We start from the raw sequence: 115,343 nt of genomic DNA on the forward strand, positions 1-115,343 counted from the left end.
GCCGGTCGGAGCGGCAGGGGTGCCGGTCGGAGCGGCAGGGGTGCCGGTCGGAGCGGCAGGGATGCCAGTCGAAGTGGTGGGGGTGCCGGTCGGACCGCGCATCCGTCGGACAACGCACTCTCGATGAGCACCGTGGACGGGATTCGCCGCGCAGGAATCGTCACCGTCGAGCGCGTCAGCGGCGTCGGCGTGGTCGTCGTCGAGGAACGGGCTGACGTGACGTTGTTTGCAAATGAGAGGCAAGGCCAAGCCACCAAAGCGCTTTGAGATTGGAAAATGATGGCGTTTCACGCACCAAAGGCATTGGACGAGCCGGAGCGATAGACATTGACTGTGCGCTGGGACGCAGGATACCGTCCGGACCCTCTCGGAAAGAGGGCGGAAGGACGGGGGGAATGTGACTTCTGTGTGAATGGATTTCTCTCCGAGAAACCATTGGCTCTTCTCTCTGCGCTCGATTGCATTCACTGCTCCAGGAAGTAGTGGCTACTGCATGACGCAGGGGGGGTCTGTGCGTTCGCCGAGCAGCGCGCGACCACACGATGACGAGACGCCGTGACGGCGCGAGGGACACCTCTCTCGCTGACCCTGGAGAAGGCCCCGATGGCGACGGCCCTGCTGGTTCCCATGTGCCTGGATGCGCTTCATCTGACCGTGGATGAGGCGGTCGTCGCGCCACGGGTCGACTTCACCCGGGTCCCGTATTTTGATGGTGAGCGCGACATCAACCCGGATGTTCCCTGCCTCAGCGAGGAGATCGTCGCGCGCCCCTTCGAGGATCAGGGCCTGCGCCTCCGCGCCGGCGTTCACCTGCACTGGGTGATGCCCGAGGCTCTGAACCGCGGCGTTGCCAGCGGCGCTGCCATGGATTTCCCGGCGGTCCCCGACCGGTGGCTGATCACCCGCGCGCGTAGCTCCGGGGCTGGGTTTCGGGTGGAGGAGCAATGGGTGGTGGAGAGCAATTACCTCTACCCCGAAGGGCACCCAGGAGCCGCGGACTGCGTGGCCTATCCCGTCGCGCGGCAGACGCAGCAGGGCCCTCCCTTTCGGTATCTCGGCCGCAAGCTCCCCCTGCACGTGTGGCTCGATGAGCAGCGGGACGACGACGCGGCCCGTGCGGCGAGGGCTGCGGACGAGTACCTGCCGAAGCTCACGGCCATCGGTTACGGCGACCCCGCGTTCGCCGCGTTCTACCCGAGCTGCCGCAGCGTCTTCGGGTTCTTCGACGAGGCGCCCGGACCAGTGGACGGCCTACGCTACGAGGTGCTCGGCTGGTACCGAACGCCTGGCGACGATTGCCTGCAGCAACTCCGCGCCCGCGCCGGTGACGGCAAGAACGCCACCACGGAGGAACTGCGCGCGCTCCTGCGCGAGCAGTTCGGCTGGGACACGGGCGCCGATACCGTGCCGGAGCGGACCGTCCTCTACGCGCGGCTTTCATTGTCCGCTGGCGAGGGCAAGGCCGCCGGAGGGGCGCCCGCGATCAGCGTGGGCAACAGCCCTGTCGAAGCGCTGTCAGCCCGGCTGGCCCGCGATCTCACGAAGGCCATGGCCGGCATCGACGAGCCTACCCGGTGCAGCTTGAAGGACCACATCGAGCACAGCTTGGAGGCCGCGCAGCTCACGGCGAAGCTCGTCCAGCGCGGCGCCGATGCCGGGGCCGTGTTCCGGGAGGCGCGCCACGAGAGGTCGTTCCTGGCGGTCTCCGGAGGGAACCTGTGGCGGGTGGTGCCGCGCTCCAAGGCGGGTAGCGGGGGCGGCTCCAGCGCCACCGCGGGCCAGGTGACCCTGCCCGAGGACCTCGCGGGCCAGCTCTCCAGGGTGAACGTCCTTCAGCAGCAGTACGATCGCGCCCGCGAGGCGCTCACCACCAGGCGGCGGCAGCTCTTCGCGGACTGGTACAAGTACCTGCTCTGCGCCCACCCGCCGGAAGGCAGCCAGGAGGCGCTCCCGGAGGCCGACGAGATCCGCGATTACATCGAACGGCAAGACCTCCTCCCGATCGCAGCCCAGGAGGCCACGATCGGGGCGCTGACGCTCTCCTTCGCCGAGACGCCAGGGATGCGGACCGTCGTCGACGCCACCGCGGGCAACGGCGGCGCCGAGTCCCTCGCCGGGCAGCTCGCCGCCGCGCTGAAGCAGCTCCTCGATCGGCTCACCGCGAGCAAGCTGCCCCTCGTCCTCTCACAGACCACGGCGCCCCGCTTCTGGCAGCCCCGCGAGCCGGTGGTGCTGCTCGCCGGCGACGACGCGCGGTCCACCCGAGGTCAGGCCTCCGCGCCGCGCCAGGTCCAGGGCGACGCGGCCTCGCTGCTCGGGTGCCACAGCGTCGACGGCAGCGTGCTGGACGCGCTGCTCGTCGGGAGCGTGGACCCCATGCAGGCGGAGATCGACGCGCTCGCGGCCAGTGCGGCAAGTGACGCCCCCGCGTTCCGCACGCTCCAGGGGCGCCCGTGGAACCCGCTGCTCCTGGAGTGGAGGGTCGAGTACTTCCCGGCCCAGCCGAAGCAGGGCGGCTTGCGGTACGGCAGCGGCTATCCGGCGGCGTACATCCAGCGGAACTATGCCCTCGGCGCGGACGCCTCGGACCTCGCGCCCCGCGCCGTGGACTTCTTCAAGGGGGCCAACGTCTACGCGGGGTCGAGCCTGCTCACGCCCCACGCCGGGTTGAGGATGGAAGACGCCCTGGCAGCCGAGGAGAAGCGCCTGAGCGGGATCCTGGACGACCTCCAGAAGGACCCCGGGAAGCCGTTCGCACGGCTGGAGGCGCGCAGTGTGCCGGTCGTCACGGCACTCGGGGGGACCACGGATCCGGCACGCCTGGCGACGTTCCTCACCCTGTACCTCGACACCGTCGCGGCGCTGCGGGCGGAGCTGCAGGGCGTGCCCCCGGGCGACATCAGCACCGTCGGCGCGCGCCGCGCCGAACTCGTCGCGCTGAAGACCCTCTTCCAGCACGTCACGGTGTCGGTTGCGCGGGAGCAGCTCCAGCGCACCCCCTGCCTTGCGCAGGCGCTGAGCGGCTTCAACGATGCCCTGCAGATGCACCGGCAGACCTTCCAGCTCGCCGTGGACGATCCGCTGGCTTTTGCGGACGAGGTGCCCTTCGTGTCCCAGGTGCGCACGGCCGTGGGCCGGGAGAACCGCGTGGCGCCCCAGCCGCTCGACGACTTCAACCCCATCCGCGCCGGCGCGCTCGATCTGCTCGATCTGCGGCTTGTGGATAGCTTCGGGCAAGTCCGGAAGCTGTCCTGGGACGAGATCACCACCTCGAAGCCGCTCGAGCCTCGGGGCGCGGACGGCGCGGACGGCGCGGACGGCGCGGACGGCGCGGACGGCGCGGACGGCGCGCCCGAGTACCCGTACCCGGTGGTGCTGCCGCCACGGGTCGTGCAGCCGACGCGCCTCTCCCTGCGCTGGCTCTCGGCGAGGGACGGGTCCGTCGAGATGAACGATCACCCCGCGACGAACCCCATCTGCGGCTGGCTGGTCCCGAACGTCCTCGACCAGAGCCTGATGGTCCACGATCAGGACGGCAAGGCGCTCGGATCGCTCACCCTGAGCCCCGAGGAGCCCTGGCGCACGGCGCCGGGCAGCGACGCCCAGGTGACCGTCTCCGGCATCGACAACGCCCACCTGCGGCAGGCGGTGCGCTGGCTCCATGCGCAGCAGTGCGCGAGCCTCGCCGCGGGCGAGGCCACGACGTTCCTGGAGACCTTCCTCGCCGTCGTCGCCAGCGCGCTCGACCACATGGCGCCGGATGCCGCGGCCCACCACCAGGCCCCGGCCCTCCTCATGGGTCGCCCCCTGGCCGTGGTGCGGGCCTCGGTCGGCTTCGAGCTGCAAGGGCCGCCGGCCGTGCACCAGGGCTGGAGCGTGTTCCGGAGGGACATGCGCCGCACCGCCCGCGAGACCTTCGGCTTCGAGCGGGTGCGCTTCCCCGTGCGCCTCGGTGAGCACCAGCAGCTCAATGACGGCGTGGTGGGATACTGGGTGGAGAGCGGCGCCGGCTTCGCGGGCGATGCCTTCTACACGCCGCAGGTGGACCTCCCCGCCGGGCCCGACGGCAAGGCGCCGGCGCACCCGCACATCGTGCTGCGCGCGCCAGGGAGCACGCAGGTGATGGAACTCACCGCGTCGCTCGTGGATGCCCCGCAGACGGTGACCTTGCTGGTAGACCCGCGCGGCACGGTGCACGCCACCACGGGCATCACCCCCACCAAGGTGATCGACATCCCGCCCGACCAGTTCCTCCCCGCCCTGCGCGCGATCGAGGTCACCTTCCTGTCGACGCCCATCCTCGGGGACCCGGGGAAGGTACGGATCTCGCTCCCCGACGAGCCGGGCTACGCGTGGTCATGGATCGCGCGCGAAGCGCAGGGGTGGACGGAGCGCGGGACGGACGGGGTGATCACCCGGCAGGAGGTCCTCGCCGCCTTCGGAGACGAGGGGGGAGACCTGTGGAAGCGCCTCCTGGACAGGGGCTGGATCGTGGGCGCGGACGGCGCGAGCGATCCCCTGAGGGCCCGCATCGTTCCAAGCGACCAGCGCAAGGTGGCCACCCTGGAAGACGAGCCCGAGAGCGGCGGGGCTGCCGAGGAGGGCGAGGCTGCCGAGGGCGGCGCGGGCGGCGCGGCCGGCACGCCACCTCCCGTCGATCGCACGCTGAAGGTCGAGGACCTGCTCGACCGCGCCCGCATCACGCCCACGCAGACGACGCCGCGCTTCACCGGCCCCGCGGAGATCCGCGAGGGCTGGCTCAAGCTGCGCGCCGCCGACACGCCGCAACAGGTGCGGGGCACGGAGCAGCGAGGGTGAGCCCGCGAGGCCTCATCCAGCGCTCCCCGGCCCTACCGACGCTTCTCTGGCGCCACGAAAGGTCATGTCCATGAGCACCATCACCAGCGGCCTGACGCTCCACCTGAAGCTCGATGCGGTCGTCGCGCGCGACGGCACCCGCGTCGTGCAGGACGCCTCGACGAGCGGCAACCACGGCACCCTCCAGGGCAGCGAGGTGACGCTCGTCCACGATGCCACCTTCGGCCGCTGCCTTCAGCTCGGCGGCAAGGACGGCTATGTCGCGGTGAAGGACCCGTTCGGGAGCGGCAACGACTTCACCCTCTGCCTGTGGTTGAAGCCGGAGGCGGTGGGCGGTGATGACACCGCGCAAGGCGTCCTCGGCGAGAAGCCCTCGCCGGTCCCCGCCGGGCTCCCGGGAAGCCACGCGAACCTCTCGGCGCCCGGCAGCATGGCCCCCGCCAGCGCGTCTCCCGGCGCCATGGCCCCCGCCAGCGCGTCTCCCGGCGCCATGGCCCCCGCCAGCGCGTCTCCCGGCGCCGTCCACCCGAAGGCGACCGCCGGGCGCAATCCCTCTCTGGAGCGGCGAGGCGATGCGCTCGTCTACGACGCGTACGATCGCGCCGCAGACGCCTCGGGCGGCTATGCGTCCCACCGCGGCACGGTGTCGGGCTTCTTCCAGGGGGACGACTGGGTCCACGTCACCTGGGTCAAGCAGGGCGAGAGCTACCGGATCTACCGCGACGCCCGGCCGATGACACCCGACGAGGAGATCCCTGCTCCGGCGGCGTACTTCACCGCCCCGGGGACGGACTATGCCGTCGGCTGCGCCGGCGCGTGCTGGGCGGGCCGCATCGCCGGGGTCCGGATCTACGACCGGGCCCTTCGCCTGCGCGAGATCTGGCAGGTCATCGAGGCCGACAAGGTGGTGCCTTTCCGCGAGGCGCACCCCGTCGATTTCACCCTCTCCGACGGCAACGAGGCGCCCGTCCTGTACATCGAGGACAGCGTCGCCTCTCCGGAGGCGGTGCTGAACCTGGAGCTGACCAATACCTCGGGCAGGCCGATCTACGTCGAGGCGCTCGACGGCACCGCGGCGACCGACGAGGCGCACCACGTGGCGCTGCGCTTCCGCAAGGGGGTCCTGGCGGAGAGCAAGCGCAACCAGCAGCAGGTGCGCGAGGCCGACGCCTGGGCCCTGGGCTTCGGCGCGACCCGCGACGCGGACGTGCTGTACCTGCGCTGGAAGACCCCGGGGGTGCTCGGCGCTGGAGACACGCTGGCCGTGACCCTGCTCGACGTGGCCGCCTCGGCCCTGGGCGGAGCGCGCGGCACCCGCGTCGCGCTGACCACCCGGCACCTGTCGTACGAGGCCACCGGCGGGGGCGAGATCGAGGAGACGCGCACCCATGCCCTGAGCATCGTGAACCACAGCGGCCAGAAGGCCGTCCCCTTTCGCGCCTGCACGCTCGGCCCGAACAAGATCCTGCAAGGGACGAAGAGCACGGTGACGCTGCTCCTGACCAGCGCCCTGCAGCGCGACGTGGTGCTCGATCCGACGTCGAAGCTTGTGCTCAGCGCGGAGACCGAGCCCGACGGCGCCCCTGGGAGCAGGCCGTGGGCGCTGGCGCGGGCCTCGGAGCTGGCGACGATGATCGTCACCGTGATCGGTGAGACCTGGACCATCACTCCGGAGACCAGCGGTCCATCGCCCACGTGGACGCTGCAGCCTCAGAGCCGGCGCAACTTGAGCGCGGACGCGGCGATCAAGATCCAGCTCGACGCGATCCTGTCCTCGCTGCCGCTCGGGATGGCCAGCATTACGCTGCGCTACGAGAACGTGCCGGGATACTGGGACGGGTCGTTCAGCCTGCCGGTGGAGAAATCGCCCATGTCTTTCCCTTGCGACGCGCAGGGCCAGAGCCTGGGCATTGGCCTCCGGGGGTTCTCCTTCCTCGTGGGGCCCTCGGGGGGGACCGAGGCCCTGCAGATCACGAATAGCGCCAGCGCCGACGTGCTGCGCGTGACCAGGGAGGGCATCCTGTCGACGAACGCGATCGACGCGAAGCCGATGGTCTCCACGTTCAAGCTCGAAGGACAGGCCGACACGTTCTATCCCGTCTTCTTCGACGACCCGAACGGGAGCGACGGTCCTTTCGAGCTCCAGATCATCACCATGAACGTCAAAGAGTACGCGCCGTTCCCGAGCACAGGGGATCCCGCGGAGACAGGGTGGTTCATCAGCACCTTCCGCGGGCGAGGAGAGTTGTTCTTTGACGTCGAGCTGTCGTGGGAGCGCTGGCCCTCCGTCGCCAACTACGGCTTCGACTTGTCCACCAGTGCCGTCATCGTCTGGCTCCGCGGTCAGACCACCTACCACTGGCGCTCGAACCAGCGTGTGGTGGCCGAGCCCTTGACGGCCCAGGGACTTCCCGGTGGGAGGAACGGCTCCCTTTACAGTCCGATGACCAAGGTCGATCCCAAGATCTTGAAAGGCAAGCGCCTGGGTGAACCGCTCGCCCCCAACTACGTCAGTGAGTGGCGAACTCTCGATCTGAGCGGATCCACCCCGATCCGCTTCGATCTCGGCTTCGTGCCAGTGCACGTCGTCGTGCTCTGCAAAATCGACGGCCTCCCCTCGTTTCAGGTCCCCCCGTTCGTGGGTGGGCCCGTGGACAGCCAAGGCGTGCCGCGTGGGCCGCTGTACCTGATCGCGGACCGGTACGTCTGGATCTCCGCGGTTCCTTCGGTGGCGGACGACATTCGCGCCCTCCTGCAGCATTTTCCGGCGATCTCTCAGGCAGCGACGAAGGTGGCGCCTCAGTTCAAGGTCCTCGCCTGGGTGGCTGTCGACGACGTCGAGGTCTGAACCTGGTGGGGGGGCCGCGATCATGACGACGATCCAGACGATTCGCGACGCGATCAAGCCCGTGGACGGGGGCGTCACCGTGTCCGCCACGAGCCTCGGCTCGGCGGACATCACCGGGCTGCTCGACGCCTACTTCGAGGGAGGAGCGCTCACGCTCCGCGGCGTTCAGGTCACGAGCGCGGCTGCCGATGACGCCGTGCAGGTGACAGGCACACTGGACCTGCTCGGGGTGACGCTCACGGCCTCGGCGCGGTTCTACGTGAGCCAGGGCCAGGCTCAGGTCGCGCTGTGCGGGCCGCTGCCCGAGGCCTGGCGCACCCGGATGCAGCACGACAGCACAGATCTCTCCAAGGCCCAGCTCACGCTGTGCTCGGAGCCGGACGCGACGGGCCGCCGGCCGCTCCTGCTCACCGAGGTGACGCTCCCCGGCGTGCTCGCGGCGCTCACGCCGCTCCTCCTCGGGCAGCATCCGCTGACGCTCTCCGGTCCGCTCTCCCTCGACGACGCGCACGTGCCGTCGATGGCGCAGCTCGCCACGGCCACGTCGTTCACGCTGAAGGTCAGCGAGAGCCTGTCGGTGGGGGTGGGCCTGGAGCACGAGCTGATCGTATGCCCCAACGAGGAGGATCCGCCGATGCTCACCGTCACGGCGCTCTCCATGCTCGTGGGCACCGTCGCGTTTCGCCAGGGTGGCAAGCCGGTGGAGGTGCAGCTCAAGGCCACGGTGCCGGAGACGCTCGGGCCCCTCCACCTGGCCCTGGATCCTGGCGAGGGGCTCAGCCTGGATCTGGCGGACATCGCCTCCTGGTTCCAGGGCGAGGACGTGGAGCGGCTCCTCCCCCAGGAGCACCGCCCGACGACCGGGCTCGCGCTGCGCGGGGGCAGCTTCGACGTGGATCTGAAGGCCCTGGCGCTCACGGGCGTCGCGGTCTCCCTGGAGACCACCGCGCCGTGGACGGTGGTGGACGGGATCCTCGTCGTCGAGGACGTCGGCTTCGATCTCGCCCTGCGCAAGGGCCCCACGGGCTTCGAGCCCCGCGCCAGCGTCGGGGGCAAGGTGCGCCTCGCCGGGGTGGAGCTCGGGGCCTTCGCGACGCTGCCCGACTTCCGGATCGAGGGCGGGCTCGTGGTGGGGAGCGCGATCGACCTGACGCCGATCCTGGGGCAGCTCCTCGGCGCGGCGCACGGCCTGCCGCACACCTTGCTGGTCGACACGCTCCGCTACCAGGCGCAGCCTTCCGCGGGCGACTACGCCTTCGCCATCAGGGCCGCGGGCGACTGGGAGGTGGTCGCCGGCCTCGCGCTCACGGGCCTGACGCTCGACATCACCACGGAGGCGCGGAAGACCTCCACGTCGCTCTCCGGGAGCCTGCGCGTCGGCAACGTGGACCTCGACGTCTCGGCCGCGCACGGCGACGCCGAGGGAGGATGGCAGTTCGAGGGCGGTACCGGCAGCGGCGAGACCGTCCCGATCGGGGCGCTGATCGCGCACCTGGTCGAGGTGTTCGGGATCGACGCGACCCTTCCCCCTGCGCTCCAGAGCCTCACCTTGAGCGAGCTGCACGTCGCGTTCAACACCGCGACCCGGGCGTTCTCGTTCAGCGCCAAGGCCAGCTTCGACCTGATCCGCGACGGCAAGGGCGAGGTCGATCTCTCCCTGGTGATCGACGTGAAGCCGACGTCGCAGAGGTCGTTCCGCGGCACCATCACGGTCGAGGGCCTGGAGTTCGATCTGGCGTTCGACCAGGAGGCCGGGAGCGACCGCTTCGTGGCCAGCTACCAGGACCTCACCGATCGCCAGGTGAACCTCGGCAAGCTGATCGCGGCGATGTGCGGCGAGGATCCCGGCCTCGGAGACCGCCTGAGCTTCACGGTCAAGGATGCGATCGTCGCGGTCGACGGCGCGGGTGGCGCCGCCCGGGAGACCGAGGCGGAGGGCACGGGGGTGCGCTTCGTGGTGGGCGCCGATCTCGGCGGAGGCATCGATCTCGCCGGCCTGCCGCTCGTGAGCAAGGTGCTGCCCGCGGCGCAGACGCTGCGCCTGAGCTTCCAGCCGCTCTTCGCGTCGAAGGCGTTCGCCGCGGAAGACGTGGCGCGGCTGCGCGCGCTGGTTCCCTCGGGTGGGTTCACGCTGCCGGACGGCGCGCTCACCCAGGGGCTGACCTTGAAGACCCACCTCCAGATCGGCGACGAGGCGATCGATCTGCGCCTGCCGGTCGGGCTGGATGAGCGCGGCCTCGTGGACCACGAGGCGCCCGGAGAGGCGGCTGCCAGCGAGGGTGGCGCCTCCACGTCTGCCGCGGAGAGCGAGGGGCCCGCGCCCGCCGCGCCCGCCGCGCCCTCCGCGGACGAGGCGGACAAGGCAGCGGTGGGCACGACGCCGAGCAGCGATGGCGTGACCTGGTGCTCGGTGCAGAAGGCGTTCGGTCCCCTGCACGTGGCGCAGGTCGGGGTGCGCTATGCGAGCGGCGAGCTGTCGTTCCTGCTCGATGCCGGCCTGACTGCCGCGGGGCTGGACCTCTCCCTCGAAGGGCTGACGGCCTCGGTCGCGCTCGCGGACCTGAAGGCCGAGCGCTTCGCCCCGACCTTCGACCTGCGCGGCGTGGGCATCGACTTCAAAAAGGACCCGGTGGAGATTGGCGGCTACCTGGCGCACCTGTCCGTCGAGACGCCCGAGGGGCCGTGCGACGAGTACGACGGCCTGGCCGTCCTGCGCACCACCAAGCTCTCACTCTCGGCGATCGGCTCCTACGCGCGCCTGAACGGGCACGCCTCGCTGTTCCTGTACGCGGTGCTCGACTATCCCCTCGGGGGCACGCCGTTCTTCTTCATCACCGGGCTCGCCGCGGGCTTCGGCTTCAACCGCGCCCTGAAGATGCCCTCCATCGACGGCGTGGCCAGCTTTCCCCTGGTGGCCGAGGCGGTGCAGGGAGTCCGCGCCACCTCCCCCAGCGGCGCGTCCTCGCGCGACGTGCTGCAGGACAAGATCGCGTCCTTGCGGGCGTACCTCCCGCCGCAGATCGGCGAGTACTTCTTCGCCGTCGGGGTCCGCTTCACCTCGTTCAAGCAGGTGGACTCGTTCGCGCTGATCGCGGTGAGCTTCGGGCAGCAGTTCGAGATCGACGCGCTGGGGATCTCCACGGCGCTCATCCCGTCCCCGGACGAGGGGGGCGACAGCACCACGCCCATCGCCGAGATCCAGATGGTCCTCAAGGTGACCTTCGCGCCCGCCGAGGGGATCCTGGCGGTGCTCGCCGAGCTGACCTCCGCGTCGTTCGTGTTCTCGCGCGATTGCCACCTCACCGGGGGCTTCGCCTTCTACACGTGGTTCGCGGGGGAGCACAGCGGCGACTTCGTGCTCACGGTGGGCGGCTATCACCCGCACTTCAAGGCGCCCTCCCACTACCCCACGGTGCCCAGGCTGGGCTTCAACTGGCAGATCAGCAGCGAGCTCTGCGTGAAGGGAGACGCCTACTTCGCCCTGGCGTCGCACGCGCTCATGGCCGGCGCGCACCTGTCGGCCACCTGGGAGAGCGGCGTGCTCAAGGCCTGGTTCGACGCCGGCGCGGACTTCTTGCTGGCGTGGAAGCCCTACCATTACGAGGCGAGCCTCTACATCGACGTCGGGGCGTCTCTCTCGCTGCACATCCCGCTCATCGGCACGATCTGCATCAGCATCGACGTCGGTGCCGACCTCTCCATCTGGGGGCCCGATTTCTCCGGCGAGGCGCGGGTGCACCTCGGCCTGATCCACATCACCGTCTCGTTCGGGAGCGGGAGGTCGCGCATTCCGCCCGTCCCGTGGGCCACGTTCAAGGGGTCGTTCTTGCCCCATGACGAGGCCTCGAAGCCCACGGTCTGCGGGGTCGCGGTGCAAGGGGGGTTGGTGCAGGTCGTGAGCCCGCCCAGCGACGCCTCCAGCGATGCCGCCCAGGGCGGCGAGGAAGACCCGCACGACCCGCACGACCCGCGAAGCCGCGAGGAAGACGGGCAAGGCAGCAAGGGGGCGGGGACGCCTCAGGAGGCCCTGTGGATCATCAATCCCAAGGACCTCTTGCTGGTGACCAGCTCGGTGATCCCGGTGACCCAGGCCGCGTGCACGGCGGTCGGCGGCGAGAGCGCGCTCGGTGCCCCGCCGATCGGCATCGGTCCCATGGGGCTGGTCTCGGGGAGCGTGACCAGCACGCACACCATCGTCGTCACCTACGAAGAGGACGTGGAGGTCGACGCCACCGCAGCGTTCCAGATCGCGCCCGTGCGCAAGCGGGTGCCCGCCGCCCTGTGGGCTGGGGCCACGACGGCCGGCGAGGCCCAGAAGCCGGAGGTCAACGGGCAGGCCTTCGTCGACGACGCGGTGACCGGCTTCCAGATCCGGCCGGCGAATCCGCCAGGAGCCAGCGCGACCCACGCCATCGCGCGCGAGCACCTGACGTTCGAGACCAGCGACGTCAGCGTCGTCGCTGCCTGCCCCGGCGCGGGGTTCGCGGCCGACCCGCGCGAGACCCACGAACGGCCGCTCCAGAGGCTCGGCGAGGACCTCACCTCGGCGGCCACCGTCGCGTCCAGGGACGCGATGCTGCGCGCCCTCGGTCTGCGTCCCCAGGACGTGGGGATCGACGTGAGCGCCCGGACCGCAAACGCCCTGATGACTGCGCCGCAGCGCGGCCTGATCGCAAGCGAGTAGCGCCATGGACCCGACGAAGAGCACCCCACCCCAGAGCGCCGCCTCCACCTCCGCGGATCTCCAGTTCGCGGACTACCACGCGCCGTCCCTGAAGAGCGGTGTCTACCGCATCGAGGTGACCCAGGCGATCGCGGCGGACGGCATCCCTGCCGGGGAGCAGTTCTCCACGAGCCAGCGCTTCGCGGTGCAAGGGGAGCGGTTCCGCCTCACCCCCGACGCCATCCACGCGGTCTTCCCGCCCGCCGGGAGCATCGGCGACCACGGCACCGTCCTGCCGCACGTGATCCTGAACCGCACCACCCTGCCCTGGGAGCGGATCGCCGCGCGTGATGCGCCGATCGAGGAGGTGCCCGCGGCGCCATGGCTGGCGTTGCTCGTGTTCGACGAGGCCGAGAAGCCAGAGCCGAAGCTGTGCACGCTGGCAGAGCTCCAGGAGGCGACGGACGGCTGGCCCGGGGTCGCGCGGGAGCCCGGGCAGGAGGCCGAGGATCAGGTCACGGTGATCGAGGTGGCGCGGAGCCTCTTCGAGCGCCTCGTTCCCAGCATCGAGGCGCTGCGCTACCTCGCCCACGTGCGCCGGCAAGTCGACGCGGGCGGGGCGCTCGTGGGCAGCGAGCGCGCGGTGGTGCTGGGGAGCCGGCTCCCGTCGCCGAGCGGCGTGAGCGTGGCGCACCTGGTGTCGGTGGAGGAGCGGTACGTCCGGCGCACGGGGGCGGAGGCGTTCGTCTTCGACACGGGGGCGGGGAGCGACGGGGCCATCCGGCTCGTGAGCCTGGCGAGCTGGCGTTTCGCGTGCGTGACGCCCAAGGCCAGCTTCATGGGTCTCCTGGTGCACCTCGACAAGGAGCCGAGCACGCTGCGGTTGCCGCCGCCTCCCGCGGCGCAGTCGGCACCCGCCGGGAAGGACGCGGCGAACCTGCAGCAGGCGTCTGCCCGCGCCGCAGAGGCCCTGCTGCGGCGCGGCTACGTGCCCTGTTCCCACCTGCTCCGGGCGGGGGAGCGGACCGTGTCCTGGTACCACGGCCCGCTCACGCCTCTGCGCGACGCGCCCGCGGACGTGGCGGCGATCGCCTCGGTGAAGCTCGCGGACGCCCTGGTCCGCTACCACGAGGACCACGGGATGTTCGACGTATCCTACGCGGCAGCCTGGGAACTGGGCCGGCTGCTCGCGCTCGACAGCGGCGTGATGTCGGTGGCGCTCTACCGCTGGAAGCACGCGCACGCGCGGTTCACCCATGCGGGCGCCGCGCTCGTCGAAGCCCACCTCCCCACCTCGCCCGCCGCCGCCCTCACGCCCTCGCTGCCCGCCGCCGCCTCCACGTGGCTGGAGGGCGCGCGCTTGCTCCAGGGGATCCCGTTCGACTACCTCGTCCCTGACGAGCGCCTGTTGCCCATCGAGTCCATCCGCTTCTTCCAGATCGACGCCCGCTGGATCGCCTGCCTCTTCGCCGGGGCGCTGAGCCTCGGGGGACCGGCGTCTGCCTCCGCGGCGCAACAAGCCCAGGAGGAAATCGAGCGCCTGAGCAGCGGCGCCGGGCGCCCGGTGAGCGGGTTCCTGCTGCGCTCGGCGGTCGTGGCGGGGTTCCCGGCGATGACCGTGGACGGCTACTGCCTCGCGGGCGGCGAGGTGGGAGACCCCGATCGGACGTTCCCGGACGAGGCACGGGCCACGCTGCTGCGCATGGACAGGCTCTCCCCCAGCGTGCTCCTGTGCCTGTTCTCTGCCGCCGTGGACGTCGTCGTGTTTCATCTGCCGCCAGAGGTCGTCCACGCGGGGCTCCTGGTCGATCCGGAGACGAGCCTCCTGAGCAAGCGGCTGCGCAGGGGTGACGGCGAGGAGACGCAGGTGAAGCTCGACGCGATCCCGTGGCGCGGCGAGGAAGCCTCACGCGTCGTCGACGTCGACGCGCTCGTGGCCAGCATCGCCGCGAAGGCCCCTGCACTCGGCCTGGACACCCCCATCGCGCCGGCGATGTTCGGCCTGCAGATGCTCGAAGGCGCACCGCGGGTGCGCTTCCTGATCGCGCGCGAGGACTGAGCGTGCTGGAGGCTCCAGCGAGGACGAGGACAGGGCCGCGGCCATTCACCAGGAGGAATCGATGACGGTGAACGCGACAGGCGAGGACGAGGCGAGGTTTCGGCAGGACGTCCAGTCCTGCATCGACAGCGGCTACTACAATGGGACGTTGTCCGACGACGACATCACCACGGCCTACGAGATCTACAGCCTCGCGAAGAAGGATAAGAGCTCGGGCGTGACCATCGTGGGGCGACTGGTCAGGGCAGCGTCCCCGAGCCTCGATCTCTTCGCGCCCGCGCTGGTGGAGAAAGAGCTGAATACGGCGCGCGACCTGGTACAGCAGGAGATCCGCGCGCTGACCAGGGACACCGAGAGCGCGCGCCCAGGGCTCCTGGCGAAGCTTGCCGCAGTCGACGCCAAGCTCGCTGCGATGACGCGCGTGAGAGGCGGAACGGACGTGACCGCCGCCGTGAACGCCGTCGTCAAGGCCAATGGCATGAGCGTGGCGAAGCAGCTCGACGCCGTCTATGCCTTCGATGCCGCCACGTTCGGGAGAGATCAAGCTGCCGCAATCGCGCAGCTCTCCATTGGCAAGCTGACGATCAGTACGGACAAGTTCGTCGAGTCGACGGAGGATTTTCCCGGCATCGATCCCGACTTGAGGGCCAACTTTCTATCGTTGAACGAGGAGATGAAGAGCCAGATCCTGGGCACGAATCAGCAAGTGGGCGCCGTGCTGAACTCGACGAAGTGGACCCTCCTCGCGAACGATGCCTGGCTCCTTGGTGGCATCCATCAGCAGGGTGAGATCCAGTTCGCGTCGCCCTTGCAGTGGAGCACCCTGTGGGACGAGGCGTTCGAGAGGCCCACCGTCACGGGAAGGGAGGTGATCGGGATCTGCCGCTTCGGCTATGAACTCTTCCAGAACACCTACACCGTCAGCGCCTCAGACGGCTCAGGTCAGAAGAGCGGTCCGGCGACGCTGATGCGGCTCGGGAGCGGTGCGAGGGTCGCCGATCCGGCGCGCGCCAAGGCCGCGACGCTCGTCGACTATAACGAGGAAATCCTCCGCAAGACGGCATCACGCAGCACCTTCATTCAGTTCTTCAAGTTGCTGGGCCACGTGACCGAGGGCCCCGCTCCGCAACCCCTGAAGCCCACGTGATGGCACGGCAGCATCGGTCACGCTTTGACCCCCTGTTCCTGCTCCTCCTGGCCGTGCTCCTCGGAGCTTGCAGTGGGGCCCCGGTTACCTCGCGTCCCATGCCCGCGCCGGCATCGAGCGCCTCGACGCCTGTCCGAGGCCAGTACGTGATCGGGTGCGAGGAGAGCCCCACGCATTGCTTCGACGAGGCCAAACGGGTTTGCCCCGAGGGATACCGGACCGTGCAAGAGGGCGAGGGCGGCCGGTATGCGGACGGCGAAGACTGGCGTCACCCCCCGCCCGTGCTCCGGCGGCGTCCGTACTATCGGCGACAGGGGTGGGTCATTCAATGCCAAGGGACGGGCGCGACGTAGCCGACGAGCGAGAGGCGTGCTCTTCCCGGCAGACCTGGTGCTGGTGGGCGAGGTGGCGCGCGCGTGGAAGAAGCCGGGTCAGGCGAGGCCGAGCGCCTTGTCCACGGCGCCATCGCGGACCATCGCGGTGAACCACTGCGGGTAGTAGCTCGTATGCGGGCTCAGGGCGTCGAGCTTCTGGATGTCCTCGGCGGTCAGCGCCACCTCGACGGCGCCGAGGTTGTCGTCGAGCTGGTGGAGCTTGCTCGCGCCCACCACCAGCGTGCTCACGCCCGGCCTGGTCAGGAGCCACGCGAGGGCCACCTGGGCCACGGTGGCGCGGTGCGCCTCGGCGATGGGGCGCATCGCGTCCACCAGGCGGAAGCCCTCCTCCTTGTCGTGCTGCAGGACATCGAAGCCCGAGAGCCGGTTGTCGGCGTCCTTCAGGTTCTCGCGCGTGTACTTGCCGGAGAGGAAGCCGCCCGCGAGCGGGCTCCAGATCATGGTGCCGATGCCGGCGTCTTGCGCGAACGGGAGCACCTCGTGCTCCAGGTCGCGGCACACGAGCGAGTAGTACATCTGCGCCGCCACGAAGCGGGCCTGCCCGTGCCGCTCCTGCAGGCCCACGGCCTTGGCAGACTGCCACGCTGCCCAGTTCGAGTAGCCCACGTAGCGCACCAGGCCCCGGCGCACGATCTGGTCGAGCGCGTCGAGCGTCTCCTCGATGGGCGTGTGCGGGTCGAAGCGGTGGACGAGGTAGAGGTCGATGTAGTCGGTGCCGAGCCTCTCCAGGCTCCCCTCGACCGAGGCGAGGATGTGGCGGCGCGAGAGGCCGGTGTGGGCGAGGCCCTCGCCCATGCGCATGCCCACCTTGGTGGCGATCACCACGTCCTTGCGGCGCGCGCCGAGGATCTGGCCGAGCATCCGCTCCGACGCGCCCTCGTTGTAGACGTCGGCGGTGTCGAAGAAGTTCACGCCCGCGTCGAGCGCGCGGTCCACCATGGCGCGGGCAGTGGCCTCGTCGACCTTGTAGACCGCCGGGACCTTGCCGGCGCCGAACGTCATGGCGCCGAAGGCCAGCCGAGAAACCACCAGACCCGAATTGCCCAGCCGTGTGTACTGCATGGCGTGTCCTCATGTGTCCGCGGGGCGTCCGCGGGGCGTCCCGTGCCCGGCACACGCGAGAAGACGCGCCCCCCGGACGCACGCGAGCATACGCCGGGTGCGGCGCGGGGCTCGATGGCGTCGGCGCGCTAAACGAGGCCGGCGATCTTGCGGGCGAGGGGGGCGGCGAAGGGGGCGGCGGCGAGGCGGGGGCGCTCGGGCAAGGCGGCGCGAGGCGCGCGGGTGCCGGGGCGGATGCGCGGGGTGGGCTGCGGCTCCTCCAGGAAGCGGAGCAGCTCCGGGACCAGCTCGGTGGCGGCCTCGCGGTGCGGGTAGTGGCCGGCGGAGGCGAAGCGGCGCACGCGCACGCCCTCCAGGTAGCGGGTCACTTCCTGGGCGTGGCGCGCCGGGATCACCGGGTCGCGCTCGCCCCAGTAGATGGCGAGGGGAGGGAGCTGGCCGAGGCGGTGGGCGTGGTCGAGGAAGTGCTCGAGCTGGCCCTTGAGGTCCACCGTGCTCCGCAGCGTGCGGGCCAGGGCGCGGCCGGTGCCGGGCTTGGCGTTGATGCGCGCCAGGTGCCGGCGCTCGGAGGCGTTGAAGTTGCCGCCGAGCACCATCATCCCGGCGCGGGTGCCGACGCCCATCAGGAGTGGCGCGGCGAGGTCGAGGAAGCCCGTCGCGGCGGCGAGGCGCAGGGGGAGCGCCACCTCCACCCCGAGGCCGCCAGCGGCGAGGAGCGCGAGGCGCTGCACCCGGCCAGGGAGCTCCAGGAGCAGGCGCATGGCGATGCCGCCGCCGAGCGAGTGGCCCACCAGGTCGAACTCGTCGAGGCCCAGGGTGTCGACCCAGCCGGCGACGACGCGCGCGTACCAGGCGGCGTCGTAGGAGGCGTCAGGGCGCGAGGAGCGCCCGTGGCCCGGCAGATCGATGGCGAACACCCGCCGCCCCGCCGAGAGCGCGGGGGCCACGAGGTTCCAGGTCCGGCACGAGTCGGTCAGGCCGTGCACCAGCACCAGCGGGCGCCGTTCGCCTCCGCCGTGGGGCTGAGGTCCGGTCCACTCTTCCCAGTGCAGGTCCCCCCCGCAAAAAGGTCGGGTGTTGCCGCGGCAGATGATCGACATGGGCACTGACAGAGGTCGCATGGAAGCGACGGCACCGTCCAGAATTCGTCACGGCTTCGACACGAAGGCGATGCCGTTGTCACTGCGGGAAAGCCGCGAAGATCGCTTCGCGTGCCCGGCGTGGCTGGAGTTCTGCACGGGCTGCGAAGGCGCGTTCACGCGGTGCGCGCGTTGCGGCTTCGATCGCTGGTGCGCTGGTTCGCTGGTGTGCTGGTGTCGAAATCGGCCTGGTGCGTCGGTTGGGCCAGGCTGATGCGCACCACGGCGACGGTCGGTGGCTGGGTCACTGGAGGGCCTGCAGCACCCGGGTGAAGAGGGCGGCATCCACGTTGAGGCCGACGAAGAGGGGCACGCTCGGCGCTGCCCAGCGCTCGTCGACGGGGACCTCGCCGCCGGAGAAGCGGTCGCCTTCCTTGTAGCCGCCGGCGAGGGTGGGCTCGGTCTGGAGGTGGAAGCCGCCGACGAGGCCGAAGCCCGGCAGGGGCTCGAAGAGGATGCCGGGGTAGAGGTGGTCGAGGGGCTCGACGAGGGAGAAGCCGAGCGAGAGGCCCCACATCTCGGAGAACCTCCGGGTGCGCCGCATGTCCACGGGCACGAAGCGGAAGGTGACGAACGGCACGGGGGGCGCGACGCCGACGCGGGCCTCGTCGCGCACGATGACGGCCACGCTCTCGCCCTTCACGGAGGCCGCGCGGTAGGTGACGTCGCGGCTGAAGTCGTAGATGAGCCCGAGCCCGATGGTGAAGCGGTGGAGGGGCAGGGTGCTCACGCTGATGTCCTTGCTCTCCTCCCGGCCCTCCTGGCGGAGCACGGCCTTGAGGCCGCCGTCGGCGCTGCAGCCCTTGACGATGCGCAGCGCGTAGTCGGGCTCGTCGCCCTTCAGCGCCTTGGGGATCGCCCCGGGCACGATGGCGCTGCCGCCCACCCGCACCGGATCGGCTGCGCTGCACACGGTGAGCCGCAGCTCCTGGATGGTCTTGTCGGCGCTGGAGGGCACGACCACGAGGATCACCTTGTCGTCCTCGTCGATCTGGGGGAGCGGCATGACCGGCTGGTCGTCGGCGAAGAAGAGCACGTAGAGGTCGTCGCCGCGCCGGGTGAGGTGCTGCGGGCTCTTCAGCCAGGTGGAGAAGGCCGCCTCCGAGGCGTACTCCGCCTGGAGGCCCGCCGCCTCGACGCCACCCTGGAAGGCGAGGCACCAGCGCCGGTCGTCGCCCGTGAAGGCGCTGCACGCGGCGGAGACGCTCGGGGCCACGCCTTTCCGCTGCGCGGGCTGCGCGGGCTGCGCGGGCTGCGCGGGTTGCGCGGGCTGCGCGGGTTGCGCGGGTTGCGCGGGTTGCGCAGGTAGTGCGGTTTGCGCGGTTTGCGCGGGTTGCGCGGGTTGCGCGGGTTGCGCAGGTAGTGCGGGTTGCGCGGTTTGCGCGGGCTGCGCGGGCTGCGCGGGCTGCGCGGGCTGCGCGGGGAGTGCAGGCGGCGCCGCCGCCCCGTCCGCGGCCCCGGCGAGCGCGGTGGTCAGCAGCGAGGCGGTGACGAGGAGGCCCTTTACCGCGAAGGCGCCCGTCGCCTGGCGCCCTGCGTCACGTCGCATCCATCCCTGCATCGTCATGTTCCACCTCCGTTGCCGTCGCCGCCTTGCCCGCTGCCGCCCTGACCGGCGCCGCCCTGCGCGCTGCTCCCCGTGCCCTCGCCACCCACGCCGCCGCTGCCGCCCTGGCCTTCCTCGCCGCCGCCGCTGCCGCCGCCGCCGCTACCGCCGCCGCCGCCGCTGCCTGCTGCACCTCCCGCGCCTCCCGCGCCTCCCGCGCCTCCCGCGTCGACGCCCGCACGCGCGATCCGGGCCGTGCCCGTGGCGAGGAGCCGAGTCTGCGTGGGGGCGCACGACGCGACGTCGTCCTCGTGGGTGTAGACCGTGGCCACGAGCTGCACGTCCGCCTCGCCGGCGGGGACGTCGACCAGGAAGCCCGTCTGCCGGATGTTGCGCTCGGGGAGGGGCTTGATGAGCGCCAGGTCGGGCAGCACCAGGTCGCCATTCGCGGAGGGCGCCGGGCACAGCACCGGCCCGGGCAGCATCTCGGCCTCGGCGCCCTGGGCGCGCGCGTAGACGATGACGGGCTGCGTCGCCTCCTGGGGCTGCTCCAGCTCCACGAGCACGAAGACCGGGCCTCCGGCCGCGGGGATGTCAGAGACCTCCGGCAGGAGGCGCAGCAGGGTGCCGGGGACGGGGTAGGTGGGGAGCGGGCCCTCGCAGGAGGTGCCGAGCACCGCGAGCGCCACCGCGCCGAGCGGCACGGCAGCGCGCGGCGCGAGGGCGCGCCATCCGGTCTGCCTCGAAGACATTCGACCTCGTTTCCTGCGTCTCCCCGGGAGGTTCCCGAGCGCCGGTGCTCGGAGGGGGACGCACACCCGCCAAGTGTCGCCGCTTCTCGGCGAAAAGGAACACGGATGTGTGGAGGCGACGTCGGGAGGCCGCGGATCAGCGGCGGCTGCGGTCCTCGACGTCGCAGGAGAGCGCGTCCATGGGGCGGAGGACGCGGGGCAGGAGGGTCTCGTAGACGAGGCCGACGAGGGTGTTGGTGGCAGGGTTCGTGGGGGGGAGGATGCCGCCGCCGGGGTCCTCGGTGACGCCGCCGACGGTGCCTTCTTCGGGGGTCTCGCCCTCGCCGAGCACGCCCTCGCCGATGCGATCAGCCCCGGCCAGCTCCTCCAGCGTCACCGTCCCGTCGCCGTTGCCGACGGTGTCGGCGTCGGCGAGGGGCTGGAAGTGGAAGTCGGCGTCCGGGGAATCGGCGACGCGAAACAGCTCCTCGCCGCGCACCTCGAGGCGCATCTCGCTCTCCGCGGCCTCGGTCAGCTCCACGGTGGTCATGAAGCCACCGCCCTCCGCCTCGCAGTCCGTCATCTCGTAGGATTTCCGGAACTGCCAGTCGAAGCGCTTGGTCACGCCATCGCGCGTGGCGGAGCCGGTGACCTCCACGCTCACGTCCTCGTCGGTGGCGAAGAAGTCGGAGCCGGGGGTGCGCATCCGGGTCACGTCGTCCTGGCTCACGCCGGGGCCGAGGAGCGTGTCGATGGAGGGGGAGCGGAGCTGGAACTCCACCCGGCAGGTGCCCATGCCGTAGGCGGTGCCGATCTTCTCGCGGCCGGCGACGGTGAAGTCGAAGAGGCGGTCGTAGCGGGCCTCGGCGTAAGTCAGGCAGGACTCGTCTTCCCAGTCGAAGTCGATGTTGCCGACGCCCGCGACCAGGCGGTCGAAGGTGATCGACCAGCCGTCGCCCGTGGTGAACCCCTCGGTCACGGCCTGGCTCGGCTCTGCCGTCACGTAGAAGCTCTCCGGCACGGGGCGCGTGTCCCCGGGCAGGCAGCCCGTCGCCAGGGGCGAGGCGGCGAGGGCGAGCAGGAGGCCCGCGCGCAGGGAGGCCTGGCGGTCAAAGCGGGAGGCGAACGATGCAGAGGGTACTTCGGGTGCGGGCATGGTCGTCCTCGGTGCAGGGATCATGACGTGGCGTGGTGCGGGCGTCATCAGGGATGGTGCGGCTGCCTGTTCACCGAACTGCGTTCTCCCAGGTCCTCTGGCGCTGTGTTCATGCGAAGCCACGGGGGTAGCGACCATCGGGAGCGTAGGGGCCGCCAGGCCCCTGCAATTAAAAGCCGCCCTCCAGGCCGATGCTGGGGATGGTGACGGGGCCGATCTCTTCGCCGTTGACGGACTCCTTGTTGGCGGTGGCGTTGAGGCACTCGATGACGAAGGAGAGCCAGGTCTTCTCGCCGAAGGTCCACTTCTTCTCGACCCGGGCGTCGATGCGGTAGAAGCTCGGCTCGCGCGAGGGGTTGAGGAGACGCAGCGCGTCGGGGAGGCTGCCGGGGGGGTCGAGGTTGGGCACGCCCGTGTAGAACGCGAAGCGACCGCCGGCGCGCCAGCCGCGGCCGAGATCGTAGGAGAGGGCGGCGTTCAACACGTGCGTCCGGTCGAAGGCGAACGGGAAGGTGTAGTTGCCGAGCGTGCGCGTCGAGCGGGACAGCGTGTAGGACAGGAACCCGCCGAGGTGCTGGGTCAGGTTCCGGCGCACGTAGAGTTCCAGCCCCCGTGACTGGCCCAGGCTGCGGGGCACCTGGTTCTGATCGTTGCCCGGCGGCTGGATGCCGGCGGTGTCGCTCATGTTCAGGAAGATGCTGTTGAACAGCGTCAGGCTCGCGGTGATGCGCGCGGGGAGATCCACCTCCACGCCTGCCGAGGCTTGCAGGGAGCGCTGCAGACCGTCGCGGAGGTTGCCGATGGCGAGGCCGGGCACGGGCACGATGAACGACGGGGGCTGGTGGGAGAGCCCGAGCGCGTGCAGGAAGCGCAGCCACCTGGTCACGTCGGCGCGCACCTGGAGCCTGGGGTCGACGCCCACCTCGTAGGCGCCGCCGGAGTGGAAGATGTCCGTGCGCACCCCGGGGGTGATCTGCAGGCGGGGGTCGAGCTGCCAGACCATGTCGGCCCAGGCGGTGGCGACGGCGTCGGTGCGGGAGGGGAAGAGGCGGTTGTAGGCGGCGACGTCGGGGTCCTCGCGGTCGCCGTAGGCGGCCTGGTCGGCCTCGTAGCCGTCGAAGAGGATGTCGAGGCCGGCGCGCACGGTGAGGTTCTCGTTCACGGGCTGGGTCAGCTCGACGCGGGTGCCGCCGAGGATGTCGCGCGCGTTGCGCTGATCGGCGACCCGGGTCTGGTCGTAGCCCCAGGTCGCGGCGAGCCGGAGGCGGCCGTCGTTCGCGAGGGAGCGGTCGTAGCGGGCGTCGACGCGGTAGAACTCGGAGCCGAAGAGGACGGTCTCGATGTCGTTCGTGGTCTGGGCGAGGAGATCGTAGGAGCCGAAGGCGAAGAGGGTGAGCCTGTCGCGGGGGGTGAGGGCGTAGCTCAGGCGGGCCTGGTAGTCGCGGTAGTCGAGCGCGAGCTCGGGGGAGATGAGCGAGATGACGAGCGCGGTGTACGAGTAGCGCGCGGAGACGAGCGCGGTGCCGCGGCCCTCGGCGAAGGGGGCCTCGACGAGGGCGCCCACGTCGACGAGGCGGAAGTTGCCCTCGCCGTGGAAGTCGGGGCTCGGCGCGGTGGTCTCGGCGGCGACGATGGCGCCCGAGAAGCGGCCGAAGCGGGAGGGATAGCCGCCGGAGTAGAGGTCGACGCGCTCGACGAGGCCAGGATGGATGACGGAGGGGCCGGCGGCGGCGTGGAAGAGGTAGGGGACGCGGACGCCGTCGAGGTAGTAGCCGATGTTCCCGGGAGGCGCGCCGCGCACGTAGAAGTACGGCAGGCCAGAGACGATGGGGGTGACGCCCGGGAGGGCCTCGATGGCGCGGAAGGGATCGCCGAACGCGCCAGGGAGCTGGCGGACCTCGGCGCGGGACAGGCTCCGCGCCGAAGGAGGCGGCTTCTCGGCGCGCACCATGACCTCGAGCGCAGCATCCTCCACCGCAGAGATGCTGCCGCCCGACGCGCCAGGTTTCTGGCCTGCGGCTCCGGTGGTGGGGCGCGTGCTGGCGGCGGGTTTGCCCGCGGCGCCGGGGGCAGTGCCAGCCCCGGGAGCACCCGCGGAGGGGGTGCCTGCCGGCGGCGTGGCTGCGGCGGGATCGTCGGGTGGGGGCTCCTCGACGGGGACCGGGGCCTTGAAGCCGATGGAGAAGCGGATGCGCGCGAGGACTGGCTCGCCCTTGCGGGTGCCAGGGATGAACTTGAACGCCGACGCGGCGCGCTTCGCGGTGGAGGCGAAGGGCTCCTCGCCGCGCTCGACGTCCACGGAGCGCACGCTGCCGTCGCGATCGACGACGAGCACCAGGAACACCTCGGCGTCGCCCTGGGCGCCCTCGGGGTAGGCGACCTCCGGCATTGGGTCGAGCTTGGGTGGGGTCACGGGCTCCGCGGCACCGGCGGGAGGCCGCGCTGGCTGCGCTGGCTGCGCGAGCACCGGTGGAGGCGCGATGCACGTGGCGGCGAGGGCGGCGAGGGCCGCAGTGCCGGCGTGCACGAGCGCGGGGAGCAAGACACGTCCGCGCAGGTTCCTGAAAACCCCCCCGCGCTGCGTGGTGATCACGAACCCCACCTTCTCCCGGGAACGTGGGAACTTCAAGGATGTGCGACGCTCCAGAGAGAGCAGCGGGTGGGCGCTTCAGGGCAAATTTCCCTGATGGTGCCAGGCGTGTGAACGGAGTCCGATAGGGATGGGGCAAAAGGCCTCGGTTCAGAAGGGGGCAGGGCCGACATGAGCATCGACGCCACGTACTGGTGCGACACCTGCCAGCGGGAGATCCCGGGCACGCAGGCCGAGGAGATCCGCTCGGGCAACGGCTTCGTCGCGGTGTGCTCGACCTGTCACCGTACGCTGCGCGCCACCGCGGCGGACAGGACCGAGCGGCCCTTCGTGCGGGTGCTCGCCTCGGCGTTCGGGTACGCATTCCGCCCCGCGATCCTCGGGAGCATGGCGGCCACGGTGATCCTGGCGGCGCTCCTGGCGCTGGTGCCGGTTGCGGGCGGGGTGTTCGCCGCAGTGGTGCAGGTGAGCTACCTGTTCGGCGTGCTGCGGGCCAGCAGCGCGGGTGAGGAGGAACTCACTGTCGCCCTGGAGGACGTGAGCGACTTCGCGGGGTTCCTTGCGCCGCTCGGACGCTACCTGATCACCCTCTTCCTCGCCGCGCTGCCGGCGGTGCTGCTGGCCTTCGGGACGAGGAACCCCGTGCTCACGGGCCTGGGGGCGCTGCTGGGGGTCGTCTACTTGCCGGCAGGCCTGATCGTGGCGGCGCACGGGTCGGGATGTCTGGGGCCGCTGAACCCGGCGCCAGCGGTGCAGATCATCCGCGCCATCCCGGTGCCGTACACGCTCACCGTGGGGTTCGTGGTGGTCACGGGTGGCCTCGGGGTGGGCCTGGACCTGCTCGGGGATGCCGCCGCGAAGGCGCTCGCGAGGGTGCCGCTCTTGCCAGGGTTTCTGCAGGCGATGCTGACGCTGCTACCGGCCGTGATCGTGGCGAGGATGCTCGGCCTGCTGGTCTACGAGCACGGCGACGAGATCTGAAGCGTCACTTCTTCTCAAGAATGACGGCGTAGAACTCCAGGCCGAGGCCCTCGCGATCGGCGTCGGTCATGTAGTCCGCGGGGTGGCCGAGGAACTCGGCGAGGGGCATGGCGCCGTGCGCGTCGACGGTCCAGGGAGGCGTCATGGCGAGGTACTCCTCCAGGGAGAAGAGGCGGAAGGGCTCGCCCATGGCGTGGAAGGCGCCGACGAACTGCTCCCAGGCGGGGGTGGTCTTCGCGGGGTCCTTGGTCTCGTAGGTGAAGAAGAGCTTCGAGCCGGGCGCCGCCCAGTCGTAGAGGTCGCGGCAGAAGGTGCGGAGCTGCTCCTCGGACATGAACACGGCGAGGCCGCTCGCGCCGAAGGCGACGCGGCGCTCGCCGCCCAGAAACTGCTGGACGGCCTCGGAGGCGAGCATAGTCTTGGCGTCGAACACGTCGCTCTGCAGGTAGAGCACCTTGGGGTTGCCGGCGAGCAGGGTGTGGGCCTGGGCGACGGTGTCGGGGTCCTTGTCGGAGTAGATGACGCGCGCGTTCGGGGCCGAGGCGTGGATGTGATCTTCGGTGGGGAGGCCGGAGCCGAAGTCGATGAAGTGGGTGAAGCCCTCGTCCGCGAGGCGGACGGCGAACTGCTGGAGGCTCGCCCGCAGCATGCGGATCCACTTCGGCATGGAGGGCAGGAGCTTGGCCATCTGCTGGGCGGCGAGGCGGTCGGGCTCGAAGTTGCGGGTGCCGCCGAGCACGTAGTCGTAGAGGCGCGCCGCGTTGGGGAACTGGGGGTTCGCGACGGGGTGGCTGGAGCTCGTCATGGTGGTGGCCTTGCTCGCCTCGGCGACGGCGCCGGTGGCTCACCGCGGAGTCGGTGACCACGGCGGCAGCGCGGTCGTGGGCGCGCGCAGCGTGCCACAGGGCGGGCAGGGCGCGATAGCCCGTGATCTCGCGGCACCCGCGCGCCTCACCAGTGCAGCTCGATGATGTCGCCGTCAGAAAGCGCGTGATCACGGGGCACGTGCTGGCCCCGGAAGAGAGGCTCGCGGAAGAGGCGGGCGGACTTCACATCGCCGGCGAGGCCGCGGTGGACGAGGCCCGCAGCGTCGGCGACGGTGTCGCCCTCGCGCAAGGTGAGGGGGCGCTGCATGTCGGGGGGCTGGCCCGGCACCTTGGTGTAGACGCGGAGGATGCCGAGGCGACGGAAGATCCAGGGGCCGAGGAGGTCGAGGCCGGCGCCCGTCTCGGCGGAGGTGGCGATGGCGCAGAAGGGGGTGGCGGTCAGCTCCGTGAAGGCCTGCAGCTCGGCGTCGGCGGCGCTGGCGGCGTCGGCGGCGTCGGGCGTGTCACCGAGCAGGTCGCTCATGGTCGCGACGAGGAGGGTGGGGAGGTCTTGCAGGTGGAAGCCGTCGAGGTCGTCGTCCGCGCCGGAGGCGGCGTCGTCGCCGGACACGGGCGCGGGGAGCACGTCGGGGACGAGGCGGATGTGCTTGCCGGCGAGCCTGCGCGCGATGGCGGCGAGATCGTCGAGGGCGGCCGGGTCGCGGATGTCGAGCACGAGCAAGGCGGCGTCGGCGTGGGTGAGGGCGCTCGGCACCCAGCTCTCCATGGCCGTCGCGGAGATGGGCGGGAGGTCGACGAGCTGGAAGCTGATGTCCTCAAAGGGGAGCATGCCGGGCTGCGGCTTGCGGGTGGTGAAGGGGTAGGGGGCGCTCTCGGCGCCGGAGCCGGTGAGGCGCGCGTGGAGGCGCGATTTGCCGGCGTTCGGGGGGCCGAGGAGCGCCACCTGCGCGGCGCCCTCGGGGCGCACGGTGACGGGAGGGCCGGTGCGGGCGCCCTTCTTCGGGCCGCTCAGCGCCTCGCCGAGTTCCTTGATGCGGGTCTTGAGGTCGGCCTGGAGGTGCTCGGTCCCCTTGTGTCTGGGGATGACGCGGAGCATCTCCCGGAGGTGGACGAGCCGCTCGTCCGGGGCGCGCGCCTTGCGGTAGGCGGCTTCGGCCGCTTTGTACTCCGGCGAGAGGTTGGCCGGCATGGTTGGCTGGAGGCGAGCGTCGTTCCCCGTGTGGATGGCGTCAAGCGAGCGTGGTCCACGCGTGAAATCTCGCGGCACTCGCGGCAGGCCGTGGTAGTCCGGCACCGTGGAATCTCCGCCATCTCAAGGGGCGATTGCCGCACACCCCCCGGCAGCGAGCGCCATTGCCCTCGCCGAGGCCGAGCGGCTCGAAGCCCAGCAGGGGCGCGGGGCGAACCCGTTCGCCGGGATCCTGTGGATGGCGCTGGCGTCGCTCCTGTTCGCGGTGATGAACGTGCTCGCGCGGCTCGCCTCGGCGCGCGTGCCATGGACGGAGGTCGCGGCGTTCCGGGCCCTCGTGGGGGCAGGGACGGCGCTGGGGTTCGCGCTGGTGCGCAGGGCGCCGCTGCGGATCGATCCGGCGGACCGCAAGCTCGCCTGGGGGCGGGCGCTCTGCGGGACGGTGGCGATGCTCTGCACGTTCCTGACGCTGGGGGCGCCGCTCCTCGCGCTGGGCGACGTGGTGACGCTGGGTGCGACGAGCACCATCTTCGTGGCGCTGCTCTCGCCGCGGATGCTGGGGGAGCGCAGCTCGCGCGGGCTGTGGGCGGCGACGCTGCTCGCGTTCTCGGGGGTGGCGATGGTCGCGGGGCCCCAGCTCCGGCTGGCGGGGCACCTGGCGCTCATCGCGACGACGGGGGCCTTCGCGTCGGCGCTGGCGATGATCTGGCTGCGCAAGCTCGGGTCGAGCGCGCAGCGGGACCGGAGCCGGCCGGGGCCAGGGCCCGAGGCGGTGGCGCTCCACTTCTCGCTCGTGGCGAGCGTGGTGATGGTGGTGCTCTCGATCCCGACCTTCCAGGTGCCCGACGCGACGGGGGCGTTGCTCCTCTTCATCACCGGCCTCACGGGGGGGATGGCGCAGCTCGCGATGACGCGGGCCTATGCGCTGGATCGCGCGGCGCGGATCGGGACGGTGGGCTACCTCGGGGTGGTGCTGTCCCACGTGTTCGGGGTGGTGGGGCTCGGCGAGGCGCCAGGGCCGCACCAGCTCCTCGGCGCGTTGCTGGTGACGGCGGCAGGCGTGGGGCTCGCGGCCGAGGCGCTCCGGGACAAGTACGGAACAGGTACGGTCCAGAAGGCGCGGGGGCAGGGGTGAGAGCCTCGGGGGAGTGCCTTCACCTGCACCTGCACCTGTCGGCGTAAGCTGCGCCCGGAGGTGCGCGATGACGATCGATGTGTGGATGCAACATCCGACGCTGAAGTTCGTGGGGCACGAGGTGTTCGAGCCCCTCCGGCGGTGGACCCGGCAGGAGGTGCCCAGCGAGGAGCCGCCCCTGGAGATGACCATCGCGGCGATGGATGCGGGGGAGATCCGCTTCGGGCTCACGTCGGCGTGGTACGGCCCGGGGGGGCCGCTCATCGCGAACGACGAAGTCGCCAGGTTCGTCGCTGCCTCCCCGGAGCGGCTCGCGGGGATCGCCTCCGTCGACCTTCACCGGCCCATGGCGGCGGTGCGCGAGCTGCGGCGGTGCGTGAAGGAGCTGGGGTTCAAGGGGCTGCGCCTCCTGCCCTGGCTGTGGGGGTTGCCGCCCAACGATCGGCGCTATTACCCGCTCTACGCCGAGTGCGTGGAGCTCGGCGTGCCCTTCTGCACCCAGGTCGGGCACACGGGGCCTCTCCGGACCTCGGAGACCGGGCGGCCGATTCCCTACCTCGACGACGTCGCCCTCGATTTTCCGGAGCTCACCATCGTGGCCGGGCACATCGGCTACCCGTGGACGGAGGAGATGATCACGCTCGCCCGCAAATACCCGAACGTTCACATCGACACCTCGGCGTACGCGGCGAAGCGGTATCCGGCAGCGCTCGTGGAGTACATGCGCGGGAGCGGGCGGAGAAAGGTGCTCTTCGGGAGCAACTACCCGATGCTCCTTCCTCACCAGGCGCTCGCGGATCTCGACACGCTCGGGCTGGATGCGGAGGCGCGCGCGCTGTTCCTGGCGGACAACGCGCGGCGGGTGTTCAACCTCGCGTGAAGAGCGCTCAGCGCGGGGGCGCAGACCCGTCGCTCATCCCCAGGAGGCTGGCCACGGCCCGCACCAGGTCGTCGGGCTCGACGGGCTTGGCGACGTGGGCCTGGAAGCCAGCGTCGAGGGCGAGCCGGCGATCTTCTTCGCGGGCGTAGGCGGTGAGGGCGATGGCGGGGATCCTTGCGTCCTCGGTCCCGGCGCGCGCCCGCACGCTCCTGATCAGCGTGTAGCCGTTGACGCCAGGCATCCCGATGTCGCTGAGGAGGACCATGGGCCGCTCCTCCGCGAGGAGGGCGAGGGCCTCTTCGGCGCTGGCGGCCGTCCTCACCTCGGCGCCGCTCAGGCGGAGCACGGAGGCGCAGAGCTCCCGGGCGTCCGCTTCGTCGTCGACGATGAGCGCGGTCACGCCCTGGAGGCTCACCAGGGGGAGCGAGGCGCCTCCGGCGAGCGCCTGGGGCTGGCTGGATCCGGGCACCTGGGCCTGGACGGCGTGCACCGGCAACGTCACCACGAAGGTCGCGCCCTTGCCTTCTCCCTCGCTCTCGGCGTGGACGGTCCCCCCGTGCGCTTCCACGAGGTGACGGACGAGGGCGAGGCCCAGCCCCAGCCCGCCATGGCGGCGCGTCGTGGTGCCATCCGCCTGCCGGAAGCGCTCGAAGAGGTGGGGGAGGAAGTTCGGCGCGATGCCCTGCCCGGTGTCCTTGACCCGCAGCGCGATGCTCGCGCCGAGCCGCTCGAGCCGGACCTCGACGGCGCCACCCGAGGGGGTGAACTTGATGGCGTTGTTGACCAGGTTCCACACCACCTGCTGGAGGCGGTCCGGGTCGCCCACGAAGTGCGCGGCAGGGGGGTCGACCGTGAGCGACAGCGCGATGTTCCTGGCGTCGGCGGCCGGTCGGACGGCGTCCATGGCCGCGCGGACCAGCTCCTTCATGTCGAGCTGACGCAGCTCGAGGCGCAGCTTGCCGGTGATGATCCGCGAGGCGTCGAGGATGTCCTCGATGAGCTGGACCTGGGATTTGGCGTTGCGCTCGATGACCTCCGCGGCCCTGCGCGAGGCCTCGGCGCCGAGTCGCCCCGAGGAGAGCATGTGCGCCCAGCCGAGGATGGCGTTGAGCGGCGTGCGCAGCTCGTGGGACGCCGTGCTGAGAAACTCGTCCTTCCGCCGGTCGGCCGCCCGCAGCTCCTCCTCGATCGTCTTGCGCTCGTCGATGTTGACGGAGACACCGGACATGGCCGTGACCCGCCCGGCCTCGGTCGCGCAGCTCGACCGCACGTGCACCCAGTGCACCGAGCCGTCAGGCCACAGGGCCCTGTACTCCACGTCGAGATCGCTGGCCGTGGCGATGGCCGCCTCCACCTTGCGCCGCCACATGTCACGGTCCTCGTCGAGGACGCTGGCGCTGAGATCGGCGTAGCTGAAGGGATCCGCGGGCGCTCGGCCGTAGTTCGCCTTGCAGGTGTCGGACGAGGAGAGCTCGCCCTTCACGAGGTCGAGCTCCCAGGTCCCCATGCGCCCGGCGCGCAGGGCGAAGTGGAGCCGCTGGTCGCTGAGGCGGAGGGCATCTTCGGCCTGCTTCTGGGCGGTCGCGTCCCGGAAGACCTTGCCGAAGCCACGGAGGCTGCCGTGCTCGTTGTAGAGGGCGGTGGTGACCCCGTCGGCGAAGAACCGTGAGTCGTCCTTGCGGCGGTGCCAGCGCTGATCCTCCGCGCGGCCGTCCCGCGCCGCCATCGCCATCTCCTTCTCCGGTCTGGAGGCCGCCCGGTCCTCCGGCGTGAACAGGAGGTGAATGCGCTGGCCGACGGCCTCGCTGGCGGCGTAGCCGGTGATCGCCTCGGCGCCGCCCTGCCACTCGACGATGGTGCCCTCGACGTTGGTGAGGATGAACGCGAAGTCCTTGGTGTTGTCGAGCAACAGGTTGAGCCGCTCGGTCTTGGCGCGGAGCTCAATCTCGGCCGTCTTGCGTGCGGTGATGTCCACCAGCACCCCGGAGAGGTGCGTCGCTTTGCCCTCCGCGTCGAACGACGCCTGCGCGCGGCTCTCCACCCAGTATGGCGGTGCACCCTCCTCGCTGCGGGTGCGAAACTCGACGAGGTACCGGCCTCCGTTCTCACCAGCCAGCGCAGACGCCAGCGCCTGACCGACGCGCGCCTGGTCCTCCGGGATGACATGGGTGCCGAGGCTGAAGGCGATGTCGAGGGCGCTCCCCACAGGCAACCCCATCATCGCCATCGTGGCGGTGTCGAACTGGACGGCCCCCGTGGTCGCGTCGAGCGTCCAGAGGCCCGCGCCCGACGCCTCCAGGACGCGGCGCGTGCGCTCCTCGCTGTTCCTCAGCTCGCTGGCGAGCACCTCCAGGCGCCGTCGCGCCTCCACCTGCTCGGTCACCTCCAGGCCCGACATCAGCACGCCATCCACCTGGCCCGTCGCGTTCTGCTTGGGCGTGTAGACGAAGTTGAAGATGAGCCGTTCGTCCTCGCCGTGGTGCTCCAGCTTGATGGGCATCTCCTTGGCGATGAACGTCTGGCCGGTGCTCATCACCCGGTCCATCAAGGCGTCGAACCCGTACTCCTTCACGTCGGGCAGCGCCTCGTGGAGGGTCTTGCCCACGACGTCCCGGCCGTTGACCAGGGCCCGGTAGGCGGGGTTGGCGAAGGTGTAGAGGTGCTCGGGTCCCTCCAGGATGGCGATGGCCACCGGGGCCTGCATGAAGAGGTCGTGCTGCTTCCGCTGCTCGGCCTGGGCGATCCGCATGTGCCGCTCTCGCTGCTCTCCATGGGCAGCGACGCCTTCGGAGAGGACCTGCGCGAGGAAGGTGGTGAAGACGCGGACCTCCGACGGCGTGAGCGCGAGCCCCTCCGTGTCGACGGCATCAAGGACGATGTCGCGCAAGAGGCCGTGCGCGCGCACCAGGTCCTCGGCGTCGAGGCCGCGGGCCTCGCACGTGAGGGCGTGCTGCGTGGCGACGACGCTCGCCGCAGGTGCGTGGCCCGCGCACAGGGCGGCGATCAGCTCGTGAAGGAGCGGGGGCAAGAGGCTCTGCGCGCCGGGCTCGAGGGGTTGGCTCGGGGCAAGGTTCGGCTTCAGGGGATCCGTCCCGTGGAGCAGCAGCGTTTCGGCCCGCATCTCCAGGAGGGCGACGAGTCGACTCACTCGAAATCTCTAATGGTACGGGCTGGAGTGGGGAAGCGAGACGTGGCGGCCCGGCTGGCCGCGCGCCAGGGAGACAGGTCAACGGGGAACAGGAGGCTGGCTCGGATCAGTCGTCGTCATCGTCGTCGTCGTCATCGTCGTCGTCGTCGTCACCGATCCGGAACTCGTTTCGGATCAGGCTACGCTCGGAGAGAGGCGTGTAGAAGCCTTTCGCGGTGGTGAAGGTGGACTGGCTGCTGAAGCATGTGTAGCCGGCGTCCCAGCGCTCAGGGCAGTGAGCCGCGATGTAATTCTGGGTGGCGCCGGTGTTGTTGCGCGTCCTGTGCACACAGCTCGCGCCGTTGGGACCCCACTCGGCTTCGCGGAGCCAGCCTTCGTCGACGTCGGCGGCCTCCTGCACCTTCAGGTTGTCCCAGAGGTTGACCATGGTGCCGTCGACGGTGTGGCTCGTGCCATCGCCGCAGTAGTCTCCGCGCAGGAGCCGGGTGCAGCTCTGGTGCAGGACAGCGAGGGAGATCTGCTTGCACGTGCTGCTACTGCCACCGGTGCACTCCTGCTTCTGCTCCCAGGGCTCGTAGCCGAGGAGGGCGCACTTGCCGAGGGCGCCGGTGACGCAGGCGAAGGTGAACACGCCAGGATCGTCGAGGAAATCTCCCCCGGTGGCAGTTCCCGACGAGTCGTCCCAGCGGCCGCGCAGGGGGATGGCGAGGACCGGGTCGCCTTGAGCGACGCCGCACAAGGGAGCCCACGCGCTGCCGTTCCAGTAGGTGACGCCATAGCGGAAGAGGTCGGGCTTGTTCGTCGTGGTGTCGACCTGCTGGATCTTGAGCGAGAGCGTGGACCCGTCGGAGAGCATGCCGTTCAGCTCGGTGCCCGCGAGCGCCGTGCCGCGCAGGACCTGGCCGTTGTCGGAGCGCACGGCCGTGAGCTCGGCGCCACTCAGACCGGCGCCGTTGAGGCTGAGGCCATTGAGGCTGAGGCCATTGAGGCTGAGGCCATTGAGGCTGAGACCATTGAGGCTGAGACCATTGAGGCTGAGACCATTGAGCTGGACGCCGTTGTGGCTCGCGCCGTTCGTGGCGAGCAGCGCGGCGCTGTCGCTGGCGAGGCGTTCGTCGGAGCTGCCCCCGGAGGTGCTCTCGAACGGGAGATCCGAGGCGCAGGCAGTCAACAGGAGAGAGGACGCCACGAGGGCGAGGGCGCTGGGGTCACGGGGCGGGGCGAGGCGTTGGGCGGGGCGTTGGGTGAGATGCAGGGTGGGACGCATGCTGCTCCTTCCAGTCGTCTGGAGATCGACCCTGGCCCGGGCTGCGCGCCGTTGTCTCCGTGGGGGCGTCGGCGCAGACGCGCAGACCGAGTCTCGGGTCGCGCAGGTCACTCACGAACCGGGTGCGGTTCGTGAGGCGCGCAGTCAGCGCCTCGTAGTAGTAGGCGCCGCCGCGCACCACGGAGGGGCCACCCTGCGTCTCGGAGGTTGTCCATTCGAAGACGTTTCCAGCCATGTCGTCTGTCTCGAAGGGGCTGCGTGACGCGGGGTGGAGTCCGACCTGGTCGGGCCCTCGCGCTGCAATGTCCGAACCGTGTGTGGCGTCGATGTTCGCGTCCCGGGCGGCGAGGAAATTTCCGTTCGGGAACTCGCGATCGTCAGCACCTCGTGCAGCGCGTTCCCACTCACGTTCGGTGCAGAGGCGTGCAGCCGGGACACGCCCGGTCGCGCTCAACCAGGTGGTGTAGGCCTCCGCGTCGTGGCGCGAGACGCCGCTGACGGGGAAACGGCGCCAGTCCTGGGCCGCCTGGGTGCTGCGGGCGGTGTACAGGATCTGCTCGCCGACCCGGGCGGAGAGGGGAGTGACGGTGGGCTGGAGGGTGAGGCGCCAGTCGCCGTCGGGGAGCTGGTTCAGGGCGAGGGCGCCCGCGAGGCCCGCGGCGCCGACGTGCGGGGTGTGGCGCGCGCGTTCGTCGGGGGGGAGCTCGTCGAGGAAGGCGATGTACTCCTCGAAGGTGGTCTCGGTGCGGGCGATCAGGTACGCGCCGGTGACCACCTCGTGCAGGGGGCTCGCGGAGAGGAAGCTCTGGCGGAGGGTGTCGTCGGCGGCGCTGCCGGAGAGGTAGCGGCCGGGAGGGATGTAGACGAACCCCTCGGGGATGTCGGACAGGAGGGGGAGGGAGAGGGTGATGCGGAGGCGCTCGCGGCGGGCGAGGAGCAGCGGGTAGCGCACCGGCGCGCGGTCCTCGCGATCCAGCGTGAGCAGGTACGAGCCCGCGGGGAGGGCGAGGGCGGTGAGCGGGGTGCTTCCGAGATCGCGCGCGGGGTCGAGGCGGCGGGTGTGGGTGTCGTCGTCGTGGTAGCGGGCCACGGTGAGGCGCGCCCCGGGAGGGGAGGTCTCGACGGTGATCTCGGCAGGGGTGTGCCACCTGCGGGCAAGCTCGCCGCCCTCGTCGTGGACGGCGAGCCGGTCAAGCAGCTCGTCGCGGCGCGCGACGCTGCCATCGCGCTCGGCGGCGAGGGCCCGCTGGTAGAGCAGCTCGGCGAGGTCGTGGCGCGCTGGTGCGTGGTGGGCGTCGAGCGCGAGCGCGGCCTCCAGAGCGAGGCCGGCGCGGACGCGGAGCTGGTCGATGTCGGCGGCGAGGGTGAGGGCCTCGGCCCAGCGGCGCTCGGCGTCGTCGTTGCGGGCGGTGTCGAAGGCCTCGAAGGCGCTGGCGCGGATCGCCGCGAGGTCGCGCTCCTTGTCGTGGGCCCCGCGTTCGAGGGTGGCGGCGTCCTCGCGGTGCGCGGAGATGCGCGCGTCCAGGGTGCGGCGGTGGGCGAGTTCGAGGGCGCCGTAGCCGAGCATGGCCAGGAGGGGGGCGCCGAGCAGGGCCGCGTGCCGGGCGAGGCGACGCCGGGAGACGGTGCTGCGGGAAGCGCGCAGGAAGGCGCGGTCGCGCGAGGGGAGCGCGTCCTCGTCGAGGGGGGCGGTCTCCTCGATCTGGCGGGCGCCCCAGAGGGCCTCGCGGGCGCCGCCGAGGCGCTCCCATTCGGCGGCGGCGACCTCCAGGCGGCGGCGGACGGGGCGGGAGCCCTGCTGCTCGTCGAGCCAGCGCCGGAGGGTGCCCCAGCCGCGGAGGAGGGCCTCGTGGGCGATCTCGACGGTGGGGCCGGCATCGCTCTGCTGGACGACCAGGATGCGGCCGCGCACCAGGACGTCGAGGACCGTGCGGGTCACGGAGACGGTAGGCAGTGCGGGCGCGGTCTGTTCGTGATCGGCGTGATCGGCGCGCTCGGCGCGCTCGGCGCGCTCGGCGCGCTCGGCGCGCTCGGCGCGCTCGCCGCGGTTGCCTTCGGCGATGAGGTCGGCCTCGCTGCGCTTGGCGCGGGTGCCCTCCACGGTGACCAGCCCGAGCAGGATGCGGCGGGCGGCGATGCGCTGAAGCTCGGGCAGGGCGAGCACCACGTCATCGGCGTGGCGGGCGAGGGCGCCGGCGATACCGCCGATGGCGTCGAGGGTCGCCTGGGTGATGGGCGCGTCGGGGTGAGGGCGGGCGTCCCACAGCTCGGCGAGGGCGAGCTGGAGCAGCGGTACCCCCTGGGCGCCCTCGGTGGAGGCGGAGAGCTTGCCGACGAGGGTGGCAGACTCGAAGGGAATGCCCTTGGCGCGGGCAGGGCCAGCGATGGCCTCGCGGATGCGGTCGGCGGAGAGGGGGCGGAGGAGGTGGAGGCCCCGCCCGAGCAGGTCGCCGAGGCCGGGGATGCCGGTGGCGCGGGCGATGAAGTCGCTGCGGGCGGTCATGAGCACGCGGACGCCGGGGGCGAAGGCGGCGAGCTGGCCGAGGGCCTCACCGAGCACCCGCGCCTCTTCCTGGGAGACGGCGCCGACGAGGTCTTCGAGCTGGTCGAGGTAGAGCAGCAGGCCGCGGGCGGTGCCGAGGTTGCGCTGGACGTCGCGGGCGAGGGTCACGGGTTCGGCGAGGCGTTCCATGGCGCGGTCCTCGTCCTCGCCGAGGAACCAGGCGAGGGCCATGGCGAGGTGGCGGCGGCCGCGGGAGATGCGGATCGCGGTGAAGGCGCGTCCATCGGCGAGGGCACCTTCGAGGACGAGCGGGATCACGCCCGCGGCGCAGAGGGAGGACTTGCCGACGCCGGAGTCGCCGGCGATGACCACGGCGGGCTCGGCGCGCAGGCGGTCGAGGACGGCGCCGATCTCGGCGTCGCGGCCGAAGAAGAGGGCGCGGTGCTCGGCCTCGAAGGGGAGCAGGCCGCGGTAGGGGTTGCCCTCGGGGAGGGCAGCGTTCCGGCTGTCGGTGACCATCTGCTCGAGCGCCTCGCGCAGGGCGTCGCCGGAGGCGTAGCGCTCGTTCTGGTCGCGGTGCAGGCAGCGGTCGACGATGGCCGCGAAGCGCCGGTCGACGGAGGAGACGGCGCCGGCGAGGGGCGCGATGTCGTGGGTGCGGACGGCGCGGGGCAGCTCGCTGAGGGGCAGGCCCGCGTAGGGCGGCGCGCCCACGCAGAGCTCGTAGAGCACGAGCCCGAGGGCGTAGACGTCGGAGCGGGCCGACGCGGAGGCGCCGCCCCAGAGCTCCGGCGCCATGTACAGGGGGGTGCCCTGGAGCGAGGTCACGCTGGTGACGGCGCGCTTGCCGGAGTGGGCGGCGGTGAGCGGCACGATGCCCGGGGTGACGCTGGGGATGGTGGGGTCGGCGCTCGGGCCGTGGGGCATGCTGGAGCGGTCCCGGGGCGGCAGGGAGGCCGAGGTGAGGTGGCCGCCGCGGGGCGTCGCGGTGGTCGGGGCGCTCGTGACGCTCGTGACGCCTGAAGCGCTCGCGACGCTCGTGACGCTCGTGACGCCTGAGGCGCTCGTGGCGTCCGCCGCGTCGGTCGCGTCACCAGCGAGGGCCGCAGCGACGGCGGCGGTGACGCTGCCGCGGGAGGGAGGCGGGGCAGGGACGAGGACGGGGCAGGAGGTGGAGCGTGGGCCGCCGTGCTCGACGAGCTTGGCGAGGCCGAAGTCGAGCAGCTTCACCTCGCCATCGGCAGTGAGGATGGCGTTGCCAGGCTTGATGTCCCGGTGCAACACGCCGCGCCGGTGGGCAGCGGCGAGGCCGCGGGAAAGGCCAATGCCGAGCTCCAGGGCGCGCCGCCACGGGACGGGCAGATCCAGCGCGTCGAGGCTGGTGCCGCGGACGAACTCGGAGACGATGAAGGGCCGTCCGTCGATCTCGCCGACCCGGTAGATGGACACCACGTTGGGGTGCTGGAGGCGCGCTGCTGCGCGGGCTTCTTGCAGGAGGTGCTCGCGCCCCAGCTCGTCGGGAATGACGGCGCTCAGGAACTTGATGGCCACCAGCCTGTCGAGCAGGGTGTCCCGGGCGAGATACACTTCGCCCATTCCGCCCCAGCCGAGGAGCCGGAGCAGCCGGTACTCCTCGAAGGTTCCGGGCGGGACCCACCCGGAAGGCGGATCGCCCCCCTCGACGAGGTTCGGGTACGCGCTCCCCGGCGGATGCGCGCGCGAGCCCAGACCGTCCAGCATCACGAACGACCCACGGCGCGCGGATTCGCGACGCGTCGCACCGGTGGGATCCGGCCCCCGTTCACCATAAACACACAGCGGCCGCGCGCATCTCTTGCCGCGCTCGTGCCTGCCCCCCGGGCGATTCCATAACATGAGGCACCTTCACCGGCGACGTCATTCATGAAGACGCTCGCTGCCCTCCGTTGCGCGCATCTCCCGTGCCTCTCGCGTGACGCTCGCGTGCACCTCGAAATCACTCCGGATTCGTGGGAGCGCTCCGTCGAGCGGCGCAGGGCGAATCCGCGAGAGTGCGTAGAAGGGATCAGGCCACCCCCCACGAAGGCGCCTGCGCCATGGACGCTGGAGGGGGGTGAGCGCGCGCGGGGGCACGCGCTGCGGGGTAGCGTCGCGATTGGCGCCAGGAGCGATCTCGTCTACCGGAGGCAGCGCGCGTCCTGCACGGCCAGCGCGCCCGACCCGAACCAGCACGGAGGATCACGGTGCCCGATCTCGATCTCCCCACGCTCTGCGGCCAGCTCGTCGTGGGCGGTTTCCGGAGCGTGGAGCCTCCGGCGCGCTTCCTCGATGCGCTCTCCCGCGGGTACCTGGGGGGAGCGATCCTCTTCCGCCGCAACCTGCCCGACCTGCCGACGGCATCGCGGACGTGCCGGGCCCTCGCCGCCGCGCAGCCAGGGGGCGTGCCGCCGTTCATCGGCCTCGATCAGGAGGGGGGCCGGGTGGCGCGTCTGCCCGTGCCGTTCCTGAAGCTGCCGCCCGCGCGGGCGCTCGGTCTCACCGGGGACGTGGCGCTCATCCGCCGCGCCGCCCGCGCGGTGGCCGACGAGCTGCGCGCGCTCGGCGTCAACGTCAACTTCGCGCCGGTGCTCGACGTCGATTCGAACCCGCAGAACCCGGTGATCGGCGATCGCTCCTTCGCGCGGGATCCGGGGTGGGCCTCTGCGGCGGCCGTGGCCTTCCTGGAGGGTCAGCAGGAGGGAGGCGTGCTCGCATGCGGCAAGCACTTCCCGGGGCACGGCGACACCGACACCGACAGCCACCTCGCGCTTCCGCGGATCCCGCACGACAGGCCGCGCCTCGACGCGGTGGAGCTGCCGCCGTTCCGCGCCGCCGCCTCGGCGAAGGTGGCTTCGATGATGACCGCGCACGTGGTGGTGGAGTCGCTGGATCCGGGCGTGCCGGCGACGCTCTCGCGGGTGATCTGCACCGATCTGCTCCGCGGCGAGGTGGGGTTCGAGGGGGTGCTGTTCTCGGACGACCTGGAGATGGCGGCCGTCGCGGCGCTCCATCCGGTGGAGGAGTCCGCGACCCGGGCCATCGCGGCGGGCTGCGACGTGGTGCTGGTGTGCAGCGACGAGGACGCGCAGGCGCGGGCCCACGCGGCTCTGGTGGCCCGCGCGGAGCGGGACGAGGCGTTCAGGGCGCGGTGCGCCGAGGCGGCCTCGCGCTGCCTGTCGGCGCGCAGGCGCTGTCCTCCCGAGCCGCTCGACGAGGCGTCGCTCCGGGCGGTCCTGGACCGTACCGAGGGGCGCGCGCTCCTGGAGGCGATCGCGGCAGCCGGTGCGGCAGCAGCCGCCGCCAGTGCGCAGGCGGGGCAGGGGATCGACCCGACCGAGCACGGGCGCGAGGTGGGGGCGTGAGCGGCGGGCGTTTTGCGATCACCGCGCCGAGGGTGGTGACCTGCGATCCGGCGCGGGCGCGGCCGGGCGATGCGCTGGGCGTCGTCGAGGATGGGGCGATCCTCGTGGAGGACGGCGTGATCGTCGCGGTGGGGCCGCGCGCCGAGGTGCTGGCGCGGCTCGACAGCGCGGGCGGGGGCGGGGGCGGGGGCGGGGGCGGGGAGGAGAAGGTGCGGGTGTTTGCCGCTCCCGGGGTGATCACGCCGGGGCTCGTGGACGCCCACACCCACGCGCCCTGGATGGGGTCGCGGGACGCCGAGTACGCGGTGCGGCTCGCGGGAGGCGATTACGAGGCCATCGCCGCCGCGGGGGGCGGGATCGTGGCGACCATGCGCGCGGTGCGGACGGCTTCGGTGGAAGCCATCCAGGCGACGCTCGCGGCGCGCCTGCGGCGGATGGCGGCGCTCGGGGTGACCACCGTGGAGGCGAAGAGCGGCTATGGGCTGGACGAGGCGTCGGAGCGCCGGCAGCTCGATGCCGTGGCCGAGGCGGGGCGCGATCCCTCGCTCCCGCGCGTGGTGCCGACCTACCTGGCGCTGCACGCGGTGCCGCCAGAGGCAGCGGGCGATCGCGAGGCGTACGCGCGCGTGGTGGGGGAGCGGTGGCTGCCCGCGATGGCCGCCGCGGGGCTCTGCCGTTACGTGGACGCCTACGTGGACCGGAGCGCCTTCTCCGTGGCGCAGGCGCGGCCGGTGCTGGAGAAGGCGCGGGCGCTAGGGCTCGGGGTGCGGCTGCACGCGGGGCAGTTCGCCGATGTCGGCGCAGTCGAGTTCGCGGCCGAGCTGGGGGCGGCGAGCGCGGACCACCTGGAGGTGGTCGGGCCGGCGGGGATCGCGGCGATGGGCGCGGCAGGGGTGGCCGCGGTGCTCCTGCCGGTGGCGAGCTTCACGCTGCGCCAGGCGCCGCCGCCCGTGGACGCGCTCCGCGCCGCAGGGGTGCCGCTGGTGGTGGCGAGCGATGCGAACCCGGGGACCGCGCCGACGGAGAGCCTGCCTCTGGCGATGGCGTTCGGCGCGCGCCTCTACGGGCTCACCGTGCCGGAGGTGATCCTCGGCGCGACGCGCGAGGCGGCGCGGACGCTCGGCCTGGCCGAGGTGACGGGGGCGCTGCGCGGTGGGCTGCAGGCCGACCTGGTGGCGTGGGATCTACCCCACGAAAACGCGCTGATCCAGCCATGGGGCGCTCCGAGGACGACCGCCGTGGTGCGGGGGGGGACCGTTCTGGCTGGCGGATTTGACGCGGTGCCTTCGGAGGGTTAGCCCTGATGGTGTGGGGCTTCTTTCGTACGATCTGAACGCCATCAGCACCCGGATCGGGGGCCGCCCGGTCGACCTCGACTCTCTCTCCGCGGAACGACAGGCCGCCGTCGCGGTCATCCTGCGCGCCTCCGAAGCGCCCGAGGCCGACGCCGAGGTGCTGCTCGTGCGCCGCGCAGAGCGGGCCGGCGATCCCTGGTCCGGCCACATGGCGCTGCCCGGTGGGCGGCGCGAGCCGGACGACTCCAGTCTCTTCGTGACGGCGGTGCGCGAGACGCGCGAGGAGGTGGGCTTCGATCTCGGCGAGCACGGGGTGCTCCTCGGGCGCCTGCCCGACGTGCCGGCGGTGGCGCGCGGCAGGCGCGTCGGGATGGTGGTGGTGCCCTTCGTGTTCGCGCTGCGCTCGGAGCGGCCCGAGGTCGTGCTGCGCCTGAACGAGGAGCTGGTGGAGGCGATGTGGACGCCGGTCGGCCCGCTCGCGCGCGGCGAGATGAACGGCACCACGGCCTACCTCCACGAGGGGCAGCCGTTCGACATGCCCTGCTACCGGGTCGGTGATCGCGTGGTGTGGGGCTTGACCCACCGCATGCTCGGGCACCTCTTCGAGGCGCTGCACCAGGCCTGAGTCACGCGGGGCGCCCCGTGAGGCGGAGCTGGAAGTCGGTCCACAGGGCGCGCACGTTCTGGTGGCGCGCGTTGGGATCGACCGCGAGGGCGCGGGCGACCCAGCCGTCGATGGCCGGAGACAGGTCGGGGCGGCGCTCGTGCAGGCTCGGTCTGGGCCCGCGGGTCACCGCGAAGACCAGGTCGAAGAGGGCCTTGCGCGCGTCGAAGGGGTGCACCCCGGCGAGCGCGCGGAAGAGGATGGTGCCGAGCGCGTAGACGTCGACCCGGTGGTCGATGACATCTTGCTTGCCCATCCACGCCTCGGGCGCGATGTACGAGGGCGAGCCGGTGACCATGCCGTCGAGGGTGAGGGGGTCCGCCTTGAGGTCCTTGGCGAGGCCGAAGTCGAGGAGCCGCGCCGGGCCGCGCCCCTGCGAGCGCATCACCATGATGTTCCCGGGCTTCAGGTCGCGGTGGATGATGCCCCGGGCATGGGCCACCTCCAGGGTGGCGACGAGGGGGTCGATGATCTCCCAGAGCTTCGCGAGCGGGATGTGGCTGCCGGCCTCCTCGATGCTGCGGAGGTACTGCTCGAAGTTCTGGCCGTCGACGAGCTCCATCACGATGTACATGCCCCCGCCCTCGATCTTGCCGATGTCGAAGACCTGCACGGCGCTCGTGCCGCTGAGCGCGCCCATGGTGCGCGCCTCGCGGAGGAACCGCGTCTTGAAGCCGGGCTCGGAGGCGATCTGCGGGTGCAGGCACTTGATGGCCACCTGCGAGCCGAGCACGGTGTCGGTGCCGCGGTACACGGCCCCTTGACCCCCCTGCCCGAGCATCTCCTCAACCTCGTAGCGATCGCCGATCACATCGCCGGGGCGAAAGGCCATTCCGTTCCTCTAACACACCTCCCCGCCCACCCGCGGACATCGTCACGGGCATCACTCGCCGTGCACCGGCTGCCTCTGGGCCACAAGTCAAGCCTGGACGCGCGTGCACCCTCCGCCTATGTGGCCGCGCATGTCGGACAGCCCTGCCACGGTCCCCACGAGCACCTACGATCCGGTCCCGGCCCTCGCCGAGGAGCTGAGCCTCCCGCGCAGTGGGGTCGCCGCCGTGGTGCGCATGCTCGCCGAGGGGGCGACGGTGCCGTTCATCTCCCGCTACCGCAAGGAGGCCACCGGCGGCCTCGACGAGGTGCAGATCCGGGCCATCGAGGAGCGCCGCGCGTACCTCATCGAGCTGGAGGAGCGCCGCGGCGCGGTGCTCGCCGAGATCCAGAAGCAGGGCAAGCTCACCCCGGAGCTGGAGAAGAAGATCCGGGCCTGCATGGCCAAGGCGGAGCTCGAAGACCTCTACCTGCCCTACAAGCCGAAGCGCCGCACCCGGGCGATCATCGCCAAGGAGCGGGGCCTCGAGCCGCTCGCGGACCGGATCTGGTCGCAGGCCCTGGAGGGGAGCCCCGAGGCGGAGGCGCAGGCGTTCGTGAGCACGGAGAAGGAGGTGCCCGACACCATCGCCGCGCTCCTCGGGGCCCGCGACATCTGCGCCGAGCGCATCGCCGAGCACGCCGACGTGCGCCGCGTCTACCGTGAGGCGTTCACGAGCGAGGGCGTGATCAAGGTGCAGAAGAGCGACGAGCACGCCCAGAAGACGACGAAGTTCGACATGTACGCGAGCTTCGAGGAGCCCGTCGCGAGCATCCCCTCGCACCGCTTCCTCGCCATCCGCCGGGGCGAGACCGAGGGCGTGCTGCGCGCGACGCTCGACATCGACACCGAGCGCCACACCCCCGCGCTGCACGCGGCCATCGGGGTGAAGCCCGCCTCACCCTGGGCCGGGGAGTTGACCCGGGCCGCTCAGGACGCGGTGCGCCGGCTGCTCGTGCCCGCGGTGCAGAGCGACGTGCGCGTGGACCTGAAGATGGCCGCCGATCGCGCGGCCGTGGACGTCTTCGCCCAGAACCTGCGCGAGCTGCTCCTCGCGGCGCCCTTCGGCACGAAGACCGTGATCGGCATCGACCCCGGCCAGCGCACCGGCTGCAAGTGCGCGGTGGTGGACGAGACCGGCAAGATCCTGGAGCACACCACCTTCTACCTGGTGCAGGGGGCCGACGCGACCGAGCGCGCGAAGAACGATCTCAAGCGCCTGGTCACGAAGTTCAACCCGAGCGCCATCGCCGTGGGCAACGGGACGCACGGCCGGGAGACCGAGGACTTCGTGCGCGACGTGCTCGCCGCAGTCGGGGTGAAGGAGCTGTTCTGCGTGCCCGTCAGCGAGGCCGGCGCCAGCGTCTACTCGGCGAGCGAGGTGGCCCGCGAGGAGTTCCCCGATCTCGACGTCACCGTGCGCGGCGCGATCAGCATCGCGCGCCGGCTCCAGGACCCGCTCGCCGAGCTGGTGAAGGTCGATCCGAAGAGCATCGGCGTCGGCCAGTACCAGCACGACGTCTACCAGGGGCTCCTCGCGCGCAAGCTCGACGAGGTGGTGGAGAGCTGCGTGAACCTGGTCGGGGTGGAGCTGAACACCGCGAGCGCGCCGCTCCTGGCGCGTGTGGCCGGCATCGGCCCGAGCCTCGCGAAGAAGATCGTCGCCCACCGGAACGTCGCCGGGGCCTTCAAGGGCCGCCGCGCCCTGCTCGACGTGCCCGGGATCGGGCCGAAGACGTTCGAGCAGGCGGCGGGCTTCCTCCGGGTGCGCGGGGGCGAGCACCCCCTCGACGGCAGCGCGGTGCACCCCGAGCGGTACACGCTCGTCGAGCGCATCGCCAAGGATCTCGGGGTGCCCGTGACCTCGCTGGTGGGCAACGCCGACGCCATCGCGCGCATCGACCCGAAGCGCTACCTCGGCGCCGACGTCGGCGAGTTCACCATGAACGACATCCTCGGCGAGCTGAAGAAGCCCGGCCGCGATCCGCGCGCCAGCTTCGAGCCCCCGCGCTTCCGCGACGACGTGCGCACCATGGAAGACCTGCAGCCCGGGATGGAGCTGGAAGGCGTGGTCACCAACGTCACCGCGTTCGGGGCCTTCGTGGACATCGGTGTGCACCAGGACGGCCTCGTGCACGTCTCGCAGCTCGCCGACCGTTTCGTGAAGGACCCGGCCGACGTGGTGAAGGTGGGCGAGAAGATCAAGGTGCGCGTCCTCGAGATCGATCTCGCGCGGAAGCGCATCTCCCTCACCGCGAAGAGCGGCGTCCCCGCCACCCAGGGAGGCCGTCCCGGCCAGGCCGGCGCCTTCGGGAACAAGGGCCAGGCTCAGGGTCAGGGTCAGGGCCAGCCGCGCGACGGGCGGCGCCCCGGCCAGGGCGGCGGTGGCGGGCAGCGACCGGGCCCGAATCAGGGTCAGGGTCAGGGCCAGGGGCAGGGGCAGAACAAGGGCGGGAACGCCGCCGGGTTCCGCAACAACCCCTTCGCAGACCTGCTGCGCAAGTAGCCGAGACGGCCCCCATGCCGCGGGTGCTCGTCATCGATAACTACGACTCGTTCACCTACAACCTCGTCCAGCTCCTCGAGGTGCTCGGCGCCCACTGCGAGGTGATGCTCAACGACGCACTCGGCGCCGACGAGACGCTGGCGCTCGCCAGCGCCCACGATGGCGTGCTCGTCTCGCCAGGTCCCTGCGCCCCCGACGACGCCGGCGTCACCCTCGCCGTCGTCCGGGCCCTCACCGGCGCGCCCGACGGCGCCGCCGCGCCCACTTCCGCGCCTCCGATCCCCCTGCTCGGCGTTTGCCTCGGCCACCAGGCCATCGCCCAGGCGCTGGGCGGCCAGGTGGTCCGCGCGCGCCGCCCCATCCACGGCAAGACGTCCTCCATCGAGCACGACGGTCAGGGGGTCTTCCAGGGGCTCCCGAGTCCCTTCGACGCCACGCGCTACAACTCGCTGGTGGTCGACCCGGAGCACCTCGACCCCGCCCTCACCGTGTCAGCGTGGACGCGCGAGGGCGAGGTGATGGGCCTGCGGCACCGCGATCGGCCGGTGGAGGGCGTTCAGTTTCACCCGGAGTCGATCCTCACGCTGCAGGGTGAGGCGCTGCTGCGCACCTGGGTCTCCTCGCTCCAGCGCCTCCACCGCGCTGCCTGAGCCACACACGCCGGCTGTTTGGCCCCTGGCTCGGCGCCCGGATAGCGTTCCCTCCATGGACGTCGAGCGCCGCGCCGCCCCCCGCCTGCCGGTTCGTATCTTCTTCAACAAATACATCGACCGGCACCCGCACCTCGGCGAGGTCCTGGAGCTGTCCTCCACGGGCATGCTCACCCGCACCATCCACCACCCTGACACCTCGCACGCCTGCTATGCGGTCGAGATCTCGCGGTCCGAGGGGGGCACCCCGCCGGTCTGGCTGTGCGTCCGCCGGATCTGGGTCGACGGTGACCTGGAGGCGCTCGCCTTCGTGGAACCGACGGAGGCCGATCGCGACCGCCTCGGGGAGCTGCTCGCGCCGCCCCTCGCCTCCTGAAGCGCGGCCCCCACACCGCGTGAACCTGGCGAGCGGCCCCCGAGATTTGGCCGTGTAGAACCGCCCCACCGCGTTGACATCACTGGTGGCGCGCCGCTAACGTGCGCGGCGGGATCGCCCCCCGAGGAGCCGATGGCTGACGACAACAAACCGAAGAAGACAAAGATCGATCTCAAAGCCCGGCTTGGCAAGACCACCATGACGGGCGTAGGCGGCGTGCCGCTGCCTGCCCCGGGCCCCTCCGCTCCAGGCTCGGGTCCCCCCTCCGATCCCGGCGCCGGCGCGTCTCCTGCTCCGGCCGCCTCCCCCAGCGTGCGACCCTCGGCGCCAGGCGGCGGAGGCATTGCGCCGCCTCCGGGCATCTCCCCCGGCATTCCGCTGCCTCCGTTCGCCCAGCAGCGTGCGGCCGCCGCACAGCCCGCGCCGAAGCCCACCGCGGTGCAGCAGACCATTAAGGTCGAGGTCGGCGAAGAGGTCGAGCAGGAGCGCAAGAAGGCGAACAAACGCGCGGGCATCTACGCGGCGCTCGCTGCCGTGCTCGGCATCGGCATGGGCTTCATCGTCGGCGGCGCCAAGGAGCGCGGCGAGCGTGGCCAGAAGGCAGTGAACGACGCGGTCGTCCTCGAGAAGGACATGAAGACCGCGAACGACAAGCTGCGCGAGATGAACGACAAGCTCACCGCGGCCGGTCAGGAGCTGGGGGCGAAGACCTTCCCGAAGACCTTCGCGCAGGACCTCTCCGGGATGAACATCCCCTTCGAGGCCTCGAACCTCGCGGGCAAGCAGATCGGCTCGCTGCCGCCGAACATCGTGAAGCGCCTCTTCGACTACACGCAGGCAGTCACCGACGTGAACAAGACCAAGGACAGCCTGCGCAACCTGCTCGGCATGGCGCAGGCGCCCGTGGAGAAGTCCTGGAAGGAAGAGAAGGAGCCAGTCGTGAACTTCGGCGTCGTCTTCCGCAAGGACGGCGAGAAGACGCTGGCCGAGCTGGTGCCCGTGAAGGAGCCCTTCCCCTTCGGCAAGGACTGGCCCGAGAAGTTGAAGGTCACCCGCCTGGAGCGCACGCAGCAGGGCGCGAAGTCGGTCGAGAAGGAGGTCGCGCGCTGGACAAAGGGTGACCTCACCGGCTCGGATCTCCTCGTTCTCCCCATCGACCCGCCCACCGTCGCAGCCTTCACGAGCGAGCAGATCATCTCTCGCCTCGCCAAGGAAATGCGCGATCTGCGCATCATCCTCGAAGGCAACACCGAAGATCCCACCGCCGGCCCCGGCCTCGTGAAGCAAGGCGACGATCTCGCCAACGAGCTTCACAAAATCGGCCTCTCCGCCCGCTAGGTACTGCGTACCCTGGAGCAGGGACCCAGGGTCCCTACGCTCCCGTTGGTCGCTACCCCCTGATGCGCTCCTGAACGTGACAGGAAGGGGGAGCTGGCGTCTCAGGACTCCTGCTCCTCCGGGATCATGTGCCTGGTACGGGCGCTCGTGTCGGCGCAGCCGCGGAGCCCGCGCCGTGGCGCCCGACAGCCCCCGGATCGGCAGCGGTCACCCCTGCCGCGGAGGTCCACGCGATCGCTCCGGCCGTGGAAAGGGGTCCGTCGGAGGCCGACGGGTCTTGTTCCTGGGAACAACCTTGGTGGTCGGAGGCCGACGGGTCTTGTTCCAGCGCGGAACAGCGACCGTGGGCGACCGACGGGTCTTGTTCCAGGCCGACGCAGGCGCGGAGAGGCTGTCGAGGGGAGGGCGCTTTCCCGAGGCGGGAGGGAGGACCACGAGGGCCAGCAAGGGGCCGTTTTCCGTCGTCCCGGGTCCTTGCGCTGGCATCCATGCAAGGTTACGGGGGTAGCGACCAATGGGAGCGTAGGGACCCTGGGTCTCTGCTCCAGGGTACGCAGTACCGGTACCTAGGCGGCGTCGTTGGTGCTGGCGGGGCGGGGGCGGATGATCTCCACCTTGCCGATGTGGCGCTCGTCGGAGTCACGGATGACGAACCGCAGGCCCCACTTGCTCACGGAGGTGCCTACTTCGGGGACCTTGCCGAGGTGATGTGTCAGCATCCCGCCGAGGGACTCGTGGTCGCCGTCGGCCGTGATCTCGGTGCCCAGGTAGGCGGACAGATCGCTCATCGAGATCTCGCCATCGGCGACGAGCCGGCCATCGCCAAGGTCCTGGATGGCCGCGGGGTCCTCGCCCTCGTCGTGCTCGTCACGGATGTCGCCGACGATCTCTTCGAGCACGTCCTCCAGGGTGACGATGCCGGACACGCTCCCGAACTCGTCGACCACGATGGCGAGGTGCTGACGCCGCCCGCGCATCTCCTTTAGCAGCGACGACAGGGGCTGTGTCTCGGCCACGAAATTGGCCGGGGTCCGCACCACCTCGCGGAGCGTCTTCGGCGTCTCTCCCCGCTCGTTGACGACCTTGAACAGGTCCTTCGCGTAGAGCAGGCCGACGATGTTGTCGATCTGGTCCTTGTAGATGGGGTAGCGCGAGTGACCACTCTCCGTCACGAGCGCCACGGCTTTCTCGATGGATGTCGACACCTCGATCGCTTCGAGACGGGAGCGCGGGATCATCACGTCGAGGGCCTTGAGGTCGGCGAACTCGAGCACGTTGCGGATCATCTCTGCAGGCTCTCGCCCGAACAGGCCGGATTTCTCGACCTCCTCCACGAGCATCTCCACCTCGGCCTCGGTCACGCGCGGATCCGAGGGAGGCTCTCCCTCTTTCGGCCCGAGCTTCTCGCTCAGCCACGCGAGCGGACCGGCGAGCACGATGAGCGGGATCTCGAGGGGAACGAGGAAGCGCGCGGCAATGGCCGCCGCCTGGTCGGCGTAGCGGCGGGCGAGCGTCGCGCTGACGGCGTAAAGCACTCCGCAGAGGACGGTCGTCGCTGCGGCCGCCACGGCCTCCGACCACCTCGGGAAGGCGCCGATGAAGACGCCGTCGAACAAGACGCCGGTCAGGGTCGTGGTGACGATCAGGCCGAGGAGGTAGCGGGTCCGGAGCTTGGCCTCCAGCCTGCGGATGCGTTCGTAGGCACTCCGCGTGGCCCCGCTGGACTGTTCGATGAGGGCCCCGAGCCGGGTGGTGCTCAGGGTATTCAGTGCGGTGTCGGCGCCGATGAAGAGAGCACCGAGCACCGCTGTCACGACCGCCGCGCCCGCAAGCGCTGGCAGTGGCACCATATCTGGACTCAAACCTGCACTCCTGACAGGCGAAGCGTAACGGAGCTGGGGAGTTGTTCGCAACCCATAGCAACCTGCTGGGCTGCGCGATCATGGGAGCCGCGTGCGGCCATGACCTCCTTCGCCTTTCCGTTCACGATGTCCTGCGCTTCGCATTGGTGGAACCGACGGTCCCACGGTCAGAGCAATGTACACGTTCCGCGCGAACGTCAACCCTCCTCGTCGTCGGGCTCGTCGGCGGCGCGCGCCGTCGGCGTGTCTTCCTCGCGCGCGCACGTCTCGGTGGAAACTGCCTCGCTCGTCCCGGAAAGCGCGCTGAACGGAGCGCTCGGAGCTGCGCCTGCGGCGTCGGTGGAGAGCGCGGAGAAGCCACGCAGGACGGAGATCCGGAGCGCGCCCTCTGCATCGAGGCGCGCGCAGCCGATGGCGACGAGCTGACCGTCGGGCGCGATCCACGCGGCGGCGCGCGGCTCGTCCGTTCCTTCGTCGACGCGTGGTGGTGAGGTGAAGTCGTCGGGCCGAAGTCGCTGCCCGAGGCGCGCGCGACGCGCACCGTCGGCGGTGAGTTGCTCGATCCACAGCCCGAGCGAGGCGGCCTCCACGAGCGGTACGAGCGCGCGGCGCAGCGCATCCGCGCCTGCGTCCGGAGGCAGCGCGCGGTCGAGGGTGAACCTCCCGCTCGCGGTGCGCCGGAGCGCCGTCAGGTGCGCCGGGACGCCGAGGTGCTCGCCGAGATCCCGCGCCAGCGAGCGCACGTAGTAGCCCTTCTGCACCGACAGGGTGAGCGTCAATGCCGGAGGTGACGTGGACACGGCGGTGCACCCGAGGGCGCGCACCTCCACGTCGCGCGCCGCGAGTTCGACCTCCTTGCCGGCGCGCGCCAGGGCGTAGCTCCGCTGCCCGTCCACCTTGATGGCCGAGTGGGCAGGCGGCACCTGCGCGCGCCGCGCCGTCTCCGCCGCCAGCGCCGCCGCGATCCGGGGCGCCCGCGCGGCCACCTCGTGCGCAGCGAGGGCGCTTTCCTCGGACGTGAGCTTCGGGAGCTGTGAGAGCTGCGCGAGCTGCGCGAGCTCCTCCTCCAGCCACCCGGGGAGCGCGCGCGTCTCCGTCACCTCGCCCTCGGCGTCCAGCGTGTTGGTACCGACGCCGAGCGCCACTTCCGTCACGTAATGCTTGTCCTGCGCCGTCAGGTAAGGGCCGAGCTTCGTCCCCTCGCCGACCAGGATGACCAGCACGCCGGAGGCCATCGGGTCGAGCGTCCCCGCGTGCCCGATCCGCTTCGTCCTGAGCGCCTTGCGCAGGCGCCACACCACGTCGTGGCTCGTCGGGCCCCGGGGCTTGTCCACCACGAGCACCCCGTCGAGCGGGGCCCGCTCCTCGCCCTTCACCCGAACCAGACCGATCTTCGCCCGGCGAGCGTCCTGTCGACCAGCGCCTGGATGCTTGCCCGCACCCGCTCCGAGAGCCGGCTGACCAGCATGTCGTCGTCGGCGGCGTCAGGGCCGTACTCGTCGAAGTAGATCTTCTCGCCGAAGCAGATCTTCCACTTGGTGGGGGCCGGCACGAGCCCGAGCGGTCCGAGGGCCGGGAAGATCGGGGTGATGGGCACGTAGGGGACGCCGAGGAGGCGCGTCAGGTGCTCGACGCGGTGGAGCAGCGGGTTCGCCTCCTCCGCGCCGACAATCGCGCAGGGCACGAGGGGCGTGCGCGTCCGCAGGGACAGGCGGATGAAACCCCCACGGCCGAAGCGCTGAAGCTTGTAGCGATCACGGTAGAGCTTGCTGATGCCCTTCACGCCTTCGGGAAATACGGCGACGAGCTTCCCGGCGGACAGGAGGCGCTCGGCGTTCTCCTGGCAAGCGCGCACCGCGCCGAGCCGGTTCATCATCGTCCCGGCGAAGGGCAGGTAGTACACGAAGTCCTCCGCGAGCCAGCGCAGCTCCCGCTGCCTCGGGTGCTCGCGCTGCACGGCGGCGCGCAGCATCAGGCCGTCGTAGGGAATCGGCCCGCCGGAGTGGTTGCCCACCACCAGGCACCGACCCTCGTTCGGGATGCGGCCGATGCCCTCCACCTCGACCCTGAAGTACCTGCGGTAGAGGAAGTCGAAGAGCGGTCGGTAGCGCTCCTCGTAGCGGGGATCGAAGCCGTACTCGTCGACCTCCTCCGCGCGCCGGCGCATGCCATCCCGGCCCCAGCGCTGGTTGTAGTACTCCGACGAGAGGATCTCCGGCGCGTCTGCGGGAGCCTCCGCCGTCCCAGCCGCTCCCGGCTCCCCCGAGCGCGGTGGCTCCGAGCGCGGCGAGCGACCCGGCGCGGAGGTCGAGCCGCTCGTGCTGCCCACGTCGCCCGCGCTGGCCGTGCCGCTGGTGCTGCTGGACCCGTGCGCGCCGTGAGGGGACGTTGCGGACGTGGGCTGCACAGGCGACGCCCCGCCCTCCTTCCGCGCTCCGCCCTCGGGCTGCGCGCTGGCGCCGCGGCCCTCGCGCATCATCTGATCGAGCCGCGCTTCGAGCTCCAGGATCTGGCGCTCCAGCTCCTCGGGCGACGCGGGCGACGTGGGCATGCGGGAGCCGCGGCTCGACGCGGCAGCCTCGTCGCCGGGGCCACTCGGCGGGCCGTCGTGCGAGAGTTCCAGCGTGCCCGGCGAGGGCTCGGTGGGTCCGATGGGGGCGACGGCGGTGGAGATGTCCTCCTCGAGATCGTCGCTGGCGACGAGGTCATCAGGCGCCGTGCCCTCCTCCGACGCGACGCTCTCCCTGCGCTCGGTCTCCTCTTCGTTCGCCCCGTCCCGCTGCTCGTGTTCGCTCATCGTCCGCTCTCGATCTCTTTCATGGTCCCCGCTCCTGCCGCCTCTTGCAGCCTCTCGAAGCCGCCACGCGTCGCGACGCGCTCAGGCCGGAGGGTCGGAGAGGAGCTGCGCGTCACGGAGCCGCTGAGCGCCGATGTAGTCGCTCAGCGCCTCGCGCGTGGAGTACATGGGCCGGAAGCCCATGGTCTGCGCAGCCTTCGTCCCGTCGGCGACGCAGATGTACCGGAGGTAGCGGAGGAAGCTCGGCGGGGTCGCCGCGGCTTGCACCGTCCACAGCGCGCCGATGAGCGGACCCGCCAGGGTGTGGAGCACCGGGACGCTGCTCAAGCCGGCCATGCGGGCCACCGTGGACAGCGGCAGCACCCCGTCCCCCACGATGTTGAACGTCCCCGGCACGTCGCGATCGATGGCGAGCTTGAACGCGGCGAGCGCGTCGACCTCGTGCAGGAATTGCCACAGCGGGTCGAAGCCGAGCAGGGTGAAGGCCGCGCGCTGCGACAGGTAGCGGGTCACGTAGTTGTGCACCGTCGGCCCGAGCAGGGGCGCAGTGCGGAGGATGGTCACGATGGTTCCCTTCGACTTCACGCTGAAGGCGTTCACCTCCCGCTCGGCGGCCATCTTGTCGGCGAAGTAGTGCTCCTCGGAGTCGGCGCGTAGCGGGTGCTTCTCCGTCAGGAAGTTCGGGTTGGTCGGGTGCGCCCCGTAGAGGATGGTCTGGCTCCACATCACGAGCTTGCGCAGGTTCACCCGCCGGGCCGCGTTCAGGATGTGCATGGTCCCGATGGACTCCAGCTCGTGGGCCCACGCCGTCGCGTGGGTCGGCGAGGACAGGAAGCAGAGGTGCACCAGGGTGTCGACCTGCTCCTCCACGAGGGCCTCGGCGAGGCGCTGCTCCGAGGAGGGCGAGGTGAGATCCACCGACACCACGCGCGTCTTCGGCCCCGCGGTCTCGGGCGTCTTGATGTCGAACGCCACGATCCGCGCGATGCGCGGATCCTCTTCGAGGAGCCCGAGCAGGTTCCTGCCGAGGAACGCGGCGGCGCCAGTGAGGGCGACGACGCGGCCGCGGGTGGGCCTGTCCGTCGATGTCCCCGGTGAGGGAGGCGGAGAGCTGCCCGGGGCAGGGGGCTTGGATGAGCGCGAGGCCATGCGGCGCGGGACAGTACTCGACCGGGCTGCGCAGGCAAGCGCGCGCCGAAACGCGGCGCTTTCCGACGCCCCGCGCCGGACGGCCTCACCGGCCCTGCGAGACCTCGCCGCAGGTGAGCCTGGCCCAGATCACCGCGTCGCCCCGCTGCAGCCACAGGTCCACCGCGTCCCCGGAAGCCGCAACCGCATACCGCTCCGCGTCAGCCACCGGGATCACCGCACCCTCGGGCTTCCCCGACGCATCGAGGCGCACCGCGTACACCACCTTCCGCGTGGAACGGCAGCCGAGGGGCGCGATCCAGGTCGCGAGCGCCCCGCGCCGGAGCCGTCGCAGCGCCCCCCGGAGCGGCGGCGCCGGCGCCTGCACGTCGACGTGCTGGCCCCCTTGCGCGAAACGCACGCTCGCGCGGCTTCCCGTCGGCGCGTCTCGGTCGCCTCCTCCCACCTCGTCCTCCTGCGCTGCGTCGTCCTGGGGATCGCCTGCCAGCGCGCCTCGGGTCCGCACGCAGCCCTCGTCGTCCACCGGTGTCCCGTGGAGCATCACCGTGGGCGCTGGAAGGCCCAGCGCATCCAGCACGCCGTGGGGGCTCGCCACACGCCATGTCTCCCGTACCCCCTGCGGGGCTGCCACGTTTCCCGGCGCCGGGGGCGGCGTCTCCGCGGAAGCCTGGCCGGCATCTGGCGCGGGCGGGCTGGCATCTGGCGCGGGCGGGCTGGCATCGGCTGTGGTCTGACCGGCGTCCGTCGAGATCGGGCCAGCATCCATCATGGCCTGGCCAGCGTCCGCCATGGCCTGGCCAGCGTCCGCGGCGATCGGGCTGGCATCTCCGGGGGCTCCTTCTGCGCGGAAGAACGCCACGTGTTTCCGGAACGAGAGCGCGACGAGAGCTGCGCGCGGCACTGCACTGCCAGGCGAGGATGGCTCGATCGCCGCGATCGCGAGCGGCTGGCCCTCGTCTCCCGCAGCTTCGATCACCACCCGCTTCCAGGTCGCGATGGGGGCCGTCGCTGCCCCGAGCCACACCTCGGCACCCGGCATGGCCACCCGGCCGAGCCGCGGCGTCAGCAGCGCGCAGGCGCCTGCTTCGCACATCAGGTCCACGGCCTCGAAGCGGTCACCTTCTCCCACGCGCTCCGCTGCGTCCTCGCGGGCGAGCCCGAGTTCCACGCTCCCCGCGCCGTGGTGCTCACCGAACGTCGAGAGCCAACCCCCCTCGGCCGTGCGCCCCAGCCGCGGTGGGACCTCCGGCGCGAGCCAGGGCAGCGGACGCTGCGCGGCGATCGCGCCGGCGGCATCGAAGGTCACCAGCGAGACCCCGAGCAGGCGTGACGCATCGTCGCTGGCATCGGCGATGACCAGCGTGCTCGGGGTGCCGCGCTCCGCGAGGAAGCCGGTGCTCTGCGCCACCTGGGCCCGCAGCGCAGGAGCGCGTGGCGTGCAGCCGCGCGGGGAGGCGAAGAGCGGCACGCCCCGCATCTCCTGGAACGTCCAGGCATGCGCGGGGGGGAGCGGCGCGGGGGCCTCGAAGGAAGGGGGAGGTTCCGGAGGCACCGGAGGAGAAGAGGGTGAACACTGGCCGCAGCCCGTCGCTGCCATCAGGGCCACACCGCTGAAGCAGGCACCTCTGCGCAAGGGCGCGACTCTAGATCTGTTCAGCGGTCGGGAGCTACCCGTCCCCCGTGGCCGCGCGGCGCCGGGAGGAACACGATCGGGGGACCTGAGCGAAGGTGAACCGGAGCACCGTGGGGCTTCGTGGATGCCCCGAGACACCTCGTTCGGCTGGACATGAGGTGCGTCGGTCAAGAAGCAGATCGGGAAACACTTCATGAAGTGATGCTGGAAGACCCCACGACCGGCGAGGCCAGGCTCAGGGGGCGCAGCTCCGGCGGAGGACAGGGTAGGGCTCGAAGGCGTGCACCTCTTCAAAGCCGTTCGCCATGAAGGCGGAGACGGGGCCGGTCCAGAGCTCGTCGTCGCGCACCGCCTCTCGGGGGCGGCGGGGCAAGGCTTCGAGGGCCGTGGCTCCCCAGGCGGGGGCGAGGCGCACCGCACCGGCGACGAGGGCAGTGGTCACGCCCTGCTTGCGGAAGTCGGGATGGACGAGGGCGCAGCCGATGAGGAACACACCCGCGCGGTCGCCGGCGAAGCAAGGCAGGTTCCTGTAGAGCCTCTTGTCGTAGGCCCTGTGCATCAGGGCGGCAGGGGTGACCTTGAGCCAGCCGACGAGCTTCGGCGCAGCGTCCGGTGCAGGGCGCGCGATGGCCACGACGCCGCGCGCCTCGTCGCTGCCGGTGGCGAGGGCATGGGACAGCTCGTCGCGGTTCTCGTCCGCGCGTACCGCGCAGCGTTCGAGCCACTCGTTCACGGCGCCGGGGAAGTGGTAGTAGCGGCAGTAGCAGGGCGAGCCCCCCTCCTCGAAGAGCGCAACGAGGCCGTCCCGGTGCTCGGGGCGTGCGGCGAACGTCTCGATGTGCGGGTGCATCTCGGGGGAAGGCGGGGCGGACACCGGGGTTCCTTCGCTGGGACTCACGACGAAGGAGCGCGGGCGCCGCGCACGGGGGAGATCTGTTCCCAGGCGTGGGCTGCGGTGAAGAGGCGCGCCTCGGCGAGGGCGGGGGCGATGAGCTGCAGGCCGATGGGGAGCGCCTTGGCCTTGGCGATCGCGCTGTCGATCAAGCTGGAGATCACGCTGCGGGTCGCGCTGGCGGTCGGTGCGTCGGGCGCGGGGGCGAGGCCGCAGGGGACGCTGAGGGCGGGGAGGCCGGCGAGGCTCGCGGGAAGGGTGTAGACGTCGGCGAGGTACATGGCGAGCGGGTCGTCCGTGCGATCGCCGAGGCGGAATGCGGTGGTGGGAGAGACAGGGGCGGCGATGAGGTCCACCTTGCGGAAGGCCGCGTCGAAGTCGCGCTGGATGAGGGTGCGGACCTTCTGGGCGCGGAGGTAGTAGGCGTCGTAGTAGCCGGCGGAGAGGACGTAGGTGCCGAGCATGATGCGGCGCTTCACCTCGGGGCCGAAGCCGGCGCCGCGCGTCTTGCCGTACATGCCGCGCAGGTCGCCCTGCGAGGCGTCCTCGCGCAGGCCGAAGCGGACGCCGTCGAAGCGGGCGAGGTTCGACGAGGCCTCGGCGGTGGCCACGATGTAGTAGGCGGCGACGGCGTGGCGGGTGTGGGGGAGGTGGACGGGGCGTACCTCGCAGCCGAGGCCACGGAGGCCGTCGAGGGCCCGGCGCACGGCGGCGTCGACGCCAGGTTCGATGCCCTCGGCGAAGTACTCCTCGGGGACGCCGATGCGCAGGCCGGCGACGTCGCGGCCGCAGGCAGCCTCGTAGGCGTCGACAGCGACGGGGAGGCTCGTGGCATCGCGGGGGTCGTGGCCGGCAATGACCTCGAGCAGGCGCGCAGCGCCGCGGACGTCGGCGGCGAAGGGGCCGATCTGGTCGAGGCTCGAGGCAAAGGCGATGAGGCCGTAGCGGGACACGCGGCCGTAGGTGGGCTTGACGCCGACCACGCCAGTGAGCGCGGCGGGCTGGCGGATGGAGCCGCCCGTGTCGGAGCCGAGGGCGCCAGGGGTCATGCCGGCGGCCACGGCCACGGCGCTGCCACCGGAGGAGCCGCCGGGGGTGCGCTCGGAGTCCCAGGGGTTCCTCGCCGGGAAGAAGGCGCTGTTCTCGTTCGACGAGCCCATCGCGAACTCGTCCATGTTGCACTTGCCAGGGAGGATGGCGCCGGCCGCGCGGAGCCGCGCGACGACGGTGGCGTCGTACGGGGGGCGGTAGCCGCGCTCGGGGTCGCGCTCAGGGCTGCCGTCGCGGGGGGCCTTGCGGGTGAGGACGAGAGAGCCGGCGGTCGCAGGGGCGTCGGCAGAGCAGAGGGCGTCCTTGAGGCCGATGGGCACGCCGGCGAGGGGGCCGAGGGGCTCGCCGCGGGTGCGCTGGGCGTCGACCGCGCGGGCGGCGGCGAGGGCGGTGTCTCCCTGCACGGTGAGGAAGGCGCCGAGGGCGGGGTTGCGGCTCTGGATGCGGTCGAGGGCGGCGCGGGTGATCTCCTCGGCGCTGACCTCGCCGCGGGCGCAGCGCGCCGCGATCTCGGGGATGGAGTGGTCGAGGATGTCCGTGGTCATGGCGTTCACCCTTCGTCCACGAAGGTGGGGACGGTGAACCCGCCGTCCTGTACGCGGGGCGCCTCCGCGAGCGCAGTGTCCTGGGGGAAGCTCGGGATCTCGGCGTCCTCGCGCAGGGGGGAGCGCGCGAGGAGGATCTGCGCGGTGGGCGGCACGTCGGAGACGTCCAGCGCTTCGAGCTGGCGCACGTACGCGAGGATGTTTGCGAGGTCGCCGGTGAGCCGGTCGACCTCCGCGGGAGAAATGTCGAGGTGGGCGAGCCGCGCGAGCGCGAGGACCTGCTCACGCTGCAGGGGAGCTTCCGTGAGGGGAGCGTGAGGGAGGGAGGCGCTCGCGCTGGGACCGGGGGGAGAGGCTGCGTCGGTCATGGGGCCGTGAGGGGTCTACCATCGAGGGCGAGGCGCGCGCCACGGCGCTGAGGCACCCGGGGGCTGGTCGTTTGCGTCGGGTGGTGTTAACGCCGGACGGCGCCCGGTCTGTCGCTGGCGCTCCTGGGCATTCGGGCATGCTTCCTCCTCTCGCTTCAACTCCCCGTGGGTTGCGCGTCGGCGCGATGATCGTGGGTGCCTGCGCGGCGCTCGTCCTGTCGCGGGATACGTTCGTCGACGCGCGCGGGCGCTCCGCGGCGCTCGCCGGGTCTCTCGCGGGGCAGGGCATCGTCGCTGCGCCCTCGAACGTGGTGTGGGTGGACGGGCCGCGGGGCGCGCTCGGGAGCTTCGGCCCGAGCAGCCGCGCCCTGGTGCGTGGGGCGGCAGCCGAGGGGGAGGCGAGCGATCTGTTTCTGGTGGACACTGCCCTCTCGCCCGAGGGGGTGCTCGTCGGGGTGGGCGAGGTGCACAACCTGACCGAGACGAGCGGCGCGGACGAGTCGTTGCCGGTGGTGCGGGGGCAGGTGGTGGCCTACGTGTCGCGGCCGATGATCGAGGGGGCGTCTCCCACGGTGCACGTTCTCGATCTGCGCGGCCATCCGGCGTCGGCGTCGGCGGAGTGGCCGAGGATGGAGCGCGCGCAGCACGCGATCTCCAACTGGCAAGCGACGGGGAGGCTCCGCGGGATCGGGCGGCGGACGCTGGCCGTGGATGCGCCGGCCGGTGAGGGGGAGAAGGCGGCGGAGGTCTCCGTCGCGCTGGAACAGGAAGCGGTGGTGATCCGCGCCGGGGCGAGCGAAGCGCGGGTCTCACTCGCGGCAGAGCCGGTGGCGCTCGTGGGAGGTGCGCCGCTGCCGGGGTGGCTCCGCGCCGAGGACGGCGAGATCGCGCGCCCGGGGAACCTCGTTACGTGGGCGGTGGACCGGGTGCGTACCGTCATCGGCGACGAGGCGATGCAGTACGTGAAGATGGTCGGCCTCGGCGTCATCGACACGGTGAAGCAGCAGACAGAGAACGCGGAGGACAGCGCCGAGCAGATCGCCAATGAGATGGGCCAGGCGAACCTCGGGGTAGCCACCCGGCAGGAGCCGACGGATCCGGAGCTCGGCTGGCCTCCGGCGCCGCTCGACCCGTGGGTGACGCCGCCGCTCGAAGGGGAGGGGCAGTGGAGGCAGCAGGGCGGGGACGAGTTCCTGCGCAAGCTGCCAGGGCTGCCACCAGCGTTCGTGACCACCTTCATCCGGCCGGACAGGTCGCGCAAGGTGGTGCGGGTCTTCGTGGCGCTCTGGGATCCGCGGCAGGTGGAGCTGCACATGATGAGCGGCACCGTGGAGCCGAAGGGGGCGACGGGGGAAGCTGGGCCGGGGCTCATCCCGCGCACGCCCGAGGTGATGAAGCGGGTGGTCGCGGGCTCGAACGCGGGCTTCCAGGCGCTGCACGGCGAGTTCGGGATGATGGCCGACGGCGTGGTGTATCTGCCGCCGAAGCCCTTCGCGGCGACGGTGGCGGTGCGGCGCGACGGGACGACGGCCTTCGGGACCTGGCCAGAGAACCCGCAGATCCCGCCCTGGATGATGTCCTACCGGCAGAACATGACGGTGATGGTCCAGGACCAGAAGTTCAACCCGTACCAGCGCACCTGGTGGGGTGGGACGCCGCCGGGGTGGGAGGACAAGACGCACACAGTACGAACGGGGATCTGCCTGACGAAGGAGGATTTCGTCGCGTACTTCTACGGCGCGGATCTGAGCCCGGAGGCGCTGTCCCAGGCGATGATCCAGGTGCGCTGCAGCTACGGCATCGCGCTCGACATGAACGCGGGGCACAGCGGGCTCGAGTTCTACCACGTGGCGAAGTCCGAGGAGCTGCCGGCGCTGGGGCGCCCGCTACAGCACGACTGGGAGGCAGAGGGGGAGGTCGCCGGCCTCGAAGGGTGGCGCTTCCGCGGGCGGAGGTTCATCCGGGGAATGGGGCTGATGAACTTTCCGCGCTACATCCGGCGGGAGGCGCGTGACTTTTTCTACATGACGTTTCGCCACGTCCTGCCCGGGGAGGCGCTCGCGTCTGCGGTGCCGGGCAAGGCCGGGGAAGGGGAGTGGCGGGTGAAGGGGCTCCCGCACCATGGATTCCCCTACGCGGTGGCAGTGACGGAGGTGCGGCCGGACGCGTCGCGGCCCGACTTCACGCTGCGGGTGCTGAAGATGGATCCGCGCGCGGTGAAGGCAGCGCCAACGGGAAACGAAGGGAAGGTGGTGGCACTCGTGGGGCCGGGGGGGCCTGGCGCCTCGGCAGAGGGGCTCGGGCTGTGGCACGCGGAGGGGGTGTTCTCGATCGGAGCGGCACCTCCCGCGGCCGGAGCGTCGCGGATCGCGACAGGGAGCGCGACCGCCGCGGCCGGGATGAACGCGGTGGCGGCCGTGGGGGTGCAAGATGATGGGGGCATGCTGGTCTATGCGGAGGTCCTGGGGGCCGGGGCACCTGCCGCGGGGAGCGCGACCGGGGACGCGGGGGTGGCGGCGCCGGGCGGGGGGGGCGAGCGCGCTGGAAGCGCGGGGGCCGTGGGGGATCCGCGGGATGCGCAAGCGCTGGAGAATTTCGTGAAGGGGCTCGGGTGCTCGTCGCGGCTCCTCCTGGCACGGCGGCTGGATCTGGCGCTGGGCGGCGACACAGACCTGTCGGGGAGCGCGGTTCACGCCCCGACGGGGGCGGGGGTGGTGCGGCTCGTCCGGGCCGGGACCCCAGGGGCAGGGCGGATGTTCGAGGACACGCCGATCGTGCCGCGGGAGACCTGGTATCCCCTCCAGCAGAAGCGCATCCGGTATTTCAAAAAAGCGGACGATTGACGGCGGCGTCCGCCGCCAAACTTGTGCAGTGGGCGCTTCAGCGATTAAAAAGCACCGCGGTGCCCCGCCCTCTCGATGGCGTTCGCAACTGCTTCTGCTGCTCGCACGCACGGATGAGGTCCGGTGCGAGGTCGGGTGGTGTGCGTTGAAGGCCCTCGCGAAATCTCTTGAGCAGCGGTACCCTGGCGGTGAGCCGCGGGTACGACGTCCTTCCGGGCAGGCTGTGCTCTGGGCTTTCGCATCGCATCCGTGTTCGTCGCGCTCCGTGCGCGACATGGTCCCTGAAGCTGCGGCCGCTGGCGCCGCGTTCCGTTTCCGTTGAGGAGTGCCCGAACATGTCCGATGACAAGGGCGGCAGCGATCTGGATGTCTTCGAGGGGCTCGCGAAGAAGCAGCCACGCTCCGCGATCCCCGGCCTGACGCCCCCCCCGCCAAGCCAGGCACGGCAACAGCGGAGCACCCTCATGGGTGGGCTCGGAGGGTTGCCGCCGCCTCCCTCGATGCCGACCGGAGCCGCTCCGCTACCGCTGCCGCCACCCGGTGCGCCGCCGATCTCTGCGCCGCCCCCTGCGGTTCCCCCGGCGTCGTTGCCACCCATCACGTCGCCTCCGGTGCGCGCGTCGCTGCCCAACGTGATGCCGCCGCCGGCGCGGCCGCCGACGAGCACGCCGCTGCCGCCGCCGATCGCGGGGGCGCCGCTGCCGCCCGTGGTCCCGCCCCCTGCACGCCAGCCCTCGAAGACCGACGAGGCGCCGCGTCAAGCGAAGGGCAAGGGCGGGCCCGCGGTCGACATGGACTGGGACGACGAGGAAGAGTCCACGGCCGTCTACGACAAGGCGACCACGGACGGGGCAGGCGCGCCGACGGGCCCGCGGCCTGCGGCGGGGATGCGATCGACAATCCCGAACTCGGCGGCTGCGTTGCTCGCGAGTTCCGGTGGGGCTGCGGCGGCCGCGCGAGGGCCGACGGCTGGCGCGGCGCCTGGCTACCACAGCGCGCCGCCGGCTTCGGGGGCGCACTCCACGCCGCCATCGACGCGGCGGAGCGAGGAGGCCACCGCGGTGCGCCCGCGGCCGGTGTCGCAGAGCGGCGGAGGGAGCAAGGCGGGCATCGTGCTCGGGGGGATCGCGCTCCTCGCGGTCGCCGGGCTCGTGGTGTTCCAGCTCCTGCCGAAGAAGGGTGATCTGAAGATCGACGTGAAGGCGCCGGCCGGCGTGACCATCGCCAAGGCCGAGGTGTTCATCGACGGCCAGAAGCAGTGCGACACGGTGCCGTGCGTGGTGCGCGGCCTCGAGGCGGGCTCGAAGGCGGTGAAGGTGATCGCGCCGGACCTGCCGCCGCAGGACGCTACGGGCGTCGTGGAGGGCTCGAAGGAGAGCTTGGTGCTCGTGGACTTCATGAGCGCCGTGCCGGCGGTGACGGCGAAGCCCGCACCCGTGGTGGTCGCGCAGGTAACCGGGGTCAAGATCCCGAGCACGCAGTCCGGGGTGAAGGTCTTCGTGGACGGCGAGGACAAGGGAACCCTGCCGCAGGAGTTCGCGCTGCCGCCTGGCTCGCACAAGCTGCGCTTCGAGGGGGGCGACCGCTACGAGAAGCGCGAGGAGACCGTCGAGGTCACCCAGGGGCAGCTCAAGGAGGTCAGCAACGTCGCACTGAAGGTGCTGAAGGGGCAGGTCACCCTGGAGCTCGGTACCGATGGCGCGGTGGTGAACCTGGTGAACACCAAGGGGACGGAGAAGCGGCTACCGGACACGCTGTGGAAGACGCCGCCGGTGAAGCTCGACATCGATCCGAGCGAGGGCTGGCGGCTCGTCGCCAAGAAGCAAGGCTACGACGACTTCACGCAGGTGCTGTCCTTCGACGATGGCCAGGCGGAGAAGACGGTGCGTATCGAGCTCCTGGAGGCTGGCAAGACGCCGCTGGCGGTCACGGGAGGCGCGCCCGTGTCGCAGGCCTCCGGGCAGATCCCGAGCACCGGGTCGACCTCGGCCCCGTCCGAGCCGAAGGAGCCAAAGGAGCCGAAGGCAGCGGAGCCTGCGCCTACGGCGCAAGCATCCTCGGGTCAGGGGACGCTGAACATCAACTCGATCCCCGTGTCGAAGGTGGTGCTCGACGGTCGCCCCCTGGGGAGCACGCCGAAGGTCGGCGTGAGCGTCTCGGCCGGGTCGCACACCGTGATCTTCATCCACCCCGAGCTCGGGAAGAAGTCGGTCACCGTGTCGGTGAAGGGCGGCGAGACCAAGACGGCCGCCGTCAAGTTCAAGTAACCCGCCCTCGTTCTTCTCCCCGCCCTCGCCCTCGCCCTCGCCCTCGCCCTCGCCCCGCCAGCACCCCTCGTCGCGCTGAGATGCTCAGCGCCCCTCGTCAATGCGCTGTGCCCAGTCCGCCCAGGAGGCGGCGCAGCGCGCTTCGTCGTCGTGCGCGCCGCCCGCGCAGTAAAATGGATCGCGGGGCGGGCCCACGAGGAGCCGGGTAGCCTTGCTGGTGAAGGGGAGATCGCGGCGCCAGAGGTCGTTGAACCTGTCGAGCCGCCGCGTGTAGGTGTCCGCGATGCGCTCGCCGCGGAGCTGGTCGAGCTGCGCGCGTAGCTGCTGCTGCAGCTCCTCGTTGTCGGTGACCGCGAGCGTGCGCTGGAGGAAGCGGATCTGCGCTTCACGCTCCCCCGCCCGGCCGAGGATGGCGGCGCCTCCGAGCGCCTGCCAGCTCATGTTGGCGTCGCCGCCTCCGAGTTCTGCAGCCCGGGCGAGATAGCGGGCGCCGTCGAGGCGCCATTGCTGCTTCTCGGCGTCATCCTTCAGGTAGGCGGCCGGCGCGATGAAGGCGACGAACTGGCCGAGCACCAGCCAGATCTCGCCGTCGAGAGGTCGGTGCTGGGTCCCGCGCTCCATGATCTCGCGCGCTTTGACGACCTCGCTGTGAGGCGTCTCGGCGCTCTGGAAGGTGATGAGGGCGTCAGCGAAGAGGTAGGGGTCACGGAACGTGGGGTCGAGCGCGTTGATGGCGTCGATCAGCGAGATGAGGTTGTCGAAGCGCCGGCGCTCGATGGTGTGGAGGCCCTGGGAGACGAGCACGTGGGACCACAGCACATCCGCGAGCGCGGCGCGGTAGCCGAGGGAGAGGCGCACCACCTGTTCGGGCGGCGGCAGCAGGGGGGCGTCGGAGGTCTCGCGGACCTGCTGGTCCATCTCCGTGGCAGGTGCGCGGACGAGAGCGATGGTTGCTGCCGCCACCGCGGCGATGATGGCTGTGAGGAGCCCATCGCGTGCCATCACTCCACCTCCCGATCGACGTACATCCCGGGGAGGATACGTGGAGGCTGTCCCGGGAGGCGTTGACCGCGTACCTCGAAGGTCGAGAGCGCGCCGTCTCCGTCGAGGTCTCCGTGCGAGCGCGCGACGAAATGCATGACGCCCGTCGTGGTGTCGAAGGCGCTCTCAAACTGGAAGGCGAAGGCGTGCGGCTCCTCGAAGTGGAAGTCGAGGGATTTCCAGGTCAGGTGCTCCCACGCTTCGGGCGGGTCGAGGGCGCGGATGCCGCGGGGGACCTGCGCGGGGGTGAGCGGCGCCGGGGGAGGGAAGCTGATCTCTTGAGGATGCGTCTCGGCGTAGGCGAGGGCGCTTGTGACCATCCTGTCGAGTCCCTCGATGGGTTCACTCAGCTTGGAGGCGCTGAGGTTGCGGAAGAATGCGGGGATGGTGACGGCGAGGAGGCTTCCGCCCACGGCGATGACCGCGCCTAGCTCGACCGCGCTCCACGAGCGCCACGACATGGGCTTTCTCTACCCGACCTGGCGGCGCATCACCAGTCCGAGGCGGCGGGTGAGTGCTCGCCTCATTCGGACTCGTTGTGGATGAAGATGGACGTGCTCATCGTCACGTTACCGTTCTGCACTTCACCCACGCGTGCGAAGGTGCTGACGTTTCCATCGCCATCGAGGTCACCTTGGGCAGCGGCCTCGAACGCATCGTCCTCCGAAGGGACTGGCGCGCCTGTAAGCCCTGAGCTGAGGTAGCCGCCACCGGCATTGTAATGGTACTGAAAGTGGACGGGCTCGTTTATCGAGAAGCCCAGGCATAGCCAACCCACGAGTGAGCTGCCGGTCCCGAAGTCGGAATTGACAGCATTGTCGGGCTGGTACTTGGTGCCCTGGACCTGGTTGATGTTTGCCGGCACGGGTGTCGCCGAGGTGCAGAGCCGGTGCGTGTTCGCGATGTAGATGCCCCCACTGCTGGGGATCTCGGAGATGTTGCGCTCTTGATCGTATGCGAGCGCCGCGCTGCGCGCGATGGCGCCCACGGTCCCCTTGGCTTCAGCAATGCGCGAGGCCGAGAGGTAGCGCCGGACTCCAACGACGGCGAGCGCAGCGAGGACGCCGATGATCGCGACGACGATCATCAGCTCCACGAGCGTGAACGCTCGCATGTGACCGGATGTCGTGCGTCGCATGGTTCATTGCTCCTCGCCGCGCTCATGATGCACGGACAGCTTCCCTCACAGGCGAGAAACGGTCCGAGCGGCCCTCATTCGTACTCTTGGAAGATGTAGATCTGCGTGGCGAGCGCGAGCGTGCCGTTCGTCACGGTGCCGCTGCGGCTGAAACCGCTGGTCACGGTGTCGCCGTCGAGGTCACCCACCGCTGCCGCCTCGAAGCCGTTGGCTCCAGGCACCGGTGCGTCAGTGATGCCTGCACCGGCAGCGCCGAAGGTATAGTGATACCGGTAGTAGATCGGCTGGGTCATCGAGAACTTCAAGCAGCGCCAACCCGTTTGCTCGGTCGCGCCACCCCAGTCAGCCTCACTGGGCTGGTACTTGGTGCCCTGCGGAACAACAGCGGGAACCGGGGCATCCGCCGTCGCGCAGAGCTGGTGGTTGGTGCCCGCCGAGGTGTCGCCTGGGTTGAGGATCTGGGACGAGGCGTTCTCGCGCTCGTAAGAGGCAGCCGCAGCGCGCGAGATGGCGCCGATCGTGTTCTTGGCTTCGGACGTCTTCGCGCTCGCCATGTAGCGACGGACGCCGTAGATGGCGAGCGCCGCGAGCACGCCGATGATCGCGACCACGATCATGAGCTCGACCAGCGTGAATGCCCTGTTGTTGTACCGCTTGTATGCGCGCATGAATCGATCCTTCCTTGTTGTTCTGCCGAGCTACCTGACGATGATGTCGGTGGCCGCGAGCGCCCCGGCTGCCCCGCGATCCAACTTTCATGGAGGCAGCCACGATGGGTGCCCCAGACTTCTCGATGAGACTACCTCACTCGGAATCGTTCTCCGAGTACACCTCACCTCGCAGCGACGAGGCGATGAAGAGCGCTGGTGTGCCGTCTTCGTCGCGATCCCCCCGCGCAGTGATCACGTACCAGGGCTCGTTGACCGCTGGAAACGTGGGAGGGCTCGAAAAGGGGGGGAGCGCCACGCTGATGCTCGACGACGTGCCCGCGACGACTGCGTATCCAAAGCGAACCGGACCATCCGTCACCACGTTGAGGAGCCGCCAGCATTGCTGGTCGCTGTGGCCTGGGTTGACCCAGTGGGATTTCTGCGAGTTCGGCGAGTCCATGGGATACCAGGTCGTGAGGGAGCCCTGGCCCTGCTCACAGCCCTGGGGTTGCCCGCAACCAGAGCACCCGAGGTAGACGAGCATCTCCGCCTTGTAGGCTTCTTCTGCGCCACGGATCCCCTGGATCACCGCCGTTGCTTCGGCAGATCCTGCCGAGTTCATGTACCTGCGGTAGCCGACCAGCGCGATGGCCGCGAGGATGCCGATCATCGCGACGACCGCAAGGAGCTCCACCAGGGTGAATCCCCTGGCGCCGATCCTCCGACGTCGCGTTGTGCTCTCCATGTGGTCGACTGCATCAGCACGGCGCGTGCCATGAGAGGAGGGGAGGCAAGGAGCACAGAGGGTATGCGTAAAATCCATGGGAATCCTTCGTGTTTGGACGAGGTGATGGGTTCTTGAAGGGGTCACTTTCCGGGGAGGGGAGGGCGCCGGTGACCAAAATCGTCACCGGGGCCTCCGGGGAGTGACGATTCTCGGCCGGTAGCCTCGGCATCGTCGTCTTCGTCGGTGTCTTCGGTGGAGAGGGCGTGCTTGGCAAGGCGGTAACGGAGCGATCGGAAGGTGACCCCGAGCAGCTTCGCCGCCGCCTTGCGCACACCTCCCGTGCGCTCCAGCGCTTGCAAGATGAGGCGCCGCTCGACCTCACCCAGCACCTCGTCGAGCGCGCAGCCCGCAGGCGGGAGTTCGGTGAGCAGAGGGGAGGGGCTAGCGCTCAGACCTGCGACAGAGGCAGGGAGGTCTCCGAGGCCGATCGCAGGGCCGGAGGCGAGCGCGACGGCGCGCTCCATCATGTTCTCGAGTTCCCGCACGTTGCCGGGGAAGGGATGGGCGTCGAGGGCGCGCCGCGCGTCCGCCGCGAGGCCACGCACCTCCTTGCCAAGCTCGGCGGCGAAGCGCTGGAGGAATCGTTCGGCCAGTCGTAGAACGTCTCCGGGCCGCTCCCGCAGCGGAGGAACCTCGATGCGGATGACGTTGAGGCGGTAGTAGAGATCCTGGCGAAAGCGGCCTGCGCGCACCTCGGCCTCGACGTCACGGTTGGTGGCTGCGAGGACGCGGACGTCGACCGGGAGCTCGGCGGCGGCGCCGACAGGTCGCACTTTGCGCTCCTGCAGCACGCGGAGGAGCTTCACCTGCAACGCCGCTGGCAGCTCACCGACTTCGTCGAGCAGCACAGTGCCGCCATCGGCTTCCCGGAACAGGCCCAGGGCGCGCGTCCCGGCGCCCGTGAACGAGCCCTTCTCGTGCCCGAACAGCTCGCTCTCCATCAGCGCTTCCGGAAGCGCGCCGCAGTTCACCACGAGGAAGGGGCGTTTGCTCCGGTCGCTGCGCTCGTGGATCGCGCGCGCGATGCGCTCCTTGCCGGTGCCGCTCTCGCCGGTGATGAGCACTGTGGTGCGTGTCGGCGCGATCTTGTCGATCAGCTCGCCAATAGCCTGCATGGCCGCGCCAGCGCCGAGCAGTTCGTGCGCCGAGGGCTCGAGCCGCTCGAGCTGGGCGCGCAGGCGCCGGTTCTCCGAGATGATCGAGCTCTTCTCCAGGGCCTTGGCGGAGAGCGCTGCGATCTCGGCTGGCGAGAAGGGCTTGGTGACGAAGTCGTATGCTCCGCCCCGCATCGCCTCGATGGCTGCCTCTACCGTCGAGTGGGCGGTCATGAGGAGCACCTCGGTGGCCTGGCTGCGCGCCTTGGCAGCGGCAAGGACCTCGATACCCGAGCCATCGGGCATGAGAAGATCCGTGAGGATGAGCGGGAAGGGCTGGGGAGCCTGGCGGATGGCTTCGAGGGCGGGACGGACGCCGGGCGCTTGCACGACATCGTAGCCCTGTCGACGGAAGGTGATGTCGAGAACCTGACGAAGCCCAGGCTCGTCGTCGACGACGAGGACGCGTGGGGCAAGCGGCGGAGGACTGGGCAGGGCCGAGGCCATCGCGGCCTAAGGTATCATCATCACGCCTGGGGGGACGAGCGCACCACCGTCAGGTGCCGCGGCAGCCGTCTCCACATCGCATGGTGCATCGCGCCGTGCGTCGCGTCGCGCGGCGAACGGCGCGTGGCCGCGCTCTACCGAGGAGGATGAGCCCCCTCGGAGCGTTCAGGGGCAGCCTTCGCCGATGACCCCGGTGCTGTCGCGCTCCTCGATGAGGAACGAGTTGTGGGGGCTGGTCTCGAGCCCGTCGTCGGTGATGACCTCCTGGGAGATCAACACGAGGTCGCAGGGCTCTGCCGCGATCTCGACCGTGAAGCGCCCGTTCTGGTCGGTGTCTTCGATGACCACTCCCTGACGGGTACGATCGTTAAAGAGGGTCACCAGCGCACCGGCATAGCAATTCCCCGAGATTGTCCACACGCCCTCTTGATCGGCAAGGGGCTGGATGGTGTCGGGTGCCTCGGGAGGCGGAAGAGGAAGGGTGGGGCTCAGGCAGGCTGCGCCGGCAAGGACCGAGGCCGCGAGGGCGAGGAGACTGAGGACTGCGCGGCGTTGCATTCGTGATGGCTCCGAAGAGGCTCGGTAGCACGACGTATGCCCGGCGCCCAGGTGTGGCTATTTGCGGGAAACTCTGCCTGGCAGCGACGGCGAGGGCTGCCAGAAGTGTCAACTCGATTGGCTAGTCCGCCCATCGGTTTGCACCACGCGCAGACTCACGCGTCCCCGGGCTGGAGCCGGCATGGGTCTGGCGGGTTCTCCATCGCCAAGGAGTTCGCCCACGAGATCGTAGTGGCTCGCCTGGGTGACGAGGACGCGGCGCATCTCTCCAGGGCGTGCTTCGCCACCGGAGAGGTACACCTGACCATCGATGTCGGGCGCCTGACCAGCGTGACGTCCCATGAGCACGTACTCATGCTCGTCGCTCTGGCCTTCCACCAGGACCTCGAGCTCGCGCCCGATGAGGCCCGTGCTTTTCTTGTGGGAGATCTTGCGCTGGAGGGTCATGAGCTTCCGGTGCCTGCGCTCGGCGATGCGGTCCGGGACTGCACCCTCCATGCTGGCGCTCCGGCTCCCGTCCTCCGGTGAGTAGCGAAAAACTCCCACGCGCTCGAACTCTGCCCAGCGTATGAACTCGCACAGCTCCTCGAATTCCTCCTCGGTCTCGCCGGGGTGGCCCACGATGAAAGCCGTCCGGAAGGTCAGATCGGGGATGCGGTCGCGGAGCTTGGAGACTACCCGGCGGAGCCTGTCGCCGCCGTGGCCACGGCGCATGCGGCGGAGCATGGCGTCGGCCGCATGTTGAAGGGGCATGTCGACGTAGCGGACCACGCGGGGGTGGTGGGCGATGACCTCGATGAGGTCGTCGTCGAGCGTCTCCGGATACAGATAGAAGACGCGCACCCAGCGGATCCCGGGCACGTCTGCGACGCGCTCGACGAGCCGTGCCAGCGACGTCCTGTCTGCGGAGGGCAGGTCCCGGCCCCAGGCGACGGTGTCCTGGGAGATCAGGTTCACTTCGCGCACGCCTGCCGCGGCGAGCTGCTCCACTTCGCGCACGACGTCGGCTTCCAACCGGGAGCGCTGCTTGCCACGCATGTCCGGGATCACGCAGAAGGAGCAGGTCCGGTTGCATCCCTCCGCGATCTTGACGTACGCGCTCCCGCCGGGCGTGGAGAGGGTGCGCGGATCGGATGACTTCACCACCCACTCTGCCGGGTTGCCGACGAGCATGCGTTCGGCGCCACCTGCAAGGATGTCTCCGAGGCGGAGCATGTCACTCGATCCGAGGAAGTGATCGACTTCAGGGATCTCGGCTGCGAGCTCGTCGGGGTGGCGCTGGGAGAGACACCCCGCGACCACCAGGCGCTGGCAGCGTCCGCCTTCCTTGTGTTGGGCCATCTCGAGGATGGTGTCGATCGACTCTTTCTTGGCTTCGCCGATGAAGCCACAGGTGTTGATGACGATGACCTCGGCCTCCTCGGGGGCGCCTACGTGCTCGTATCCTGCCTTGCGCGCCACGCCGAGCATGACCTCCGAGTCGACGCGGTTCTTGGGGCAGCCGAGACTGATGAAATGAACGGTGTGCGAGGCGGTCATGAGCCGGCCCCTCCCGGGGCCTGAGGCGCCGATCGCTGCGCCTCGATAAGGGGATCTACGAAGACGATGCGCCCTCCTGCCATGGTGAGGCAGACCTGGCCGCACAGCTCGCGGCCCAGCAAGGGGGTGTTCCTGCTCTTGGAGCGCAGACGTGATGGATCGAGGCGGTACCTGTGCTCAGGATCGACCAGGCACAGCTCTGCGCGGGCGCCCTGGGCGAGGGTGGGAGCGTCGAGGCCAACCACGCGTGCGGGAGCTCGGGTGAGCGCGTCGACGACGCGGCCAAGGGGCAGGTTACCCGCGCGGACCAGGCCGAGAAGTACCGGCACGACCAGCTCGAGCCCGAGCATCCCGGGTGAGGCTTCCACAAACTCGCAGTCTTTTTCGAGGGAGGAGTGTGGCGCATGATCGGTGGCGATCACGTCGATGGTGCCATCGGCCAGCGCTTCTCGCAGCGCATCGACGTCAGCTTGCTCGCGCAGCGGCGGGTTCACCTTGCAGACGGCATCGTAGCCGATGACGGCTTCGTCAGTGAGCGTGAGGTGGTGCGGCGTGACCTCAGCAGTGACAGAGATGCCACGAGATTTTGCTTCACGGAGGATCCGCACCGCGCCCAGCGAGGAGACGTGCGCGACGTGGTAGCGCGCCCCCGTGGCTTCGGCGAGAAGCACGTCGCGGGCGACGATGATGTCCTCGGCGACACGTGGCCAGCCGCGCAAGCCGAGGCGCGTAGAGATCGCGCCTTCGTGCATCTGAGCTCCCTCGGTGAGGGCATGATCCTCCGCATGCTGGATCACGGCGAGATCGAAGGTACTGGCGTACTCGAGGGCGCGGCGCATCACCGCACTCGAGGTGACGCAGCGCCCATCGTCGCTGACCCCGACCGCACCTGCCTCTTTCAGGTCGGCCATCTCGGTCAGCTCCTGTCCGCGCTGTCCGACGGTGATCGCGCCGATCGGGTGCAACGCCGGTCCACCGACGCTGCGCGCGCGCGCGATCATCGCCTCGGTGACCGCGCGCGTATCGTTGACGGGGCGCGTGTTGGGCATCGCGCAGACGTGGGCGAACCCTCCGGCTGCTGCCGCGGCCAGGCCCGAGGCGATGTCCTCCTTGTATTCTTGCCCAGGCTCCCGCAGGTGCGCGTGCATGTCGATGAATGCCGGCAGGAGGAGCAGCCCGTCTCCGCGGACGACCATGGCTTGCTCGGACTGCAGGAGATCTTGCGTTGCCGCCCCGCGGCCGATGCGCGAGATGGAGCCGCCTTCCATGACGACGTCGACCACGGCGTCGAGGCGCTGGGCGGGATCCACGGCCCGCACCCCGGTGATGATCAGGAGCGGGAGAGTCGTGTGAGCAGGCACGACCTGCGCTGGAACGGGAGCCGCCATCGGGCGCTCCCCTAGCACATGCGCCTCTCGCCTGGCACCCAGAGCTGGTGCTACGCACCGCGCCTCAAGGGGCTGTCGGCCCCTGCCGTGCAGTGGCGTGCAGCAGATGGTCACTCCACGGGAGTTGAGGCAGCTACCCTGGTGGAGCCGGCAACGTCACCTGTGGACTGACGTGGACCGAGAGAGGTTACGATGGAGCGCACGATGCCCTTGACGGATGAGAAAGAAGCCGCTAGTTGATGCGTCCGTTCGCAAGCGAAGCTGGCGGAATTGGCAGACGCGCTGGATTCAGGTTCCAGTGGGGTAACTCCCGTGGAGGTTCAAGTCCTCTGCTTCGCACTAGGATTCTTCGAGGGTGACGGCGACCTGTTCGCTACAGCACCCGCCAGGCGCGCCCTGCCAGTGCACCTGTTTTGGTAACCCGCACACCTCATCACGGCTGCCGGTCTTGAAGAAAGCCGCGAAGCTCTGCCTGCTGGTTCTGGCTGCCTGTGATCGGGGGGGTTCCTCCACGCAGGCGCCGCCGGCAGATACGGGGAGCACTGCCGCCTCTGCCGTTGCGATTCCCTCGGGGACCGCCGCTGCGACTGTGACGGCTGCTTCAGCGATCCCTGAGCGGAGCACGCCTCAAGGTGACGGAGTCGCCGAGTTCAAGGCTTCGGGGGAGATCGCCACCTGCAAGGGGAAGACTGCCGACCTGGCCAGCTACCTTCAGCGGCAGGGGCTCGGACTCACGGGGCGCAACTCGGATGGGGCGCTCGCAGCCGTCTGGCTGGTGGAGTTGCAGAACAACCCCGACGCGCACATCGCGTTCGCCGGCTTCGATGGTGACGCCAGACAGGTCGCGCGGGCGCGTTCCATCGGCTCGACCCGCAAAGAAGGACTGAACGTCTTCGATACAGGGGGGGCCTGGACTGTCACGTGGTTCGACGCGGAGGGGCTGGCTTACGCGCGACCCCGCTGGGAGACCTCGCCGCCCGGGATACAGCACCTGGCGAATGTCGGGAAAGAGGCTGGAGAGAATGTGGCGCTCGCTCCAACGCCGAAAGGAGCGCTCGTGGCAGCGGCTCCGTTCGGCTCCGAGCGGACGCAACTCGGCGTGTTTCTGTTCGCGCCCACGGATCCGGCGGAGCCGAATGTGAGGGCGATCGGGGTCACCCACCACACGAAGCAGCCGCGTCGTCCAGCGATTGCGGCCGATGCGAGTGGCTACTTCGTCGCCTGGCATGAGGAGGACGGCAGCATCCAGGTCTCACGCTTCGACGCCTCCGGCAAGGAGGGCGAGGCACACGAGATCGCTCCGGAGGGCCCTCGGCGTGAGAGAGTCGCTCTGGTGGCTACGCCCACCGGCGCGCTGGCTCTCTGGGCGGAGGGGGAAACCCTCATGTCACGGGCGCTCGACGCAAGCGCGAAGCCCACGGCAACGACCTGGGTGGTCGGCAAAGGGAAGTGGGGTACGGCTGCATCGGCCGAGCCTGGGGCGCTGGTGGCCTGGGTAGGGAACGACGGTAAAGCCGATGGACGACTCCTCCTGACGCGTCTCGGGCAGGATGGCGCCCCCTCCGCGCAAGGCGTGCGTGTGAGCGACGGGATCAACCCTGTGAAAGATCCGCCCGCCATCGCTGTGGCAGGGGCCCGGGTAGGGCTTGCATGGACGGAGATCATGGGACCCTCGGTGAGCACCAAACGCGCGCTCCTGCGCCTTCTCGACGCAGCCTGCATCCCTTGAGCTCCGGCCGCTGCTCGGGCGACGGAAGCGCGGGCGTGAAAGCGATGCGGCGCTAGTATCCCCGTGTGGGCAGCGCGCAGATCAGCTCTGGGCAGGACGGCTGTGGCGTCGATGGTGAACCCGATCCCTGCAGGCTGTTCAACGCGACCTCGTTCAACGCGACCTCGGAGGAGAGCAGCGCCACGATGCCCGCTGTCGATCGCGAGGGAGACGCGCTGTCTTCCTTGCCTCGGGCGCAGACGTCGTCGATGTCCATCCTGTCCGTCGTCGCGCTGTTTCTCGGCCCTGTAGGCGCCGTGGCAGCGATGGTGTTGGGGTGGGCAGCACGTCGGGAGATTGACGAGGCGCCAGCCCCGCGCGGTGGACGCAGACTGGCCACGGTGGGCCTGGTACTTGGAGCTGTCTTCACCACCGGTTGGGGGGCTGCGCTGGCGCTGGGTGCCTGGGCGTGGACGTATGATCGCGGCACCCTCGTTGCTGTCCACGAGCCCGAGCCGACGGCTCCCGCCACGAGCACCCAGATCACGGCTCAAGCCGCAGCAGCAGCCCCCTCACCGGGTGGCAGCGTCCCTCAGAAGACCACGGTCAAGCGCGTGGGGGAGCTGACGCTGGTGGATGTTGGCATTGACGTGCGGACCCTGGGGGAGGAACTCGCCAGGCAGCGGGCTACGGCCTACGCCGTCGGAGAGAAGGTCCTGGTGATGACGACGCGCGATCCCTGCGAGCCATGCCGCGGCGTCGAGCGTTCCCTGAGCGAAGCGCTCATGCAAACGGCCTTGCGCGGCGTCAGGTTGGTACGGGTGGACATCGATGTCTTCCAGGAAGACCTTGAAGAGCTGAAGATCCCGTCGAGGCGCTATCCCGGGTTCTTTCTGCCTGCGCTCGACCTGACCCCGCAGGACGGCGTCGACGGCGGTGAGTGGGACGACGACGTCCCCGAGAACATCGCGCCGGTGCTGGGGGCCTTCGTGCGAGGTCAGTTCACCATGCGCCGCGAGCCGTGGAAGCCCCTGCCAGGTTCGGGGGTTCGCCTGTAGTCACGCGCGACCTCGAAACCCAGCGCAGCAGGCTGGCGTTCGGATACGCTCCCGCGGGTGAAACGTGCAGCTCAGACGCTCCTGATCTTCCTCTGCCTCGCGTTCACCGCCGCTGCTGCTTTCAACGTGTTCTCGGACAACACCGAGGTGGAGCAGCTCGCGCGTACCGTGGCGTGCCGCGACGAAAGTTCGGGCTGCGCGCCCACGCTGACACAGCTATCCCGAACTCCGTTCGGTCAGTCGATGCAGTTCTCGACGCTCAAGAAGAACGTGGGAATTCGCTGTTCACGTACCCTGATGCTGGTCGGACCCTACGAGTGCTCGCGCGAGTAATGTCTGCTGAGGCGCGCTGACAACGCTCCTGCCTTGAGGGGACGACCGAGAACCAGAGATCTCTTGGCTTTCCAAGCTCCTCTGGCATGCGTATGGCGGTGGAGACGATGGCAGGCAGGTCTCCAAGGTGTGTGCACCTGAGGATGAGTGTGCCTCTGATCTCCCTCACGAAGGGGGGAAAATGTCTCAAGGTGGCCTGTCGGCCCGGGTACATGGAGACGTCGTGGGGCTTGCGGTACGAGGCGAACTGGCGGACGCTCCTTGATCGAGGTGGCGCCCTCCCCTACCGACGAAATCCCCGCTTCGGTCGGGCACGGAGCGGACCTCGTCACGCCGGAAGCAGCCCTGGTCTGCCCCCGATGTCGTACCCAGATGACGGTGGTGTCGTCAGGGAACTCGCCGGGTGTGTCGCCTCCTTCACCGCTGCAGCAAGGCGGCGAGCATGTCATGCGTGAGCCCTCGCCCTTCCCGGCGGACCCCAGGGCTCGGCTCCCTGAGTTGCGCCGCTGTCCCGTCGATGGCTTGGCGATGATCCATGCCGACGTGCTGGCCGAAGCCGAGGGGGATCCCTTGCTGGGGACCACGATTGCGGAGCGGTTCGTGATCCTGGCGAGGCTCGGCGCGGGGTCGATGGGAACCGTGTACAGGGCGCGTCAGGAAGCGATGGGGCGTGATGTCGCCATCAAGATCCTCCGCTCGGATCGTGCATTCGACGCGCAAGCCAAGGCAAGATTCACCCGGGAGGCGAGGGCGATGAGCCTTCTCAGTTCGCCTTACACCGTGACGGTGTTCGACTTCGGTGAGATCACCGAGGATGCACCGGGCACCGAGGTAGGAGTGGTCGCGGGCGGCTCACTGTTTCTCGCCATGGAGCTGCTCGAAGGCGAATCCCTGGGCCAGCGGCTCAAGCGCGTCCGGAGGCTCTCCATCATGGAGGCCTCGCGGTTCGCCAGACACGCGCTCTTGTCCCTCGCCGAGGCGCACGAGAAAGGAATCATCCACCGCGACCTGAAGCCCGACAACCTCTTCCTCTCGCTGCCGTACGGGGAGCAGGAGGAGGTCTGCAAGGTGCTCGATTTCGGCATCGCCAAGGTGATGAGCGGCACTGGCAAGTCCGTGGATGGCCTCGAGACCCAGTCAGGGACGGTGTTTGGCACGCCTCGCTACATGTCTCCCGAGCAAGCCCAGGGTCGGCCACTCGATGCCCGCAGCGATCTCTACTCGCTCGGAGTGCTGCTCTACCAGATGCTCGTCGGACGCCCCCCGTTCATCGACGACGACGCCGTCGTGGTGATGGCGCGACACATCAAGTCGACTCCCTTGCCGGCGATCGAGGCAGCTCCTGACGCCGGGATTCCTCGGCCTCTTTCAGACCTCTTGCTGCGGGTCCTGGCCAAGAGCCCCGAAGATCGACCTTCCACTGCAAAGGGATTCATCGATGAAGTGGAACGCGCCACTTCCACGGCCTCCAAGGAGGGCAGGGAGCTTGCACCTGGGGCCCTCACGAGGGACGCGAGTCCCACGGGGGAGATAGGCTCGGCAGTGACGAGCGATGAGGTGATGGCCGAGAACGCCCCGGTGGTGCTGCCCTCCACACGAGCACGGAATCTTTTGATCATCGTCCTTCTGCTGCTCGTCGTGCTCGTCGCCTTCGTCCTCGCTAGCAGCGGCCGCGCCTCGCAAGGTCCCGCAGGGGAGAGGCACTCGTACGCCGTGGTGAACGCCGCACACGTCGGGTACTCGCGTCCCACCCTGCCTCTGTAGGAGCAGCGCCCCTGCCTCCATGACTGCTCCAGGTTCCTCGACAAGTCAGGCATTGGAGCCAGTACCGCCTCGATGTCGCAGACGAGTGCAGTTCTGCCGGCAGCGCCGGGCATGATGGTTCCGGGGGGAGGCCACCTCTGGCGGCGCAATAGCGTGAAATTCAATGAGCATTGCGAGCGCCACCCCACCGCGAATCCTGGAGAGGTTTGTTTGCTGGTGCGCCCGAGACTTCGCTGTACGCAGCGGAAGCGACCGTGTAACTTCGCGTCGCAACGATGGATCCTCGGGAGATGGAAACGCTCATTCAGCGCCTCGTCGCCAATCCACATGACGAGGAGGCTCTGGCCTATGCCCACCGCGCCGGCACCCAGGATCCACGATCCTACGCGATCCTGCTCGAAAAGGTCGGCAGCGCGACGGCAGACCCTGCCTATGCAGCGCACTGGTTGAGCGAGGCTGCCAACGTCTGGTCCACCACCCTCGGCGATGCTCACCACGCAGCGCGCACGCTGATGATCGCCATCGAGAAGGACCCTACCCAGCGAACTGCGGCGGATCGGCTCGCCCAGCTGTACCGCGACAAGGGCGACCAGAAGGCGCTCGTCGCGCTGCTGGAGCGCCTGGTCAAGGCACTCTCCCCGCTCGCCTACGAGCGTGCCGAGGTGCGCTCTCAGCTCATCGGTCTGCACGAGGAGCTCGGCAAGCTGTGGGGTGAGCCGCCCCTTTCCCGGCCCGAGCGCGCCGTGGAGAACTGGCGCCGTCTCGCAGAACTCGACCCTCAGAACGCATACGCGATCTACACGGCCCGCGAGATCCTCAAGGCACAGCAGCAGTTCGCGGAGGCGGTCCCCTTCTTCGCCATGGAGCAGGCGCTGGTCACCGACCCGGAGCGCAAAAGCGCGCTCTACAGAGACGAGGCCGACATCCGCCGGCGCGCGGGCGACCTCGCTGGCGCGGTGCAGGTCATGCGAACTGCGCGCACGCTTCGGCCCGACGATGTGGCCATGACCCAGGAGCTCGGGCTCTTTCTGCTGGAGCGCATCGGGGCGGGCGGTCAGGTGGATCCTGCCGAGAGAGACGAGGCCGCGCAGCTCTTCGTGTCTCTCGCGGAGATGTACGACGGGGAGTATGGCTTCTCGTACTCCACCTCCGCGCTCAAGGCGCAGCCTGGCCATGATCGTGCCATGCAGCTCGCCGACCATTACGGGAAACAGTTGAACCGCACGGGGGAGCTCGCTCCCGTGTACGCAGCGTACCTGCAAGCCAACCCTGGGGGCTTCATGGCTGCGGAGGCGCGCATGCGAGCCGGGGCTCTCCCGCCTCCGCCTGCCCCGCTTCCTCCGATCCCGTCTGCGGGAGCCGCAGGGGGAGCGCTGGTCGCGGGCATCGATGTCTCCACGGCGCCTCCTACCGGGACGTTCTCGGTCTCGGCGGCGACGGGCTTCACGGGCGCTGCTGCCCCGCTTGCGTCCGGCGCCGAGCACACTGGCCCTTCGCGTCCCAGCACTCCTCTTCAAGGTGCGGGGAACGCAGGCACGCCACCCGTTGCGGCAGCGCCCAGCGGAGATCTGACGCAGCTTCTCGCCGAAGCACTCGACGAATCGCAGCGCGGTCGCAAGCAGCAGGCTCTCGCCAAGTACCGAGAAGTGCTGCGGATCGATCCTGCAAACGCCGAGGCGCTCTCGTGGGTGGAGGAGCACCTTCGTCAGAAGCGGATGTACGCCGACTTGCGCGACGTCCTGCTCGCCGCTTCCCGCGCGCCTTCCATCTCCCTGGACACGCGCAAGGCCCAGCTCCGGGACGTCGCGGGTATCTGCGAGTCGCAGCTACGCGACATCGACACCGCCATCCAGGCCTGGAAACAGATCTGCCAGATCGATCGGGGAGACGATCAGGCGCGTGACCAGCTCCGCCGGCTCCTGGAGCGGGGGGCGCGGTGGGACGAACTCTCGACCGTGCTCGAACAGGAGGCCATGGGGACGCCGGACATCGAGCAGAAGATTGCGCTCGAGAAGAAGCTCGCGACCTTGCACGAGCAGAAGCGCAAGGACGTGGTCGCGGCCGCGGAGGCTTGGGCGCGCATCGCCAACCTCTCCCCCGAGGACGAGAGCGCGATCCAGACGGCCGTCAAACTGTTCGAAAAGGGCGAGCGGTTCGATCTCGCGGCGCAGGTCATCAGCGACACGATCCCCAGCCTGTCCGACAAGGTCACCCGCGGGCCATTGCTCCAGAAGCTCGGAGACTTGCGCACGCGTCTCGACGATCTGGGAGCTGCGGGTGACGCCTATGCCGAGGCTGCAGAGGTCATCGGTCAGGCGAAGGTCTGGGAACTTGCCGAGAAGGCCTATCTCGCCGCCGGCCGTCTGACCGAGGGGGCGAACGCGCTCGATCAGCGAGCGCAGCTCACCGACGGGAAGCCGCGCGCCGCGCTCTTCGCCCAGGCTGCCGATCTCTTGCTCCGGTCGGGCGACATTGACAGCTCGATATCCCGCCTTGAGCAAGCCACGGAGATCGAGCCCGCGAACGACACCTATGCGACCGCGCTCGAGGAGCAGTACCGACGCGCCGATCGGATGCCTGATCTGGTGCAGTACCTGCTTGGCCGTGCAGACAAGCTCGGTGATCGGGGGCGCCGCATCGCGGCTCGTCGGGCGGCGGCGGACGTGCAGCGTCACCTCGGAGACACGGAGGGGGCCCGTGAGAGCCTGCTCCTCCTTCTGTCCGACGGAGACGATCCGGAAGCGCTGGCGCAGCTCGTCGAAGATGCCGTGCAGCGCGATGATCATCAGGAGAGCGTCGAGCTGCTCCGGCGGCTCGGAGCCATCACCAAGAACCATGGCGACCGGCTCCAGCTCGCCCTGCGCGAAGCACGCATTCTCGCGGAGGGCATCGGCGACATCGACGGGGCGATCGAGCGTTACGAGGCCATCTACAGGACCCTCGATCCCAAGAGCCGGGTGTCCCTCCGGGCCATGGCCGATCTCGAAGAACGGCGCGGCAACCCTCAGGGGACGGCCGACGCGCTCGAGCGAGAGATCCAGCTTGCCGAGGGAGACGATCGTGTCGAGATCGCTCAGCGCCTGGCCACCCTCTACGAGGGCCCGCTTCAGAACCCCCCGGCTGCCATCAAGGCACTGGAGATCATCAACGCTGCCGATCCGGAGGACTTCGACGCGATAGCCCGGCTCCAGCGGCTCTCGGAGGAAATCGGAGATTGGCCCAAGGTTGCCGCCTTGATGGCCATGCTGATCGACGTCGAAGGAGACGAGGAAGAGGCCTCGAACATGACCCGTCGCCTGGCGGGCATCCTTCATGATCGGCTGGGCAAGGGAGACGAGGCGCTGGCGTGCCTGGAGCGCCTCGCCGATCAGGGTGACGAACCTTGCCGTGACGCCTACGTGGAGCTTGGCGACAAGCTCGGCTGGAAGGGAATCGTCGCCACCAAGCTGGTCGCGTGGAACGAGTCTGCTGCCGGACCTGCGCGCGTCGAAGCGCTCCGTGGCGCCTTCGAGCGCTTCGTGGAGATCGGCCGAGGCACCGACGCGGCCCGGGTCGCCATGGAGCTTGCGCGTTCGCGGGCAGCGGATTCGGGCGTGGCGGCTCGGCTGGAGGAGATCGCCGTCCGGCTCAAAGACCTCGACGCGCTGTCCGTGGCCCACGAAATCCTGGCCAAGGAGCTCTCTGGCCCTGCGCGTGCGGGTGAGCTGGTGAGGCAGGCCGAGGTGCAGGTGAGCGCGGGGGTAGACCCCGTGGAGGCCATGAGCCATGGCGAGACGGGCCTCGCCAGCGTCCCTCCGGCCGAGGTGGAGGTGCTGCTGGCACGCCTGGCCGCGCTCACTCAGGCGCCTGCGCATGTCATCGACCTGTACGAGCGCCAGGTGAGCCGCTGTCGGCTACCGGCTGACCGGCTGACGGCTCTGGCGCGCGCCGCTCAGGTAGCGGCAGAGCGCGGCGCCCAGGATCGGGCAAGAAGCTTCTTCGAGCTCGCCCTGAGCGGCGGAGTCCAGGACGACATCATCGCAGCGCTCGAGAGCGCTGCTGGAGCAGGTGACTCCGCGGCTGGAAGCGTCGCGCTGCGCACCATTCTGGCCGAAGCGCTGGCTGCGGGGGGCCAGGGAACCCGCGACGGTGGTCGCACCCGAGCCGCACTGCTGCGGCGCGCAGCGACCATCGCTTTCCGCGACCTGCGTGATGTCGAGCGTGCCTTCAACTGGCTCGGTGATGCGCTCATCACGCACGTGGATGATGCCTCGCTCGACGCCATCGAGCAGCTCGGCCAGACGGTGGGCGACATGGCGCGCGTGGCTGCCACCTTGAGCCGCGCGCTCGAAGAGGTGTTCGACGGACCCCTCGTGCGAAAGCTCCTCCACCGGCGCGCTCGCCTCCGTCGGGATGTGCTCGGCGATCGCAAGGGAGCGGCCGTCGACCTGAAGAAGCTTCACGACCTGTCTCCTGCGGATCAGGACGTGATGAACGATCTCTCCAGCTTGCTCATGGATCTCGGCGACCACCGAGGCATGATCCAGCTCTACGAAGATCAGATTCTCCGGGGGCGCGACCAGGGGCTTCGCGCCGAGCTTGCGCGGAAGGTCGCCCAGCTCTGGGAGGAGGAGATTGGCGATGCCCGGGAGGCAGCCGACGCCTGGCGCAGGGTGCTGCGCATGAAGGCGGGTGATCCCGAGGCGAGTGCGGGGTTGGAGCGGGCGAAGGGTGGCAAGCTCAAGCGCTCTGCGCCAGTCCCGGTGGCGTCCTCGGCCGCTCCGCTCCAGGACACCGCGGCCGCAACAGGAGCGCTTGCAACCTCGTCGAGCAGCCCGCTTCAACCGGCGCTGGTTGCCGCGGAAGTACACGCCCCTCACGCTGCTGCGGAGCACGACTCGACGGCGACGTTCCTGCCTGGAGCCGATGCGGAGCGTCAGCATCAGCCTCTCACGTCAGACACCGAGCAGGGCTACCGGCCATACTTCCAGAACGGCGCCTCGGAGGTTCCGACGCCCGTGACCCCAGGGCACCTCGCGCCTGAAACCGCCGGGCTACCCCACGCGGAGCACAGCCAGCCGCAGGCGCATGCATGGCAGCCCGAGCATGCGGGCTATGCACCAGCCCAGCAGCCCCCCGCGTACGTGGCGGCGCCCCCGGAATACCTTCAGCCCCAGGGAGGTCATCCAGAGCAGCACTACGCCCAAGGCAGCGCCTACGACGCCTACGCGCAGCAACACCACCAGCAGCCTGGGTACGCACCCGCGGCGGCGCAGACAGAGCAAGCACCAGGGTACGAGCAGCACGACGCTCAGGGATACCCGCAGCCCGCCTATCCGCAGCCTGGCTATGCGCAACAGGGTTACCCCCAGCAGGGATATGAGCAGCACCATTATGCGCAGGCGGGCTATGCGCAGCCTGGCTATGCGCAGCCTGGCTATGCGCAGCCCGGCTATGCACCCTACGATCAGCAGCCTGGAGGCGCTCCGGCCGATCCCTATGCCCACGGCGCCTATCCGCAACAGCCCCCTCATGCCGCGCCTGCGCCCTCTCCTGACGCCCATGCCTATGCGCACCAGGAGCCGCCGCCTTACCAGCAGCAGCACGACGACCTCGTAGAGCAGACGCAAGACGGCGAAGACCTCCTCGAAGACGCAGACATCGTCGACGACGAGACGGGGCCCCACTACCGCACGGACCAGTAGCTCCCGCCTTCCGCGCTCTTCCTCGGCGCTCTTCCTCGGCGCTCTTCCTCGACGCTCTTCCACGATGCTCTTCCTCGGTGCGCGAGATCGCCTCCTGGGCCCGACCAATGACTTCCGGGAGAGAAGCGCTGAGATATACTCGCCGATTCGGCATCCGTCTCGGGTGCAGGCAGTCGGCAGAGTCCTGCAGCCAGGTGAATACACCGTCTGAAACCGGATAAGGGGAGCGCGCCCATGGCTGGAAAGCTGGGGGGAGCCTTCATGACCTGCGTGATGGGACCGCTTCAGTTCGCGGGCTCCTGCATTCAGTCGGGCAAACTGCAAGAGGCGCTCCCGCACCTCGACCCTCAAGCGCTGTGGGGTAGCCTCGAACGAGGCATCGCGCAGACGGCGGCGCTCGCAGGCGTCAATCCAGGGGACGTGGAGAGCTTGCTGCCCATGGGAGAGCTGAGGGCCTGCATCGAGCAGCTCACGGGCTCCTACCGCATGGCTGCACACGCCTGGAGCGTCCATGCGGGGCACCTCGGCGGCCTCCTCAAAGGCCTCACCGATCTGACCGTCGATGGCCGCCCGCCCGATTCCAGCGTCGGCCTGATGCGGGTCGCCAGAAAACTGTCCCGAGACAAGGCGGTGGCAGCCCCCCTTCAGCACTTCGCTGACGACATCGGAAGGTGGCAGGAACTGCTCCTCCATGCCCGCAACGCGCTGGATCAGGACGCAGGCGGCTTGCTGCGGGCCTACCGCAGACGGCGCGTGCGCAAGCTCATGGCGGTGTGCCTCCCTGCGCTCCTCGTGATCGCTGGCGTCCTGTACCTGCTCAGCATGCAACGCGCGCGTGCCCGTCTCGACAGCATGCTCGCGGACGCTGACCCCTGCATCGCGCGCTCCATCACCCCGGCTGATGTCGAGCGTGGCTCCGCCGCGCAGCGCAACGCCGTGACCGAGCGCCTCCGGGTGTGCGACGAGCAAATCACCCGGCAAGCGCGTGAGCGCGAGGAGCAACAGCGCCGCGAAGCCCAAGCGCGCGAGAGCGAGCGCCTCCGCACCGAACGCGAGGCTCGGTGTGATGCCCTCGCCACCCGCATGGAGACCGGCAAGCTCTCCGGTGACGATGAGAGCTTCGAAGGCGCTCCTGCCGGCCTCTTGCGCCGGATACAGACCAGGACCCTGACCCCGGCTGACTTTGGCCCCGAAGGCCCAGCCCTCCCGTGCACACGCACGCCTGGCGAAGCTCGCCTCTTCCGCGCGTTCGCCGACGCCGCCTTCTCCTCGGTATGGACCTGGGTGACCGTCGTCGATCCCTCACCCACGGCCCGCAACGCCCTCGCCAGGCGAAGCGCCGACATGCCCGAGCGCGCGCGCACCGTGCTCGGGCTCCGTGCCGTCGAGACGGCACGCAAAGCCATCATGGCGGGCGATCCCACCTTGCTCACCCGCGCCCAGCGCCTCTGTGACTTTGCGGAGGCCCTCACCGCCGTCACCGGGCAGCCCTGCCAGGCGGCACGCGCGCTCGCGGCTCGCCCGTGAGCCGCTACCGCTGGCCTTCGCAGATCCGCTGCGTCAGCTCGTGCCGGTAATCGAACATCCGTTCGAGCTTCCTCCGCACCATCCGGCCTGCCACCAGCGCTCCCAGCGCTCCGACCGGCAGCGCGTACTCCACATGGTCGACGAGCCAGCAGCCTCCCTCGCCGTCGGGATCCATCTGATGCGTATGCTCCCACCGCCGGAACGGGCCGCTGATCTGCACGTCCTGGAACATCCTCCCCTTCTCGTAGCGCGTGTGCTCGGCCACCCAGCGCATCCACAGGGGACCGAGTCGCGTATCCATCACCACCCGCGCGCCCACCCCGATCCCGGCACTCTTCTCGACGATGCGCACCTCTTCCCAGGGGGGCGTGAGCCGCTCCAGCGCATCGGGCGCCTCGTGGAAGGCGAAGACTTGCTCGGGTGTGGCAGCGATCCGGGTGCGTTTTTCGAAGGTGGGCATGGTGACCGGCTCCGCGTGAACGAGGCACCATCCCACGGCCGCGCGCCGCACCACGCACGAAAGTGAACCTGTGCTGCGGGCGCGGTCGCGTGACCTGCCGGATGCACGAGGTGGATGAGAGGAGGAGGGAAGGGGAGGGAGGCCGCGGGCGACGGAACCGTCAATCCCGCGGCGATGACCGCGTCGGGTCAGTCGTTCTGCGGCGTCTGGACCGAATCGGTGTCCTGAATGCACAGCAGCGACAGCGGATCGCACACGACCGTGAGGTCGCTCGCGATGCCCGAGCCGGTGTTCAGGAAATAAGGCCCCTGCGGATCCGGCTCCTGATCGCAGAGCGCGTTGTTCGGCCTGCCGGTGGGGTACGCCTCGCACAGCGGATTCTGCTCGGGATCGCAGGGTACGCACGAGGCAGGGTCCCCGATGGGATCGCAGGGCGTCCCCTCGTCATCTGGCACCTCCGGATCCGGCGGATCTGTCTGCGCGAAGTAGGCCATCTCCTCGCAGTGGACGGTGGGCCACAGCATGACGACCTTGTAGGTCGCGCTGCATTCCTTGAGGTGGTCCGTGTACGTCATCGTCCCCTGGGCCTGGTTCCCCAGGTTGGCGGTCGTCACGTACACCTGCAGATCGGACCACGCGATCTCGATGTCCACCTCGTCCTGGATGGGAGGAGGAGGAGGGCCACCACCCGCACCACCGCCGCCCTCCTCACCTGGGATGAGGGGCAGGGTCACCCGCGCAGTGCTCAGCGTCGGAGCGACGCAGAAGTTCTGCTCGTTGGGGTTGGCGCCTTCGAACTCGCCGAGCGAGTACGCCACGCTGCCCTCCACGAGGCCCTCTCCGTTCCGCTCGTAGTTCCCGGCGGTAACCGTCTGGATGGCGACCAGCCTTCGCTCCGTGTCTACCTGCCCTGAGCCATCGTCAGGGTTGTAGACCTGCATGCCCATCTCTTCGGACTGATAGGCCTCGAAGGACGGGTTGCAGGTCGCGTCCCCGCTCTGCAGGTACAGCTTCGTGGCGAAGGGGTAGGCGGTCGCCGTGCCGACCGTGCACTCGGGTGCGGGTTGAGAGCAACCGGGAGACATGCTCCAGAGAGCTCCAAGCCCGATGGCCATACCAAGGATGCGTGTCTTCATGACTCGTTTCCTTTCCTTCCCCATGGCCTAGAAGGTTACCCGCGCGCCGAACCGGAAGGTCCGGGGCGACTGGTAGGTGAGGGCGTTGCCGAAGTTCGGGTTGAGGTCCTCCTCAGTGAACGCCGAGCCGTCGAACTTCTGGACGCAGCTCGTGCCGTCAGAGGGAGCCAGATCGTCCCGGGTCCCGTTGATGCAGGGGAGCACGTCCGCGTTGGTGTAGTTCTGGTCGATGGATGCGACCTGCTGGAAGTTGAACATGTTGAAGACGTCCATGGTCACCGTGAGCATGCTGTCCTTGGCGAGGTTGAACGAGAAGCCAACCCTGCCGTCGAAGTCGTGCTGCCAGGGGAGCCGGTCGCCCGAGCCGCGGGGGAGGAGGAACACCTCGCCTGCGCCGTAGGCGTAGTGGGACCCGAGGTAGTTGGTGGGACCGCCCGAGCGGCTACGGTAGGTGAGGCCGAGGTCGAGCAGCATCCCGCCGGGGATCTCGAAGCCCTTCGAGCCGTAGAGCTTGATCTCGTGGGTACGGTCGCCGGGCAGCGCACCGGTGCGGTTCGGCAGGAGGGCGATGAGGTCGAAGTCCGAGTTGATGTTCGGATCGAGCTGCCCCGTCTCCGGCCGGAAGAGGCCGGCGATGTTGCCGCGCAGGTACGAAGCCGTGTAGCTCGCCTGCGCGAGCCACAGGTCGGAGAACGACTTGAAGAAGTAGAGGGTCACCGCGTCGTACTGGCGCGTGGCCTCGGGGAAGTCCGTGGCGACGCCGCTGCCGGGGTTGCCGAGGAAGTAGGTGTTTCCATCATCGCGGCTCATGTCCTCGATGACGCTGTTCAGCCAGCGATGGGTGTACGTCGCACCGAGGCGGGCGGAGGGGATGATCTCGTACTCACCGCCGACGACGAACTCGTCCGACGACTGCGGCGCGAGATCGGGATCCACGGCTGCCTTGCCACCGCTGACCACGTAGTAGTACTGGCTCGGATCGGAGGCGTAGCCGGCGACCCGGCTCCTCACGGAGTCGTCCTGGCAGGCCGGGCCGGTCGCCTGGGCGGGATCGCGCGGATCGCAGCCACCCTCGACGGCGGTGTAGCTGGGCCGGTTGCCCGTGATCTGCCGCTCGTTGCCGAAGGCGCGGTCCATGATGTTCAGGGGAACGCTCTGGTAGTAACGCGCGTAGTTCAGGAACAGCTTGGAGCGGCCCTGCTGGGTGAAGTCGTAGACGGCGCCGACGCGGGGCGACCACTGGTTCGGCAGGGAGAGACCGACCTGGCCGTCGTTGCCGAACAGGAACTGAGCGTCGTACCGGACACCCAGGTTGACCGTCACCTTGTCGAGGATGCTCCAGCTATCCTGGACGAAGCCGCCGATCGTGGTCGAGAGCGAGCTGGACTCGATGGTGTCGAAGATGACCTTGTCACCAACCCCGGGGCCCGTCAGGAAGCCGTACATGCGGTAGTCCGCGAAGGAGCGACCGCTCGTGCCTTCCCGCATGATCTCCCGACCCGAGTACCCCCGGATGTTGTTGTAGGTCATGACCTCGAGATCGATGCCGCCCTTGACCACGTGGTGACCGAGGCCCTCGAAGAGGCCGGTCACGACGCTCTTGAGCTGGAAGCGGTTCAGCGTGGCCTCGTTGAGCAACGAGCCGCCGCCGTTGTTGTAGGTCTGGGCCGGGCAGGGGTTCAGCTCGATGTCTTCACCGTCGGGGCCGGTGACCACGCGAGGGGTGCACAGGGCGGCCTGGTCCGCGGGGAGCGACTCGAAGTCGGTGATCGGGTGGAAGCCCGGAGTATTCCTGCGCCAGATGACCCGGGGCACGCCCGCGAGGCCGCGGCCCTCCGCGATGTCGCCCACGCCGGTGCCGTCCGACGCCCGCGTCTCGGACACCTGATGGTGCCAGCCGACGGTCGTGTCGAGGAGCACGCGCTTGTTGTTGAACGCCGACTGCCACTTCAAGGAGACGTCGGTCGCGCTGTCGACGAATTCATGCCCGAGCGCGCTGTAGGGCCCGTTGAACTGGGTCGTCTCGATCCCGCCGGTCGCGGCCGAGATGCCCAGCCGGCCGTCACCACCGGAGGTGGTCGGCGAGCCGTAGACGCTCAGGGTCAGCGTATTGTCCTGGTTCACCAGGTAGGTCAGCTTGCCGATGTACTGGATCGACTGGGCTGCCCCGTAGTAGCTCCGCCGCGTCCCCGGGATCTCGTTGACGATGGTGAACCCGTTGGGATCGGTATAGGGGTTGCCGAAGCCGGTGTTCTCGCCGATCGCGTTGGCGGTGTCGTCATCGGAGGCGATCTCGTCGAAGCCGCTGATCCGGTTGAGCCAGCGGTCGATCCGCCGGGTCGTCAGCGCGACGTCCGCGCCCGCGAAGAACCAGAGCTTGTCCTTGATGATCGGACCACCGATCTCGAAGCCGAAGTCCCGGATGTTCCCCAGGTAGGGCTGCGTCAGGACGGTCTGACCCTCACGCTGCACCAGCTCCCGGCGCCCCTCGAACGCGCCCGGGCTGATGTTGAAGAACGCCGAGCCGTGGAATTCGTTACCACCGCTCTTCGTCACCACGTCGAGCACGCCGCCGGTGGAGCGACCGTATTCGGGCATATATCCGCCCGTCACCACGTTCACCTCCTTGATGAACTCGATGGTGAGGGGCGTACCGATGATGCCGAACGCCGGGTCGTTCACGGACACGCCGTCGATGACGTACTGGTTCTCGGGAGAGGTCGTCCCGTTGATCGAGGTGCCGTACGTGTCGGACTTCGCGCCGGGCGCGATCTCGGCGACGGACTCGAAGGAGCGCTGGGCGCCACCCTTGCCGGCCGGCGCCGCCACCGCGATGCGGCGGGTGAAGTCCTGGGTCACGTTCGTGGAGAACGAGCTGGAGCCGACGTCGACCGAGGGGGCCTTGATCAGGACCTCGATCTCCTCGCCCTCTTTCGCGCCGACGCTCTCGGGCGCGAGTTGCTGATCGATGCGAATCGTCACCGCGGAGCGGAGGTTGATGCCTCCACGCGACGCAGGCTTGAACGTCTCCTTCTCGAACCGGAGGGTGTAGTCTCCAGGGGGAAGTTGCGGGATTCGGTACTGCCCGGTTCCGTCCGAGACCACGATCTGCTCGCCCTGCAAGGCGGGAGACGTGGCCGTGACAACGACATCTGCTGCGGGTTTCCCGGTCGCCGCGTCGATAACGCGGCCGGTGATGACAGCAGTGCCTTGCGCCAGAACAGGGACAGCCGAAAATAGAACTGCGGCGAACAATAGCAGCGCCGCCCACAGACCAATGGGTCTGCGAGGCGGTCGCTTTTTAACGCTTCGTCTCGAGTCGAGGAGATTCACAGAAGCTCCCTCCAGGAAAGTGCGACATCAAGTGCGATATCCGCGGGTCAGGCCCTACCCTAAACAGATTCGAGGCGAAGCAATAGACTTTTTGTGGCATGGACGCGCTGGTAGACTCCTCTCGGGTGCCACGGTCGGGTGCCTGGTGACTTCGGCCTTTGCCGTCCGAACCACTGGACGCACTTCGACCGCGGGCTGTCCCTGGACCAATCGACAAAGCCCAGGAAAGCTTCGGATCCCCCCATGTTCGACTCGGTTCTAGGCCGCGCCACCGCCTCGAAGGGGCGCCTCGGGACAGGCACTGTCCTCTCCGTCCTCGCGCACGGAGCCGTCGTTGCCGCCGTCCTCTACATCTCCACCCGACCCGTGGAGGAAGAGAAGAAGGACGTAGAGGTCACCTTCTTCGCGCCGCCGCCACCGCCGCCGCCACCGCCACCGCCACCGCCACCACCTGGCGGGAAAAAAACACCAAAGACCGAGATCAAGCCGAAGCCGATCCAGCGGCCTGACACCATTTACGAGTCCAAGACCAAGCCGGAAGAGAAGCCGCCCGAGCCTCCCAAGGAGGACGATGGAGAAGAAGGTGGCGTCGAGGGAGGCGTGCCCGGTGGTGTGCCCGGTGGCGTCGTCGGCGGTGTCGTCGGCGGCGTGCTCGGGGGTCAGCTCGGCAGCCCCACCCCTCCGCCCCCTCCTCCGCCCCCGAAGCCCGTCGTGCAGATCCTGCCCTTCGGCGCCGGGATGACGCGGCCCAGCCAGGCCTGCTCACCCACCTACACCGCGCAGGCCAGGGCCGCCAAGATCGAGGGCCTGGCCATCGTGAAGTGCAACATCTCGGCGGCGGGCGTCTGCAGTAGCTGCCAGATCATCAAGGGCCTACCGCACATGGATCAGGCGATCCTCTCGGCCATGAACGGCTGCAGGGTGGCGCCTGTGACCTTGCAGGGACAGGCGATCCCCGTCTCCTACGTCTTCAACCTCCGGCTCAAGTCTCAGTAGAAGACCCTCGATGGTCGATAGCTGGGGTGGCTGGTTGTTGCGCGGAGTCACCCCGTAGTAGAAGGAGCGCCCTCTGTGTCCCAGAGCCTTTCTCGCGTGCGTTGCGTGAGGGGCGTGTCGATCCAACGTCGCCCGAAGATTCGGGCACTACCGGCGCCGGGGAGGCGCGAGCGAGACGACGATGCAATTCACAATGGTAGAGCTCTGGGGCCACATGGGCCTCTTCGCCAGACTGATCGTGATCGCCCTCGGCGTCATGTCACTGGCTTCGCTGATCGTGTTCGGCGAGCGGCTTCTCGTATCGCTCAAGTCCAAGTCTGCGTCGCGCGAGTTCGCGCTGCGCGTCGGGCCCCTCCTTGCGGATGGTGACCTCGACGGCGCGGCGGCCGCGGTCAAGCCCAAGAGCGAGCTCGGGTACCTGGGTCGGGTCATCAACGCCGGCCTCACCTCGTACCAACTCAGCGCCCCCTCCAAGCTCCCCGCGCCCCATGACGAGCGCGACGGCGTGTTCGACTCGGTGGCCCGCGCTCTCGAGCGTCAGAGCCAGCGCGAGATCATCGCCCTGAAGCGCGGTTACGGCCTCATCGCCACCGTCGGCTCCACCGCGCCCTTCGTCGGACTGCTCGGTACCGTCATGGGTATCGTCAACGCCTTCCAGCTCATGGCTGCCTCCGGATCCGGCGGTCTCGGCACGGTGTCGGCCGGTATCGCCGAGGCGCTCGTGACCACCGCCTTCGGTCTGCTCGTCGCCATCCCCGCCGTCATGGCCTACAACTGGCTTCAGGGCTGGATCGACGCGCGCTCGATCGACATCGCCGAGTCGTCGAACGAGTTCCTCGACATCGTCGCCAAGCGGCTCGACGGCCGTCTGGGTGGCGAGTCGGACGAGGGCTCGTCCGACTCCGAAGAAGAGGCTGCCTAGCAGGGTTCGGCCACCGCCCCGAGTCCTCTCCAGAGCGCTGGAGATGGATGAAGGGGTGGTGTCCGACCAGGAGCGAGCGCTGTCATGGGGATGGCTGCAGGCCCTAGTAAGGGCTTCAAAAATGAGATCAACGTCACACCCCTGGTGGACGTCGTCCTCGTTCTCCTCATCATCTTTATGGTCGTGACGCCGATGCTGCAGCGCGGAAAAGACGTGAAGCTGCCGCAGGCGAAGCAGATCGAAGAGGAAAAGAAAGACGCCGACCCGATGATTCTCTCCGTCACCCTGGAGAAGACCACCTGGGTCGAGAACGACCAGTACGACGAGACCGGCCTCGGAGAGCGGCTCACGCAGGAGTTCATCAAGTCTCCGGGCCGCAAGGTGCTGGTGAAGGGCGATAACCGTCTCACCTTCGGCGATGTCCGCAAGGTGATGGAAATCGCGCGCAAGTCCGGCGCCAAGAGCGTCGGGCTCGCCGTCGAAGAGCTGAAGGAGTAGCCGCGATGTCGTCCCGTACGAAGAAATTCGTGATCCGGCCATCGTCGGTGATGAACTCCGACATCAACGTCACGCCGCTCGTCGACGTCGTGCTGGTGCTGCTGATCATCTTCATGGTGGTCACTCCCCTGCTCGAGAAAGACATCGCGGTGCGCGTGCCCGACACCGAGAAGGTCGAGACCACCCAGGAGGTCCCCAAGGACCAGCTCCTGGTGCGGGTCCTCACGGACGGAAACCTGCGCCTCAACACGGGCGAGGCCGAGTTCCCCGTCACCCGCGAGGACCTCGTGGCCAAGCTCAAGGAGCAGCTCGATCGTCGCCGCCGCGAAGAGGACAAGGTCGTCTTCGTCGTGGCCGAGGACGGCGCCAACTACGGTGGCGTCGTCAGCATCCTCGACGTCTCCAAGGGCGCGGGAGCCTCGGTGCTGGGCATGATGACCGAGGCCCCGGAAGAGGACTCGAAGGACGGCGCCGCCCCGGCACCTCCTCCAGCGCCTGCGCCCTGAGCCCCTCCCTCGGGCGGGCTCACCCGACGCCGAGGGGCCTCTCCCCTCGGCCAGTCACCAGAAGATCTCGAAGCTCAGCTTCATCCGCCTGCCTACTTTCCCGAACCGCACCTGCTCGATCGCCTCGGCGACGCAATCCGCCACCTCCTCGAAGCGCTCGTCGGGCGGCGTGATGCTCGCCCCGAGCACCTTCCCGTTGGGGGCGATGTACGCCGTGGCCCGCAGCCGCCCGTGCAGCCCGTTGCGGCATTTCAGGGCATTGGTCCGCGCCTTCGCCACCGCCGGCTTCACCCACTTCTCCGTCAGCTCCTTGGCCGGCGACCGCGTATCGATCTCGTAGCCCCGCTCCGCGAGCCCGTCCCCCCCGAGCGGCTTCGGCCACGCCTTCTCGCGCGCCTGATCGAGCACGCACCGCTCCAGCTTGCGGTCACCGAGATCGGCCTCGCTCAGGTAGACCCACTTCAGCCGTCCATCCGGCGCGATCCTCATCTTCATGGTGAACCGCCCTCCGAGGGACGGATTGCGCACCGTCGCCTCGTCGAAGCACCCCTGGATGGGCCCATCGAGCGACTGGAAAGCGCGCGCCATCGCGTCCTCGTTCAGCCCCCCGATCTCCGACGTGACCTGGGTCGCCCCCGGGTCCACCCGTTCCACCGCGAGGACCGGAGCGGCAGGAGGCGGGGGAGGGGGCAGGGCGCCACCGCACCCCACACCGAGCATGACGGGCAACGCGCAGAGAAGGCGGATCACAGAGCAATTAGCGTCCGGTGCCGGGCCGGAAGCAACCCTCCTTTGGGCCGTGGAGCCCCCCATCTGTTACCTTCGCCCTGTGACGACCCCGTACGCCTCCGAGGCGTTCATCCACCAGCTCCTCGGCAAGGCCCTCGCCGCCCATGCGAGCGACATCCACCTCAAGGTAGGCCAACCTCCTGGCGCCCGTGTTCGCGGCGACATGGTCTACTTCCGCGTCGACAAGATTCGCCCCGAGGACAGCGAAGCCGCCGCCCGTGTCCTCCTCACCGCCCGGCCCGCCCGCGACCAGCTCCCCACCCTGCACGAGGTCGACACCTCCTACTCCGTCCCGGGCCTGGGCCGCTTCCGGGTCAACATCTACCGCCAGCGTGGCTCGCTCGCGATCGTCATGCGCAGCGTCCCCCTGCAGATCCCCACCCTCGACGAGCTCAACCTCCCGCCCCCCGTCCGCTCCCTCGCCGAGCAGGACCGCGGCATCACCCTCGTCGCTGGCGCGGCCGGCAGCGGCAAGAGCACCACCCTCGCCGCCATGGTCGGCCACATCAACGGCACCTTCGCCAGGCACGTGGTGAGCATCGAGGACCCCATCGAGTTCCTCCACGAGGACAACCGCTCCAGCATCAGCCAGCGCGAGATCGGCATCGACACCGAGGACTTCCCCGCGGGCCTCCGCGCCGCGCTCCGGCAGGACCCCGACGTGATCATGACCAGCGCCATCCCCGATCCCGACAGCCTCGAGCTCGCCTTCCAGGCCGCCGAGACCGGCCACATGGTCCTCTCTGCGGTCCACACCGCCGACGTCGCCCGCACCCTGGCGCGCCTCACCTCCCTGGGCCGCAACACCGTCGAGGCCCGCGAGCGCCTCGCTGACGCCCTCCAGGGCATCGTCGCCCAGCGCCTCCTCCCTCGCCGCGACGGCAACGGCCTCGTCCTCGCCATGGAGGTCCTCGTCGCCACCCAGGCCGTGCGTGACGCCATCCGTCGCCCCGACGGCAACCCACCCTTGCGCGAGCTGATGGAGAAGGGGGCCACCCCCTTCGGCATGCAGACCTTCGACGTCCATCTGCGCTCGCTCGTGACCCAGGGCCACCTCGCCAAGGAGGTCGCCCGGATCGCCACCGCGATCTGAACACCCTTGCTGGCGGACCCGCGGCCGGGTACGAGCGCAGACCATGCGGCAGGTTGCACAACACGACACGGCAGCGAACCCTGGCGAGATTCGCCACGACTGGACCGTCGCGCAGGCGGTTGCCCTGCACGAGCTCCCGCTCTTCGAGCTGCTCGACAAGGCACGCGCCGCCCACCGCGCCTACCACGGCGCCCACGAGGTGCAGCTCTGCACCCTCCTCAGCGTCAAGACCGGCGGTTGCCCCGAGGACTGCGCCTACTGCCCCCAGTCGAGCCGCCACGACACCGACGTCGAACCCGCCCGCATGATGGACGTGGGCGAGGTCCTCTCCGCCGCGCGTCGCGCGAAGGACGCAGGGTCGACGCGCTTCTGCATGGGCGCCGCCTGGCGCGAGGTCAAGGAAGGCCCGGCCTTCGACCGGGTGATCGAGATGGTCCGCGGCGTCAAAGCCCTCGGCCTCGAAGCCTGCTGCACCCTCGGCATGCTCACCGAGAACCAGGCCGTTCGCCTCAAGGAAGCCGGCCTCGACGCCTACAACCACAACCTCGACACCTCCCGGCGCAACTACCGCTCCATCATCTCCACGCGCACCTACGACGATCGCCTCGCCACCCTCGACAACGTCCGCCGCGCCGGCATCACCGTCTGCTCGGGGGGCATCATCGGCATGGGCGAGAGCGTCTCCGACCGCTGCGGCATGCTCGTCGAGCTGGCGACGCTCGACCCTCACCCCGAGAGCGTGCCCGTCAACGCCCTCGTCCGTGCTCCCGGCACCCCGCTCGAGCACCTCCCCCCCGTCGACCCCCTCGATCTCGTCCGCATGATCGCCGTCGCCCGGATCATGATGCCCCGGGCCATGGTCCGCCTCTCCGCCGGCCGCACCGAGATCGGCCGCGAGGCCCAGCTCCTCTGCCTCTATGCCGGCGCCAACTCCATCTTCTACGGCGACCGCCTCCTCACCACCCCGAACCCGGGCCCTGACACCGACCGCGCCCTCATCGACGCCGCCGGCCTCACCCCGATGGCCCCCGCTCCCGCGCTTTGAGTCCTCAAGCGTTCCGCGGCGCTTCCCCCGCGGGCTCCGAGGCCTCTCCGGGTGACGCGCCACGCTGAGCCGCGTTCGCCGCCGGTCCCCCGGCGAGCAACGCCCCGCCCAGCTCTCCTCCCTCTCCCACCAGGTGCAGCCGCTGCGCCGGCAGCGCGAACCGCGTCCCTGCGGCCTCCACCGCCTCCATGAAGCCCAGCAGCACCTGCTGCCGCGCCTCACGGAACTCGCCCATGGTCTCCACCTGGAACCAGGCCATCACCTCGATCTCCATCCCCACCGCCCCGAACCCCTGGAACCGCACCACCACGTCGTCCGGCCAGATCTGCGGGTGCTTCCGCAGCACCTCCTCCATCCCTGCGAGCGCCCCCTTCAGTTGCTCGGCCGTCGTCGCGTAGACCAGCGACACGATGCACGCGAGCCGGAACCTGTCCCGCGCCGTGTACGACTCCACGCGCATGTCCGCGAGCTTCCCGTTCGGCATCGTCACCACCGTCCGGTCCAGCGTCCGCAGGCGCGTCGAGCGGAGACCGATCGCCTCCACCGTCCCCATCACCGCCTCCTCGATCTTCACGAAGTCCCCCACCCGGAACGGCCGGTCCAGCCCGATCGAGATGGACCCGAACAGGTTCTCCACCGTCTTCTGCGCCGCCAGCGCCAGCGCCACGCCGCCGATCCCCAGGCCGGCGATCAGGCTCGCCACCGGGTAACCGAGCTCCGACAGCACCGCGATCACCCCGATGATGAACACCATCACCTTCGCGATCCGCCCTGCCAGCGGCGCCAGCGAGCGCGCCGACGCATTGTCCCGCGCCTGCCCCCCCTGCAGCAGGTACTCCGCGGACGCATCGATCACCCGCAGCGCCGCCCAGAAGATCGCCACGAAGAACGCCGCGCTCAGCACCCGCGTGAGGAACACCTCCGCCGGCCCGTACAGCCCGAGCCACGGCGTCCCCACCGCCACCACCCCCAGCGCCACGGCGAACGTGATCGGCCCCTGCGATCGGTCGAGCAGCTCGTCGTCGAGCCCCGTCTTCGTCCGCGCCACCACTCCTCCGAGGGTCAGGCGCGCCACGAAGCTCACCACCCGTCCCACCACCCACCCCACGAGCGCAATCACCGGCAGTGCCAGCCACTGCCACCACAGCAGCTCCCGCGGCCCTGGCCTCAGCAGCGCCTCGGGCAACAGGTCCCGCAGCCACCGATCCTCCAGGTGGCTGTACCAGGCATCCACCCGCTCCACCGTCGCCCGCGAGAACACCCACCGCGCCGCGCCCCCCTCCACCTTCCGCACCAGCCGCACCGGCTCCTTCTTCGTGGCGGTCGCGATCGTCCCCACCTCCTCCACGCCGGCCCCGTCCTTCGGATCCCCCAGCGACAGCGGCGACAGCTCTGCCGGCTCGATCCACACGTGCCGCTCCAGCACCGCCCGCAGCCGCTGCGCCAGCTCTGGCCCGTTGGCCCGCGAGGGCACATCCAGGTACCGCGTGGCCTCCTCGTAGCGCCCTTCCCGTGACAGCCGCAGGAACTCCCGCATCGACGCCCGCGGCGAATCGGGCGCCTCCGGGATCGCCGGCTCCACCGCTGGCGGACTCACCCCCGTCCATGCCGTGCTGGACGCCCCTGGCGTTCCCGCTGCTCCTGGCGACGGGTTCATCTGCGCCCCTGCCACCGCGTCGGCTGCCCCGATGCCTCCCACCACCGCGAGCCCAACCGCCCCGGCCAGCACCAGCCGCAGAACCACCCCGCGTGACGCCAGGGCCCAGGATCCTGATCGCATGGCGCGCACCTATTCCACTCTGGCGGGCACCTGTCGACCGCTCCGTGTGGTGGCCTCTGCCCTTCAGCGCCTCTCCGCGCCCTCCAGCAGCGACGCGAGTGCCGCTCCGTACATCGCGAGCCGCCGGGCCCCCAGCCCCTGCACCTGCGCCACTGCCGCGAGCCCTCGCTCTCCCTTCACCCCGAGCGCTGCCAGCTCCTGCACGCAGTGTCCAGGCAGCACCACCTGTTCACACACACACCGCCGCTGCGCCTCCGCGCTCCGCCAGCGCCCGATCTTCCCCACCAGGGCCTTCCGCCGCGCCGCCAGCGTCTTGAACCTCGCGATCGCCTCGGCGTCCACCGGCTCCCCCGCGATCAGCGCCCGCTCCTCCTCCGGAACATCCCCATCGGCGATCCCGTCCGCCACCGCCCCGAGCCACGCCTTCGCGTGCTGCGCCGCCCGCCCCGCCCCGAACCCCTCCAGCGCCGCGAGCGCCTCCAGCGAGTCTGGCCGCCGCTTCGCCAGCGCCAGCAGCGCCTCCGATCGCACCACCTGGAAGGACGGCACATCCTCCGCCTCCCCCAGCGCCTCCCGCACCGTCACCGCCCGCCGCAGCACTGCCCTCCCCACCGCGTCGAGCCCCTCCACCCCCTTCACCCGTGCATACGCCGGCCGCACGTCGCGCGGCGGCCGGTGCGCCGTCTCCAGCCGGTACGCGCACTCCTCCGCGATCTCCTCCTCCACACCGAGCGCCGCAGCCTGCTCTGCGAGCCGCGCATCCAGCTCCAGCAGGTGCTGCACGTCCGCGGCCAGGTAGCCGATCTGCTCTGGCCCGAGCGGCCTCTGACCCCAGTCGTGGTGCTGCAGCCGCTTGTCGAGCTTCACCCCCACCTCACTCTGGAGCAGCGCCGACAGCCCCGTCGCCTTCGCCCCCAGGAACAGCCCCGCGACCGCCGTGTCCCGCACCCGCCCGAGCCGCACCCCTGCCTCGTCGAGCATCCGCGCATCGAACGCCAGATCGTGCAGCACCTTCACTGGCCCCTCGGGCCCCAGCAGCGCGGCGAGCGGCGCGAGCGGCGTGCACAGCGCATCCACGATCGCCGTCACCAGCGTCCCCCCGGACGACGTCTCCTCCTCCATGAACGCGATCTGCACCGTGCAGAGGCGACACCGGTACGCGAACAACCCGTTCGCCTCCACGTCCACCGCGAGCGTCGATGCTTTCCGCGCCCGCGCCACGAGCGCCACGAGCGCCGCCTCGTCCTCGATGAGCAGCACCACCGGCTCCGGCCACTTCCTGGCGCCCGGCGCTCCCGGAGCGCCCGGAGCGCCCGGAGTGCCCGGATCTTCCGGCGCTCGCAGATCCTCCGGCGCTCGCAGATCCTCCGGCGGCTCCGGAGCGGCCAGAGACTCCGGAGCGGCCAGAGACTCCGGAGCGGCCAGAGACTCCGGAGCGGCCAGAGTCTCCGGAGCCGCCGGAGCGGCCAGAGTCTCCGGAGCCCTCACGACGCCGCTCACCGCCGCCCGGAGCGCCGCCGCTGGGCCACTGCGAGCAACCCCAGCACCGCGAGCACACCACCCCCGAGCCCGCGCCCACCCGCGCCGCTGCCCGTGCTCCCCACGTGGCACCCGGAGTCTTCCTCGGCCGCCGTCTGCTCGTCCTCGCACAGCGGCGAGAACCCGTTCCGCGGCGTCGGATCGCACACCCCGATCTCTCCCGGCGGATAGGCCGCGCAGATCCCCTCCACGTCGTCCTCGGTCAGATCCCTGAGCGCCGTCGACCCCTGCGTGTACCGCGCGGCCATCGTCGCCTCCGGATCCGACTCCGAGTGCGACATGCCCAGGAAGTGCCCGACCTCGTGGGTCACCACGCTCAGCAGATCGAACATCACGTCGTCGTCGCCGAGCGTGAACGGGTGCTCCGCCGAGTTGATCTCCATGTCCGCGTCGTAGATGAAGCCGCTCTCCAGGCTGTACGTCACCGTGGTCAGCGCCAGCGTGTGCGACGCCCCTTCATGCGGCCACTCCTCGTCGCGGAAGAACACCGCGTTCGCGTTCCCCTTGCCCTCCGCCTGGTTGAACTCGTGCTCCGTGCAGCTCACCGGCCCCGCGTTGGTCACCACGATCCGCGGGTGCGTCCCCTCGCCGCAGTCCGCGTTCATCCACGTCGCGAACGCCGCCTCGAAGGTCGCCACCGTGTCCTCGTACGAGACCTGCGCCGACGCATCTGCCTGCACCGAGAACGTCATGCACGGCGTCGGCCACATCAGCGCCGTCCCGCAGTCGTCGGGCAACGGCGGATCGCACAGCGCCCCCGTGTACTCCTGGTTCGGCTCCCCGCACACGCTCGTGCGGCAGTACGCCGACGCCTCTTCCCCGTGCGCGAGCGCCGCGGCCAACGTCAGCGCCGGAAGGCCAGCCCTCACGAAAGCCCTCGCCCCCCGGGTCCTCTTCGCCGCCCCTGATCGCATCCGCTCAGCGCTTCGCATCGACGGCCTTCCTCGCCACCTGGATTGCCTTCACCGCCTCGCCCAGGGGCTGCCCCACCAGCAGCTCACGTGCCGCGATCGAAGGCCCCGGCCGCTCCAGCACCTCCCCCACATCCGGGCTCGATCCGAGCCGCACCTCCCCATCCGCCTTCCTCACCAGCGGGAAGTGCCCCTGCGCCATGGCCGACACCACCACCATCCCACCCGACGCGCGCCGCAGGAACAGCAGCGACTCCGTCCCCGTCTTCAGCGTCGCCTCTCCCGACACTTGCTGCCCCACCCGATCCACCACGCCCCCCAGCGTCCGCACCCACACGTCCTTGCCGGGCTCCCCCGTCACCGTCTGGCCCACGCTCAGCCGGGTGTACGTGACGATCCTCCGGCTCCCCCCGATCTCCTCCCACTGGCTCCGCTGCTCCTCGGCCCTGGCGACGACCACGAACGCCGAGCTCTCCACGAGCTGCTCCAGCGTCACCGCCACCGACACCGAGGCCTCCGCCGTGCGCGGCGCGAGCACCGAGAGCGGCCCCGACGACACCAGCGGAGAAAGCGACGTCGACGAGACCAGAGGCGTCACCCACACCCCGAGGGCCGCTGGCAAGACGAGCCCGAGCGCGATCCCGAACGTTCTGCAAGACATCCCGCAACCATATCCCGAAGCCCCTGGCCTGCCGAGGCCCTGCTGTCTCAGGGACCTTGCACCACATCAGGGTACCCTTCACCCATCTCCCCACGGCGTCATCGACACCCGCGCGCACGCCCGGATTCCGGTCAGTGTCGACGCCGGCGTGGACAGAGTCAGCGACGCCCAGGGGGAAGCGGGCGAGGTCTCCCGCTGTGGCTGGACGGTGACACGGGCGTCGCGCTCCGTGCCCTCGCGGGCTCTCTGGCTGACTGGCTTTCCGTCTGCCACGATCGAGCACCATGCCCCTGCCGCTCTCCGTCCTCGACCTGTTCCCCGTCGGCCACGCGACCACGCCCAGCCAGGCGATCCGCGACTCCATCTCCCTGGCCCGGCGCATCGATACCCTCGGCTACCGGCGTTACTGGATCGCCGAGCATCACAACATGCCCAACATCGCCAGCGCCGCCCCCGAGATCCTCATCGGGCACGTCGCCAGCGTCACCAAGCGCATGCGCGTCGGCTCGGGCGGCATCATGATCCCGAACCACTCCCCCCTGCGCGTCGTCGAGATCTTCCGGACCCTCGAAGCCCTCCACCCCGGCCGCATCGATCTCGGCCTCGGCCGCGCCCCCGGCACCGATCAGGTCACCGCCGCCGCCCTTCGCCGCGGTGGCGCCGAGGTCAACCAGGATCTCGCCGAGCTGTTCGCCTTCGCCAACGGTACCTTTCCGGTGGGCCACCCCTTCGCCACCATCGTCGCCCAGCCCTCCGACACGCCGCTCCCCCCCATCTGGATGCTCGGCTCCACCGACGGCGGCGCCCGCATCGCCGCCGCCCAGGGCCTCCCCTACGCCTTTGCCGGCCACTTCAGCATGGCCGAAGCGAAGAGCGCCATCGCCCTGTACCGCGAGCGCTTTCGCCCCTCGAAGACCCTCGCCGCCCCCCAGGTGATGCTCGCCGTCACCGTCATCTGCGCCGACACCGACGCCCGCGCCAACGAGCTCGCCGCCCCCCACCGCGTCGCCATCGCCCGCCTCACCCGCGGCCGCCCCACCCCGTTTCCCTCCATCGAGGAAGCCCTCGCCTACCGCTTCACCCCCGAGGAGCAAGCCACCATCGACCGCTTCTCCCTCGGCTCCATCCTCGGCACCCCCGCCCGCGTCCGCGAAGGCCTCCTCCGCCTCGCCGAGGAGACCACCGCCGACGAGCTGATGATCTCCACCATGATCTCCCCCATCGAAGAGCGCATCGCCTCCTACGAGCGCATCGCCTCCCTCTTCGACCTCCCCACCTCCTGAGCCTCCGCGGGGCCCCGCGCCAAGCCGCCTCGCCTTACGCCCCCGCCCACCCCTCGCCATCCGGCATCGCCTCGTCCCCCGCGAGTGACAGCCGCATGAACACCACGTCCACCCACCGCCCGTGCTTGAACCCCACCGACGGCAGTTTCCCTGCGTGCTCGAACCCGCACGCCGCATGCAGCCTGATCGAGGCCTCGTTCCCGCTGTCCCCGATCAACGCCAGCACCTGCCGCAGCCCCCGCGCCCGCGCCCGTTCCAGCAGCGCCTCCAGCACCTTCCGTCCTACCCCGCGCCCCACCTCTCCCGGCGCCACGTACACGCTGTCCTCCCCCGTGTACCTGTACGCCGACCGCAACCTGAACGGCCCCACGTACCCGAACGCCACCACCACGCCCTCCCGCTCCATCACCAGCCACGGCAGCCCCTTCTCCCGCACCGCCGCGAGCCGCGCCGCCATCTCTTCCACCCCTGGTGGCACCTCCTCGAAGGTCCCCAGCCCATGCAGCACATGGTGCCCGTAGATGGCGGCAATCGCAGGCAAGTCCCCCTCGTGCGCGTCCCGCAGGTTCATCCCCTGCCCATACTGCATCACTCCCGGAGCGCCCACGCCGCCATCGCGCTGCACTTCAGCTTCTACAACTTCTGCCGCGTGCACGAAGCGCTCCGGGTCACGCCCGCCATGGAGGCCGGCATCACCCGCCACGGGCCTGCGCATCGACCACCGCCGCTAAGCCAGCTCACGCAGGAACGACGCGACCACCTCCCCCAGGCGCTCGGGTTGTTCAAATGGAAGGCCGTGACCGGCGTTTCGGACCTGTTCGACGTGCAAGCGCGGGTTGAGGATGCGCAGCTCCGTTGCCATCTCGAGCGTGACGACGGGGCTGTCGCCAATGACGAGCAGGCTCGGGACGTCAATCGCGCTCACCACGTCGCGATACTCGGGGTTGGGCGGCGTGAGCACGTCGAAGGCGGCCATGCAGGTCTTCAGTCTGGCCTCGGCCTGGAGCTCGACGATCTCGGGCGAGCGATGCGGGTGCCGGGCTCGGGCCTGCGCGACGAGGTCAGACTTCTGTAGACCGAGGGCCTGACGGTGTTGCTCGGCGACGTCGCTCTCGTGCACCTCGCGTTGGCGCTCGGGGCTCAAGAACGTCGGGTCGACCAGGATGAGGCCCCGGAGGATCCCCCCCCCTCGACTCGCCACCACCGCGGCGGTCATGCCGCCCATGGAGTGGCCGAGCAGAACCGGACGAGAGAGTTCCAGGCTACGAATGAGGCCCACGACATCGCTTGCAAGATCGTCGTATCGGTACCCGTGGTGCGGAGCGCTCGAACCGCCATGCCCTCTTGCGTCGGGCATGACGACGTCGAACTCACCCTCGAGCGCGCGCGCCAGGGGAGTCCAGCAGGCGCCACTCCCCATCAATCCATGGAGCAGAACGACGGGAGGTTTGGCGCCTCCGGTTCGGAGGTAGTGGATGCCGATGCCGTTCGTTTCACAGACTTGACTGATCCAGGTCGTCATCGGCTCTCCTCGAAGGGGCCTACTCGTCGCCGCCCCCGGATGGTTGGCGCCATCGCGGGCTGCACTTGCTTGCGGGTCCGAACCTACGTGCCGAACTCAGCGTCCGCCACGCTCAAACCTCAACTTTGAGCACTTCGGGGCAATCTTGAGCAGCACCTTCCTGGAACACCTCGGACCTGTTCCTGGAACACCTCGGACCTGTTCCTGGAACACCTCGGACCTGTTCTCGTGACAACTCACATGGTGTCACGCGAACACCTCGGACCTGTTCCTGGAACACCTCGGACCTGTTCTCGTGACAACTCACATGGTGTCACGCGAACACCTCGGACCTGTTCCTGGAACACCTCGGACCTATCCCCGTGACACCTCACAGGTGGTCACCGGGATAGGTCGGAGGTATCCCCGTGACACCTCACAGGTGGTCACCGGGATAGGTCGGGAGGTATCCGGGGAATAGGTACTCACCTCTCCCTCGGATACCTCGGAGGTCTCCTCCACACGCCCGGTTTCGCGCTCCCGCACCCCGCCGCCGGTGCCCTGCGCGCGGCGTCTCCCTCACCCGTGTAGTTTCTCGCCCCGCGTCAGCATCGCCACGAACTGGGCGATGCGCCGCGCCCGTGTCTCCGGCTTCACCGCCGTGAACACCCGGTGGATCACCGCGTACCGGTTCACCGAGTTCAGCGTCGCGAAGAACGCCTTGGCCTCCGGGCTCGCCTCCAGCGCTGCCGCCAGGTCCTCCGGCACCGTCGCCCGGCTCTGCGAGGGGTACGCCGCCTCCCAGCGCCCGTCAGCCTTCGCCCGCTCCACCTCCGCGAGCCCCGGCGCCTGCATCTTCCCCGACGCGATCAGCGCCTGGACCTTGCCCCGGTTGATCTCCGACCACACGCTCGCCCGCCGCCGCGGCGTGAACCGGAGCAGGTAGTACGAGGCGTCGAACGTCTGCTTCTGCCCGTCGATCCACCCCCAGCAGAGCGCCCCCTCCACTGCCTCGTCGTACGTCACCGTGGTGACCCCCGAGCCCTTCTTCGCGAACTTCAGCCAGGCGCCCGGCGCTCGCCCATGCTCCTTCGAAAGCCACGCATTCCAGTCCGCCAGCGTGGCAAAGGCGAGGATCGGCAGCTCCCCCGCGCTCTCCCCGGGCGAAACTCCCTTCCCCCCCTTGCCTGCCGCGGCCTTGGTGCCCGCGGCCTTGGTGCCCGCGGCCTTGATGCCCGCGGCCTTGGTGCCCGCGGCCTTCGTGTCCGCGGCCTTCGTGTCCGCGGCCTTCGCGTCTGCCTTCGCGCCCCCCCCGGTCGCCCTCGTCCCTCCCGTCGCAGCCTTCTTCGTCGCAGCCATCGGCACCCCACGCGCATCACGGGGCGCTCTCGACGGCGACGGCTTCCTTTTGCGCCGGACCGTGGGCGACCAGCCCCGGGCGGCCGCCTCAGGCCTGCTTTACCAGCTCCACCTCGATCTGGATCGCGATCTCGTCGCCGATCATGATCCCGCCCGTCTCCAGCGCGGCGTTGAACGTCATCCCGAACTCCGAGCGCAGGATCTTGGTCTTCGCCGTGGCCCCGACCCGCTGGTTTCCCCAGGGGTCCTTCCCCTCGGAGGTCAGCTCCTCCACCTCCAGCGTCACCTCCCGCTCCACGCCGTGGATGGTCAGGGTCCCGGTCAGCTCGCCCCCATCTCCCGTCGGCTTGAAGGCCTTCGAGACGAAGGTGATGGTCGGGTACGTCTCCACGTCGAAGAAGTCCGCGCTCCGCAGGTGCGCGTCCCGCTTCTCCTCGTTCGTGGTGATCGACGCCACGTCGATGCGCGCCGACACGCGGGCCTTCTCCGGATGCCTCGGATCGTAGACGACCTCCCCGGAGACCTGCTGGAACGATCCCCGCACGTTGGAGATCATCAGGTGCCTCACCTTGAAGGTGATCGCCGAGTGCGAGGCGTCGATCGCCCACCGCGTCTCCGCCGTCGTCTGCTTCGTCGCTGCCCCTGCCGTGAACTCGGTGCTCGTGGTTGTCATGCGAGACAACGTGCACCCCGCCGCGTCCACGCACTAGACTGCCTCTGGTGAACGAGGTGTTCGCCGGATTCGAACGATGGACCTGAACCGCATCGCGATCTTCGTCCGCGTCGTCGAGGACCGGAGCTTCACCGCCGCCGCCCGCGCCCTTGGCCTCCCCAAGTCCTCCGTGAGCCGCGCCGTCTCCCTCCTCGAAGAGGATCTGCGCGTGCGCCTCCTCCACCGCTCCGCCCGCGCCGTGAGCCTCACCGAGGCCGGCTCCATCTTCTACGAGCGCGTCTCCCGCGGCCTCACCGCCGTCACCGAGGCCGCCGCCGCCGTCACCGACATGGAGGGCGCCGTCTGCGGTCCCATCCGCATCACCGCCCCCGTCGACGTGGGCGTCTGGATGCTGGCCCCCGCCATCACCCGCTTCGTCCGCCGCCACCCGTCGGTCCACGTCGACGTGATCCTCACCGGCCGCATCGTCGATCTCGTGGAGGAGGGCTTCGACCTCGCCGTCCGCGCCGGTCTCCTCCGCGACAGCGCCCTCATCGCCCGCCGCATCGGCAACATCGCCTCCGCCCTCTACGCCTCGCCCCGCTACCTCGCCCGCGCCGGCACCCCCGCCACCGTCGCCGATCTCTCCCGCCACCAGTGCATTCTCTTCCGCGCCACCCGCGGCCGCGTGATCTGGACCTTCACCGGCCCCACCGGCGAGGAGCGCATGGAGCTCGGCGGGCAGATCTCCGCCGACGACTTCTCCTTCGTCCGCCGGACCATCCTCTCCGGCGCCGGCATCGGGCTCGTCCCCCCCTTCATGTGCCGCCGCGAAATCGAGCGCGGCAAGCTGGTGCGCGTCCTCCCCGAGCACTCAGTCCCCGGCGCCCCGCTCCACCTCGTCTACCCGACCACGCGGCACATTCCCCACCGCGTGGCCGTCTTCCGCGACCATCTCCTCGACCACCTGAACCGCTACCTCGACCCCGCGCCGAAGCCGCCGTCCGCGATGGCCCTCCCGTGAGTTTGACCTCCTCCACAAGGCCCCGCGAAGCCCGGTCCCCCAGCCGCTCCTCCACCCCTCTCCGGCCATTGTCACATGCAATGGCCACCGCTGTGCTCACGACACCCCTTCACGATCAGGAGACCCGATGTCCACGATGCTCGGAGAGATTCAGTTCGATGAGATCGCCCTCGACGCCGAGGAGCCCCACATCAAGGGCTTCTTCATCAGCCGCTACGACAAGCAGATCTGGACCAGCCACCACGCGAAGTGGGGCGCGACCTGCCTCGTCGACGCCTACTCGTCCCTGCTCGGGAAGGAGAAATCCGAGCAAGAGATGCTCGACCTCATCGACAACGTGCACTTCGAGACCACCGAAGGCGATCGCTCGAAGTTCGTGATCCACCTGGTCCCCTCCGCCACCGCCTCCCTCCGCGACCTCACCCCCGGCTACTGGGAGTCCTACCTCCTCGGCTAGTACTGCGTACCCTGGAGCAGGGACCTGCGGTCTCTACCGCACTGCGTACCCTGGCTGGCGGTGAGTTCGCCCTGGAGGGCCACCGCGAGATGGCCATGCAGCACGGCGAGAGGCTGGGGGCCGAGTCCTGCGGCGGCCCGGGGACCTACGAGGTCATCGAGGAAGGCCAGACCGTCATCGGCACCGAAGGGTGAGGATCAGCCGCGCGATGGCCACTCGCCGCGGAAGTCGTAGCGGCCCGGGGAGAGGATGTCGTGCGGGTCGAGGGCGCGCTTCAGGGCCTCGACCACCGCGCCGTAGCCCGGCTGCGCGGCGGGCAGGGAGCCCATCGACTGGATGCCCAGGCGGTAGGGGAGGTAGCCCTGCGCCGCGAGGCTGTCGAAGACGTCCTGGTAGCAGGCCATGGCGCGCTCGTCCTCGCCGGGGATCTCGCGGTCGTACATGAAGGCCACCACGATGTTGGCGCACCGCTCGGTGGCGAAGATGACGGAGATCCCGGGCTCGAAGCGGTGGGAGAGCGTCCGCTCACGGATGGTGCGGAGGGCGGCAGTGACATGCTTGCCGGTGGAGGGGACGGCGGGCGCGAGCCAGATGGCACCGCAGCGGTCGCGATCCGGATCGGTCTGCTCGGGAGGGGGCGTCTTCTTGCGCCAGTAGGCGCTGCGGATGTTGCGCTCCATGGGGATGCCGAGGTGCGGGCTCTGCTCGTAGGCGCGCACCACCTCGCCCAGATCGAAGCCGGTCAGGCGCTGCACGGGCCCTTGCAGCACGCGCGCGACACGCGCCGCGCGCCGGCCGACGAAGGAGAGCTTGTCCACGTGAGGGCGGAGGGCCTTCTGCAGGACCGCACGCTCGGCGGCGATCTGGTCCTCGCTCGCGGCGAGGATGGCGCCGCCGCCGAGCCACGCGGCGCCTCCCCAGGCGCGGCGCAGGGTGGCGAGGAGCGGCTCGGGCAAGGGCGTGGCGAAAGCAGCCTCCCGGAAGGGGTACTGGCCCTTCATGGAGACCAGCTTGTAGTCGTTCCAGAGGCTGACGCTGGCGCGGGGGAGGCCCTGGAGCTTGAGGTCGCGGATGACCTCGGTGACCGCCTCGATGCGCGCTTCGTCGCGGAGGCGGAAGTAGAAGATCTCGTGGTGCTTCGGGAGGGGGGCGAGCCACACGGTCATGCGGGTGACGATGCCCAGGTTGGACTGGGTGAACAGGCCATCGAGCTGGGGGCCGACGCCCCAGCGGTGGATGGGCGCCGTCTGCGCGCCGGGGAAGCGCCCGAAGCCGGTGCGCAGGCGCTCACCGGTCGGGAGGATGACCTCCAGGTTGCAGATGTGCGCGATGCGCTCGGCGTTGACGCCGGCCCCGAAGCCGCGGTCGCAGATGTTGCCGACCACGCTGGAGTCGGGCGTGCTGCCGGTGACGCTGAGCATGAGGCGAGAGCCTCGCCCCCGCAGGTACGCGACGAGCTGCCGCATGGTGACGCCAGGCTCGATGGTGACGTACGCCAGCTCCTCGCTGAACTCGACGATGCGGTTCAGGCGGGCGAGGCTGAGGACGATACCGCCGTCGCTCGCGGGCACGCGGGAGCCGTAGCCCCAGTTCTTGCCGGTGCTGACCGGGTAGAGGGCGACGCGGTGCTCGTGGGCGATGCGCACGCACGCCTCGACCTCCTCGGCGCTCGCGGGGCTGAGCACGGCAGGGATGCGGTGGGTGGTGGCAAAGGTCGCTGTCTCGGCCGAGGCACGCGTGGCCTCGTCGGTGCGCACGTGCTCGGCGCCGATGGCCGCGCGGAACGCCGCGAGCGACGCCGCGAGGGACGTGGACGCCGCGGCCGACGACGCCGCAGGAGGCGCAGCAAGGGATGGATCGAGAGGCTGGGTGGTCATGGCTCTCCGTGAAGGCGCTGGGTGGTGAGAGGGGATGAGCGCTCGCGCCGCGGCGGAGCGTCGGCCGCATCGAGGCGGGCCCGCAGGCGGCGCGCGAGGGCCTCCGCCTGGTCGGTGAGCAGGGCGTAGTGGTCGCCGGGGAGCACGTCCAGGGTGAGGCCTCCCAGCGCGAGATCGGTCCAGCCGAGGTCCGGGCTGCCCGTGGACCAGCCGCTGGGATCGCTGCCGCAGAAGAGCGTCGCGCGGACCGGCGCCGGGCGCGGGGTGTAGCGGCAGTGGGCGAGGAGGTTCCCGCGGAAGACCCGCAGCGTCTGGTCGACGCTCGCCGGATCGAGGTCGGGGGGGATCAGCCCGGCGGCGCGGGCATGGTCGAGGACGAGGGCGGGGCGCTGGGCGGGCTCGGCGCCGTCGAGCGCCGCGCCCCAGGAGGGCAGCGAGGCGCCGGCCTGACGGGCGAGATCGAGGACGAAGAGGGACACCAGCGTGGTGTCGTCGATGCCATCCCTGAGGTCGACGGGGGCGAGGGCATGGGAGTCGATGAGCGCGAGGAGCGCGACGTGCTCTCCCTCCGCGAGGAGCATCCGCGCCATCTCGAAGGCGATGCTTCCACCCATGGACCATCCGCCGAGGAGATACGGGCCGCGCGGCTGCCGCTCGCGCATCGCCTCCAGGTAGAGCGCCGCCATCTCGCTGATGTCCTCGCAGGGGGCGCGCTCGCCATGCAGGCCCGGAGAGCGCAGCCCGTAGAAGGGTCGATCGAGGCCGAGACGGCGGGCGAGATCGACGTAGCAGAGGACGCTCCCGCCGACGGGATGGACGCAGAAGAACGGCGTCCTCTCGCCCCGCGGCTGGACGGCGACCAGGGGGGAGCGCGGCAGCGGTGGCGCCTGCTGGCGGAGCTTCCTCGCGAGCTGGTCGATGGTCGGCGCCTGGAAGAGCGTGGAGACGGGGACGTCACGATCGAGCCGCTGACGGATGCGGGCCTCGAGGCGCACCGCGAGCAAGGAGTGGCCGCCGAGGGTGAAGAAGTCGTCGTGCACGCCGATGGGCCGGACATCGAGCAGGTCCTCCCAGATCTGGACCAGCTCGAGCTCCAGCGTGTCGCGGGGCGCCGTGGGGGCCTCGGTGCGGTGCCGGTAAGCGGTATCCGGGGCAGGCAGCGCGCGGAGATCGATCTTGCCGTTGGGCGTGAGTGGCAGGGCGTCGAGGGGGACGAATGCTGCCGGGAGGTGGGGGCGCGGTACGCGCTCGGCGAGGTGGTCGCGGAACGCCTGGGGACTCGGGAGAGGTGCGTCGGGCCCCCCTGCTGCGGCCGTGGGCGAGGCGACGACGTAGGCGACGAGCTGCAGGGCGCCTGCCGCGTCCTCACGGGCCACGACGAGCGCATCCTTCACGGCGGGGTGCTCGCGCAAGGCGGCCTCGACCTCCCCGGGCTCGATGCGCACCCCGCGGATCTTGGTCTGGCTGTCCGCGCGACCGAGGTAGTCGAGCTGGCCGTCCGGCAGGCCGCGGGCCCTGTCGCCGGTCCGGTAGAGACGCGCGCCAGGGCGATCGCTGAACGGGTCGGGGACGAAGCGGGCCGCCGTGAGCGCCGGCTGGTGGAGGTAGCCGCGGCAGACCTGGGGACCGCCCAGGTAGATCTCGCCAGGGACGCCGGTGGGGACGGGCTCGAGATGCGGATCGAGGACGTGGACGCGCGCATGGCGGAAGGGGCGACCGATGGGAGGCGCGGCCTCCCCGGAAGGATCGGAGGTGTCGAGGACGCTGAAGGTCGCGCCGATGGTGGCCTCGGTGGGGCCGTAGGCGTTCACGAAGCGACGCCCGGGTGCCCAGCGCCTGACGAGGGCGGCGGGGCACGCTTCGCCCGCGGAGACGAGGGTGCGGAGCGCGGGGAGCGGAGCCGGAGTCAGGGTGGCGAGGACCGAGGGGGAGAGGGTGACCACGGTGATCGCGGCATCTTCGAGGAGGCGCTGGAGTTCGGCGCCGGCGACGACCGGCTCGGGAGGACCGAGCCACAGGGTGGCGCCTGCGGAGAGCGCGGTGAAGATCTCCGACGCCGACGCGTCGAAGCTGAACGAGGCGCACTGGAGGACCCGGCTCTCAGGGCCGATCCGGAAGGCGTCGAGCTGGGCCTCGACGAGGCACACCAGGCCGCGGTGGGTGATCATCGCTCCCTTGGGAGCTCCCGAGGAACCGGAGGTGAAGATGATGTACGCGAGATCGTCGGGCCCCGCGGCGGGCGCGAGGGGATCCGCGTCGCCATCGCGGGTCGTCGCGCGGGCGTCATCGGGGGCATCGGCGGCGTCGTCGGTGGCCCCCGGCGTGTCCTCGACGCAGAGGATCCGCGCCTCGGTCTCGGGCAGCTCGTGGCGGAGCCGGCGCTGGGTGAGGACGAGAGGAACCCGGGTCTGCCGGAGCAGCACGGAGAGCCGCGCGCGCGGATGGCTGGGATCGAGCGGGACATAGGCTCCGCCTGCCTTGAGGATCGCCAGCGCCGCGAGGACCATCTCGGGGCTCCGCTCCATGGCGATGCCGACGGGCACCCCCGGACCGACGCCCGCGGCGCGGAGATCCCTCGCCCAGGCACGCGCGCGCTCGTCGAGCTGCCGGAAGGTGAGCTGCGTGCGCTCCGTGGCGAGGGCGATGCGCTCGGGATGGCGGGCGACGGCGGCTTCGACCACCTGGTGCATGCAGAGCCCATCCCAGGTGGGCTCCTCCGCCGTCACGTCCGTCGCCGCGTTGCTCGTCGCCGCGTTGCTCGCGCGGAGGCGCTCGGCGCGCTCGTCGGCAGTGAGCCAGGGGAGGCGGCCAATGGCGCAGCCCGGGTTGGCGAGCGCAGCTTCGAGGAGGCGCCCGAACTGCCCGGCGATGCGAGCGGCCGTGTCGGGGTCGAAGAGGTCGGTGCTGTGCTCCAGCAGGCCGCGGAGGCCCTGCTCGGTCTCGACGAGGTACAGGGACAGGTCGAACTTGGTGGCGCCCCGGTCGATGTCCAGGAGGTCCGCGTCAATGCCCGGGAGATCCAGGTCGGTGCGCTGCACGTTGTGGAGCCCGAACATCACCTGGAAGAGAGGCTGGCGGGCGAGGTCGCGCTTCGGCTGAAGCTCCTCGACGAGCTTCTCGAAGGGCAGCTCCTGGTGCGCGTAGGCGCCCAGGGTCACCTCGCGCACCCGGGCCAGGAGCTCGGCGAACGAGGGGTCGCCGGAGAGATCGACCCGGAGCACGAGCATGTTCACGAAGAACCCCACGAGGGGCTCCAGCTCGGTGCGGACGCGCCCCGCGACCGGCGTGCCCACGGCGATGTCGGTCTGGCCAGCATGGCGGCAGAGCAGCACCTGGAAGACGGCGAGCAGCGCCATGAAGGGCGTGACGCGGTGCTCCCGACAGAGCGCGGTGAGCTGCTCGGAGAACACCGCGGGCAGCGCGAAGGTGTGGGTCCGGCCGGTGTGGCTCTGCACCGGAGGCCGGGGGTGGTCCGTGGGGATGTCGAGCGGTTCGAGGCCCGCGAGCTGCTGCCTCCAGTACGCGAGCGCGTCGCGGGCGGGAGCGCTGTCGAGCCACTTGCGCTGCCAGGCTGCGTAGTCGGCGTACCGGAGGGGGAGCTGCGGCAGGGCCACCGCTTCCCCCCGCGCTTCGGTCCGGTAGAAGGCCGAGAGCTCGCGCATGAGGAGGTCCAGCGACCAGCCATCGCAGGCGATGTGGTGGAGAACGAGGAGCAGGATGTGGTCCTCCCCATCGAGCCGGAGGAGGCGGCCTCGTACCACCGGACCCGTGGCGAGGTCGAAAGGACGCCGGCTCTCCTCGACGCAGGAGGCGATGGCCGCCCCGAGGCGCTCTCCAGGCGGGCGCCCGGTGAGGTCGGTCAGGGGAAGGGGGAACGGCGTCGGTGCGAGCACCGTCTGACGGAGCTTGCCGTCGCGGATTGCGTACGTCGTCCTGAGCACGTCATGACGTTCGAGGAGCGCCGTGAGCGCCCTGGTGAGGGCGGGGAGGTCGAGCGCGCCCCGGAGACGGAGGGCGAGCGGTTCGTTGTAAATGGGCGTCCCCGGCTGGAGTCGTTCCAGGAACCAGAGGCGCTCCTGGGCGAAGGAGGCGGGGGCCTCGGGGCCGAGTCCCGCAGGCCGCAACGGGTCGCCCGCAGGCACCTCGGGAGCGTCGCCGTGCATCCACCGGTCGAGCAGCGCGCGCTGCTCGGGGGTGAGGTCGGGACGGGCAGGAGCGCGCTCGCGGTGGTCCTCGGGGAGCTGCACCCGGACGTAGGGCGGGGGATCCTGGATGCGCGAGAGATCGTTCTCAAGAATGGACCTCTGCCCGTCCCGCGCCACCTCGCGGAAGCCCGCGAAGCGGTAGGTGACGTACATCATCCGGTTCCGGTCGGTCTCCACGAAGTCGGCCCGGAGCTGCGCGCCGTGGCGCCTGGCCTCGGCCATGATGTGGTTCAGCAGGATGGTGCCGACGCCGCGCGACATGACCCGGCAGGACATGAGCAGGAGCTGGAGGTGCCAGAGGCCAGGCTCCCGCTTGACCAGAGCGAGCCCGATCTTGCCGTAGTCGCCGTGGACGTCGGTGAGGCTGGCGATGAGCAGCTCGTGATCGTCGGAGCGCATGAAGCCCTGCAGCTCCTCGTAGGCGTAGGTGACGCCGGTGGTGTTGAGCTGGTTGGTGCGGAGGGTCAGCTCCTCGGCGCGCCGCAGGTCTTCCTCCCTGGCGCGGGCGATGGTGAAGCTCATCCCGAGCGTCGCCAGGAACGCCTCGGGGGGGCCGGCGAAGGACTCCTCCGCCACCTTGCGCTTCATGTCGCCCAGGTACATGAGCCGCCGCCGCGCCGAGTCCTCGGTGATGAAGCGAGGGTTCATCTCCGGCCGCGCGAGGAGGCCGGAGAGATCGGCGGCGTCGATGCAGAGGACCTCGGGGAGCGAGAAGGCGACCTCGCCGCGCTCGTAGGGGTCGTCGTCGACGAAGGCGAAGGTGTCGAGCCCGATGTTGAGGGCCTCGGCGATGGCCTTGATGCTGCCCGCCTTGGCGTTCCAGCCGATCTGGGGGTGGAGGAAGTAGTCCGCGAGGCCGAGCGCTTCGAGCTTGCCCTGGGCCACCGTGGGATCGTTCTTGCTGGCGACCGACTGCAGGATGCCGCGGGCGTCGAGGGCCTGGATGATCTCGACGAGGCCTGGGCGCAGCGCGACCTCGGCGTCCTCAAGAAGCACGCCGCGCCAGAGGGTGTTGTCGAGATCCCAGACGATGCATTTGATGGTCTTCTGCTTCTGCGTGGCGGTGCTCATGGGGGCTCACAGCGGGGAGGAGTGGCTTGCGTGATCGGCGAGGGAGATCTGGTGGAGCTGGCTGCTGCCCTCGATGATCTCCATGATCTTGGCGTCCCGGAGCAGCCGCTCGACGGGGTGATCCGCGCTGCATCCGTTCGCGCCATGGATCTGCACGGCGTCGGTCGCGGCGCGCATCGCCGTCCTGGAGGCGAAGTACTTGGCGAGCGAGGTCTCCAGGATGGCGGAGGGGTGCCGCTGGTCCTTGAGGCGGCCGGCGTTCCAGCAGAGCAGCGCGGCGGCCCTGGTCTGCACGTGCATCTCGGTGAGCATGGCCCGGATGAGCTGGTGGTCGCGTAGCCTGGCCCCGAACTGGTGGCGCTCCTCGGCGTAGCGCGCGCTCGCGTCGAGGCAGGCGTGGGCGATGCCCACCGAGCCCCAGGCGACGCTGTAGCGGCCCCAGTCGAGCGCGGACTGCGCGACGTGGCTGAGCCCGAAGCCGGGGCGCGCGAGGAGGTTGTCCCGGGGGACCTCGCAGCCGCTCAGGGTGATCTCGGCGAGCATCGAGGCGCGCGTGCCGAGCATCCCGCGGATGGGCGCGCGCGAGAGGCCCGGGCTGTCGCTCGGGACGAGGACGGCCGCGGGCGCGCCGCCGAGCTTGAGGAAGATCACGAAGACGTCGGCGATCTCCCCGAAGGTGATCCAGCGCTTGCGGCCGTTCAGCACCAGGGTGTCGCCCCGCTCCGTGGCGGTGGTCTCGATGCCGCCTGGATCGCTGCCGGCCTGCGGCTCGGTGAGGCCGAAGGCGCCGAGCGCGGCGCCCCTGGCGAGCGCCGGTAGCCACCTGTCGCGCAGGGCGCGGCTCCCCCAGCGCTCGACGGCGTGGGCGACCATGGAGTGCACGGTGACCAGGCTGCGGAGCGAGGAGCAGCCGCGCCCGAGGGCCTCGTTGAGGAGGCCGAAGCTGAGCGCGTCGACGCCGCCGCCGCCCGCCTCGCGCGAGATCAAGGCCCCGAGGTAGCCGCGCGCCGCGAGCGCCTGGATGGGCTCGGAGGGCATGCGCTCCTCGCGGTCCCAGGCGCCCGCGTGGGGGCGCACGTGCGCCTCGACGAAGGCGTCGATCTCCTCACGCAGCTTCAGGTGTGACTCGGACCATTCCATGGATCGTGTTCCTCGCAGGTGAGGCCCTCAGCCCACGCCGGGGGCTGGCGCGACCGCGCCGCTCTCGCCGGCCTTGCGGGCGATGAGCGCGGTGACCGCGTTGAGGGTCTGGAAGTTCTTCACGTCGAGATCTTCGTTCTCGATGCGGAGCTTGAACTCGCCCTCGATGAAGGTGATGAGCTGCATCGCGAAGAGCGAGTTCACGAAGCCCAGGCCGAAGATGTCCTCGTCGTCCTGGAGGTCGTAGCCGCGGAAATGGCGAAGGAGAAACTCTCTGACGGTGTGCTTGGGGTTCGACATGGGGGGCGCTCCGTGAGCCATGGGTCTCGGTGAAAAGGGCGCGGCGCTAGCCGTACGTGTAGAAGCCGCGGCCGCTCTTGCGCCCGTGCAGGCCGGCGTCGACCAGCTTCCGGAGCAAGGGGCAGGGGCGGTATTTGCTGTCGCTGAAGCTGTCGTGGAGGACCTCCAGGGACAGGAGGATGGTGTCGAGCCCGATGAGGTCCGCGGTCTCCAGGGGCCCCATGGGGTGGCCGAAGCAGCCCTTGAAGACGCGGTCGACGTCCTCCGCGGAGGCCACCTGCTCGTGGAGCAGGTAGATGGCTTCGTTGATGGTGAGCATGAGGACGCGGTTCGAGACGAAGCCCGGCGCGTCGTTGACCAGCACCTGCTCCTTGCCCATCCGGGTGAGCAGGGCGCGCGTGGTGTCCAGGGTCTCCTGGGAGGTGTGGTAGCCGCGGATCACCTCCACCAGGCGCTTCATGGGCACCGGGTTCATGAAATGGATGCCCACCACCTGGGCGGGGCGCTGCGTGGCCGAGCCGATGCGGGTGATGGGGATGGCCGAGGTGTTGGCGGCGAAGACGCACCCGGGCGCGCAGACGCGATCGAGATCGCGGTAGAGGGGCTGCTTCACGTCCCAGCGCTCGGTGACGTTCTCGATGACGAACGACGCCGCGCCGAGGCGCTCGAGATCGGTGGTCATCTCCACCCGGGAGAGGACCTGCTCGGGGCCCGCGTCGGCGGGCGCCTTCTTGAAGAGGATCTGCATGCGGACGCCCTGGTGGATGGCGTCGCGGGCGCGGTCGAGCTGCGCCTGCGAGACGTCCATCAGGACGACGTGGTGGCCGGTCTGGGCCAGGTTCTGCGCGACGCCGGCGCCCATGACGCCGGCGCCGACGACGCCTACGGTGTTGGTGTTCACGGTTGGATCTCCTGAGGGGGGTGCGTGGGCGCGAGGTCGTCTCGGCCGAGGTCGTCGCGCGTGCCGTACAGGTTGTAGATGGGCGAACTCTCGTAGAGATCGTCCTGCTCCGCCTGCACCCGGAAGCCGCGCGCGCGCAGGGTGGAGACGGCCTTGTCGAGGCCTCCGTCGATGTCGTGCACCTCGAGGACGACCTGGCGAATCTTGGGCCAGTCGGCGTCCTCGATGCCGGCGAGCACCTGCAGCTCGCTCTTCTGCACGTCCACCTTGAGCAGGTCGATGCGGGTGATGCCCTGCTCGCGGATCACCTCGGACAGGGGGCGCAGGCGACAGGCGAAGAGGTGGCTCTTGAAGCGCTCCTCCATCAGCTCGTCCATGTGCGCCATCACCTCGTCCATCCCCTCCATGCGGGCGCGGTGCTGGTTTTCGAGGATGGCGCGGAAGACCTGCTGCTCCTCCGCGAGGTCGGCGTGGAACGAGGACATGCCCGAGGAGCTCGGGTAGAAGGTCAGCTCGGCGGTGCCGGGCCGGTCGGAGACGCCCTCGTTGAAGAGCGTG

At 70.2% G+C, this 115,343-nt stretch carries 81 protein-coding genes, 1 tRNA gene and 1 pseudogene (1 of these 83 running past the window's edge); 35 read left to right on the plus strand and 48 right to left on the minus strand.

The features are described from left to right. The first annotated feature begins 123 nt into the window (after positions 1 to 123). The 6 genes from CAP_RS50890 to CAP_RS25175 all read left to right on the plus strand — a co-directional run bounded on the left by CAP_RS50890 (position 124) and on the right by CAP_RS25175 (position 15,535). A complete protein-coding gene (locus tag CAP_RS50890) occupies positions 124 to 267 on the plus strand; it encodes a hypothetical protein (RefSeq protein ID WP_156041129.1) in 144 nt (47 codons plus the stop codon). Positions 268 to 603: 336 nt separating this feature from the next. Next, positions 604 to 4,818 (plus strand): hypothetical protein, encoded by a 4,215-nt coding sequence (locus tag CAP_RS45510; protein ID WP_052375894.1) that lies wholly within the window; start codon positions 604 to 606, stop codon positions 4,816 to 4,818. A gap of 70 nt (positions 4,819 to 4,888) precedes the next feature. After that, positions 4,889 to 7,666 carry a LamG-like jellyroll fold domain-containing protein gene (locus CAP_RS25160; protein ID WP_156041130.1) on the plus strand — a complete coding sequence of 926 codons (2,778 nt, stop codon included), beginning with the start codon at positions 4,889 to 4,891 and terminating at the stop codon, positions 7,664 to 7,666. Between the two features lie 22 nt (positions 7,667 to 7,688). Next, complete coding sequence (locus tag CAP_RS25165) at positions 7,689 to 12,350, plus strand: DUF6603 domain-containing protein (protein WP_044245501.1); 4,662 nt, start codon at positions 7,689 to 7,691, stop codon at positions 12,348 to 12,350. Between the two features lie 4 nt (positions 12,351 to 12,354). After that, positions 12,355 to 14,388 (plus strand): hypothetical protein, encoded by a 2,034-nt coding sequence (locus CAP_RS25170; protein ID WP_044245504.1) that lies wholly within the window; start codon positions 12,355 to 12,357, stop codon positions 14,386 to 14,388. Positions 14,389 to 14,449: 61 nt separating this feature from the next. Further along, positions 14,450 to 15,535: a hypothetical protein gene (locus CAP_RS25175; protein WP_044245506.1), complete on the plus strand. Its 1,086-nt coding sequence runs from the start codon at positions 14,450 to 14,452 to the stop codon at positions 15,533 to 15,535. Between the two features lie 431 nt (positions 15,536 to 15,966). On the opposite strand, the gene CAP_RS25180 is transcribed toward CAP_RS25175, so the two are convergent. The 7 genes from CAP_RS25180 to CAP_RS25205 all read right to left on the minus strand — a co-directional run bounded on the left by CAP_RS25180 (position 15,967) and on the right by CAP_RS25205 (position 24,157). Next, a complete protein-coding gene (locus CAP_RS25180) occupies positions 15,967 to 16,992 on the minus strand; it encodes an aldo/keto reductase (protein WP_044245509.1) in 1,026 nt (341 codons plus the stop codon). A 128-nt stretch (positions 16,993 to 17,120) separates the two neighbouring features. Then, complete coding sequence (locus CAP_RS25185) at positions 17,121 to 18,092, minus strand: alpha/beta fold hydrolase (protein ID WP_269324614.1); 972 nt, start codon at positions 18,090 to 18,092, stop codon at positions 17,121 to 17,123. A 155-nt stretch (positions 18,093 to 18,247) separates the two neighbouring features. Then, entirely contained in the window at positions 18,248 to 18,379 is a 132-nt protein-coding gene (locus CAP_RS55110) for a hypothetical protein (protein WP_269324615.1), read from the minus strand. Further along, positions 18,376 to 19,347, minus strand: coding sequence for a hypothetical protein (locus CAP_RS25190; protein ID WP_044245512.1), 972 nt, complete (start codon positions 19,345 to 19,347; stop codon positions 18,376 to 18,378). Before CAP_RS25190 ends, CAP_RS55110 begins: the two co-directional genes overlap by 4 nt. A gap of 347 nt (positions 19,348 to 19,694) precedes the next feature. After that, positions 19,695 to 20,429 carry a hypothetical protein gene (locus CAP_RS45515; RefSeq protein ID WP_052375896.1) on the minus strand — a complete coding sequence of 245 codons (735 nt, stop codon included), beginning with the start codon at positions 20,427 to 20,429 and terminating at the stop codon, positions 19,695 to 19,697. A 136-nt stretch (positions 20,430 to 20,565) separates the two neighbouring features. Continuing rightward, entirely contained in the window at positions 20,566 to 21,564 is a 999-nt protein-coding gene (locus tag CAP_RS25200; protein ID WP_044245514.1) for a hypothetical protein, read from the minus strand. Between the two features lie 169 nt (positions 21,565 to 21,733). Next, positions 21,734 to 24,157, minus strand: coding sequence for a TonB-dependent receptor plug domain-containing protein (locus tag CAP_RS25205; protein WP_231511681.1), 2,424 nt, complete (start codon positions 24,155 to 24,157; stop codon positions 21,734 to 21,736). A 168-nt stretch (positions 24,158 to 24,325) separates the two neighbouring features. Between CAP_RS25205 and CAP_RS25210 the strand changes: the two genes are divergently transcribed. Continuing rightward, the gene (locus tag CAP_RS25210; protein WP_044245515.1) at positions 24,326 to 25,135 is read left to right on the plus strand and encodes a hypothetical protein; all 810 of its coding nucleotides are present in this window, start codon (positions 24,326 to 24,328) and stop codon (positions 25,133 to 25,135) included. A 4-nt stretch (positions 25,136 to 25,139) separates the two neighbouring features. Here the strand turns inward: CAP_RS25210 and CAP_RS25215 are convergent, their stop codons facing one another. Continuing rightward, positions 25,140 to 25,940: an SAM-dependent methyltransferase gene (locus tag CAP_RS25215; protein ID WP_044245517.1), complete on the minus strand. Its 801-nt coding sequence runs from the start codon at positions 25,938 to 25,940 to the stop codon at positions 25,140 to 25,142. A 146-nt stretch (positions 25,941 to 26,086) separates the two neighbouring features. Beyond that, positions 26,087 to 27,151, minus strand: a complete 1,065-nt coding sequence (locus tag CAP_RS25220; RefSeq protein ID WP_044245518.1) for a GTPase — start codon at positions 27,149 to 27,151, stop codon at positions 26,087 to 26,089. Between the two features lie 106 nt (positions 27,152 to 27,257). Between CAP_RS25220 and CAP_RS55115 the strand changes: the two genes are divergently transcribed. Together CAP_RS55115 and CAP_RS25230 are read left to right on the plus strand one after the other, a co-directional pair. Further along, positions 27,258 to 28,286, plus strand: coding sequence for a DMT family transporter (locus CAP_RS55115; RefSeq protein WP_044245520.1), 1,029 nt, complete (start codon positions 27,258 to 27,260; stop codon positions 28,284 to 28,286). A gap of 67 nt (positions 28,287 to 28,353) precedes the next feature. Beyond that, positions 28,354 to 29,166 (plus strand): amidohydrolase family protein, encoded by an 813-nt coding sequence (locus CAP_RS25230; protein WP_044245522.1) that lies wholly within the window; start codon positions 28,354 to 28,356, stop codon positions 29,164 to 29,166. Positions 29,167 to 29,173: 7 nt separating this feature from the next. Here CAP_RS25230 and CAP_RS45520 read toward each other — a convergent pair whose 3' ends face one another. From CAP_RS45520 to CAP_RS25245, 3 genes are all read right to left on the minus strand, one after another. After that, on the minus strand, positions 29,174 to 32,314 hold the full coding sequence (locus tag CAP_RS45520) for a PAS domain-containing hybrid sensor histidine kinase/response regulator (RefSeq protein WP_156041131.1): 3,141 nt from the start codon (positions 32,312 to 32,314) through the stop codon (positions 29,174 to 29,176). Positions 32,315 to 32,420: 106 nt separating this feature from the next. Next, complete coding sequence (locus tag CAP_RS25240) at positions 32,421 to 33,503, minus strand: ADYC domain-containing protein (protein ID WP_231511682.1); 1,083 nt, start codon at positions 33,501 to 33,503, stop codon at positions 32,421 to 32,423. A 19-nt stretch (positions 33,504 to 33,522) separates the two neighbouring features. Beyond that, positions 33,523 to 37,824, minus strand: coding sequence for a bifunctional serine/threonine-protein kinase/formylglycine-generating enzyme family protein (locus tag CAP_RS25245; protein ID WP_052375902.1), 4,302 nt, complete (start codon positions 37,822 to 37,824; stop codon positions 33,523 to 33,525). Between the two features lie 482 nt (positions 37,825 to 38,306). Between CAP_RS25245 and nagZ the strand changes: the two genes are divergently transcribed. From nagZ to CAP_RS25260, 3 genes are read left to right on the plus strand one after another with little or no spacing between them, the layout of a single operon-like run. Further along, positions 38,307 to 39,464, plus strand: a complete 1,158-nt coding sequence (gene nagZ, locus CAP_RS25250; RefSeq protein ID WP_052375904.1) for a beta-N-acetylhexosaminidase — start codon at positions 38,307 to 38,309, stop codon at positions 39,462 to 39,464. Then, entirely contained in the window at positions 39,461 to 40,762 is a 1,302-nt protein-coding gene (hutI, locus tag CAP_RS25255; protein ID WP_052375905.1) for an imidazolonepropionase, read from the plus strand. The genes nagZ and hutI overlap by 4 nt, the downstream gene beginning before the upstream one ends. Positions 40,763 to 40,772: 10 nt before the next feature. Continuing rightward, the gene (locus CAP_RS25260) at positions 40,773 to 41,384 is read left to right on the plus strand and encodes an NUDIX hydrolase (RefSeq protein ID WP_052375907.1); all 612 of its coding nucleotides are present in this window, start codon (positions 40,773 to 40,775) and stop codon (positions 41,382 to 41,384) included. A 1-nt stretch (position 41,385) separates the two neighbouring features. On the opposite strand, the gene CAP_RS25265 is transcribed toward CAP_RS25260, so the two are convergent. Next, on the minus strand, positions 41,386 to 42,255 hold the full coding sequence (locus CAP_RS25265) for a serine/threonine-protein kinase (protein ID WP_044245523.1): 870 nt from the start codon (positions 42,253 to 42,255) through the stop codon (positions 41,386 to 41,388). A gap of 130 nt (positions 42,256 to 42,385) precedes the next feature. Here CAP_RS25265 and CAP_RS25270 point away from each other — a divergent pair, with 130 nt between their 5' ends. The 4 genes from CAP_RS25270 (at position 42,386) to CAP_RS25285 (ending at position 47,164) form a co-directional block, all read left to right on the plus strand. Further along, positions 42,386 to 44,800: a Tex family protein gene (locus CAP_RS25270; protein WP_044245607.1), complete on the plus strand. Its 2,415-nt coding sequence runs from the start codon at positions 42,386 to 42,388 to the stop codon at positions 44,798 to 44,800. A 14-nt stretch (positions 44,801 to 44,814) separates the two neighbouring features. Then, entirely contained in the window at positions 44,815 to 45,450 is a 636-nt protein-coding gene (locus CAP_RS25275) for an anthranilate synthase component II (protein ID WP_044245525.1), read from the plus strand. A 55-nt stretch (positions 45,451 to 45,505) separates the two neighbouring features. Next, the gene (locus CAP_RS25280; protein WP_044245528.1) at positions 45,506 to 45,826 is read left to right on the plus strand and encodes a PilZ domain-containing protein; all 321 of its coding nucleotides are present in this window, start codon (positions 45,506 to 45,508) and stop codon (positions 45,824 to 45,826) included. 132 nt (positions 45,827 to 45,958) lie between these two features. Further along, a complete protein-coding gene (locus CAP_RS25285; RefSeq protein WP_044245529.1) occupies positions 45,959 to 47,164 on the plus strand; it encodes a hypothetical protein in 1,206 nt (401 codons plus the stop codon). 566 nt (positions 47,165 to 47,730) lie between these two features. Here CAP_RS25285 and CAP_RS25290 read toward each other — a convergent pair. The 8 genes from CAP_RS25290 to gatC form a co-directional block, all read right to left on the minus strand. After that, positions 47,731 to 48,978, minus strand: a complete 1,248-nt coding sequence (locus CAP_RS25290) for a hemolysin family protein (RefSeq protein ID WP_231511683.1) — start codon at positions 48,976 to 48,978, stop codon at positions 47,731 to 47,733. 245 nt (positions 48,979 to 49,223) lie between these two features. Further along, entirely contained in the window at positions 49,224 to 50,402 is a 1,179-nt protein-coding gene (locus CAP_RS25295; RefSeq protein ID WP_052375912.1) for a tRNA pseudouridine synthase B, read from the minus strand. Then, positions 50,399 to 51,823, minus strand: coding sequence for a lysophospholipid acyltransferase family protein (locus CAP_RS45525; RefSeq protein WP_052375914.1), 1,425 nt, complete (start codon positions 51,821 to 51,823; stop codon positions 50,399 to 50,401). Before CAP_RS45525 ends, CAP_RS25295 begins: the two co-directional genes overlap by 4 nt. 81 nt (positions 51,824 to 51,904) lie before the next feature. Continuing rightward, positions 51,905 to 52,972 (minus strand): NAD-dependent epimerase/dehydratase family protein, encoded by a 1,068-nt coding sequence (locus CAP_RS25305; protein WP_081865245.1) that lies wholly within the window; start codon positions 52,970 to 52,972, stop codon positions 51,905 to 51,907. Between the two features lie 85 nt (positions 52,973 to 53,057). Next, complete coding sequence (locus tag CAP_RS25310; protein WP_197041349.1) at positions 53,058 to 54,605, minus strand: hypothetical protein; 1,548 nt, start codon at positions 54,603 to 54,605, stop codon at positions 53,058 to 53,060. A gap of 235 nt (positions 54,606 to 54,840) precedes the next feature. Further along, on the minus strand, positions 54,841 to 55,479 hold the full coding sequence (locus CAP_RS25315; protein ID WP_231511684.1) for a GNAT family N-acetyltransferase: 639 nt from the start codon (positions 55,477 to 55,479) through the stop codon (positions 54,841 to 54,843). Positions 55,480 to 55,499: 20 nt separating this feature from the next. Next, positions 55,500 to 57,092, minus strand: a complete 1,593-nt coding sequence (gene gatA, locus CAP_RS25320; protein ID WP_044245616.1) for an Asp-tRNA(Asn)/Glu-tRNA(Gln) amidotransferase subunit GatA — start codon at positions 57,090 to 57,092, stop codon at positions 55,500 to 55,502. Positions 57,093 to 57,097: 5 nt separating this feature from the next. Then, positions 57,098 to 57,460, minus strand: a complete 363-nt coding sequence (gene gatC, locus CAP_RS25325; RefSeq protein WP_081865246.1) for an Asp-tRNA(Asn)/Glu-tRNA(Gln) amidotransferase subunit GatC — start codon at positions 57,458 to 57,460, stop codon at positions 57,098 to 57,100. Positions 57,461 to 57,597: 137 nt separating this feature from the next. Between gatC and CAP_RS25330 the strand changes: the two genes are divergently transcribed. Both CAP_RS25330 and CAP_RS55120 read left to right on the plus strand, forming a co-directional pair. Then, on the plus strand, positions 57,598 to 60,303 hold the full coding sequence (locus CAP_RS25330) for a hypothetical protein (protein ID WP_156041133.1): 2,706 nt from the start codon (positions 57,598 to 57,600) through the stop codon (positions 60,301 to 60,303). 335 nt (positions 60,304 to 60,638) lie between these two features. Further along, complete coding sequence (locus CAP_RS55120) at positions 60,639 to 62,570, plus strand: PEGA domain-containing protein (RefSeq protein ID WP_044245536.1); 1,932 nt, start codon at positions 60,639 to 60,641, stop codon at positions 62,568 to 62,570. Between the two features lie 84 nt (positions 62,571 to 62,654). Here the strand turns inward: CAP_RS55120 and CAP_RS25340 are convergent, their stop codons facing one another. From CAP_RS25340 to CAP_RS25380, 9 genes are all read right to left on the minus strand, one after another. After that, complete coding sequence (locus CAP_RS25340; protein WP_231511685.1) at positions 62,655 to 63,572, minus strand: hypothetical protein; 918 nt, start codon at positions 63,570 to 63,572, stop codon at positions 62,655 to 62,657. Then, positions 63,572 to 64,072, minus strand: coding sequence for a hypothetical protein (locus CAP_RS25345; protein ID WP_044245538.1), 501 nt, complete (start codon positions 64,070 to 64,072; stop codon positions 63,572 to 63,574). The genes CAP_RS25340 and CAP_RS25345 overlap by 1 nt, the downstream gene beginning before the upstream one ends. A 62-nt stretch (positions 64,073 to 64,134) precedes the next feature. After that, positions 64,135 to 64,749 carry a type IV pilin protein gene (locus CAP_RS55125; protein WP_044245540.1) on the minus strand — a complete coding sequence of 205 codons (615 nt, stop codon included), beginning with the start codon at positions 64,747 to 64,749 and terminating at the stop codon, positions 64,135 to 64,137. A 74-nt stretch (positions 64,750 to 64,823) separates the two neighbouring features. Continuing rightward, on the minus strand, positions 64,824 to 65,417 hold the full coding sequence (locus CAP_RS25355) for a type IV pilin protein (protein WP_044245542.1): 594 nt from the start codon (positions 65,415 to 65,417) through the stop codon (positions 64,824 to 64,826). Positions 65,418 to 65,553: 136 nt separating this feature from the next. After that, positions 65,554 to 66,144 (minus strand): type IV pilin protein, encoded by a 591-nt coding sequence (locus tag CAP_RS55130; protein WP_044245543.1) that lies wholly within the window; start codon positions 66,142 to 66,144, stop codon positions 65,554 to 65,556. A gap of 122 nt (positions 66,145 to 66,266) precedes the next feature. Next, positions 66,267 to 67,787 (minus strand): sigma-54-dependent transcriptional regulator, encoded by a 1,521-nt coding sequence (locus CAP_RS25365; RefSeq protein WP_044245544.1) that lies wholly within the window; start codon positions 67,785 to 67,787, stop codon positions 66,267 to 66,269. A 165-nt stretch (positions 67,788 to 67,952) separates the two neighbouring features. Next, on the minus strand, positions 67,953 to 68,345 hold the full coding sequence (locus CAP_RS25370; protein ID WP_044245545.1) for a hypothetical protein: 393 nt from the start codon (positions 68,343 to 68,345) through the stop codon (positions 67,953 to 67,955). A 108-nt stretch (positions 68,346 to 68,453) separates the two neighbouring features. After that, on the minus strand, positions 68,454 to 69,884 hold the full coding sequence (rimO, locus tag CAP_RS25375) for a 30S ribosomal protein S12 methylthiotransferase RimO (protein ID WP_044245546.1): 1,431 nt from the start codon (positions 69,882 to 69,884) through the stop codon (positions 68,454 to 68,456). Beyond that, on the minus strand, positions 69,881 to 71,272 hold the full coding sequence (locus CAP_RS25380; protein ID WP_044245547.1) for a dihydroorotase: 1,392 nt from the start codon (positions 71,270 to 71,272) through the stop codon (positions 69,881 to 69,883). The genes rimO and CAP_RS25380 overlap by 4 nt, the downstream gene beginning before the upstream one ends. A 255-nt stretch (positions 71,273 to 71,527) precedes the next feature. Here CAP_RS25380 and CAP_RS25385 point away from each other — a divergent pair. The 7 genes from CAP_RS25385 to CAP_RS25415 all read left to right on the plus strand — a co-directional run bounded on the left by CAP_RS25385 (position 71,528) and on the right by CAP_RS25415 (position 83,346). Further along, positions 71,528 to 71,611, plus strand: a tRNA-Leu gene (locus tag CAP_RS25385). A gap of 250 nt (positions 71,612 to 71,861) precedes the next feature. Next, the gene (locus CAP_RS25390; protein ID WP_044245548.1) at positions 71,862 to 73,001 is read left to right on the plus strand and encodes a hypothetical protein; all 1,140 of its coding nucleotides are present in this window, start codon (positions 71,862 to 71,864) and stop codon (positions 72,999 to 73,001) included. Between the two features lie 65 nt (positions 73,002 to 73,066). Beyond that, positions 73,067 to 74,038, plus strand: coding sequence for a DUF4190 domain-containing protein (locus CAP_RS25395; RefSeq protein ID WP_044245550.1), 972 nt, complete (start codon positions 73,067 to 73,069; stop codon positions 74,036 to 74,038). Between the two features lie 57 nt (positions 74,039 to 74,095). Next, a complete protein-coding gene (locus CAP_RS25400) occupies positions 74,096 to 74,371 on the plus strand; it encodes a hypothetical protein (RefSeq protein WP_044245552.1) in 276 nt (91 codons plus the stop codon). Between the two features lie 528 nt (positions 74,372 to 74,899). Next, positions 74,900 to 76,135 carry a serine/threonine-protein kinase gene (locus tag CAP_RS25405; protein ID WP_231511686.1) on the plus strand — a complete coding sequence of 412 codons (1,236 nt, stop codon included), beginning with the start codon at positions 74,900 to 74,902 and terminating at the stop codon, positions 76,133 to 76,135. Positions 76,136 to 76,425: 290 nt separating this feature from the next. Next, entirely contained in the window at positions 76,426 to 81,819 is a 5,394-nt protein-coding gene (locus CAP_RS25410) for a hypothetical protein (RefSeq protein ID WP_044245554.1), read from the plus strand. Between the two features lie 234 nt (positions 81,820 to 82,053). Then, positions 82,054 to 83,346, plus strand: a complete 1,293-nt coding sequence (locus CAP_RS25415) for a hypothetical protein (RefSeq protein WP_044245555.1) — start codon at positions 82,054 to 82,056, stop codon at positions 83,344 to 83,346. Positions 83,347 to 83,350: 4 nt separating this feature from the next. Here the strand turns inward: CAP_RS25415 and CAP_RS25420 are convergent, their stop codons facing one another. The 3 genes from CAP_RS25420 to CAP_RS25430 form a co-directional block, all read right to left on the minus strand. Then, entirely contained in the window at positions 83,351 to 83,806 is a 456-nt protein-coding gene (locus CAP_RS25420; protein ID WP_044245626.1) for an SRPBCC family protein, read from the minus strand. A 188-nt stretch (positions 83,807 to 83,994) separates the two neighbouring features. Next, the gene (locus CAP_RS25425; RefSeq protein WP_156041134.1) at positions 83,995 to 84,942 is read right to left on the minus strand and encodes a hypothetical protein; all 948 of its coding nucleotides are present in this window, start codon (positions 84,940 to 84,942) and stop codon (positions 83,995 to 83,997) included. Between the two features lie 27 nt (positions 84,943 to 84,969). Continuing rightward, positions 84,970 to 88,275 (minus strand): TonB-dependent receptor, encoded by a 3,306-nt coding sequence (locus tag CAP_RS25430; RefSeq protein WP_275936532.1) that lies wholly within the window; start codon positions 88,273 to 88,275, stop codon positions 84,970 to 84,972. Between the two features lie 243 nt (positions 88,276 to 88,518). Between CAP_RS25430 and CAP_RS25435 the strand changes: the two genes are divergently transcribed. From CAP_RS25435 to CAP_RS25450, 4 genes are all read left to right on the plus strand, one after another. Next, on the plus strand, positions 88,519 to 89,271 hold the full coding sequence (locus CAP_RS25435) for a TonB family protein (RefSeq protein ID WP_044245558.1): 753 nt from the start codon (positions 88,519 to 88,521) through the stop codon (positions 89,269 to 89,271). A 181-nt stretch (positions 89,272 to 89,452) separates the two neighbouring features. Next, complete coding sequence (locus CAP_RS25440; RefSeq protein WP_044245560.1) at positions 89,453 to 90,193, plus strand: MotA/TolQ/ExbB proton channel family protein; 741 nt, start codon at positions 89,453 to 89,455, stop codon at positions 90,191 to 90,193. 84 nt (positions 90,194 to 90,277) lie between these two features. Beyond that, positions 90,278 to 90,691, plus strand: coding sequence for an ExbD/TolR family protein (locus CAP_RS25445; RefSeq protein ID WP_044245562.1), 414 nt, complete (start codon positions 90,278 to 90,280; stop codon positions 90,689 to 90,691). A gap of 5 nt (positions 90,692 to 90,696) precedes the next feature. Further along, positions 90,697 to 91,197: a biopolymer transporter ExbD gene (locus tag CAP_RS25450; protein WP_044245564.1), complete on the plus strand. Its 501-nt coding sequence runs from the start codon at positions 90,697 to 90,699 to the stop codon at positions 91,195 to 91,197. A 54-nt stretch (positions 91,198 to 91,251) separates the two neighbouring features. On the opposite strand, the gene CAP_RS25455 is transcribed toward CAP_RS25450, so the two are convergent. Continuing rightward, positions 91,252 to 91,947, minus strand: coding sequence for an AgmX/PglI C-terminal domain-containing protein (locus CAP_RS25455; RefSeq protein WP_197041350.1), 696 nt, complete (start codon positions 91,945 to 91,947; stop codon positions 91,252 to 91,254). A gap of 79 nt (positions 91,948 to 92,026) precedes the next feature. On the opposite strand from CAP_RS25455, the gene CAP_RS25460 reads away from it, so the two are divergent. Both CAP_RS25460 and bioB read left to right on the plus strand, forming a co-directional pair. Beyond that, positions 92,027 to 93,079, plus strand: a complete 1,053-nt coding sequence (locus CAP_RS25460) for a type IV pilus twitching motility protein PilT (protein ID WP_044245567.1) — start codon at positions 92,027 to 92,029, stop codon at positions 93,077 to 93,079. A gap of 43 nt (positions 93,080 to 93,122) precedes the next feature. Then, entirely contained in the window at positions 93,123 to 94,124 is a 1,002-nt protein-coding gene (gene bioB, locus CAP_RS25465) for a biotin synthase BioB (RefSeq protein WP_044245568.1), read from the plus strand. A gap of 4 nt (positions 94,125 to 94,128) precedes the next feature. On the opposite strand, the gene CAP_RS45530 is transcribed toward bioB, so the two are convergent. The 4 genes from CAP_RS45530 to CAP_RS25485 all read right to left on the minus strand — a co-directional run bounded on the left by CAP_RS45530 (position 94,129) and on the right by CAP_RS25485 (position 99,015). Beyond that, positions 94,129 to 95,904: a mechanosensitive ion channel family protein gene (locus CAP_RS45530; protein WP_081865247.1), complete on the minus strand. Its 1,776-nt coding sequence runs from the start codon at positions 95,902 to 95,904 to the stop codon at positions 94,129 to 94,131. A gap of 63 nt (positions 95,905 to 95,967) precedes the next feature. Further along, positions 95,968 to 97,404 carry an HRDC domain-containing protein gene (locus tag CAP_RS25475; protein ID WP_231511687.1) on the minus strand — a complete coding sequence of 479 codons (1,437 nt, stop codon included), beginning with the start codon at positions 97,402 to 97,404 and terminating at the stop codon, positions 95,968 to 95,970. Further along, entirely contained in the window at positions 97,401 to 98,312 is a 912-nt protein-coding gene (locus CAP_RS25480) for a matrixin family metalloprotease (protein WP_231511688.1), read from the minus strand. Before CAP_RS25480 ends, CAP_RS25475 begins: the two co-directional genes overlap by 4 nt. A 49-nt stretch (positions 98,313 to 98,361) precedes the next feature. Beyond that, a complete protein-coding gene (locus CAP_RS25485) occupies positions 98,362 to 99,015 on the minus strand; it encodes a hypothetical protein (protein WP_044245569.1) in 654 nt (217 codons plus the stop codon). Positions 99,016 to 99,299: 284 nt separating this feature from the next. On the opposite strand from CAP_RS25485, the gene CAP_RS25490 reads away from it, so the two are divergent. Beyond that, positions 99,300 to 100,298 carry an LLM class flavin-dependent oxidoreductase gene (locus tag CAP_RS25490; protein WP_044245571.1) on the plus strand — a complete coding sequence of 333 codons (999 nt, stop codon included), beginning with the start codon at positions 99,300 to 99,302 and terminating at the stop codon, positions 100,296 to 100,298. 34 nt (positions 100,299 to 100,332) lie between these two features. Here the strand turns inward: CAP_RS25490 and CAP_RS25495 are convergent, their stop codons facing one another. Further along, positions 100,333 to 100,887: a GNAT family N-acetyltransferase gene (locus CAP_RS25495; RefSeq protein WP_306413900.1), complete on the minus strand. Its 555-nt coding sequence runs from the start codon at positions 100,885 to 100,887 to the stop codon at positions 100,333 to 100,335. Positions 100,888 to 100,905: 18 nt separating this feature from the next. Between CAP_RS25495 and CAP_RS53990 the strand changes: the two are divergent. After that, positions 100,906 to 101,001 (plus strand): annotated as a pseudogene (locus CAP_RS53990) (IS1 family transposase); the annotation flags it as partial. Positions 101,002 to 101,025: 24 nt separating this feature from the next. On the opposite strand, the gene CAP_RS25500 reads toward CAP_RS53990, so the two are convergent. The 3 genes from CAP_RS25500 to CAP_RS25510 form a co-directional block, all read right to left on the minus strand. Next, positions 101,026 to 101,820: an alpha/beta fold hydrolase gene (locus CAP_RS25500; protein ID WP_044245573.1), complete on the minus strand. Its 795-nt coding sequence runs from the start codon at positions 101,818 to 101,820 to the stop codon at positions 101,026 to 101,028. A 558-nt stretch (positions 101,821 to 102,378) separates the two neighbouring features. Beyond that, positions 102,379 to 103,158, minus strand: a complete 780-nt coding sequence (locus tag CAP_RS55135) for a YdeI/OmpD-associated family protein (protein ID WP_156041136.1) — start codon at positions 103,156 to 103,158, stop codon at positions 102,379 to 102,381. Positions 103,159 to 103,246: 88 nt separating this feature from the next. Next, positions 103,247 to 103,831 carry a YceI family protein gene (locus CAP_RS25510; RefSeq protein WP_044245575.1) on the minus strand — a complete coding sequence of 195 codons (585 nt, stop codon included), beginning with the start codon at positions 103,829 to 103,831 and terminating at the stop codon, positions 103,247 to 103,249. Between the two features lie 76 nt (positions 103,832 to 103,907). Between CAP_RS25510 and CAP_RS25515 the strand changes: the two genes are divergently transcribed. Beyond that, positions 103,908 to 104,834, plus strand: a complete 927-nt coding sequence (locus tag CAP_RS25515) for a LysR family transcriptional regulator (protein ID WP_044245578.1) — start codon at positions 103,908 to 103,910, stop codon at positions 104,832 to 104,834. 127 nt (positions 104,835 to 104,961) lie between these two features. Beyond that, positions 104,962 to 105,291 (plus strand): hypothetical protein, encoded by a 330-nt coding sequence (locus tag CAP_RS25520; RefSeq protein ID WP_044245580.1) that lies wholly within the window; start codon positions 104,962 to 104,964, stop codon positions 105,289 to 105,291. Positions 105,292 to 105,488: 197 nt separating this feature from the next. Here the strand turns inward: CAP_RS25520 and cndG are convergent, their stop codons facing one another. From cndG to CAP_RS25550, 6 genes are all read right to left on the minus strand, one after another. Continuing rightward, a complete protein-coding gene (gene cndG, locus CAP_RS25525; protein WP_052375920.1) occupies positions 105,489 to 107,168 on the minus strand; it encodes a 1'-carboxy-chondrochloren decarboxylase in 1,680 nt (559 codons plus the stop codon). Beyond that, positions 107,165 to 112,444, minus strand: a complete 5,280-nt coding sequence (locus CAP_RS25530) for a non-ribosomal peptide synthetase (RefSeq protein ID WP_052375922.1) — start codon at positions 112,442 to 112,444, stop codon at positions 107,165 to 107,167. The genes cndG and CAP_RS25530 overlap by 4 nt, the downstream gene beginning before the upstream one ends. 6 nt (positions 112,445 to 112,450) lie before the next feature. Beyond that, positions 112,451 to 113,584 carry an acyl-CoA dehydrogenase family protein gene (locus CAP_RS25535; protein ID WP_044245582.1) on the minus strand — a complete coding sequence of 378 codons (1,134 nt, stop codon included), beginning with the start codon at positions 113,582 to 113,584 and terminating at the stop codon, positions 112,451 to 112,453. 27 nt (positions 113,585 to 113,611) lie between these two features. After that, the gene (locus tag CAP_RS25540; RefSeq protein ID WP_044245584.1) at positions 113,612 to 113,884 is read right to left on the minus strand and encodes an acyl carrier protein; all 273 of its coding nucleotides are present in this window, start codon (positions 113,882 to 113,884) and stop codon (positions 113,612 to 113,614) included. Positions 113,885 to 113,930: 46 nt separating this feature from the next. Further along, on the minus strand, positions 113,931 to 114,785 hold the full coding sequence (locus CAP_RS25545) for a 3-hydroxyacyl-CoA dehydrogenase family protein (RefSeq protein WP_044245586.1): 855 nt from the start codon (positions 114,783 to 114,785) through the stop codon (positions 113,931 to 113,933). Beyond that, positions 114,782 to 115,343: part of an FkbM family methyltransferase coding region (locus CAP_RS25550; RefSeq protein WP_197041352.1), annotated on the minus strand (this coding region is incomplete at its 5' end). 349 nt of the annotated region lie beyond the right edge of the window; the window shows 562 of its 911 annotated nt. The genes CAP_RS25545 and CAP_RS25550, both read right to left, overlap by 4 nt.

The organism is Chondromyces apiculatus DSM 436, from assembly GCF_000601485.1.
Lineage (GTDB): Bacteria > Myxococcota_A > Polyangia > Polyangiales > Polyangiaceae > Chondromyces > Chondromyces apiculatus.

Bases quoted from the DNA above. Each gene is read 5' to 3' on its own strand.
- CAP_RS25420 (WP_044245626.1), bottom strand. From the start codon at position 83,806: ATGCCCACCTTCGAAAAACGCACCCGGATCGCTGCCACACCCGAGCAA.
- CAP_RS25415 (WP_044245555.1), top strand. From the start codon at position 82,054: ATGGCTGGAAAGCTGGGGGGAGCCTTCATGACCTGCGTGATGGGACCG.
- CAP_RS55125 (WP_044245540.1), bottom strand. From the start codon at position 64,749: ATGCGACGCACGACATCCGGTCACATGCGAGCGTTCACGCTCGTGGAG.
- cndG (WP_052375920.1), bottom strand. From the start codon at position 107,168: ATGACCACCCAGCCTCTCGATCCATCCCTTGCTGCGCCTCCTGCGGCG.
- CAP_RS25220 (WP_044245518.1), bottom strand. From the start codon at position 27,151: ATGCCGGCCAACCTCTCGCCGGAGTACAAAGCGGCCGAAGCCGCCTAC.
- CAP_RS25285 (WP_044245529.1), top strand. From the start codon at position 45,959: ATGGCTGACGACAACAAACCGAAGAAGACAAAGATCGATCTCAAAGCC.
- CAP_RS25280 (WP_044245528.1), top strand. From the start codon at position 45,506: ATGGACGTCGAGCGCCGCGCCGCCCCCCGCCTGCCGGTTCGTATCTTC.
- CAP_RS55130 (WP_044245543.1), bottom strand. From the start codon at position 66,144: ATGGAGAGCACAACGCGACGTCGGAGGATCGGCGCCAGGGGATTCACC.
- gatC (WP_081865246.1), bottom strand. From the start codon at position 57,460: ATGACCGACGCAGCCTCTCCCCCCGGTCCCAGCGCGAGCGCCTCCCTC.
- CAP_RS25445 (WP_044245562.1), top strand. From the start codon at position 90,278: ATGGGGATGGCTGCAGGCCCTAGTAAGGGCTTCAAAAATGAGATCAAC.
- CAP_RS25540 (WP_044245584.1), bottom strand. From the start codon at position 113,884: ATGTCGAACCCCAAGCACACCGTCAGAGAGTTTCTCCTTCGCCATTTC.
- CAP_RS25210 (WP_044245515.1), top strand. From the start codon at position 24,326: ATGAGCATCGACGCCACGTACTGGTGCGACACCTGCCAGCGGGAGATC.
- CAP_RS25215 (WP_044245517.1), bottom strand. From the start codon at position 25,940: ATGACGAGCTCCAGCCACCCCGTCGCGAACCCCCAGTTCCCCAACGCG.
- CAP_RS25265 (WP_044245523.1), bottom strand. From the start codon at position 42,255: ATGGCCTTTCGCCCCGGCGATGTGATCGGCGATCGCTACGAGGTTGAG.
- CAP_RS25330 (WP_156041133.1), top strand. From the start codon at position 57,598: ATGCTTCCTCCTCTCGCTTCAACTCCCCGTGGGTTGCGCGTCGGCGCG.
- CAP_RS45510 (WP_052375894.1), top strand. From the start codon at position 604: ATGGCGACGGCCCTGCTGGTTCCCATGTGCCTGGATGCGCTTCATCTG.
- CAP_RS25490 (WP_044245571.1), top strand. From the start codon at position 99,300: ATGCCCCTGCCGCTCTCCGTCCTCGACCTGTTCCCCGTCGGCCACGCG.
- CAP_RS25160 (WP_156041130.1), top strand. From the start codon at position 4,889: ATGAGCACCATCACCAGCGGCCTGACGCTCCACCTGAAGCTCGATGCG.
- CAP_RS25535 (WP_044245582.1), bottom strand. From the start codon at position 113,584: ATGGAATGGTCCGAGTCACACCTGAAGCTGCGTGAGGAGATCGACGCC.
- CAP_RS25175 (WP_044245506.1), top strand. From the start codon at position 14,450: ATGACGGTGAACGCGACAGGCGAGGACGAGGCGAGGTTTCGGCAGGAC.
- bioB (WP_044245568.1), top strand. From the start codon at position 93,123: ATGCGGCAGGTTGCACAACACGACACGGCAGCGAACCCTGGCGAGATT.
- CAP_RS25450 (WP_044245564.1), top strand. From the start codon at position 90,697: ATGTCGTCCCGTACGAAGAAATTCGTGATCCGGCCATCGTCGGTGATG.
- CAP_RS25495 (WP_306413900.1), bottom strand. From the start codon at position 100,887: ATGCAGTATGGGCAGGGGATGAACCTGCGGGACGCGCACGAGGGGGAC.
- CAP_RS45525 (WP_052375914.1), bottom strand. From the start codon at position 51,823: ATGAGCGAACACGAGCAGCGGGACGGGGCGAACGAAGAGGAGACCGAG.
- CAP_RS25405 (WP_231511686.1), top strand. From the start codon at position 74,900: ATGATCCATGCCGACGTGCTGGCCGAAGCCGAGGGGGATCCCTTGCTG.
- CAP_RS25275 (WP_044245525.1), top strand. From the start codon at position 44,815: ATGCCGCGGGTGCTCGTCATCGATAACTACGACTCGTTCACCTACAAC.
- CAP_RS25305 (WP_081865245.1), bottom strand. From the start codon at position 52,972: ATGGCCTCGCGCTCATCCAAGCCCCCTGCCCCGGGCAGCTCTCCGCCT.
- CAP_RS25410 (WP_044245554.1), top strand. From the start codon at position 76,426: ATGGAAACGCTCATTCAGCGCCTCGTCGCCAATCCACATGACGAGGAG.
- CAP_RS25245 (WP_052375902.1), bottom strand. From the start codon at position 37,824: ATGCTGGACGGTCTGGGCTCGCGCGCGCATCCGCCGGGGAGCGCGTAC.
- CAP_RS25170 (WP_044245504.1), top strand. From the start codon at position 12,355: ATGGACCCGACGAAGAGCACCCCACCCCAGAGCGCCGCCTCCACCTCC.
- CAP_RS55120 (WP_044245536.1), top strand. From the start codon at position 60,639: ATGTCCGATGACAAGGGCGGCAGCGATCTGGATGTCTTCGAGGGGCTC.
- CAP_RS25520 (WP_044245580.1), top strand. From the start codon at position 104,962: ATGTCCACGATGCTCGGAGAGATTCAGTTCGATGAGATCGCCCTCGAC.
- CAP_RS25510 (WP_044245575.1), bottom strand. From the start codon at position 103,831: ATGACAACCACGAGCACCGAGTTCACGGCAGGGGCAGCGACGAAGCAG.
- CAP_RS45530 (WP_081865247.1), bottom strand. From the start codon at position 95,904: ATGCGATCAGGATCCTGGGCCCTGGCGTCACGCGGGGTGGTTCTGCGG.
- CAP_RS25380 (WP_044245547.1), bottom strand. From the start codon at position 71,272: ATGGCGGCTCCCGTTCCAGCGCAGGTCGTGCCTGCTCACACGACTCTC.
- CAP_RS25185 (WP_269324614.1), bottom strand. From the start codon at position 18,092: ATGTCGATCATCTGCCGCGGCAACACCCGACCTTTTTGCGGGGGGGAC.
- CAP_RS25270 (WP_044245607.1), top strand. From the start codon at position 42,386: ATGTCGGACAGCCCTGCCACGGTCCCCACGAGCACCTACGATCCGGTC.
- CAP_RS45515 (WP_052375896.1), bottom strand. From the start codon at position 20,429: ATGTCTTCGAGGCAGACCGGATGGCGCGCCCTCGCGCCGCGCGCTGCC.
- CAP_RS25355 (WP_044245542.1), bottom strand. From the start codon at position 65,417: ATGCGCGCATACAAGCGGTACAACAACAGGGCATTCACGCTGGTCGAG.
- CAP_RS25440 (WP_044245560.1), top strand. From the start codon at position 89,453: ATGCAATTCACAATGGTAGAGCTCTGGGGCCACATGGGCCTCTTCGCC.
- gatA (WP_044245616.1), bottom strand. From the start codon at position 57,092: ATGACCACGGACATCCTCGACCACTCCATCCCCGAGATCGCGGCGCGC.
- CAP_RS25340 (WP_231511685.1), bottom strand. From the start codon at position 63,572: ATGGCACGCGATGGGCTCCTCACAGCCATCATCGCCGCGGTGGCGGCA.
- CAP_RS25500 (WP_044245573.1), bottom strand. From the start codon at position 101,820: ATGACGACCTGGATCAGTCAAGTCTGTGAAACGAACGGCATCGGCATC.
- CAP_RS25435 (WP_044245558.1), top strand. From the start codon at position 88,519: ATGTTCGACTCGGTTCTAGGCCGCGCCACCGCCTCGAAGGGGCGCCTC.
- CAP_RS25365 (WP_044245544.1), bottom strand. From the start codon at position 67,787: ATGGCCTCGGCCCTGCCCAGTCCTCCGCCGCTTGCCCCACGCGTCCTC.
- CAP_RS25165 (WP_044245501.1), top strand. From the start codon at position 7,689: ATGACGACGATCCAGACGATTCGCGACGCGATCAAGCCCGTGGACGGG.
- CAP_RS50890 (WP_156041129.1), top strand. From the start codon at position 124: ATGAGCACCGTGGACGGGATTCGCCGCGCAGGAATCGTCACCGTCGAG.
- rimO (WP_044245546.1), bottom strand. From the start codon at position 69,884: ATGACCGCCTCGCACACCGTTCATTTCATCAGTCTCGGCTGCCCCAAG.
- CAP_RS25370 (WP_044245545.1), bottom strand. From the start codon at position 68,345: ATGCAACGCCGCGCAGTCCTCAGTCTCCTCGCCCTCGCGGCCTCGGTC.
- CAP_RS25345 (WP_044245538.1), bottom strand. From the start codon at position 64,072: ATGTCGTGGCGCTCGTGGAGCGCGGTCGAGCTAGGCGCGGTCATCGCC.
- CAP_RS25425 (WP_156041134.1), bottom strand. From the start codon at position 84,942: ATGAAGACACGCATCCTTGGTATGGCCATCGGGCTTGGAGCTCTCTGG.
- CAP_RS55135 (WP_156041136.1), bottom strand. From the start codon at position 103,158: ATGGCTGCGACGAAGAAGGCTGCGACGGGAGGGACGAGGGCGACCGGG.
- CAP_RS25485 (WP_044245569.1), bottom strand. From the start codon at position 99,015: ATGTCTTGCAGAACGTTCGGGATCGCGCTCGGGCTCGTCTTGCCAGCG.
- CAP_RS25515 (WP_044245578.1), top strand. From the start codon at position 103,908: ATGGACCTGAACCGCATCGCGATCTTCGTCCGCGTCGTCGAGGACCGG.
- CAP_RS25180 (WP_044245509.1), bottom strand. From the start codon at position 16,992: ATGCAGTACACACGGCTGGGCAATTCGGGTCTGGTGGTTTCTCGGCTG.
- CAP_RS25530 (WP_052375922.1), bottom strand. From the start codon at position 112,444: ATGAGCACCGCCACGCAGAAGCAGAAGACCATCAAATGCATCGTCTGG.
- CAP_RS25230 (WP_044245522.1), top strand. From the start codon at position 28,354: ATGACGATCGATGTGTGGATGCAACATCCGACGCTGAAGTTCGTGGGG.
- CAP_RS25200 (WP_044245514.1), bottom strand. From the start codon at position 21,564: ATGCCCGCACCCGAAGTACCCTCTGCATCGTTCGCCTCCCGCTTTGAC.